This window comes from Providencia sp. wls1943 (genome assembly GCF_009706275.1).
Lineage (GTDB): Bacteria > Pseudomonadota > Gammaproteobacteria > Enterobacterales > Enterobacteriaceae > Providencia > Providencia zhijiangensis.
In genome coordinates this window covers 225,011-340,353 of record NZ_WLTU01000025.1, presented here as the reverse complement: position 1 = coordinate 340,353, position 115,343 = coordinate 225,011, and the positions used below count along the sequence as shown (strand labels likewise).

The following is a 115,343-nucleotide window of genomic DNA, read 5'->3' as shown; positions in this document are numbered from 1 at the left end:
TCAGCAAACACTGGAGAGGACGGTGATGCCGATGTGGGGCCATTCAATACGCATTGAACCCATTGTAACCACCGTACGCGGTATTGCGACACGCGCTCCGCTTGTGCCTTGGCTGTCAAGCGGGACGTTTGCTCATAAAGCTGTCGACACCGAGTTCGGTGGTTTGCTAACGCGCGGGGGGCAACCCCCGTTATTCCATTATGGGTAAGCCAAGCGCCCATCCAATCAAACCCTTTACTCACCCGACCGATAAACGTTTTGTCTGGGTGTTGACGAAAACCGTGTCAACGATCAACGAAAACTGCTCCACTTTTAACTCAAATTCGATCAATCAAAAGTGATCCACTGTTTCATTTAGGTATGGCACCTGAGCGTCGTTTATCTTTCAATCGATAGCTTTCACCACTCAATTGCAATACATGTGAATGGTGGAGTAAACGATCTAACATCGCTGCGGTTAATGTTGCATCATCTGCGAATGCGCTCGGCCATTGTCCAAACGATAAATTACTCGTGAGTATGACGCTACCATACTCATAACGCTTGGCAATAACATTGAAAAATAGATTGGCCTCTTCTCGTCCAAACGGCAGGTAACCTATCTCATCGATAATCAATAACTTCGGTGCCATCACTGAACGTGATAAATAGTGTTTCAGTTTGTTTTGGCGTTTTGCCGTTGAAAGCTGTAACATCAGGTCTGCCGCTGTCGTAAAACGTGTTTTTTTCTTGGCTTCAACGGCTTTCAACCCTAAACCGATCGCAAGATGTGTTTTACCCACTCCACTTGGCCCTAGCAACACAACATTTTCATTCCGTTCAATAAATGTCAGCGCACTTAATTCTTGTATTTGCTGTTTCGGAATACCCGTAGCAAATTTAAAATCAAATGCACTCAGCGCCTTATGGGCTGGAAATCCCGCCATCTGACTCAGCATACTGCGTGTACGTTCATCGCGGTGTTTTTGTTCATTGTTCAATAATGCGAGTAAAAATTCGCCGTAGCTTTTGTTCTGAGCAATAGACTGCTCAGCCAATGATGGCCAAAGCGTTGAAACTGCGCTCAGTTTTAATGAAGCGCACAGGTATTCAATTTGTTCATGCAGTAACATAATTTTCCTCTAACAGCGCATCATAGACTTTGATTGGGTGTTGTAAATTAACGGATCCATGTGGTGGAACGACGGGTATATTCAGGGAAGACCCTGTCGAGATGACATGCTCAACGACTGCCGGTAAAGGGTGAAGAAACTTGACTTCATCAACAAGTCTATCAGCCGGTTTCTCTTGCGTAGTGCCATGACGCCGTTGATGGGCAATGCGCTGTAGCCATGGGCCAATTTTTGCGTTCGCTATTTCAACATCCAACTCAAGGTTCTGAGCCCGAAGTTCCGCCTTAAGTGGCACGATAAAGCTATTTTTTAGGTAATGGTTAAAACGCTCGACTTTGCCTTTCGTTTTGGCCCGATAAGGCAGGCAAGCGGTCAACTTAAAGCCATAATCTTTTGACATCTGAAGCATTTCCACATGCAGTTTATGCTCACCTTCTGCATAGGCGTCTCGCTTGACAATCAGGGTTTTTGCGTTATCACAAAGAACTTGTTGAGGCGCGCCGCCAAAGTAATCGAACGCTTCTTTTAAACCCTGTTGCCAAGCGCTGGCTCGTTCATTATCAAAGAACTTAACGTAACAAGCGCGGGAATAGCTTAATGTCGCCACGAATGCTTTTAACGTCTGTTTACTTCGACGAATAGTGGTGAAATCAATCTGCATCTGCTGGCCGGGAGGCGTTTCAAACCGCACAATAGGTTCAGGCGCGATAATGGGTTTAAACTGGCAAACGAAACGACGCAATTGGGCAATCCCGCCTTGATAGCCTCTTTGACAGAGTTCATCAAACAAGATAGTTGCCGGGATCCAGTCGGGTTTAGCCAGTTGGATACGTTGGATTAAATATGGCTCAAATGGCGCTAATTTGGTCTGTTTGGGTGCACGTCGAGTATACGTTGGCATCTGTTGCTGCTGCAAATGGTGTTTAACAGTATTGCGAGAAATACCCAGTTCACGGGCAATTTTTCGGATGCTTTGACCTTGTATAAAGCGAACATGAATATCCACAAATATCTCCTTGGTAATCATAAATTCCCCGTACAAAAATGTACGGATAATACCAAGTGGCTCAGTTTTCTATGATCGTTAGTGGATCAGTTTTACATGATCAGTGACAACATTGACGGCGTGCTTGATGAGCATTCACCTGATATACGGCAGTGAGGCGTGATACCGTTGTATCTTCAAGCTCAAAGGATTGGTATTCACACGTGATATTCAGGTCACCGCAACCGGTAATGTGAATGAGTTGATGCTGTTCGTTGTAGTGGAAACGTTGCTCGTTACCCACATTATCAACGATATGGCTTAAGCGGCTATGGCCTTGGGCATCAAAAGGGGAGTAATGGTAACGTAGCTCTCCCGCATCCTGAAACGTCCAACTGTCATCATCATGGTGGATTATCCAACCTTGGGCAGCCTCACAAAAGCTACGGTGTCCGTGTGGAATGTCTGGAAATGGGAGGATATCCCCCGATAGATTTTGCCAAACAAAGCCGTCTTCGGTTTTAATCAATTGGGTTTCCCTAAAGAAACTCCAGCCACGACCCAGCACACCGTCATAACAATAACTGCTTAAATAATTGCGTTGCCAATAAAGCGGTAATTCAGATTCATAGGTAAAATCCAGCTCCTCTTCACCGTTTAATACTTTTTGCCCGCCTATCACTTCGACTGGGCGGGTTAAGATGCCAATGGCGGGAATAGCTATACTAAGCCCAGTAAAAATCTTGCCATAACGGCAGAAGAAGCGACCGATTTTGGCACTGCTCGGTAATTTCTCCCACAGCTTTGCCACTGCACCGGGGCCTTTTGCTGTCCCAGCACCAAAGCTTAAAAAGCCGGCGAATAACATCGTGAGGTCAGAGGAGGTGGTGAGCCAAGAGGGGATTTCTGGTTCAATATCTTCGGTTGCTTGTGTACCGCCACCAATTCTGACATCGGGGGAGCCTTCCATCACCGTCGCATCACAGGTGGTCTTATCACCGACCCGAGAAGCGGGAAACCCATTGATATACACCGAGCCAGAGCCTTCTGCCATTTGACGGAGGCTATTTTCTTTGTCACAGTTGACCTGACTCCGCGTGGAGATAGCAGCGGGTTTACCATTAATGCGAACATTGCGTGAGCCGGTTTTGATTTCCCCACTGGGACTTAACGATTTAGACCCCGTTTCAACGCACTTATCCCGCACCCATTCTGCCAGCAGCCCTGTACCATAGCCGACCGCCAGTGAAGCACCAATGGCAAGCACACCGACCCAAATACAGCTTGCAGCAATACCAACGCCCATTAAGACACCGGAAACAACGGCACCGCCAATGGCGATAGCGGCACCTAATACCGTTCCAACGAGCATGCCCCACATCGATTTGGAGTGACCGATGATATCCCCGACTCTGGCGGCTTCTGGCATGGCGATTACCCTCTTGGTTGAAAGCTAAGTAGGAGGGTGTTCATCCATGCCCATTGCTCATCATTAAAGGCGTTCGGCGATGACATTGTAAAAATCAGGGTTTGGGTATCACTGAAAGGGTAAACGGCCTGAATTTGATAGACTTGCTGCTTTTTGTTCGGGCGGTAGCGTGAACTAATAAGGTGGCCGTGAATACCATTCTCACCGAGCACCGAAGGCTTTTCTTCAAGGAGTTGCCAATCTTTCAAGGAACGTTGCAAAAGTTGCTTTTGGCGAGCAACATAGTCATCAAAGGTTTCATCAGCGGGTTTGTCATCCCGAGAAATGTTAACCGCATTGCCAGTGGGGGAAATCAAGATGTTGACAGTTTGTTCTTTGTAGCCCTCAGGCAGGCTGATGCTTCCTTCTGTGAATAAACAACGTTGCTTCATGTACGTAATCCTTTGTTTTTTTATATGGTTTGTTGAAGGGTAAATATTAATGTAATAGTGAAAATTATTAGATTAAAACGAAATTTATAGGCTACTATGTTACATAAATTAAATTATCAACATTATTGAATGGTTGTAAATATAAAATAGTTGTGAGGCTTTATGATTAAGAGCCTATCTCGATAGGTGATACAAACAGTATTTTAAGCAGCTGGTATTAACGTTTAAAGACGATAGATACTGCATCAGCAAACATCAGTTCTCTAAAGTTATTTATTTGTCAACTCCCTATTGAGATAGGTTCTAAATAAAGAAAATAGGATAATTAATGTTGATTATGCATGGAAATCAATGCTGGGACTTATCGAGGCCCAGCTCCAAGCTTTGGATATATTCCATTATTAAAGTATTCTGTTTGATTAAAGCAAAGCAGCTGGTGAAAATCACATACACACTGAAAGTGATCCAGTTTTTCATGTAGAAATTAGTCTTATACGCCAGTATTGCTCTGAGCATAAAGTCATGGATTTATCCTATTACACCCTGTATACCAGCTGTGAACCCTGATGTATGTATCCTGTTTAGTGATGGAATCAACTAGGTCGTATGGTTTATAGCCTTTCTCATAATAAGCTTGCTGAAATAGTAGGTTTTAACAGTATGTTAGGGAGTGATGAAATCTTTGCTAAAAGCCCCTTAGGCCCTAAAGTTGTCAAAGGGAGCTTAAAGGGGCAAGCTGTTTCAAAAGGCAGGTAGTGGGCGCTACCTGCCTAAGTCGCTTCTAGTACTGACTATAGCCTATCGTACGGTAATTCGAACTGTAGTGTTTAGAATATTCTTTAGCTAGGTAATTTAATCGTTCTATTACGGTATTATAGTCATCGCTAAAGGATAAGGCTTCTCGATTTAAACAGTACCGACAGTTCTCAGGGTAGTGAACTAATGGACCAGTATCAATAATAGGGTCTAATTCGAGCTGTAACGCACTGTACCACGCTGTAGTAATCATCGTCCGTAAACTAGGTATATTTAAGTCATAGTCTCCTAGATGATAGTAGGCGTCTTTATTGAAGATTAATGCACAGTGGTAGTGAGGGAGGTATCCATCTACGAGTTCTTTTACCCAGATGTAACGTAAACGGTTAGGGTAAACGCGTATCCCTTGACCTATTTTACGGTGTTGATCGTGTTTAAGCTTTGCATTTAAGGAGTTCATAAAACGGGTGATAGGAGAGCCTTCAGTGTTAGGAAAGCAGTTTGGCATATCCCCATATTCATCCATCATAGGGAAATGGAGATCTACTCGTATCACAGTAATACGAGGGTAGGCTTGTAAGGCACAATCTAAAGTTTCTGCAATCGCACCTTGGTAACCCGGGTTGTATTCTTTTTTAGACATAATGATCCCTTAGAGTCATTTGGAATGACTCTTTCGTATGAATGTTGGTAGTGATAAAGGACAGATAATGTGGTTATCTGATCCCTTATGGTTTATTGAGTATTGTGTTATTCCTGTTTAACAGGCATAGATTTATTAATCTATAGATTAATAATGATGTATTTATTTAGATATTGACCTCTGGCTAAGCTGATATTATTGATATTAGGTTACAGTCAGTATTGGATTATATTGATATCTACGGTGTAAGTTATATTAGTTAGTTATTCAGGTTGTGTTATTAGTAATATATATTACCTTTCCAACATCAATAATATCGATAATACCCCACCAATACTGAATTGGTTGATAAATAATCACTCTGTAGTTAGTGCTATTCGAATAGTCTTTTTTTCCAATATCGTTTCACGGTAGAAAGGCTAATATTAAAATGATTAGCGACTTCTCGTTGTTTATATCCTTTGCACCTCATTTCATAAATAGCTTGTTTATAAACACTTCCTTCGGGGCGTCCTAATATTTTTCCTTGTTGTAATGCAATCGCATGTCGTCTATCGAGTTTCATTTTTTCATAATTATCCTCAATGTTTTTTAATTGATTGAGTATTTCGGCTAAAGGGACATTTAGTGAAAATACATTTTGGCCTAAGTCGTTGAGGAAGAGTAATTTCATCCCCAGAGATTGGCAGCGTTGTATAACATAAGCGATTTGTTGTGTGTTATTCCCCAAATCATGGAGTGTTCTTGTAATTAAGGTATCATCAGGTGTAAATACCCTATCAATATAATACATCAATTGACTTGGTAGCTCATTGACATCCGTTATTGATTGATGTTCTAAAATAATATGTTCTCTTTTTATTGGATGGGTGCCAGCGATATCGTTTAGGCATTGCTCAATCTCTTGTAGACTAAAACTGCTATTTTGAACGATTCTAAAATATGCATAATGGCTCATTTTGTCACCTTAAGGGTCATAAAACGAATTAATGAACGGTTAGATTGGATTTATGATAATCGTATCTGGACTGCTCTCTATTTTTCTATTTACTTGCGTTTTATCTATCACACCAATTAAAACACACTGATTGTTTGAGTGATAAATAGGAATAAAAGCGACATAACTTTCTTTTAATATTATTTGGTTTTTTTTGAATGCTGCCTCTATCCCATGGAAAACAATATCCTTTATCGGGATGTTAATAATTGCGTTAAAATCGAATAGGTAATTTTTGTATTCAGTGTTTCTAATTAATATTGTATTTGAAAACCCACCTGCTTTATGTAATTTATAGTGAACATGCCTGTCTGTATAAATAAAAATGGCCTTTTTAATATATGGTGAATCTATATAGCTATTCAATGTTTCTTGAATGGTTTTCTTTTCCTTTAAACCTATTTTGGGGCTTTTATAAGCATGAGGGTAAGCATGTTTGTCAATAATGATCCCTTTTTCTATTACGTGGGTTTGCCAAATATCCAATAAGTATTCAGGTAGTGAAAATACGGGGGTGTCTCCCCATAATTTTTGTGAGTTTTTTTTAGGATTAAATAGCTGGTTTTCCAATTCATTAACTATCTGTGTATGTTGATTTATTTCATTCAACAGCGGGCAAGCACTCGCTAATATGTTCGCTATTACAGCGGAGCGTGTTAAATTATTTTTATGACAGTATTCATCAATAGCTTTTAGGCTTGATTCATTTTTTATGGTAATAGAAATCCGTTGGGACATGATAATTATCCTTTTCTCTGGGTTATATATATAAATGAAGACAGTCATGGTTGAATCATCAAAATTCAATAAATTAACTGTTTAGTTTTTTATTTTTTTGTGTAATCACAGAAAATAACATGAAGATTTTTAATCTATTCTCCTTATTTGCTATAGTGAATTAAATTAAACTGATTGTCTGTTAAGTAGCCAATCATTTATTTCTGATTCAACCCAGCCAACGGATTGGCGTCCCAAGCGCTTTTGCTTTGGAAAGGTTGGGTCATAGCGTGGCGATTTGGGATTCATCCAGTCGTACAATGTTGAACGTGCTATACCAATACGTTGTAGTACAGCGGGTAAACGCAATATTTTAATATGAGATGTATTCATTGTCGTTAAGTCTCTATAGGTGTGTATGGGATAAGAAATAGCATAATGAAATGTGCTGAGCATAAACATGTAAGGGCCAATCTTTTTTTTTTACAAGCCTACTTTTTGTGAGGGTATTTGGTTAAATGAATGAATTAAAAGATATTTATGATTTTTTGATTGATACGTATAATCAAAAAAGGAAAGATGCGCTGAAGGTTGCTATTGAATGTAAGTGGTTATCTTCATCAGTAAAAAAAGAAATTGCAGATATCCTTTCTGAGGATAGTGAAAAGGTTCAAAAATTTTTTAAGGATTATAAAGGGTATTTTTTTGGTACGGCAAAAGGCGTTGCTAAGGATGTGGTTGAGCTGATAAGACTGAAAGGAACCGTTATGCTGATTACGGCTGGTGGGGGGGGATTAAATGATTATGTTAAGACATTATTTTTATGGGCTGCGATTAATAAATCCTGGGCAGAATTTTGCTGGTCTTTTGATAAAAAGGTATCTGTTGAAGCTTTTTTGGTTTCGATTAGCTATTTAACTCAACTGTATTCAGTTGAACATTATCGAGAGCTTTTGAAGATAGAACGAGAATACCGTTTGAAGAGGATATCTTCATCAAAAAAAGGCGGTAATGTCGTTGCTGAATTAGCGGCGCTTTTTCGAAATGAAGCGATAAGGTTACTTCATCTCGCCAAATCAGATGGTAAGGAATGGAAAAGTAAGAAAAAAGCCGTGGAAGCAATAGAAAATGAGTTGTGGCAATTTATTGAGACTAAAAGAAAAGAAGGGCATAAAACGTTACTAAAACAAGAATCTTTGAATGATGCAGTTTTACGTTGGGCAACATGTCATGATGATCTTCGGTTTGCATTGGAAAATGTTGTAAAAAACAAAAAAACAAGGCGTGATTAGTATTTGATGAAAGAAAGCTAGCTAAATAGATTAGCTAGCTTTCTCGATTTATTTTGATGGCGGTAAAAGATAATCTGCCCAAGCTTGCATCATGGGTCTTCGTTGCTCTAATAAATCAGTGCGGTGGTACGCCGCTTCCACTTTATTTTTAACGGTATGTGCAAGTGCCCGTTCAGCTAAATCCCGCGAATAGCCATGTTCTGAACACCAATCTCGAAAGGTAGAACGAAAACCATGTGCTGTTGCAACGCGACCATTGGTGTCACTGGGGGCTTTGGTTCGCCTAAGAAATGAGGTGACAACCATATCGGAGAGCACAATTTGTTTTCTAGGTGATGGAAAAACTAGTGTGTCATGTACGCCTTTTAGATTGTTCAATAGCGCTAAAGTTTGCTCAGATAATGGCACTCGGTGTTGCAACCCTGATTTCATACGTTCTGCGGGTATTGTCCATACCGCTCGTTTAAAATCAATTTCCTGCCATTGCATCGCTCTAGCCTCGCCAGAACGACAGGCTGTTAACATGATAAATAGCAGTATTGCTCGGGTAACATTGTAACGTTCGGGTTGGTATATATGTGTGCGAATATATAAAGGTAGCATTTTCCAAGGCATCGCAGGTTGATGCTCGGTACGTACATGAGCGCTGATTTGTTGCGGTAATAAATGGTTAACGACATCAGTAGGGTTGGCTGCGCAATAGCCATGAGCCCATCCCCACTGCATAACTGCGTGGATACGTTGTTTTATGCGGGATGCTGTTTCTGAGCGAGTTAGCCAGATAGGGCGTAATGCATCTGCAATATTGGCTGGAGTTATGATATCCAACTTTAATAAACCTATGGTAGGAAATACATATTGTTCCAGTGTAGTGATCCATTGTTTACCGTGTTTTTTATTTTTCCAACCAGGTAGTAACTCTGCATGGAGTTTACGGGCAGCCACCTCAAAAGTAGGGATTGAAGGCTCATCGGAGATTGATTTTTTGAGCTCAAGAGGATCAATGCCTTTAATAATTTGTTCTCGCATTGTTGATGCGATATTTGTAACTTCGGAAATAGATATTTCGGGAAAACTACCTAATCCAGCATTTCTTCGTTTTTGTGTTACAGGACTCATATAACGAAGAACCCACTTACCTCTACCTTTTGTTGATGATGGATGAAGAGTAAGACCGGTAATACCACCATGAGACAATGGTTTATCCCCTGGTTGAATATGTTTTGCTTTAGAATGAGTTAGTACCGCCATGATGAATCGATCCTCAAAGTTGGGTATGCCATTTGGTATGCCATTTATGTTAAGTTTTGAATGGAGTTGATTATATGTGTTTGGAAGTGATGTTTGAATAAGTAATTGAAAATAAAGTATAATTTGGATTTATTTGTACTGGGTTGGAATTGTTTTAGGCAGACGTCCGTTCCGCCACTTATAGCAAGCCCCGTGATGAAAATCACGGGGTTTTTGTTTTTTTACGACAAAGTAATTTCGAACTCTATTTTCTCCCTATCGTTACCAAGTTCACTCTGCTATAGCGATCCTTCAAGATTTTTTGTTTATTATGCGCTAGCAAGTTCTATTTTAAGTTTTGATATAGAGTATAACCTGCCACTGCACCCGCTACATCATAAGCAAAATCATGCCAACTCCAGCCAGTACCTGCTGGTCGGCTATCATAAAGTTCTTTCGAAGCACCTAGCGAAATCGAAAATAACATACCGAATTGTGCTGCTTGCCGATGTTGCATGTTCTGTTTATCCGCATACGCATTACCAGCGGCAGCCATTGCAGCAGAAAAAGCAAAGTGCTGAGCCTTATCTTTTCCTTTCCAATTATCATTTGACCAATGGAAGCCTGAACAGCCTGTCATGACTATTAACGAGCAACTTAAAGCTAATGTTTTATAAGAGAAATTTGACATGTATCTTGAGCCTCTACAGCAACTGATAAGTTAGAGTTCGTTAGATAATAAAAAGCGCCACATGAGCGGCGCTTTAGAGAGTCAATAATTAAAGTATTCGACTAATGAGACGATCAACTCGGATACGTCGCAATCGACGGATCAGTTTTTTTACTTTAACAGGGTAGGTTTGAATGCTATCTAGCTCGCGATAGTGATGAACAACTTTGGTATGGACTCGAATACAATCGAGTTCATGTTGGCGTTGTTCTTGGAGTTGCTGTTTTGGATCGTGGATCAATACCGCATTTTCCAAGTCTAATCCCCAAGCTCGTGGATTCAGGTTATTACCTGTAATCAGCTGCCATTGATTATCAACCCACATTCCTTTCAGGTGATAAGTGTTGTCACCATCTTTCCATAAACGAACTGTCAGTTGTTCACTATCAATAAAGCGCTGCAAACGGCTAACAAACTTACGTAAGTTTATTTCATAGAGATAAGGTAAAGCGCCAATAATTTTAAAAGGTTCTTCAGGTGGAATATAGAAGTCGTTAGCAGTTTTATCACCAATAATGATTTCAACTTTTTTTCCATCACGCATTAACTTACTGATAATTCTCACCAAAACGGCAGGTAAATTAAAATACGGCGTACAGATAGTGAGCTTTTCAGCTGTTGAGCTCATCAAGTGGGTGATAGTACGATTTAATTCGTTCTTTTTACCTAGGCCAACAAATGGAGTAACGGCGAGCTCATCATTAGAAGCATTACCTGCAAATTGGTAATTAACGCCTCTTAATGACAAACGAAATTGTTTGATTAACCCTTTAAATTCCGCTGTTTTTGGCCTATCAGGCGTATTGAGTAGATGAATAGCATCCGATGATAAAAGAGAATCATCAATGAATTTTTTCATCGTCGCTGTGAGCTGACTATTTTTGATGAGATGATATCTATCATAGCGGTATTTTTCATGACGATGCAGATAGACATCATTGATGCTTGCTCCGCTATATAGAAGCGTTTCATCAAATAAGAAACCTTTTAAGTGCAGTACCCCTAAAGCTTCACGTGTGTTTACGGGGATCCCGAAAACAGGGATCTCAACATCAGGGTATTGCTGAGAAACTTCATAATACCAATCGGCATTCGTCAGATTAGCAGCTGCGCCAATTCGGCCGCGCTGAGCTCGGTGCCAATCAACTAGAATTTTAATATCTAGATTAGGATTTGCTTGTTTAGCGGCATACAGAGCATGAAGGATGTCTTTACCCGCATCATCTTTTTCTAAATACAGAGCCGTAATGTAGACTGTATTTTTAGCTTGCGAGATCTGTTCAAGCAGAGCACCACGAAAATCTTCTGTCTTATAGAGCGTTTTAACATCATCAACCGACTGAGACAATTTAGGCATGTTTGCCAAGTGTTGTTGATGTTTTGCTTGTTTTAATTTTGACAACATCACAGTGTGAATTTTCTCTTGTTAGTCTAATAGCAAATCGCTTTATACAAATATTTAAGCGAATGATCTGTCGATGATATCATATTTACACCATTCATTAGGAATAAATTGACCATTGGTTTATTTACTATACAGATTACGGTTTATTCCTAACGCTAATTATAGATGCAGGGTGAGATTTACGACACCATCCTCGAATTGAACATCAATTTGGAACCCTAATTTTTTTGCCAAGCTGATCATATTACGGTTTTCCGGCATGGTGATCGCTGTCAGTTTTTTAATGCCATGCGCACGGGTGTAGTTGAGTAGCTTTTGCATTAATTGATAACCGAGCGTCTGTCCTTTCATATCTGAGCGAACTAGAACGGCAAACTCAGCTTCCTGGTTATCAGGATCCGCCATTGCACGAGTTACACCAATAATTTCAGGTTGTGTATCACTATTTTTAATAGCGACAAACGCCATTTCTCGGTCGTAATCGATTTGCGTCATATTCGCGAGATCATCATGAGTGAATTCACTGATTTCACTGAAATAACGGTAATAAAGATCTTCTTTAGTGACTTGTTCAATAAAGGATTTTAAAAGTGGTTCATCTTCAGGAAGAATGGGCCTTAACAAGCAAGTTAGGTCATCTTTTAGGTTAATGGTCTCTTCGAGTTCATTAGGGTAAGGACGAATGGCAAGCCGAGTATTTGAATTGTCATTCGCTGGGTTCAATGTCATTGAAACATCAAGCAATGTAAATTCATCACCAGCGGCAAGTAGTGGATGTATATCTAATCGGCTGATGTTAGGACAATCAATGATTAAGTTAGAGACACGAACTAATAAGCTGGCTAGCCCTGGAATATCTAATGGTTCTAGAGCACTACGGGCTTTAATTTTATGTCCTTTGATTGCATTAATGACCAAATAACGTGCTAGCGCTAAATTTAGTGGGGGAAGGGCTACGGCTGCCTGGCTCTCTTGTTGCCACTCTACGCCCCCTTCGCCAAGCATGATCAATAAACCAAAAACAGGATCAAGCTCAACAGCAATTCGCAGCTCCTGAGCGCCAGCGCGATTCGCCATGCTTTGTACTAATAAGCCTTCAATCCGTGCTTGTGGGTAATTGGTCGAGACCCGCTCAATGATGGCATTGGCGGCTTCTGCAACTTCTTTGGCATTTCTTAAATAGAGCATAACGCCCTGAACTTCTGATTTATGCACAATATCAGGAGAACGTAATTTTAGTGCGACGGGATAGCCAATCTTTTCTGCAATTTCAACGGCCTGTTCGCTGGAATGAGCAATCCATGTTGGTAAACTGTTTAAGCCATAAGCTTTTAAGATTGGTTGAACTTCATGGGTATCTAGATGCAGCTTGTTATTTTCAATGGCTTGCATGATACAGGTATGCGCTTGTTGAGTATTTGCAGTTATTCCGACAGGAAGCGCAGGGGTTTCTTTTAATTGTTTTTGGTTACGGCGATATTCCACCATATGCATATAGGCGGTGATGGCACCTTCAGGTGTTCGGTAAGTTGGGATCCCAGCTTCGCTGAAGAGCCTTCTCGCTTCTTGAGATGAATATTCCCCGCACCAGTTTGTGAGGATGGTTAACCATTTACCTCGAGGATGCTGCTTAATGGTTTTGATCACTTTTTCTGCCATGGACTTACTCTGTGTTATGGCGCTTGGTGTGTGGATCAAAAGTAACGCATCATGATCGTGGCTATCGAGCATTTTGTTTAATACGTTGAGATATCTATCCACGGTAGCATCGTCGCCGAGGTCAATCGGGTTTTGGGTAGATAAATCTAATGGCAATAGGGAGCTCAGTTCGTTTTCAGTTTCTACACTGAGTTTTGCTAGCTTGCCATTACGTAGCAGTAACTCATCGAGCGCCATTGCGGCAGGTGCTGAGCCATTGCTCATAATCGATAAACGTTCACCTCGTAGCGGAGTCATATAACTTAGTGTCTCCACCGCAGAGAACATTTCGTGAGTATCTTGGACTCGAAGTAAACCTGCCCGTTGAATCGCTGCATCATAAGCGGCATCTAAACTCGGCTTTTCACCGAGAAGCTCTTGCGCTTTGCGTGTTCGTCCGCTCTTGATAACGAGGATCGGTTTGTTACGCGATGCACTACGGGAAGATGATAAAAAGCGTCTTGCATCACTAATATTTTCTAAATAAAGCAAGATGGCACTGGTTTTACTGTCTCGTGCAAGATAGTCCAGTAGGTCATCAATATCGATATCAATGCTATCGCCAAGGGCAATAAAATAGGAAAAGCCGATATCGCGATGGCGCGCCCAATCTAAGACTGTATTTGAGACTGCGGCAGATTGTGAAATAAATGCCAGTTTGCCTTTCAAAATGGGGATTGGGGAAAAGCTGGCATTTAGCCCTTGCCATGGTGCAAAGAAGCCTAAACTGTTCGGACCCAATAAACGAATTTGGTATTGTTGAGCCACCTTTTTCAGTTCATTAAATTGAATCGAAGGGGACGATAAGATAATGACGACATTACAGCCAGCCTCCCCAAGCTGCCGGAGACATTCAACATTACGAGAATAGTGAGTGCAGATCACTGCAAGATCAGGCTTGAGTGGGAGTTTATCAATAGAGGGATAAGCAAGGACGCCAAGAATGGAGCTCCTATTCGGGTTAACGGGCAGAATAGGGCCTTTGAAACCGCTGCTGAGTAAGTTTTTCATCATCACTGATCCTGCTCGGCTAGGATCTTCTGAAGCGCCCACAACAACGATAGATTTTGGTCTAAACAATGACTCTAGCTGACTCACTAACCCCATGGCGGTAAACCTTTTTGTGGTGAGCGAAAACCCGCTCAATTGATTTTGAGTTCGTAAGCAACGCTATACGATACAGCAATACTATGTCGTATATTGTGCCGTATATTGTGGGAAGCGCCAGTTTATCGAGGGAATTTTATTAAATATTACAAGCACCCTCACGTTTTGCTGTGAAGGTGATTTTCAAAATAGAAATTGCTGGAAAGCGAGGCATATAAATAACGTAAAAAATGCCTATAAGGAGTTATTCTTGCGGCTGAGACAAGAGCATTTGAGCGGTTGGATGATGCGGTTTTCCCTCTAAGTATTTACGGCGAAACAGATTGAAATGCGTAAATAATGCTTGGGATGCATCAATATCGCCAGCTTGCTCTAGCACAGTAGCTGCCACTTCAGCGGTACAATGCTGCTCTTCACGCGATGGGATACGCAGCAGGTAGTCGGTTCTCGCTTTCGTATTGATTGACAGCATTGGAATTTGATCCAAATAAGGGCTCTTGCGGAACATCTTACGAGCTTCTGGCCAAGTGCCATCTAACAAAATAAATAGTGCAGGTTTGTCTGAAAGCGTTGGAGCATTGACGACAACGCGACCCGTTTGCGCATAGCTTTCTGGGAAAATTAGATAAGGTTGTCTAGTCTTATCTTGCAGTGCAGCTAATAGCTGGTTGTCCGGATCTGTTCTTGACCACTGATATGCCTGAGTATCAGGAAGCACATCAGCAATCAGCTTTCCGGTATTGCTGGGCTTAAAAACTTCACCATCAAACATAATCAGACAAAATTGGCTTTTTGCTTTCGCTGAAACCGTTTCTTCACAGAGACACTGAGGTACGGGAAGCAGGCAATATTGACAGCGTTTTACCCGGCAACCTCTTGCTTTAAAAGGTTTTGTAGAAAGGGCTAAGCGTTGCTGACGCAGATGATAGACAGCGTTCTGACTCATGATTGATAGGGTACTTTTCGTTGTGACAAAAATAAGGGGCATATTGTACGCAAAACGATTTGTCTACGATAGAAGTATATTCAATAACTTTTCGGTGAGATAATAGCGCGGATCGGTAGCGTAGCTTTGCAACTTCATGTAATCTTCGCGCCATAGCTTAGTAGGGGATAGCGATGAACGACACGAATGATTTTAGCGGTAAAAACGGCAAAGTAAAAGTGATGTATGTCCGTAGTGAAGAGCAGGACAGCAATAAAGGTAATGATAAACGCCGTGGCAGTCGTGATGATAAGCGCGATGATAGACGCGGTGATAAACGTTCAGGTGGGCGTAACGACCGCAATGATCGCAACGACCGCTCTGGTCGCTCTGGTCGTCCAGAAGGCGGCCGCTCAGAACGACGTTCTGACAACGACAGACGTTCAAGTAATCGCGATAGCGCACCACGTGGTGAGCAATCACCATGGCGCACCGTTTCAAAACCGGGAAGTGATGAATTAGAAAACGATCATGGTGGTATCTCAGGAAAAAGCCAAATTGATCCTGAGCAACTGCGTAAACAACGCCAAGAAGAAACCCGTATTTACGGCGAAAATGCTTGCCAAGCGATGTTTAAAAACCGTCCAGATGGTATTGTCCGTGCGTGGTTCTTGCAGTCAGTCACTCCACGTTTTCGTGATGCATTAAAATGGATGGCGGCAAACCGTAAGGCGTACCATGTTGTTGATGAAGAAGAGTTAACAAAAGCGTCTGGTACTGAGCACCACGGCGGCGTGTGCTTTATCATCAAAAAACGCGGTGGTATGGCAGCAGAAACCTATTTAGAAAATGCGGTCGATACCGATTGTGTTTTAGCGTTAGAAGATGTTGGTAACCCGCATAACCTTGGTGGGATCATGCGTAGCTGCGCTCACTTTGGTGTGAAAGGTGTGATTTTACAAGATGCAGGAATGCTGGAGTCCGGTGCGGCAATTCGTACCGCTGAAGGTGGCGCTGAGCATATTAAAGCCATTGATGCAGATGGTTTCACGCCAACACTGAATAAATTCCGTGAAGCAGGCTATACCATCGTCACCACATCAAGCCATAAAGGTAGTCAGGACATTGCTAAGGTTCAATTACCGAAGAAAATGGTGCTGGTGTTAGGTCAAGAGAGTGATGGTTTAAGTGATAGCACATGGGATCAAGGCGATATGAGCCTGTACATTGGCGGAACAGGTAAAGTTGAAAGCCTGAACGTCTCTGTCGCAACAGGGATTATGCTTTCTCAGTGGTGGTCACAAAATAAAGCTAAGTAATGACTTACTGACTTGGCTAGCAAAAAAAACCATACGCAAAATTGTGTATGGTTTTTTTTCGTCTGAAGCATATGTCGGTTAGTGAGCCCCACCACCCTCTTTTGAACCGGCTCCGAATGGTGGTTTGGCAAACCAGACTATCACCATCAATAGAATAAACACACCTGCGGACATCCAGAAAATTTCATTAGCAGAAATAATTAACCCTTGCTCAGTAATTGAACGTGCAATATACGCGGCACTTTGCTGTTCATTCATGCCTATTTGCGCCAACTCACTGTACATATGTTGAGCATTTGGATTGTACGGGTTAACAAATTCTGTCAGATTTTCATGGTGCATGGCTTCACGCTGTGTCCACATGGTCGTGGTGATGGAGGTACCAATTGCGCCCGCTAAGGTTCGCGTAAAGTTAGATAAACTGGACGCTGATGCCATTCTTTCCGGTGGTAAACCAGACAATGTAATGGTGGTAAGTGGCATAAAGAAGCAGGCTATCGCTAAACCTTGAACGAACTGAGGCCACGCAGCGGCGGCAAATCCCATCCCAGGTTCAAAGGTGTAAGCTCGCCAGTAATAGCACACGGCGTACATAATAAAACTGAATGTCACTAAATAACGCATATCAATACGATTACCAAAGCGACCAATAATCGGCGTGATAAGCAGTGGTAAGAGACCGACGGGGGCAGAAGCTAGCCCTGCCCATGTTGCTGTGTAGCCGTATACTTCTTGCAGCAACTGAGGCAATAGAACAATCGTACCGAAATAGAGCATATACGCCAAACTGAGCGCCAAACAACCGATAGTAAAATTACGCTCTTTAAAGAGGGAAAGGTCGATGACAGGATGCTCATCAGTCAGTTCCCAAACAATTAAGAAGGCTATCGCGACAACGGCGACAACGGTGAGAACGATTATCTCAGTAGAGTTAAACCAATCGAGCTCTTTCCCTTGGTCGAGCATAATCTGTAATGCACCGATCCCAACAACCAGTAAGACAAGCCCCACGGTATCAATCGGCTTGATAGCGATTTGAGTTTCACGTCCTTTAAGCGTTCGCATAATGGCAAAAATAATGGCGATACTAAACGGAACGTTGATAAAGAAAATCCAGCCCCAGTGGTAGTTGTCACTAATATAGCCACCAAGAATAGGCCCACAAATCGGCGCAACCACAATGGTCATAGACCATAGTGCAAGTGCCATACTGCGTTTGGCTGGTGGATAGTTATTGAGTAATAGACTCTGAGATAACGGAATGAGTGGGCCAGCAACCAAACCTTGTAGAACGCGGAATAAAATCAGCATTTCTAAGCTGTTGGAGATCCCACATAGCCATGAGGTTAGGGCGAAAAGCCCAGTAGACCATAAAAAGAGGCGAACTTCACCAATACGACGCGCTAACCAGCCAGTGATCGGAATGGAGATAGCATTCGCTACCCCAAACGATGTGATCACCCATGTGCCTTGTGAGTTAGATGCACCCAAGTTACCCGCAATTGTGGGGATAGCGACGTTAGCAATGGTCGAATCCAAAACTTGCATGAAAGTCGCCAAAGATAACGCAATGGTCATCCAAGCCAGTTTTGAACCTGTTAACGGTGCATTTGTCACGTTAATGTCTCCGTTTACTTATTTGCCAGAGTTATTTTGAATAATCTCAGCAACAATTTTGTCAGCAGGAGACATATCAACCGCTAAAGCGGTTGTGTGATAAGCCGGCGTATCGCGCAGACCTTTGGATAATACTTTGCCATCTTTGTTGGCTGTATCCACTTCGACTTCCGTGGAAAGCCCGATGCGCAATGGATATTCATCCAACTGAGTTTCATCGAGAGCGATACGTACCGGAAGGCGTTGCACTACTTTGATCCAGTTACCGCTCGCATTTTGAGCTGGCAATAACGAGAATGCGCTCCCCGTCCCCATATCAAGGCCAATCACTGTGCCGTTGAATACCACATTCTTGCCGTAAAAATCGGTAGTTACTTTGGCAGGTTGACCAATACGCATACTGGCTAATTGTGTCTCTTTAAAGTTGGCATCAATCCACATTCCGCTGGATGGTACAATTGCCATTAATGGGGTATTTGGCGTGATTTGTGAACCGACTTGCACACTGCGGCGAGAAACATAACCATCTACTGGACTAACAATTTTAGTACGTTGAAGGGCAAGCCATGCATTTCTAACTTGCGTTGCAGCTTGTTCAACCAGTGGTTGTTTTTCTAAAGCCGTATTGAGCACGATAGCTTGATTGGCATTGTACTGTTCAATCGCCACATCAAGTGCACCTTTCGCACTGATGACCGCTTCTCTCGCGTGTTGGAGCTCTTCTTTACCGATTAAATTGCTGCTACCTAAGACTTCGCGGCGTTTTAAATCATTTTGTAAGCGGGATAGTTCAGAGCGTTTAACATCAATATTTGCTTGAAATTGGCGGCTATTGATAATGTGCTGTTGGGATTGTCGAACACTGTTAGCAAGTTCAGTTTTGGCTTTTTCTAGGGCGAGTTCGGCATCTCTGGGATCTAACTCCACCAGTACCGTTCCACTTTTCACAAAATCGGTATTATCGACATTGACTGTCATGACACTACCGGATATTTGCGCTTGGATTTGAACTTGATTTCCAGCAACGTAAGCGTTGTCTGTCGATTCGTAATGGCGTAAGACGAGATACCAGTATGCAGTCCAACCGATGCCAATCGCGATAAAAATAACGGTTAGGAACATTAGGGCATTTCTGCGCTGTCTTTTTTTGTTTAACGGTGGCGTTTGCGTTTCAGGCAGATCCTCGCGTGCGCTCATACTGGTGGTTCCCCATATTCAATGGATAAAAATAACGGCTGTTTCCAGCAGTTAGTGTTAACTACTGGAAACTAAGACGACAAATGATTTCGTTGCTCGATGGGATATCGCAATATATAACTGAAAGGATAATGAAATATATGTGAGTGAAAAGTTTTTTTTCAGTTTAAGCCACAGAATGCCTCAAAAACATTAACCATGCATTATATGTGGTCAATGTTATCAGTCTTTTATGCTATCGAGTTTTGCTAATAATTTGCGCATCAGCTTGTCGAGCAGCTGTTTTTCATCAATATCCAATGAAGACCAGATATCGATCAATGCTTTATGTTGTGGTGGTAATAGTCCACTGAGAAACTCAGAGCCTTTTTCAGTTAAGTGCAAATGTAAGCAACGACGGTCGTTATGGCTTTCTTTACGCTCAATCCAGCCATTTTTTTCTAATTCATCGGCAATACGTGTCGCGTTAGTCCGTGAAGAGCCTAATGCAGCACTGAGTTCAGATGGCTGAATGCTATGAGAATCTTTGGTATCAAGGATCATGAGCGCCATAAATAGCGTTTCATTGACGCCCTGAGCTCTTAGCATATTGTTACGTGATTCCAACAGTTTTCCATGAACGTGCATGCATAAGCGCGTCAATAAAATTTCTTGGTAAGGGATAGTATTTTCCAGTGAAGTTTGTTGCGCGACGCGAGCGTTAAGTAATTCTTCTGTCGGTGTAAATGAACTTTCCATTATTTGGATACCTTATTAGTTTCAGTTGGTAAGATTTCAACTGTAATCAACCATGTGAATGGTATATTAAAAGATAGAATTAGCAATTATACTTAATTAATTTCATCCATTTTATTTTGACAATGATACATCATTCATAAATTTTATGAATGTGTTTTAACGCATTTAGTATAGTTCAATTAACAATCACTGCTTTCTTACTATCATGTAGGTAAATAGATGAAAATATAATTGCGTTTTATACGACAAATAAAATCATATAAAACAATATATAATCACATCGCATTAACTCAATACCATTTTTTTTATTACTCAATAATTACAAGATAGAAGGATCTTTCTGTTTTTTGGTGTAAATACCCTAGAAAGACATCTAGGGTATTGAGTAATACCGAATTAATATTTTATGGGTAAGAAGTATACCATTTGATAAAGATATACTTTTTGCTTAACTGTGTCACTTATTAACTTTTTCTAGGTAAATTATACCTTGAACCAATTATTTATCATTGTTAGCTATTTAACATGATGATTATTATCACAGTGCCATAATAATAGGCTAAATAATGTGCGCATGAAGAATAAATGAAATATTAAATGAGTATAGAGTTCTATAGCAGCCAAATAGATGTCTGCTATAGATATAAATGAATGAAGTAATTACTGTTCAGAGGTAATTGTTGGATCGAATCGAGAGCCGATTGCCCAAATGATTAAACTGATGCCAGTGATAATAACACCTGAAATAGCGACGCCCATCCAGCCTGCATGTTCATAGGCATAACCTGAAAGTAATGAGCCAAGTGCTCCACCAATAAAATAACTGGTCATATAACCGGCAGTTAAGCGATTTCGTGCTTCAGGCATAATACGGTAAAGCGTGCTTTGGTTAGTCACATGAACGCCTTGAATGGCCAAATCAAGTACTAAGATACCGATAATAAAAGCGATGAGTGAATATTTTGCTAGGCCAATCGGGATCCACGATAGCAACAAGAGAATTAGCCCTAGGGTGGTAACTAATTTGCCTTTACCTTTATCCACTAGGCGTCCGGCTTGGGTTGCCATTAATGCGCCTGCAGCGCCAACCAGACCAAATAACCCGATAGTGCCCTCTGAATAATTAAAAGGTGGACTGGCTAATAAGAATGCCATCGCTGTCCATAGTAGTGCAAAGTTAGCGAAAGTGAGGGCACCAAGTAGTGCTCGAGTCGCTAAGACTGGTGTAGTAAAAAACAGGCGTCCGATAGAGCCAATAAGTTGAAAATAGTTAAGCTCCGTTTTTTGGTGATAGCGCGGTAATTTAAGTGCCAAAATTAGGATCAGAAGCATCATTAATCCAAAGGCAACCCAGTAAATTGCTCGCCAACCGCCTATCATTGCCACGCCACCAGAGATAGTTCGGGCAAGTAAGATACCAAGAAGTAATCCACTCATAATGGTGCCCACCGCTTTGCCCCGTTGGTGAGGCTTTGCAATAGAAGCTGCCATAGGAACAAGAACTTGGGCGACAACGGAGAATAGCCCTGTGAGGGCGGTACCGAGAAGAATTTGCCAAATATTGTTAGAAAGTGCGGTGATCAATAAGCCACTGGCTGATAATGTTGTCATCACAATGATCAATTTTTTGCGTTCAAAAAGATCACCAAGAGGAACAAGGAAGAGTAACCCAACGGCATAACCTAATTGGGCGGCGGTCACAATAAAGCCGGCCATGTTGGTTGTTAGGTTGAATTGGAGTGCGATAGTGTCTAACAGGGGCTGTGCGTAATAGTTACTGGCAACGACCAGTCCAGTGGCGATGGCCATTAAGAGCGTTAAGCCCGTAGTCAGTTCCGCTTGTGGTGTTTTCATGCTCATTATGCTTCGGATATGAATGTTATTTTATGATCTTGTGGGTAGGCAGTAAGCCTATCCCACTATGACCGTTTATAGTATTAATGATTTAAGTGATTTTATTATTTTTTTCAAAAGATTGATGCGAGATATTTTTGTTGATGTTATTCAAAAAAGCCAATCATCATCTTCAGTACTGACTGCTTTACCAATCACATAGGATGAACCTGAACCTGAGAAAAAGTCATGGTTTTCGTTGGCGTCAGGCGAAAGGGCCGACAAAATCTCTGGGCTAACTTGGGTTATTGAGTCAGGGAACAGCGCCTCATAGCCCAAATTCATCAAGGCTTTATTCGCATTATAGTGAAGGAAGCTTTTTACATCTTCACTCCAGCCAACGCCATCATACAGCTCTTGGGTGTATTTGATTTCATTTTCATATAAATCAAACAATAATGAAAAAGTAAAATCCTTAATTTCATTGCGTTCCTGTTCAGAATAATGGACAAGAGCTTTTTGAAATTTATAGCCAATATAGTAACCATGAATCGCTTCATCGCGGATGATTAGGCGGATTAAATCAGCGGTATTGGTGAGTTTTCCACGGCTTGACCAGTACATGGGTAAATAAAAGCCCGAGTAAAACAAAAAAGATTCTAAAAAGACGCTGGCGACTTTTTTCTTCAGTGGATGTTCATCGCAGTAGTAAGACAAAATAATTTTGGCTTTATTTTGCAATGCACTGTTTTCTTCACTCCAACGGTAAGCTTCATCAACATCGGCAGTGGAGCACAGCGTTGAAAAGATAGAGCTGTAGGAGCGTGCGTGGACAGCCTCCATAAAGCTGATATTAGAGAGAACGGCTTCTTCGTGGGGTGTTTGAGCATCTCCCATTAAACACGGTGCCCCAACGGTATTTTGGATGGTATCCAACAAGGTTAGCCCAGTAAAAACGCGTATGGTGAGCTTTTGCTCGGCAGGTGTCAGAGTGTTCCAAGAAACTGTGTCATTGGACAGTGGGATTTTTTCCGGTAGCCAAAAGTTGCTGGTTAGTCGATTCCAGACCTCGAGATCTTTATCATCTTGGATACGGTTCCAGTTGATCGCTTGAACAGGGCGATTGAGCGTGCTGGTGGTCATTATCTTTTTCCTTTTACAGTGAGCAGGAGACGCAGCCTTCGACTTCGGTGCCTTCAAGTGCAGTCTGACGTAATCGAATGTAATACAAGGTTTTGATCCCTTTTCGCCATGCGTATATTTGAGCTTTATTGATATCGCGGGTGGTGGCATTGCCATCAAAAAATAGGGTTAGTGATAAACCTTGATCGACGTGCTGAGTGGCCTCGGCATAGGTATCAATAATTTTCTCAGGACCTATTTGATAAGCATCTTGGTAGAATTCGAGATTCTCATTCGTCATAAAAGGAGCAGGATAATAGACACGACCAATTTTCCCTTCCTTGCGAATTTCAATAGGTGCTACTACGGGATGAATGCTGGAGGTAGCATTATTGATATAAGAGATAGATCCTGTTGGCGGAATGGCCTGCAAGTTTTGATTGTAAATTCCATAGGTCATCACGGACTGTTTTAATGTCTGCCAGTCCGCCTGTGTTGGTATTTCGATGCCCGAACGTCGGAATAATTCCTGCACGGTTTGGGTCTTTGGTGACCAGGTTTTGTTGATATATTTATCAAAATACTCGCCACTGGCGTAGGTGGACATTTCAAAACCATCAAAGGTTTGTTGACGTTCAATAGCCAATTGGTTAGAGGTTTTTAAGGCGTGGTATGCCACGGTGTAAAAGTAGATATTAGTAAAATCTAACCCTTCTTCAGAACCATAATGAATATGTTCACGGGCTAAGAAACCATGCAAATTCATTTGCCCTAAACCAATGGCGTGAGATTGTTGGTTGCCTTTGGCTATGGATGGAACAGAGCGAATATTGCTCATATCAGAAACGGCAGTGAGGGCGCGAACAGCCGTATCAATCGAGCGTGCAAAATCAGGGGAATCCATGGTTTTGGCGATGTTCATGGAGCCTAAATTACAACTAATATCTTTACCAATATGTTGGTAACTTAAATCCTCTTCATAAAGGCTAGGCTGGTTTACCTGTAAAATCTCAGAGCACAAGTTACTCATATTGATTCGACCTGCAATGGGATTGGCGCGGTTAGCCGTATCCTCAAACAAAATGTAGGGATAGCCAGATTCAAATTGAATTTCAGCGATAGTCTGGAAAAACTCTCGTGCATTAATTTTGAATTTCTTGATGGCTTTGTTATTTACCATTTCATGATATTTTTCTGTCACGCTGATTTCAGACATCGGTACCCCATAGACTTTTTGGATGTCATAGGGGGAAAACAGGTACATATCTTCATTATTTTTAGCGAGTTGGAAGGTGATGTCGGGGATCACGACGCCAAGCGAAAGCGTTTTAATACGAATTTTTTCATCCGCATTTTCCCGTTTGGTATCTAAAAATCGCAGGATATCGGGGTGGTGAGCATGAAGATAGACCGCACCAGCACCTTGTCTTGCTCCTAGCTGATTGGCATAGGAAAACGCATCTTCCAGCATTTTCATCACTGGAACCACGCCAGACGATTGGTTTTCTATCTGTTTAATTGGCGCGCCTTGTTCGCGCAAATTACTCATCAAGAAAGCGACTCCACCGCCGCGCTTAGAAAGCTGTAACGCTGAATTCACGGAGCGCCCGATAGATTCCATATTATCTTCTATGCGCAGTAAAAAGCAGGAAATAAGCTCACCTCGTTGCTTTTTGCCGCCATTAAGGAATGTGGGAGTGGCTGGTTGAAAACGTCCGCTAATGATTTCATCCACTAAGAGAGTCGCGAGGAATTTTGAGCCTTGGGCTAAAGCTAGGGCAACCATACAAACGCGGTCTTCATAACGTTCAAGATAGCGCTCGCCATCGAAGGTTTTTAGGGTGTAGCTGGTGTAATACTTAAAGGCACCCAAAAAGGTTTGGAAGCGAAATTTGTGGGCGTAGGCTTGTTTGAAAAGCTGTTTAATAAATGGGAAATCGTATTGTGCGAGCACCTCTTCTTCGTAGTAATTTTCGTTGACTAAGAAATCGAGTTTTTCTTTTAGGTCATGAAAAAAGACTGTGTTTTGATTTACATGCTGGCGGAAATAGAGATGCGCGGCTTGTTTGTCTTTATCCAGCTGTAATCGGCCTTCATTATCATAAAGGTTTAGCATCGCATTGAGCGCGTGATAGTCCGCATTGTTATTATGATTATTATTGTGCTGTGGGTTATCCATTGATCTGCTCCTTTGTGTGAGCCCAGAATGTTTTTAATCCTTGTTTTACAGATTGCACATCTCGCTCTGTGCCTAATAATTCAAATCGGTAGAGGAAGGGGATTGCGCATTTTTGAGCGACAATGTTGCCAGCAATGGCATAAGCCTCGCCAAAGTTGGTATTGCCCGCGGCGATGACTCCGCGAATTAACGCACGGTTTGCCTCGATATTGAGAAAGTGCACCACTTCTTTAGGCACGGCTCCATGAGCGGTTCCTCCGCCATAAGTCGGTAGCAACAGTACATAGGGCTGTGAGGCGAGAAGCGCATTTTCAGGTAGATGACCTATGGGAATGCGAGTGGCTGGCAATTGCAATTTTTCGACGAATCGATGGCAATTACCTGAGCGACTCGAGAAATAAATTAGCGGTTGAGTGGCCATTTCAACCTCACTTACTCAATCAATGAATTGATTTTATCGGGGCGGAAGCCAGACCAATGCTGCTCTCCTACAATGACGACAGGAAGCTGCTGATATCCTAGTTTTCTTATGAACTCAATGGCTTGGTTGTCTTCAGAAAGATCGATAATGGTGTACGATAATTGCTTGCGTTCAAACGCTTGGTAGGTGGCATTACATTGAACGCAGTTGGGCTTACTATAAATGGTAATCTCAGTCATTTTTTTCACCTTAACATTTTCAGAACGTGGTAGTTACGTAATGGTGGTTTGTTGAAGATGATTGAATCCTATATATGGATAAAAAATATTTCAACCATACAATATATAGTGATTTCTTTATTTGAATGATAATCATTCAAATTATTGTCTATGCTGTTATTAACATTGGAAATAAAAAAATTCAGGGGGAGATGATTCAGTTAGCTACACTGAGAAAAAATATCATTGCAAAGTAGAAATAATTTACCTTATAACTGTATATACAATCAGGTAAATGAATCCTTTTGAGGAGATGTTATGTACCATCAATATTTAGTAGCCCCAGAAAACTTTCCGAAACCGTGGATCCATATTACGGCTGATGATGAAGGTGTGACGAGTATCTATTTTGTTGATGAAAAAACGGAGAAGGAGTCGAAAAACGAATTCTCAAAGCAGTGTGCGAAAGAACTAAAAGAATATTTTAATCATAAGCGGAAAGTGTTTTCGGTTAAATTGAATCCACAAGGTACTGAATTTCAGAAAAAAGTCTGGAAGCATTTGTGCGAAATTCCTTATGGTGAGCGCTGGAGTTATAAAGATCTCGCCTTAAAACTGGGCTCGGTTAACTATTGTCGAGCAGTCGGTATGGCCAATTCTCGTAATCCTATATCTTTGATTGTGCCTTGCCATCGTGTTTTAGGACATGACGGAAAGCTGGTGGGTTACACGGGAGGATTGGATATTAAAGATTGGTTACTTATTCATGAGAAGTAAACGCTAAAAAATTAACCATGAGTAATACTTACCTTTGCATTAATTACTATTATTAAGAATTATCCCCGTTTTCTGGGCGAAAAAGGTGGATAAATAATATTTTTTTATCATTTAAATCAATTTTCGTGATCTAGGTTGTAGACAAGCCAGTTATATATTTGATGTACTGAGCTTGATACAGATGGTGTGTCTATTTTATTTTAAAGGTAATATTTGATGTCTAAAGTTAAAGGTAACGTTAAGTGGTTCAATGAGTCCAAAGGTTTTGGTTTTATCACTCCAGAAGATGGTAGCAAAGATGTTTTTGTTCACTTCTCTGCAATTTCTGGCGACGGTTTCAAAACCTTAGCAGAAGGCCAAAAAGTTGAATTTGAAATCACTGAAGGCGCGAAAGGTCCATCAGCTGCTAACGTTGTCTCTTTGTAATTAAATACTTAGAAACGAACAGCACTGAACTCGCACTAGCTTTGCTAGCGCGAGTTTTTTTATGGTTAAAATTGACCTAATGATATTTTTTATTGGTGATAAATTAGGTAACTAATAAAAAACCCCAATGTGTAGTTATTCACAATTGGGGTTTCTTTTAATCACTATTTTGACGAAAAGATTAATATTATTTAACTTCTTCGCCTTTTGCTTGTAGATCGGCATGATAGGAAGAGCGTACAAACGGACCACAGGCTGCGTGAGTGAAGCCCATATCCATCGCCGCCTCTTTCATTTCATCGAACTCAGCAGGGCTCACATAGCGTTTAACGGGTAAGTGGTGGCGGCTTGGCTGCAAGTATTGCCCTAAGGTTAACATGGTGACGCCATGGCGACGCAGATCACGCATCACTTCAATGATCTCTTCGTTGGTTTCCCCTAAGCCCACCATTAAGCCGGATTTTGTTGGAATGTCAGGGTGCGCTTCTTTGAATTTTTCCAATAATTTCAGTGACCATTCGTAGTTAGCACCCGGGCGAACTTGGCGGTAAATACGTGGTACGTTTTCAAGGTTATGGTTAAATACATCCGGTGGTGTCGCAGTGAGAATTTCTAATGCGCGATCCATACGCCCTCGGAAGTCAGGGACGAGGGTTTCAATTTTAATGGTCGGGCTTTTTTCTCGAATGGCACTGATACAGTCAGCGAAGTGCTGAGCACCACCATCACGTAAATCATCACGGTCAACGGAGGTAATAACCACATAACGCAGTGCCATATCTTTGATGGTTTGCGCTAATTTTATTGGTTCATTCGCATCAGGGGCATTTGGTCGACCATGGGCAACGTCACAGAATGGACAACGGCGAGTACAGATCGCACCTAAGATCATAAAGGTGGCGGTTCCGTGGTTAAAACATTCAGAGAGGTTAGGACAGGAAGCTTCTTCGCAGACTGAGTGCAGGCCATTTTTACGCATTGCGGCTTTAATGCCTTGAATTCGCGTAGAATCAGCTGGCAATCTGATTTTCATCCAGTCAGGTTTACGTAGAATTTCTTCACGTTCCGTCACCACGTTTTTAACAGGGATCAGTGCCATTTTATCGGCGTCACGGTATTTAATTCCACGCTCGATCTGAATTGGTTTACTCATAATGTGCCGGTTCCAGTTATCTGTTTGCCATTAAAATTTTTTTGAAAAATGTTAAAAAATTATAGCATTATTATTGAACAATATGAAATCCAAGTGTGTCACAGAACTGACTAATAAGCACTGGCTGAACATCGTTTAATGTAATGTTTGGCGACAGTGCTCTCACTTGTGTCATTTTCAATTCACTATAACCACAAGGGTTAATGCGATTAAAAGGCTCGAGATCCATATCCACATTCAGCGCCAATCCATGGAATGAACAGCCTTTTCGAATACGTAAGCCAAGGGAGCAAATTTTGTCTCCGTTGACATAAACGCCGGGTGCATCAGGGCGCGGATACGCACTAATATTAAAATGGGCGAGGGTATTGACCACGCAATTTTCTAGGGCGCTAACAAGCTCACGGACACCAATGTGGCTACGTTTTAGATCTATCATCACATACATGACTTGCTGACCGGGACCATGGTAAGTCACTTGTCCACCGCGATCGCTTTGGATAACAGGGATATTTCCTGGCGCGAGAAGGTGTTCGGCTTTGCCAGCTTGCCCTTGGGTAAATACAGAAGGGTGCTGAACCAGCCAAATTTCGTCGCAGGTATCAGGGGTGCGGGATTCAGTAAATTGGTGCATTGCCTCAGATGTGCTCTCGTAGGGAGCCAGACCTAAGTCGCGGATGATGATGCTATTCTTCGACAAAATTCGGTGTCCACAGGCTGTAAAGATGAATGGCAGTATAACGCTGTGAACGCGTTACCACCAGTTTGTCTTGTTATTAACTTGTTATTTTTTAGCTGATATTGCGGATAATAAAAAACCGAGCCGGAGGCTCGGACAGACCATTGACAAACCCATCAGGTTTGGAAATGGCTCTTTTGGGTTGTAAAACTAACAAGGAAAATCAATTTATTGATTTTCGCCTGATAACACAAAGAGGGAAAAACCACGCTTTTATCCCTCTTTGTCATCAACTTACCGAGCCGGAGGCTCGGTTTTTTTGTTGCTAATTACAGCACAACTTTCACTAACTCTAATGCGCCTAACTCAGTATAGAGCGTTTCAACTTGCTCAATATGAGTAGCGTTAATTGTAATAGATACAGAATGGTAGTTGCCTTTGCTGCTCGGTTTAACGTCTGGTGCATAATCACCTGGAGCATGGCGTTGAACCACTTCAATGACTTGGTCAACTAATTCTGGCTGCGCTAGGCCCATCACTTTGTAGGTCAATGGACATGGGAACTCAAGCAGTTCACCTAATTTCGTTTTCATGGGCACTCCTAAAATATTGATTAGCGCCTGCATAAAAATTGGCTGGAAGAAAATAGATTTCGCCAGCCAATTCATTCCCCATTAGGGTTTGTATTTCACTACAGGCTTTCAGATACAAACTATATGGGGTTAACTGATTTCAATTTCAAGTATTAACCAAACCAACGATGGAATAATAGTTTGATGTAGTCGATTAAACGGCTGAAGAAACCACCTTCTTCAACATCTTTTAATACCGCTAAAGGACGCTGTTCGATGGTTTTACCGTCTAATTGGAAGCTAATCGTTCCCACTTGCTGGCCTTTTTTCAGTGGCGCTTCGATTTCAGTGGTAGTTAATTCGTAGCTTGCTTTTAAGTCTTTTAAACGACCGCGAGGGATCGTGAGGTACAGGTCTTCAACCACACCTAGTTTAATTTCGCTGTCATCGCCAAACCAAACTGGGGCAGTGGCAAATTCGACGCCAGCTTGCAGTGGTTTCACTGTTTCATAGAAGCGGAAGCCGTAAGTCAGTAATTTTTTGCTTTCTGCATCACGACCTTTGCTGCTCTTTCCACCCATAACGACGGAAATAAGACGCATATCGCCATCTTTTGCGGAGGCAACTAAGTTATAACCTGCTGCATCAGTGTGACCCGTTTTGATCCCATCAACCGCAAGGCTCTTATCCCATAACAGACCATTACGGTTAGTTTGGCGGATATTGTTAAATGTGAATTCTTTTTCTTTATAAATTTCGTACTCTTCCGGCACATCACGGATCAGCGCTTGCCCAATCAACGCCATATCACGAGCAGAGCTGTATTGACCCTCTGCATCGAGACCATGAACGGTTTGGAAGTGCGTATTTTGCAGGCCCAGTTTATTCACGTAGGTGTTCATCAAGTTAACAAAGTTAGCTTGGTCCCCCGCGACATAGTCAGCCATAGCAACACAGGCATCATTACCGGATTGTAAGTTAATACCACGGGTTAGCTGAGAGACACTCACGCGATCCCCAGGCTTTAAGAACATTAATGAAGAGCCTTTGAAAATTGGGTTGCCTGTCGCCCATGCATCATCACCCACGGTGACCATGTCATTCGCGCCAATTTTACCTGATTTAATGGCTTGGCCGATGACATAGCTCGTCATCATTTTGGTCAAGCTAGCAGGGTCGCGGCGCTGATCTGCATTACTTTCGGCAAGCACTTTACCTGAATTGTAATCAATCAAGATATATGCTTCAGCATCGATAGCTGGAGCCGCAGGAACCGAAGTATTTGGAAACGCTTCGTTTGCATTTGCAAAAGTGACAGTAGAAACGATCAGTGCAGAAGCCAGCGCAGTCTGACGCACGATTTGTGGCAGAAAGACATTGCGTGATGAGGAGACATTTTTCATGGTTGTATCATTACATCCAACATTCGGTTAACACAAGAAAGCGCAGTTTAGCAAAAGTTCGAAGGCAGATAAAAGAAGCTCTTGCGCTGTGCAGATAAATTTACGTTAGTTTATACCCGTTGTACTTTAAGTTGCAGGGGGAGCTATCAATAATTTCCCCCAGCAACGTAAATTATTCGGTCATTGAGTGATTAAGGGGCAACAACCATGGATTGTTGATTGCGCTCAGACTGCAAACGAGATTGTATCTCTACGGCTTGTTGTCTCGTTGCAAAAGGCCCTAATTGAACACGGTAGATGCCATTGTAAGGCTGTAGACGACCCGGTACGTTAAACTGATTTTTTAAGTTATCCAACATACTCTGTGCATTGGCTTTGCTACTGATAGCACCAGCTTGAACTAAAAAACCACGTTCAGGAACGGATTCTGTTGCCGTTGTTTTCGGTGCAACTTGAGGTTCTGGTTGCTTGATGTTCATATCCGGCATCGTTGGTTGCATTGGCTCTGCGGGCTGTTTTACAGGTAAGGCATTACTTGGCGCTGGGGATTCTTGCATCACCGGTGTTCCTAATGGACCGGAGCCTAATTGTGGACGATCCGGCAGGGCATAACTTTGTTTAACAAAGTTTGAACCTACAGTTCCAGGTCCAGATAAGCTTCCATCTGGAGCAACTTGGATGGCATCAATTTTAATTTTTGTGGTCGTCATCAGATTTAAACGATCGGCGACTGCACGGGATACGGCAATACTTTTACCGGGAGTATAAGGACCACGATCATTAATGCGAACTACCATCATACGTCCGTTCATCATGTTGGTGATACGGGCATAACTAGGAATAGGTAGTGTAGGGTGAGCCGCGGTTAATTCTACTGGGTTAGCGCGTTCACCAATGGCAGTCAATTGGCCGGAAGCTTCTTGACCATAGATTGAAGCATAGCCCACTTGGGAAAATTGCGCGGGTTCACGGACAATTTGGTATTGCTTGCCATTACGCTGGTAATCATTATTTGCCGTTGGGTGATAAGGCTCATAATGTGGCTCAGCACCCAACACATCTTGTGTAGGGACATTGGTGGGGACTGTTGGCTGCTGCTTAACGTTTTCGTTAATACACCCACTGAGTAATGTGGTTGCCATGGCGAGCATAATCCATTGTAAACGCATACTAAGCCTCATTTTATAAACTCTTAGATAAAAATTTTCTGTGGGTATGGATAGACATGATAATACCGAATCCAGCCATTAAAACAATTAAGGCTGAGCCCCCATAACTCACTAAGGGGAGGGGAACTCCCACGACAGGTAGAATACCACTCACCATACCAATATTAACAAACACATACACAAATAGGATTAGGATTAATCCGCCGACCATGACTCGTCCGAAGGTGTTTTGCGCATTTGCTGCAATGTATAGCCCACGAATAATCAATAGGATATAAAGACCCAATAAGATCAAGACACCAATCAATCCAAGCTCTTCAGCTAATACAGCGAAAATAAAGTCGGTGTGACGTTCAGGTAAAAATTCTAGCTGAGACTGAGTACCTTCCAACCAGCCTTTACCCATTAAACCGCCAGAACCAATCGCAATTTTAGATTGGATGATGTGATAGCCTTTACCTAACGGGTCACTTTCTGGGTCAAGTAGCATCATGACTCGCGCTCTCTGATAGTCATGCATTAAGAAGAACCAGAGCATCGGAATAAAGGCGGCAACGGCGACGGCAGCAACGGCAATTAAACGCCAGCTCATTCCCGCTAAAAATAGGACAAATAGCCCTGATGCAGCAACAAGGATCGAGGTGCCCAAATCGGGTTGAGCCGCTACCAGTAATGTTGGGACAAAAATAAACACGAGAGCAATACAGGTATTTTTAAAGGATGGCGGGCATGAGTCGCGGTTCATAAAGCGAGCAACCATGAGCGGTACCGCGATTTTCGCAATCTCTGACGGTTGGAATCGTACAAAGCCCAAATCTAACCAGCGCTGAGCCCCTTTACTAATTTGCCCGAACACATCAACGAAGACTAATAGAATCACGCAGAAAATAAACAGGTGTGGCGCGAGGCTTTCATACATGCGAGGTGGAATTTGCGCCATCACGATCATCACGACAAAACCGGAAAAAATTTGTCCCAGTTTTCGTTCCATCATTTCAGGATCCAATCCGCTAGCACTCCACATAATGAAGGCGCTATAAGCGAGTAAGGCGATGATGATTAATAACATAGGCACATCAATGTGCAGACGTGTTGATAGTGATAATTTTCTCTTATCGTCAGTCATGATTAACGATCTTCCTCTGCACTGGCACCCGTACTTTCGACTTGGGTTTTGTTATCACCTAACAGGACATGGTCAAAGATTTGGCGAACAATATCACCAACTGCAGGGCCTGCTCCCCCGTTTTCTAAAATAATGGCAACGGAAATAGTGGGTTTATCATAAGGTGCATAAGCAATCATTAGTTTATGGTCACGCAAGTGCTCGGCTAATTTGCTGGCGTTATAGGTTTCATAACTAAATACCTGCGCCGTTCCTGATTTTGCAGCCACTTTATAAGGCGTCCCAACGAAACTACGCTTACCGGTACCATTTGGCGCATTGGCTACGCCGTACATACCCGTTTTGGCCAGTTCCCAATATCCAGAATGGATATCGCCAATTTGTCGAGTTTCTTTGTCTTCATAAGGCACCATGGCATCACCAAGTTTGGTTCCATACAGCAAATGAGGTGTTTTGACTTTTCCGTCATTAATCAACGTCATCAGTGCTTTAGACATTTGGATTGGTGTTGATGTCCAATAACCTTGACCAATCCCGACTGGGATGGTGTCCCCTTGGTACCATGGCTTTTTATAGCGTTTTTGTTTCCATTCACGGGTTGGCATGATCCCTTGACGCTCTTCGGAAAGGTCAATACCAGTATATTCCCCGTAACCAAATCGGGTCATCCATTCGGAAAGACGGTCAATCCCCATGTCATAAGCGACTTGGTAGAAGAAAGTATCCGCGGATTCAATGATGGATTTGACCACATTTAGCTTACCGTGCCCCCAGCGTTTCCAGTCACGATAGCGTTTCTCTGAGCCGGGGAGTTGCCACCAACCTGGATCGTAAATTGTGGTGTTTGGCGTAATCACTTTTTCGCTTAATGCCGCGACAGAGATAAAGGGTTTCACCGTCGATGCGGGTGGATATAAGCCCTGAGTCGCACGGTTGATCAACGGCCTGTTAGGGTTATTTAACAGGTCTTGGTAATCTTTGTTGGAAATTCCATTCACAAACAAGTTTGAATCGTAACTTGGTGTGGAAACCAACGCGAGGATCTCACCATTACGCGGGTCTGTGACGACGACCGCAGCACGGCTGGTGGTGAGGATTTTCTCAATATAAGTTTGTAATTCAAGGTCGATAGTTAAATAAATATCACGACCTGCTTGTGGCGGCTGCTCGTGTAATTGGCGGATCACTCGGCCACGGCTATTGACTTCAACTTCTTCGTAGCCCGTTTTACCATGCAAGACATCTTCGTAATAACGTTCAATACCTAATTTACCGATATCATGGCTGGCAGCGTAGTTGGGTAATAACCCTTCTTTATCAAGGCGTTCGACGTCTTTATCGTTAATTTTTGCGACATAGCCGATGACGTGGGTTAATGCGGAACCATATGGGTATGAGCGGCGCTGGTAACTTTTCACTTCTAAGCCGGGAAAGCGATACTGATTAACGGCAAAGCGGGCAACTTGAACTTCATTTAGCTGCGTTTTCAGCGCAATAGAGGTAAAGCGACGAGAGCGTTTACGCTCTTTTTCAAAGTTGGTGATATCTTCGTCAGTAAGGTCAACAACATCCCGTAGCTTGTCGAGTGTTTCCTGTAAGTCATCGACTTTTTCAGGAACAATTTCTAGCTGATAAAAGGTGCTATTGAGGGCTAATTGCGTGCCTTTTCGATCATAAATAATGCCGCGGCTAGGCGCAATCGGTACAAATTTAATGCGGTTATCATTTGAGCGTGTTTGGTAATCGTCATGACGAACGACTTGTAGATGATACAAATTGGTCACGAGGATTGAAGTAAGTATGACAATGACGCCGAAAGCAATTAATGCTCGGCGAATAAACAAAACTGATTCTGCGGTATGGTCGCGAAAAGGGGTGCGTTGTTGTTTCATCCCATTGCCATTGTGTACAAATTAATTCCTAACTATTCCCGATGATATGGGTGATTAGTCGTAATACTCCATGCCCGATAAAGACTTTCGGCAACAAGGACGCGAACTAGCGGATGGGGTAGTGTTAGTGGTGATAGCGACCAACTTTGTTCTGCGGCATCTTTACATGCCGGAGCAAGTCCTTCAGGCCCACCAATTAACAGACTGATATTACGACCATCTTGTTTCCACTTATCTAACTGTACGGCTAATTTGGGTGTATCCCAACGATCTCCTGGAATATCCAGTGTGACGATACGATTGCCTTTGCCGACAGCGGCAAGCATCAATTCACCTTCTTTTTCGAGAATGCGTTTGATGTCTGCATTTTTTCCACGTTTTCCTGCGGGGATTTCGGTTAATTCGAAAGGCATATCTTTGGGAAAACGGTGAAGGTAATCCATAAAGCCGGTCTGTACCCAGTCCGGCATTTTAGTTCCGACAGCGATGAGTTGTAATTTCAAACTCAGCTCCAGAGCTTTTCAAGTTCGTACATGCGGCGGCTTTCATCTTGCATGATATGGACGATGGCATCACCAAGGTCGACAACAATCCAGTCTGAAATGCCTTGGCCTTCAACACCGAGAGGCATTAAGCCATTTTTACGGCACGCATCAATTAGACGATCAGCCACAGACATCAGGTGACGAGTTGACGTCCCTGTGCAGATAATCATTTGGTCAGTAACACTTGATTTCCCATGGACATCGATCGAAATGATATCTTCAGCTTTCGCATCTTCAAGTTGATCGATAATAAATTTTTGGAGTTCAGTTCCTTGCAAAAGGTTCACCTTTCATTCAAATTGAGAGAATCTCTTGTTAAACACTATTCTTGTTAAAGACTATTCATCATTGTGCTTTCTAGGGGGATCCCCCTAGCAAAGTGCCGCCATTTTACCCCAGATTTTCACAAAAATCGGCTAAATTATTTTTTATTGGCGTAAGAGGGCAATTTATAGGGATATCTTATCCATTGGGCAAGACAATTATCGTAACTTTACAAATAAAATATCCCTATCTCTTGCGTATCAATATTCTAGAATAAGCGCTGAGTTGTGCAATTAATTAAATCGAAATTAAGTGAATAAAAGAGAATAAATTATTTGCTGACATTCCTATTTGGTTAATAGAAATAAAATTGCTTATTTTTGATACAAATGTTGCTGTTGAATATAGTGATAAACCACACGAGGCAGTAGATCCTCACAAGCCTGACCTTCGCTGAGTTGTTCACGTATTTCAGTTGCTGAAATATTAACCAGCGGTGTGTCACCAATAAAAATCGAACCACAGGGAGTTTGGCTCAATATTTGCGGGTCTTGTACTTGATGCTGTTGCAGCCACTGTTGCATGTCAGGATCGCTAAAATGTGTGGCGTAACCCGGTCTCGCGCAGACCAGCAGATGGCATTTATCCAATAGCTGAGTCCAGCCATGCCAGGTATTAATGGATAACAGGGAATCTTGACCAATAATGAACGCAAGAGGCTGTTTCTGACCAAGCTCTTGACGCAATTCACTGAGCGTTTCGATTGTAAAAGAGGGGGTGTTTCGCTGGAGTTCTCGCGTATCAACAGTAAACAGCGGGTTATTTTGAATGGCCAGTTTTACCATTTCTAATCGCTGGGTAGGGCTAGCTTCCGGTTGAGGTCGATGAGGTGGAACATGGTTCGGCAGCAAAATCACTTTTTGCAGTCCCACCTGATTAGCTAATGCTTCAACAGGGCGTAGATGCCCATAATGAATAGGGTCAAAAGTTCCCCCAAATAGCGCTTGTAGACCTTGTGGTTTAGCGTTCATCATTCATTACCATTTGATATCAGGTGACTTGTTTATCTGTGTTTTACTGAGCTACTGGCTATTATCGCGGCAAAATAAAATGTTCAGCATCGGTTTTACCGCATAACACCATGGAAAGAGATTGCAAATCCGGCCATGAAGAGTGAGAAAAATCCTGCTTAGTGTGAATTTCAGCTTGGGTGAGCAGCATTAACGCAGATTGTAATTGATGTAAGCTCAAACGTTGCAGTGCCTCGCCTAACAATCCTCGACGGTTTTGCCAAACTTTATGTTGGTCAAATAGCGTTTTTAATGAGGTGGTAGCGGATTGACGTTTTAACGTGATCAGCAACATTAATTCCCGTTGGATAGCTCGCAGTAAAATGACAGGTTCAACATCTTCTTGCTTGAGCTGTTCAAGGATATGCCATGAACGGCGCGGCTTACCCGCTAGGATCGCATCAACCCAATGGTAGGGCGTAAAGTGGGCGGAATCATTCACCGCACTTTCGACACGAGGGTAAGTGAGCTTTCCATCCGGATAGAGCAGGGAAAGTCTCTCCAGCGCTTGCGCTAATCCCAATAAATTACCTTCATAGCAATAGCAAAGTAATTGGTTTGCTTCAGTTTCTAATGAGAGCCGCATTTGGCTAGCACGTTTAGAGACCCACTGCGGCAAACGTTGGTATTCAGGGGTTAGGCAACTGACATAGATACCATCTTGGCTGATGGCTTTGAACCAAGCACTATTTTCTTGCGCTTTGGTGAGTTTATGTCCGCGTAGAACTAATAGCAGATCGGAATGAAGTAAACCTGCAAGCTGCGTTAGCTTGTCTGCCATCGCGGCATTCGGGCCATTTTCAGGCAAGAACAGGGTGAGCATTTGGCGACTGGCAAATAGACTCAGCGCTTGGCAGAGACTAAAAATTTCATCCCAATCCGTATTTTGCTCTAAAGCGAAAGTAAAATGCTCTTCAAAACCTTGCTGGCGTGCAACTTGGCGAATAGCATCTTGGCTTTCTTGAATAAGAAGGGGCTCGGAGCCCCAAATGAGATAGCGGCCTCTTAGAGACTCTTGTAACGAAGAGGCCAGCTGTTCAGGATAAATGCGTATCATTATTCGGCAACAGGTTTCTCAGCCGCTTGCGCTTTCGCTTTTTCTAACTCAGCACTGTGAACCAGAAGCAGTTTGCGCACGATGTTACGTGCTGCTTGTTGTTGCATCTCTTGCTTCACAATCTCGTTCTCAGCATCTTTTGCGAGCGCTTCTAACGGGTTATCAAAGAAAGTCCGCACAACTTTTGTTTCCAGCGGATAAATCGCGCCATCCGGCATTAATACTTGCGCCTTCATGACCAATGTCAGTTGTTTCTCCGCCGCTTTACCATCTTGATAAATCGAAACGGTATCGGTGCTTTCTGTTGAACCTATGATTTTCAAAATAGGCACATCAGCGCGACCAGAATCGAGCAGAGTCACGTTATTGAGTCGCAGCTGTTCCCTAACCACACGAGTTTGGTAACTGTACGGGTCGCCAGAACTTAACTGTAATGTTTTCAATTCTTCGGGAAGTTGCGTGGTTCCTTGAAGACGAAAACCGCAACCTGCGGTGACGAGCACCGACAGGCTGAGAAATAGAGTTATCAGATAGCGCACTTGGGCTCCTTATCAGCCAACAACTAAGTTCAGTAATTTACCAGGTACATAAATGACTTTACGGATGCTAACGCCTTCGAGGTATTTCGCGACGCTGCCTTCTTGTGATGCCATTTCCAGAACGAATTCTTGGTTAGCATCAGCAGGAACGGTAATACGACCGCGTACTTTGCCGTTAACTTGAACAACAACCAGTTTGGTATCGTCGATCATGGCTTGTTCATCAGCCACAGGCCAGCTTGCAAAATCGATATCGTCATTGTGACCTAATGCTTTCCACATTTCGAAACAGGCGTGTGGAATGATTGGCGACAACATCAGCGTGATAGCATCCAGAGATTCTTGAACTAAAGCGCGGTCTTGCTCAGTTTCTTGCGGAGCACGAACTAACTTGTTCATAAATTCCATGACCGCTGCGATAGCGGTGTTGAATGCGTAACGACGACCCACATCATCAGTCACTTTCGCGATGGTTTTATGTAAGTCGCGACGTAAATCTTTTTGTTCTGCGGTTAATGCGCTGATGTCTAATGGCTGAGTTGCACCTTTTTGTGCGTGTTCATGAACTAAACGCCATACACGACGAACGAAACGGTTAGCCCCTTCAACGCTAGACTCTTGCCACTCCAGAGTTAATTCTGGTGGCGCAGCGAACATCATGAACAGACGGACGGTATCAGCACCGTATTTTTCGACCATTAATTGCGGGTCGATACCGTTATTCTTAGATTTAGACATCTTGCTCATACCAGTATAAACCAGTTCATGGCCTTCGCTGTCTACTGCTTTAGTAATGCGGTTTTTGTCATCACGTTCAACAATGGCATCCGCAGGAGAAACCCATACACGATGGCCATCGCTACCGGTGTAGTAGAAGGCATCAGCCAGAACCATACCTTGGCACAGTAAACGTTTTGCTGGCTCATCAGAGTTCACCAGACCTGCATCACGCATTAATTTGTGGAAGAAGCGGAAATACATTAAGTGCATGATGGCGTGTTCAATTCCGCCGATGTATTGATCCACTGGCAGCCAGTAGTTTGCTGCTTCTGGGTTCAACATACCATCATCGTATTGTGGGCAAGTGTAACGTGCGTAGTACCAAGATGATTCCATAAAGGTATCGAACGTATCGGTTTCACGCAGCGCTGGTTGACCATTAATGGTGGTTTTTGCCCACTCAGGATCCGCTTTAATCGGGCTAGTGATGCCGTTCATGGTGACATCTTCCGGTAAAATAACCGGTAATTGGTCTTCAGGAACTGGAACTACGGTACCATCTTCTAAGGTTGCCATTGGAATTGGCGCGCCCCAGTAACGTTGACGGGAAACACCCCAGTCACGTAAGCGATAATTGACTTTGCGTTGACCCGCACCAAGCGAAACCAGTTTATCTGCGATCGCGTTGAAGCCCGCTTCGTTGCTTAAACCAGTAAACTCACCTGAGTTGATCAGGGCATTTTTCTCAGTCATCGCTTCTTGAGATAAGTCAGGCGTGTTGCCTTCAGCATCTGCAATTACTGCTTTGATTGGCAGATTGTATTTATGAGCAAATTCCCAGTCACGTTGGTCGTGAGCTGGAACGGCCATCACTGCGCCTGTGCCGTATTCCATCAGAACAAAGTTCGCGACCCAAATTGGTAATTTTTCTTGGGTTAATGGATGAACGACATACAGACCTGTTGCCAGACCTTTTTTCTCCATGGTTGCCATATCCGCTTCCGCAGTTTTTGTATTACGGCACTCATCGATAAAGTCGGCTAATTCGCTATTCGCTTTGGCAGCTTCTTGCGCTAATGGGTGACCTGCTGCAACCGCGACATAGGTTGCTCCCATAAAGGTATCTGGGCGGGTCGTGTAGACGGTTAATTTGTCTGCACGGTCGGCAACATCAAACGTGATTTCTACACCTTCTGAGCGACCAATCCAGTTGCGCTGCATGGTTTTAACTTGTTCTGGCCAATCTTCCAGTTTGTCCAAGTCATTGAGCAGCTCTTCAGCGTAGTCGGTGATTTTAATAAACCACTGAGGGATCTCTTTACGCTCAACTTGGCTATCGCAGCGCCAGCAGCAGCCGTCGATAACTTGTTCGTTTGCGAGAACGGTTAAATCGTGTGGACACCAGTTTACTGCGGAGGTTTTTTTGTAGACCAAGCCTTTTTCATACAGCTTAGTGAAGAACCACTGTTCCCAACGGTAATATTCTGGCGTACAGGTGGTCACTTCGCGGTTCCAATCGTAACCGAAGCCCAGCATTTTCAGCTGACCTTTCATGTAATCGATATTGGCGTAAGTCCATGGTGCAGGCGCAGTGTTATTTTTAACAGCAGCCCCTTCAGCTGGCAGACCAAACGCATCCCAACCAATTGGTTGCAGAACGTTTTTACCCAGCATACGCTGGTAGCGGGAGATCACGTCACCAATGGTGTAGTTACGAACGTGGCCCATGTGTAGTCGACCAGAAGGGTAAGGTAGCATGGACAGGCAGTAGTATTTCTCTTTGCTGTTGTCTTCTGTCACTTTGAACGTTTGGTGTTCATCCCAGTGACGCTGTACTTTAGGCTCTATATCTTCTGGACGATATTGTTCTTGCATGGCACCGATAATCCTATGGTGAATAATCGCTACAGTTTAGTCTGTAGCAGGTGAATGTCTTTTCTATAAAATGGATCCGCATAGCATAGCGGATCACACATGAAAACAACAATGCCGAAAGCCATTGTGTCTGTAAAAAACGATGAATCGTCGATTAGATGAATTTACAGGGACTTGGTCTTGCTGTTTCAGCTGTTTGTTATATTTTGTGCTACAAAGTGGTTGGCGATACGTTGATATTGCCATACGTTGATGAAACTAAGAGCGCGCACAAAATAATAAGCGTATCGCCTATCATAATTCAATTTACTATCTAAAACTTGAACTATTTCAGGGTGAATTTGCCTTGTTCAAGGTTTTGTTTGAACTTAGAACACGTTAGAGAATTTTTTAAGAGATTTCAAGCGCGGAAAAGTGCCAATTAAGAAAACGAGGTGAATTTTGTGTGGGTAAGAAAAGCTGAGAGAGAAGTTGCAAAAAGCCCTGTCGGACTTTCTGCAACCTAAAACGAGATTAATGTAAGATTTTTGCCAGAAAATCTTTCGCGCGGTCTGATTTCGGATTAGCGAAGAAATCCTCTTTTTTACTGTCTTCGATAATTTTCCCTTCATCCATAAAAATCACGCGGTTAGCCACTTTTTTCGCAAAGCCCATTTCGTGCGTTACCACCATCATGGTCATGCCTTCATTCGCTAACTCCACCATAACATCCAGCACTTCGTTGATCATTTCTGGATCGAGGGCAGAAGTTGGCTCATCAAACAGCATGGCAATCGGATCCATACACAGCGCGCGAGCGATGGCGACACGTTGCTGTTGACCACCAGAGAGCTGCGCAGGGAATTTATTGGCATGGCTCGCCAATCCCACACGCTCCAGTAATTTTAAGCCTTTAGCTTCAGCGGCTTTTTTGTCGCGATTTAACACTTTAACTTGCGCTAATGTTAGGTTCTCAATAATGGAAAGGTGAGGGAACAGTTCAAAGTGTTGGAACACCATGCCGACTTTTGAGCGCAGCTTCGCAAGGTCAGTTTTTTTGCTATTAACTTGGATATCGTTAACGAAAATTTCACCCTGTTGAATTGGCTCCAACCCATTTACTGTTTTTATTAATGTGGATTTACCAGAACCAGACGGCCCGCATACAACCACAACTTCGCCTTTTTTGACTTCAGTTGTGCAATCTGTGAGCACCTGAAATTGGCCATACCATTTCGATACATTTTTCAGGGTAATCATGAAATAGTCCTTTTCTTAAGATAATTCACCAGCATTGAAGCGCCGAAACTGAAAATAAAGTAGATGAGTCCCGCAAAGAGTATCATTTCGACTTGCGTACCGTCACGCTCACCAATATTGGTCGCGGTTCTGAAGAAGTCGGTTAGCCCAAGAACATACACTAAAGAGGTATCTTGGAATAATACAATACCTTGGGTCAGCAATAATGGCACCATCGCTCTGAACGCTTGCGGTAATACGACTAAACGCATGGTTTGCATTTGGGTCATACCTAAAGCGAGGGAGGCGCTTGCCTGACCTTTCGAGATACTTTGAATACCTGCACGGATAATTTCAGAGTAGTAAGCCGCTTCAAAAAGACAGAAGGCTACCACTGCGGATATTAAACGAATATCATTTTTTGGTGATAAGCCTAGAACATTTTGTAATATGTTAGGCACAACTAAATAGAACCAAAACAGTACCATAACTAATGGAACTGACCGGAAGGTGTTGACGTAAAAGGCCGCCAGCCAACGCAGTGGCTTAATGCTGGATAAACGCATAACGGCGAGTACGGTTCCCCATAAAATCCCAACCACAATGGCAGCTGCCGTAATTTTGGCTGTGATAATAAAGCCATCCACTAAGAATGGGATGCTTGGCTCAATGGAACTCCAATCAAATTGATAAGCCATCTTAGCGTCCTCCTAGTGTGCCGGGTAAGCGCACTTTGCGCTCAAGCAAGCTCATTAGCAGCATAATAATCAAGTTGATACCGACATATGCGAGCGTGATTGCTGTGAAAGATTCCCAAGCATGGGCGGAGTAATCGAGTAATTTTCCTGCTTGAGCCGCCATATCCACTAACCCGATAGTGGATGCGATAGCGGAGTTTTTCACCAAGTTCAGCATTTCCGAAGTCATCGGCGGTAAAATGACGCGATAAGCATTCGGGAGCAGCACATAACGATAGGTTTGTGGCAGAGTTAGCCCCATCGCAAGCGCGGCATTACGTTGCCCTCTTGGTAGAGATTGAATCGCAGCACGAACTTGCTCGGTCATTCGCGCAGCCGTAAACAAGCCAAGGCATAGCATGGAAGAGAGGAAAAACTGGTAGTTAGGATCTAACTCCATTTTAAACCAATCGCCGATGGATTGAGGTAGCAGTTCAGGGATCACTAAATACCAAGTGAAGAACTGAACAATCAGCGGAACGTTACGGAATAATTCAACGTAAGCACTCCCTAAAAAGGCTAAAAAGCGATTAGGTACTGTGCGTAAAATACCGAAGAATGAGCCAACTAGAAAGGCGATGATCCAAGCGCAGATGGATAGCGTGACAGTGACTTCTAAACCAGATATTAGCCACCCTAAATAGGTGGTATTCCCAAATGGGGCATTCTCAAGGAATATCCCCCAGTTCCAATTAATTGACATAATATGACTTCCTGTGGGCAATTTGATTGTCCCGAATACCGCAATAAGAGAAAGCAAGGCGGGAACGACCGCCTTGCGACTCCTACTTCAGTAACACCCTGTTTGTCTTTTTTATTAGTTTAATGCTTTATCGTTTGGTGATTTGAACAGCGCTTTCATTTCATCAGATAACGTAAACTTCAGATTCAGGTTCTTCGGTGGGATTGGTTGATTAAACCAGCGGTCGAATGATTTTTCCGCTGCGCCAGATTTTTGTGCAGTTGAGATAGTTTCATCAACTAATGCTTTGAATTGTGGGTCATCTTTACGCAGCATACAGCCGTAAGCTTCTTCAGTTTGCGGTTTTGCTACGATTTCCCAGATATCCGGTTGTTTCGCTTTTGCGCGCTCACCAGCTAATAGGGCATCATCCATCATAAAGGCAACCGCACGACCAGATTCTAAAGTACGGAATGAGTCACCGTGGTCTTTAGCACTGATAATGCGCATCTTCATGTTTTTCTGATCATTTAACTGATTCAGGATCACTTCTGACGTTGTACCTGAGGTTACAACCACGTTTTTGCCAGCCAAATCAGCAAAATCTTTGATACCGGAGTCTTTTTTCGCGAGCAGGCGAGTTCCGACCACGAAAATAGTATTAGAGAAGGCTGCTTGTTTTTGTCTCTCTAGGTTATTTGTTGTGGAGCCACATTCGAAATCAAATGTGCCGTTTTGCAGTAATGGAATACGGTTTTGCGAGGTGATAGGGATCAATTTCACCTGTAAATCAGGCATATTGAGTTTCTTTTTCACTGCATCAACAATGAGGTTGGAATAGTCTTGTGAGTAGCCAACAACTTTCTGATTATTATCATAGTAAGAAAATGGCACTGACGATTCGCGGTGACCCACGACAATCACACCGTTATCTTTGATTTTTTTCAGAGTACCGTTTAATTCTTCTGCTTGAACTGCGCAGGTTGCACCCAAAAGCATCATTGTTAAAACAAGCTTGCTAATACGCATAATTACAGCTCCTTTAGAACATCGGTGTCAATCCGCCATATTTCGAGGTGTGTGTTTTAACGATACATTACTCGATTTATTTTGGTTTTGTGGTGTTGTGTTTGCAGATGTTTCGTGAGGTTTTTATCATGACACGATCATCGGCTGTATGTTTTATTATTGTTAAAAAGTAATTAAAAAATATGAGTTTTGAAAACGAATTGTTTTAAATTCGGGAGCTGTCTCGCATATTATTTAGGCAGTTGTGAACTGCGACACCAATAAAGAGACAAACTGCCGAAACTCGACTATCGTGCACCGAAAGTGTGCAAAATAGTTTCGTTTTCTATTTATTAAGTAAGTAGCAAGTTCTGTGCCGCTTTTCAGATAAAATGCAAAAAATAGTGAATTTTATAGATGAGAACTGTTTGTAAAGTTAGATGATGGTGCTTGTGTTGCTTATTTGCCTGTGTAAGATGTAACCTGTTATTAACTTAATTAGCTAATTATTGTGAATTCAGGAAGATAATCTGAGACAGACATGACGAGGTCGATGAAGCTAGGTAAAGGATTAGTGCTGTTTGCCTGTCTGATGGTGTTGGTTTGTATGAATCAAAGAGCCGTCGGGGAGCGTCTATTCGCCTCAATGTTGACATCTACTTCGACACAGGCGTCTGCGGTAGCGAATCAAATCCAGCTCTCCTCAGAGCATTATCTTTCTGATATAAATGAACAAAATAGCAAGCCCGTTAAACTTTCAACGTGTGAATTAAGTTCCAAATCACTCCTTACTCTTGTTCCTGCTGTGATAGAGCCTCTCTTTTTTATATTTCTTTCTTTAGCGGCATTCGCTATCTTTTGCACTAGGCTATTTATATATAGAGCAAACCGTGAAGAGAGCCATTCCCCACCTGGCGTTCGGCGTCATCTACAATTCTGTAATCTTCGGGATTAGAAAGCCGCGGCTTATTGTTCGTCGCTGTTATTTATTCTGGAGGGATCATGCGTTTTTTTATTAATGCGTTAATTGTTTTATTCACTGTATTTTCTAGCAGCTTACAGGCTGCGGATACAGGCTGGTTGCAACCTGCAAACACGGGTTTTATGACCGCAAACACACCGAGCCATGTACAGGTTCGCTTGCTGAGCTCTGCACAAAAAGAGGGCAAGGTCGATATTTTACTGGATGTAAAACTCGATGATGGCTGGAAGACCTATTGGCGCTCACCGGGAGAAGGGGGCGTTGCACCGGAAATAAGCTGGTCTTCACCCGTCAAAACTGTGGAGTGGCTATGGCCAACGCCGGGGCGCTTTGATGTCGCGGGCGTGTCTACACAAGGTTATATGGGAGACGTGGTTTTCCCTATTACAGTCACCAGCAGTGAGCATCTTGATAAATTATCAGGCACACTGACATTATCTACGTGCAGCAATGTTTGTATTTTAACTGACTATCCATTTGAATTAGATCTCACTGAACCAGTTCCTGCGGATTTTAGCTGGGCATTTAATCAAGCAAAAGGCAGCGTGCCTGCGGCTAGTGGTCTTGTTGAACAGGCGCAATTTGGCTTTGCTGGCAATAAATTAACGGTAGAGTTACAAAAAGCCGCCGATAATACGTGGATTGACCCACATCTGTTTACCGATGTTGTGGATGGCGCGAGCCTTGGGGTTCCATCCCTAAAATATTCTGGCAACAAATTAACCGCCACCATTGATGTTAGCGATGACTGGGGCGGCGAAGCGCCTAATCTTGTTGGTAAAACGGTTTCATTTGTCGTAGCGGACGGTGATTTATCTCAGCAAATTCATGGCAATGTCGTGCCTTATACCGGTTCTGCATCTGGGGATGACAGTGGACACGCGCTGGGTTTATGGCAGATAGTTCTATTTGCGCTACTTGGCGGTCTGATCCTGAACTTAATGCCGTGTGTCTTGCCTGTACTGGCGATGAAACTCGGCTCTGTCTTATTGGTTCCTCAAGGTGAACAAAATACCATTCGTCGGCAATTCTTGCTCTCTTCATTGGGGATCTTGGTCTCATTCTGGTTATTAGCCTTGTTGATGACATTCTTGCGATGGGGTCAGCAGGTTGTTGGTTGGGGAATTCAGTTTCAAAGCCCGTGGTTTATCGGCTTTATGGTGCTGATTACGGCGCTGTTTACCGCGAATTTATTTGGGTTGTTTGAAATTAACCTAGGCAGCAAAGCGAATACGCGCTTAGCCACTGCTGGTGGACAGGGTAATAGTGGGCATTTCTGGCAAGGGGTCTTCGCGACACTCTTAGCAACACCTTGTTCTGCACCCTTTTTGGGCACGGCTGTCGCCTTCGCACTGGCGGCACCAATGTCAGAGTTGTGGCTGATTTTCACGGCATTAGGTATCGGAATGAGCCTTCCGTGGCTATTGATTGCAGCGTTCCCTGTCATTGCGAAAGCGTTGCCGAAGCCGGGAACGTGGATGCTGAAATTGCGCGCGGTACTGGGCTTAATGATGTTGATTTCCTGCTTATGGTTAATCAGCTTATTAATTCCCCATTTTGGTGCAATGACCGCCACCGTTATCGCCGTACTGTTTTTATTAATCTTAGTGTTATTTATTCTTAAGAACCGAGGCGTACGTGCGGCAATTTTCCCATTCCTATTATTCTCGGTATTGGGTGCTGGGTTTGCTTGGATGGCGATAGACCAACAACAAGGTCACCAAACGCTAGCTTCCGATAAGGTTCAATGGCAAACACTGTCTGAAGACGCAATCACACAAGCGCTGGCAGATAATAAACGTGTGTTTATTGATGTGACCGCAGACTGGTGTGTGACGTGTAAGGCGAATAAATATAACGTCCTACTTAATGATGAAATTCAGCACTTACTGAGTGAACCGGATGTCGTCGCGCTACGGGGGGATTGGACAAAACCGTCACCGGAAATCTCAGCATTTTTACAACGTCGAGGACAAGTAGCCGTGCCGTTTAACCAGATTTATGGCCCTAATCTGACAGAGGGGAAAATACTGTCAACAATACTTGATCGTGAAACTTTATTATCAATTATGACTGAGGCCAAAGGAGCCGAAAAATGAAAAAGACGATATTAGCTGTTTTATTTTCCTCACTAGTATTAGGGGCCACAGCACATGCAGCGCCACTGACTGCTGACCAAGAAGCACAAGTCCGTAAGTTGGTACGCGATACATTAGTTGAGAATCCAGAGATCCTTGAAGAAGCGATTGTGGCTTTACAAGCGAAGCAAGGCGAGAAACAGCAAGCGCAAATGAAACAGGTATTAAAAGATCAGCATGATGCCCTGTTTAATGACCCGACTAGCCCACGTATTGGTTCGAAAGACGCAAAATTAGTCTTAGTAAACTTTACTGACTTTAACTGCCCATACTGCAAACGTTTTGACCCACTGTTAGAAGATATTGTGAAGAAAAACCCGGATGTTGCAGTTGTCATCAAGTACCTGCCATTTAAAGGGGAAACCTCGCTGGAATCTTCGCAATTAGCGATGACTTTATGGCAAGAAAATCCAAAAGCGTTCTTAGCATTACACCAAAAACTGATGGCGAAACAGGGCATGCTGTCGGATTCGAATATCAAAGAAGCGCTACAGGCAACCGGTAATGGTAAGTTAAAAGCGAGTGATAAGAGCCGTGCGGCTATCCGTAAAAACCTTGAGCTAGCTAATATGCTGGGTGTGAACGGCACACCGGCAACGTTAGTGGGTGATGAAATGATCCCAGGCGCTGTAGATGCACAAGAATTTGAACGCATCGTGAAAGAACAGCTCAGCAAAGCGAAATAATGGCGTGATGGGGAGACTCAAAAAGTGGTCGAAAGAGCTTCTCGTATTAGCGGTGATTTTGGTGATCGCTTTTACGGTGATGGACTTTTGGCGTAAACCGCAAAGCCTTTCCCCCGTATTATTAGAACCACTCACCCTTGCAACGGGTGAGGTGGTTTCTATCGCTGAACTCAGCCAAAAACAGCCAGTTTTAGTCTATTTCTGGGCAACATGGTGCGGTGTTTGCCGCTTCACATCGCCAACCGTTTCTGATTTAGCGAAATCAGGAGTTCCGGTGGTGACGATAGCACTGCGTTCGGGGGAATCTTCTCGACTGTTAGCCGGAATGGAAAAAAAGGAATTAGATTTTCCTGTAGTGAATGATACCAATGGTCAGTTGGCTGCACAGGTTGGCGTGACAGCAACACCGACCTTTATGATTATCGATAAAGGTAAAATGGTGAGTTTTACTTCTGGCTGGACGAGTTATCTGGGGCTGAAAAGCCGTTTATGGCTCGCTTCGTTTTAATGAAATGCCCTTGGTATCAGCATCAAGGGCATGAGGTTGTTGACAAAGCAGGATAAAAGCGTCGTTTTTCCTGCTTTGTGTTATCAGGCGAAAATCAATGAATTGATTTTCCTAGTTATTTTCAAAACCTATTCAACCTGCCACCAAACCTAGCCGGTTTGTCAGCAGTCTGATGCCCTTGGTAGGATTATCAAGGGCATTTTTTTTGATTAAATTCTCTCATCAAAATTCGAGATTACGAATAAACCGATAGTCAGCTGATTGTGATTTTAAGCGATAAAGATTGGCTGGACGTCCGCGTTCTTGGCGTTTTTCCCCTGTATCAATCAGTAAATCAGCTTGCTCTAAACGGCGGCGGAAGGATTTATTCTGTATGGCTTTGCCGATTAAAACTTCATGAACATGTTGCAGCTCGGCTAAGGTGAATACTTCCGGTAGCGCAAATCCCGGCACAATGGAATAAAGGGATTTCTGGCGTAAACGTTCGCGGGCTTGTAAATAAAGCTGGTGGTGATCGAAAGCCAGTGTCATGCCTTCAATTTCTTCGATGGAGACCCATTTAACGGAATGAACACTTTCAATGTGCGCTTCGCAGGCTTGGTGAGCAATAAGTGCAGTATAGCAGACTGTTACGGACCAGCCGCGAGGATCTCGCTCTGAATTTCCTACAGTACATAACTGCTCGATATAAGGAGGAACAACCCCCGTTTTCTCTTTTAGTTTGCGATATACCGTATCGTCTAACGTGGTATCACAATTTTCATCAACAAACCCACCCGGTAACCCCCATTGGCCTTTTTGCGGGTAATTAGCGCGTTCCACAAGCAGCACTTTTAAGGTGTTTTCATGATAAGTGAATAATACGGTATCCACCGTGAGCAAAGGAGTTAAATAATCTTTCCGATCATAATTCGATAAAAACTCTTTTTCTGTCATGTGATTAAGATCCTTTCCCCTGTTTTTAGTCTTGCGTTAAATCATACGCGAAAATTTATTTAGTGTCATTAAGACATTTATGTGTTGACTTATTTATGTCTATAGGACAATAATTAATTAAGGTCATAAAGACACTAATTGATTTCACAAAGACACTAAGCGGGGTAGGACATGTTAAATTTTAAATACTTCAAATCAGATTCATCGACATTCATTATTCAATCCATCAATGGGGCAGTACGTAAGCAAGGTAAAGGATTAAGTTTTTGGTATAACGCAGATAAAACGTCCATTGCGGCATTACCTTTGAACGCCCAAGAAGCGCCATTTATTTTTAATCTACAGACGGCGGATTTCCAAAGCTTACGCATTCAAGGACAAATTTCATTTCAGGTGAAATACCCAGAAAAAACAGCGGATGTCTTGAATTTTAACCTTGCTCAAGATGGTAAATCTTATGCGTCAGAAGACCCTTTAAAGCTGAGTGATAGGGTGGTTCGTAGTGCGCAAACTGTCATCCAAGCAAAAACGCAAAGTACCGATTTGCGAGATGCATTACTCATGGGGCAACCATTGGTGATGTTGGTTTCTCAACAACTGTCTGAGCATCCTGCTCTTGAATCGTTAGGTATAGAAATTTTGGATGTGGCTATTTCAGCTATTACACCGTCTCCTGAAACGCTCAAAGCGCTGGAAGCTCAAGCTCGGGAATCGATTTTGAAAGAAGCTGATGATGCGATTTATGCGAGACGCAAATTCTCCGTTGAGCAGGAAAGAACCATTAAAGAGGCTGAATTAGAAACGGATTTATCAGTACAAGCTAAGCAGCAGCAAATTGAAGAAGCCCGATTGGATAATGAGCGCACATTGCTGCGTGAACGTGCTGAAATTGAACAAGAAGAGTTGATAGCTCAGGTTAACTTGGAAGCTAAACGTAACGAGCTGGTGGCGCTGAGTGTTGAAAACCAACGTACTCAATCAGAAGCGGATGCTTATGCCATTGAAGCCAAAATGAAAGCCTATAGTCAATTGCCGGTGGAGAATTTGAAGGCGATGGCATTGGCGAAAATGAATCCAGAGCAGTTGATGGCGATGGCGTTTGAATCCTTGGCTCAAAACGCAGGTAAAATTGGTGAAATTAACTTCTCGCCAGATTTATTTGGTCAATTGATGAAAAAAGGAGCCAAACAATGAGTCAGCATGATGATGTTCGTTTTGTGTTGGTGATGCGAAAAACCCGTATGCAGGAGTTAATTGAGCGTTTCAATACCTGGTCACAAGCAAAATTTTACCTTGAACATAATGATGTTGAAGTGAGTGATTACCTACTTGAACATGATGTGTATCAGCGGCAGTTAATCCAAGCCGAGTCGGTGCTAAAAGGGATAGGGCGCTTTCAATTACTGGAAAGAAAACTGTTACCTAGCTACCAGTTTTCAGCACGAGATATCGTGGTGGTTATAGGGCAAGATGGTTTAGTGGCAAATACCCTCAAATACCTTAATGGACAGCCGGTGATCGCCATAAACCCAGAACCGACACGCTGGGATGGTAAATTACTGCCCTTTGAAATTGGACAGTTATCCGAGGTGGTGACGCGTACACTAACTGGAAAAGTGAATCAAAAATCCGTTACTTTTGCGCAAGCTACAACCAACGATGGACAAACGCTATTAGCCGTTAACGACCTATTTATAGGCCCTAAAAGCCATACATCCGCACGCTATAGAGTGAAATGGCAAGGGCAGCAAGAATTTCAATCGTCATCAGGGATTATTGTCTCGACAGGACTGGGGTCAACGGGATGGTTTCAATCTATTATTGCAGGGGCTCAGGCGATAGCAGGGACTCACTCTCATCCGTTATCGCAGGGATTTGGTTGGGATGAAAAACGGTTACAGTTCAGCGTAAGGGAACCTTTTCGCAGCCGAACGACAGGAACAGAATTAGTGTTTGGTACCATTGAGCAAACCTCGCCATTACAATTAGAGTCTTTAATGCCTGAAAATGGCGTAATTTTTTCCGATGGTATTGAAGATGATTATTTGAATTTCAACGCAGGTTGTATTGCCTCAATTGGGATAGCAGAAACGCAGGGGTTATTAATTGGTTAGATTAAAAAAAATCCCCGAATCATCAATCGAGATGTCGGGGATTTTTAATCAGTTTAACGCGTTAATTAATGGCGTTTTTGACGACGATTAAGGGTAAATCCGACAATACCAAATATAGCGACCAGACCCCACATCGGCCAGTTACTCCAACGAGCATAAGGGGTTAATCCCGTTGTTGGTGTGACTTCTGCAGCCAGTACCGCATCTTGGAATTGTGGCAGGATACCTTGAATGGAACCATCCGCATTAATGACCGCCGTTACGCCATTGTTGGTGGCGCGTAATAGCGGGCGACCAAGCTCTAATGAGCGCATTCTTGCCATTTGGAAATGCTGCCAAGGGCCAATCGACTCACCAAACCAAGCATCATTTGAAATTGTCAGTAAGTAGTCACTGTCAGGTTTGAAGTTATCTCTAACTTGAGTACCCAGAATAATTTCATAGCAAATGGTTGCTGTTAGATGAATATTACCAATCGCTAATTGAGGCTGTTGATAGTCTCCACGGCTAAAGCCTGACATCGGTAAATTAAAGAATGGCGCAAGTGGACGCAATAAATCTTCCAATGGGACGAACTCACCGAATGGGACTAAGTGATGTTTGTTATAGCGATTTTTAGTTGGGTAAAGGTAAGGTTTTCTATCTCCCAGTACAATGATGGAGTTATAGAATACCGAATCGCCATTGACGGGTTTAGCATCGACAGTACCTGTAATTAACCGCGTCTTAGTTTCATTCAGTAATGTGTCCAGCGCTTTGAGCCACGGCTGATTTTCCAATTCCACCACGGGAATGGCTGATTCAGGCCAAATAATCATATCGGCTTTGCCAATATAAGGGCTAGAAAGCTTGATATAGCGATCTTTGGTTTGCTGCAAAAAGCCCGCTTCCCATTTCATCGATTGAGGGATATTTCCCTGTACCAATGCCACTTCCATGGTTTTATCATTCAGAGGTGTGAACCACTGGACGTTTTGAGCTAACAGTGGAACCAGCAACAGCGCAGCAGCGCAAGCCAGAGGGATAAAGCGGCGGCGAATGGCTGCCAGAACGAGTAAGCCACTGATACTAAATAGCAGCAGGGTTATCATCTCAACACCAAAAATTGGCGCTAATGATTTCATCGGCCCATCAATCTGGGTATAACCAAATTGCAGCCATGGGAAGCCAGTCAGTACCCAACCACGCAGAAACTCTGTTACTTGCCACAGTGCAGGCGCCATCAAGACTAAGCGCCAAACATTGGCGTTGGGGGTGAGTTTATTGAGCAGCAGACCAAATAGGCCGGGGTACAGCGACAGATAGGCAGCCAGTAAGATAACGATAAATACGTTAACCGCATCCGGCATCCCGCCAAAATCGGCGATACTGACATATACCCAGTTGACACCGCTGCCAAATAAGCCAAATCCCCACGCGAACGCGATAGCAAAAGCTTGCTTGGCGGTTCTGTGTAGGGTTAATAGCTGGAGAAAGAAAATAGAAAGGAGAGCGGCAGGCCAGAAGTCAAAAGGCGAAAAAGCCAGTGTACCACTGGCTCCGAATAGTAAAGCCAGCAGCAGGCGTAGCCACTGGCTTTGATAAATAGAGGATAAGTTCATTAACTCTGTTCTTCATCCAAAGTAGGCACTGGGGCATCGTCAGGAATTTTCACTTGAAGCAGTATAATTCGACGGCTATCCGCCATGGAAACTTTAAACTGGTAGTTATCGATGGTTATGGTTTCACCACGGGATGGTAAGTGACCAAAGGCTTGCATGACTAAGCCCCCAACGGTATCTACCTCATCATCACTAAAATTCGTGCCAAAGGCGTCATTAAAGTCTTCGATTTGAGTCAAGGCGCGAACAGAGTACGAATGACGGCTCAGCTGGCGGATATCCACATCATCTTGGTCGTCATACTCGTCTTCAATCTCACCGACGATCAGCTCTAAAATATCTTCAATAGTCACTAAACCAGAGACACCGCCGAACTCATCAATCACGATGGCCATGTGGTAACGCTGGGAACGGAATTCTTTGAGTAAGCGGTCTACTCGTTTACTTTCAGGAACAACAACGGCCTGACGTAACACTTTATCAATACTGAATGGTTCTGCATCGGTACGCATAAATGGCAGTAAATCTTTTGCCATTAATAGCCCTTCAATATGATCTTTATCTTCGCTGATAACAGGGAAGCGAGAGTGGGCAGAATCGATGATGACATCGAGGCACTCATCAAGGCTTTGGTTACGTTTTAAGGTAACAATTTGAGAGCGAGGGATCATGATGTCACGTACCCGTTGATCAGCAATATCCATGACGCCTTCCAGCATTTCACGGGTATCCGGGTCAATTAAATCGTTTTGTTCAGAATCACGAATTAATTCGACCAAATCATCACGGTTTTTAGGTTCACCATGGAAAAGTTGGTTTAGCAATGCAAAAAAACCTTTCTTAGGCCCAGGGTTGTCACTACTCGAAGAGTTATCGTCGCTCATGGCGTTTAATTTATTATTCCTCAGTTAATTAGAAAAATCGCTAACCCATAGAGTTAGGTATGAATTGTTTAGCTTAAAACATTTTGTTTAGCGAAACAATTTATGGGTTAGCGTTGAAGCATATTCTTTACGTTTACAGACATCGTTTTACGTCTAAAAATGCTTGTTAACGTTAAAAATTATAGAGAGCTCACTCTTTTTCCGCAAGATACGGATCGGCATAACCCATTTCTGCGAGGATCTCGGTTTCTAATCCTTCCATTTCTTCAGCTTCATCATCTTCAATATGATCATAACCGAGTAAATGCAGGCAACCGTGAATCACCATGTGCGCCCAATGTTCTTCTTCACTTTTTTGCTGCTCGGCGGCTTCTTGTTCCACAACTTGGCGGCAAATAATTAAATCTCCTAACAACGGGAGCTCCACTTCAGGTGGCGCTTCAAATGGGAATGACAGCACGTTAGTCGGTTTATCTTTTCCACGGTAAGTCAGATTTAATTCATGGCTTTCGGCTTCGTCAACAATACGGATAGTGACTTCACTTTCAGCTTGAAACTTGGGTAATACCGCATTGACCCAGCGCTGAAACATCGCTTCAGAGGGTAAGCCGTCGGTATTTTCGCTCGCTATTTGTAAATCGAGAATAACATCGCTCATTTAGTGATTTTCCTGCTTTTCAAGCTCACGTTGTTGCTCTTTTTCTTCTTTCAGTTGCTGGCGACGTTTGCTGTCTTGTTCTTCCCATGCTTCATAAGCCATGACAACTTTTGCCACGACAGGGTGACGCACCACGTCTTCGCTATGGAAGAAATTAAAGCTTAAATCATCCACGTTCGACAACACTTCGATGGCGTGTCTTAAACCGGATTTGCTGCCTCTTGGCAAGTCGACCTGAGTAATATCCCCAGTGACGACGGCTTTAGAGTTAAAACCAATACGGGTTAAAAACATTTTCATCTGTTCGATGGTGGTGTTTTGGCTCTCATCTAAAATGATAAACGCATCGTTCAGTGTACGACCGCGCATGTAAGCCAGTGGGGCCACTTCAATCACATTACGTTCAATCAGTTTTTCAACTTTTTCAAAACCGAGCATTTCAAACAGCGCGTCGTATAGCGGGCGTAAATAAGGATCCACTTTCTGGCTTAAATCACCCGGCAAGAAACCCAATTTTTCGCCAGCTTCAACCGCAGGGCGGGTGAGTAGAATTCGGCGCACTTCTTGGCGTTCTAATGCATCGACGGCTGCTGCAACAGCAAGGTAAGTTTTACCCGTTCCCGCAGGACCAATCCCAAATGTAATATCGTGATCTAAGATATTGGCAATGTACTGCGCTTGATTTGGGGTACGAGGTTTGATCACGCCGCGCTTGGTCTTGATATTCACGGCTTTACCATAGTCAGGTACGCTTTCTGCGGATTGCTCAAGCACTCGGCTATCGACAATGGCAAGGTGAATATTTTCAGGATCAATGTCAGGGATCACACCGCGGATTGGCGCGGTATCAACGTACAGCTGGCGTAAAATCTTACTGGCAGCTTGGATATTAAGCGCTTTACCCGAAAGCTTAAAACGGTTGTCTCGGCGATTGATTTCAATACCAAGACGACGCTCTAATTGCTTAATATTGTCGTCAAATGGCCCGCAGAGGCTCATTAAACGCTGATTATCTGCGGGCTCTAAGAAAATCTCTTGTGTTGCGACTTGCAAAGGTTTGTTATCGGTCACTGAGTATCCTATCTTTAGGGTTGGAAGTTACCAACGCCAAGTTCATCTTCTTTACGGGTACGTGCAATCACGGATTCTGGGGACTCATGAACACGCAGATCCATTTGATCTTCAGTACGAATCACTTTACCGCGTAAAGAGTTGGTATAAACATCGACGATTTCGACATCAACAAATTTACCGATCATGTCCGGAGTGCCTTCAAAGTTCACTACGCGGTTATTTTCGGTACGACCTGAAAGCTCCATCACATTTTTACGTGAAGTGCCTTCCACTAAAATACGTTGTACTGTTCCCAGCATGGCACGGCTGAAGCTCATTGCTTGCTGATTAATGCGCTGTTGCAGCAGATACAGACGCTGTTTTTTCTCGTCTTCGCTAACATCATCCGGTAAATCCGCCGCTGGCGTACCTGGACGTGCGGAGTAGACGAAGCTGTAGCTCATATCAAAATTCACGTCTGCAATCAGCTTCATGGTTTTTTCGAAATCATCGTTGGTTTCCCCTGGGAAGCCAACAATAAAGTCGGAGCTGATCAGAATACCTGGGCGCGCTTCACGTAATTTACGGATAATCGCCTTATATTCCAATGCAGTATGCGCACGTTTCATCATGGTGAGTACGCGGTCAGAGCCACTTTGGACTGGTAAGTGTAAGAAACTTACTAGCTCAGGGGTATCGCGATACACTTCGATGATGTCATCGGTAAATTCAATTGGGTGGCTAGTGGTGAAGCGTACGCGGTCAATACCATCGATAGAGGCCACTAAACGTAATAATTCGGCAAATGAGCAGATTTCACCGTCGAACGTCTCGCCACGGTAGGCGTTAACGTTTTGACCCAGTAAATTCACTTCACGTACGCCTTGCGCCGCTAACTGTGCAATTTCAAATAGGATGTCGTCACAAGGGCGGCTAACTTCTTCACCGCGTGTGTATGGCACAACGCAGAACGTACAGTATTTGTTGCAGCCTTCCATGATAGAAACGAACGCGGTTGGGCCTTCAGCGCGAGGTTCTGGCAGGCGGTCGAATTTTTCAATTTCAGGGAAGCTAATATCAATAATTGGGCTGCGGTTACCTTGAATTTGGTTAATCATTTCCGGCAAACGGTGCAGAGTTTGCGGGCCGAAAACGATATCAACGCAAGGTGCGCGCTGGCGAATAAAATCGCCTTCTTGGGATGCGACGCAGCCACCGACACCAATGATGATGTCAGGGTTTTTGTCTTTGAAGAATTTCCAACGACCAAGCTGGTGGAACACCTTTTCTTGGGCTTTTTCGCGGATCGAACAAGTGTTTAATAACAACAGATCTGCTTCTTCAGCAATTTCAGTCAGTTGATAGCCGTGGGTGCTTTCTAATAAAGAGACCATTTTAGATGAATCGTATTCGTTCATCTGGCAGCCCCAAGTTTTCATATATAACTTTTTATTTGTCGACATGTCGTGTATCCGGTGTTTTCGAGGTCTAAAATGGGGACTTCGAAACGCGTTGTAAATCCAAAGTCCTACCCTATGATGATGGGGAAATTCACCGCATTTTGATTAAGAACAGCGTTCTGTATTGGATTAAATGCAAAAATCACCCAGTAATAACATGCTAAAATAATATCATCACCAAATACTTAAGGGCAGGCTATTTGCCTATTGTTTTAAAGATTGACGAGTATTGTATTCATTTGAGGCATCAGTGACCAGAGCCCGAGCGTAGATATTGCCTGCGGGGGTAAGAATTTTTCGGTATACTAAATAAATCAAACAGTTAATAGTAGCTATCATGATGAATAAACTAACTGAATTTTATGATGTTGTTGTGGTTGGTGCGGGAATGACCGGTGCTGCAGCGGCATTAGGGTTCGCCCAAGAAGGGATGAAAGTGGCTTTACTTGAGAAAGCCCAGCCTACCGAATTTGATGGGAGCAGTACGCCAGATGTGCGTATCTCGGCCATCAGCAGTGCCTCTATTGAATTGCTAAAGCAATTAGGGGCATGGAAACATGTAGAAGCGATGCGCAGCACGCCTTATCGTGAATTAGAAACTTGGGAAGAGCCGGGCAGCAATGTGATTTTTGATGCCAAAAGTTTAGGCTTACCTGAGCTTGGCTTTATGGTGGAAAACCGCGTTTTACAGTTGGCATTGTGGCGAGAGTGCGAACAGTACAGCAACCTTGAGTTAGTCTGCCCTGCGACGTTGGTGAATTTACATCAACCTCATGGGCAAAAACACTGGATGGTTGACTTGGAAGATGGGCGCGTTCTGGAAACCAAACTGGTAGTTGGCGCGGATGGTGCTAATTCTCAAGTGCGTAAAATGGCGGGTATTGGAAGCCGAGGTTGGCAATATCGCCAATCTTGTATGCTGATCACTATCCAAACGGATACGCCGCAGCAAGACCGTACATGGCAACAGTTTTTCCCATCAGGCCCAAGGGCATTTTTACCGCTGTATGATAACTGGGCATCCCTTGTGTGGTATGACAGCCCTGCTAAGATTCGCCGTTTGCAAAGTCTATCTATGGAGCAACTTACTGGTGCTATCTCGGAAGCGTTCCCAGAGCGACTCGGTGCAGTAAAAGCCATCGCATCGGGCGCATTTCCTTTAACTCGCCACCATGCAAGCCGCTATGTGATGGATGGTTTGGTGCTGATTGGTGATGCGGCGCATACTATCAACCCGTTAGCAGGTCAGGGGGTAAACCTCGGTTATCGCGATGTGGATGTGTTATTGAAGGTCATTTACCAAGCGCGTGAGTGTGTTGAGGCATGGGAGTCTTTGGATGTGCTTAAGCGCTATCAGCGACGCCGTTTACCTGACAACCTAGTGATGCAGGCGGGAATGGATATTTTCTATATGGCGTTCAGCGAGAATTTACCGGGTTTGAAAATGCTGAGAAACTTTGGCTTGATGACCGCGCAGCGTGCAGGCGAGGCGAAGAAATTAGCCCTGAAATATGCGCTTGGGCTGTAGCCTAACCCGTTTATGGTATTAATTTCTGTATCATAATCCGTTACCCAGATGTTTTGTCTGGGTAACTTTCCCGTTATTCACTATCTTCTTCGGTATTTAAGCCTTGCTCTCTCTTATCCAATAGCGGGATCCCATATTTTTCTCCCCACTCTTGCAGTGCATTAATCACCGCACTTAAAGATTCACCCGCAGGGGTCATTGAGTACTCAACTTTAGGCGGTACTTCGGGATAGACATGACGAGTAATTAGCCCGTCACTTTCGAGTTCTCGTAATTGTTTGGTCAGCATGCGCGGTGTAATGAAAACTAATTTCCTTTTTATTTCATTAAATCGCAGCGTTTTTCCCTGTAAATGATACAGGATCACGCCTTTCCCTTTTCCTCCCATTAGCTCTAATGAGGCTTCTACAGGGCATCCATCGTAGGTGTAGTTTGTGTAGCGTCTTTTTTTGATAGTATCCATTTGTATAGTATATGCCATTAATGTGCGTACTTGTCTGTTTGTACTTTTAACATTAGGATGTTCAAAATTCAATACAGTTTATTTAACTTAGAGGATCCCATGAACTTAATTAATGTTTTAAATACCCGTTATGCAACGAAAAGCTTTGACCCGAATAAAACGATTTCTGATGAAACTCTGACTGAGATAAAAGCGTTGCTCCAATTAAGCCCTTCGAGTGTCAACGTGCAACCTTGGCATTTTTTGATGGTAAGTAGCCCTGAAGCAAAACAAAAAATCATCAATGCGACGGCTGGCGGGTACTCATTCAATGAGGAAAAAATTCGCAATGCATCTCATGTCATTGTGATGTGTGGAAAAACAGAGTTGCCTGAGGATTATTTACTGCATCTTTTAGATCTCGAAGATGAAGAAGGGCGATATCTGAAAAGCGAATTTAAAGAGCAGAATCATATGGCTCGTTCATTTTTTGTGAATTTACATAAGAATGAATTGAAGGATTTGCCGCATTGGATAGAAAAACAAGTCTATTTAAATATGGGGGCTTTATTATTGGGTGCCGCGGTATTGGGAGTTGATGCATTACCGATGGAAGGCATTGACTTCTCAATACTGAATGATGAGTTTGGTTTAGATGAGAAAGGACTGAATGCGGTGACGGTTGTAGCTCTTGGGTATAAAACAGATGACGATTTTAATTCGTTATTACCTAAGGCTAGGCTTCCATTGGATGAGATTGTGACTGAACTTTAATTCACGCCATAAAAAATAAGCCGCATTTGCGGCTTATTTTCGTAGGGTATAAGTAAATTATTTATTATTAGCAATATCAACAGAAGTTGTAGCTTGAGCCGCTTCATCTTCAGTGATCATTGAATCTAATGATTCGTTTTTGGTTGCGAATGCATGAGCCAGTTTTTCAGTGTCTAACTCTTTTTCCCAACGAGCAACCACGATACAGGCGCAAGCGTTACCGACTAAGTTGGTCAGTGCACGGCACTCAGACATAAAGCGGTCGATACCCAGAATCAGTGCCATACCTGCAACAGGAATGCTTGGCACCACCATCAGCGTTGCCGCTAAAGTAATGAAGCCTGCACCGGTTACACCTGCCGCACCTTTAGAGCTGATCATCGCAACTAACAGCAGGGAAATTTGCTCCCAAAGTGTTAATTCAATATTGGTCGCTTGAGCAATAAACAGTGCCGCCATCGTCATATAGATGTTGGTGCCGTCGAGGTTAAATGAATAACCGGTAGGGATCACTAATCCAACGACGGATTTTTCGCAACCAGCGTGCTCCATTTTTCTCATTAAGCTTGGTAATGCCGCTTCAGAGGAAGAGGTACCCAGCACTAACCATAATTCATCTTTGATGTATTTGATAAGCTCGATAATCGAGAAGCCGTTATATTTAGCCACTGCACCCAGTACGACTAGAACAAACAGCAGCGAGGTGATGTAGAACGTCATGATCAGCATCATTAAGTTGCCAATAGACGAAATACCGTATTTACCAATGGTAAATGCCATCGCACCAAATGCGCCGATAGGTGCCAGTTTCATCAACATAGCAACCATTTTGAATACTGGTTCAGAGAAGTTTTGCAGCAGTTTAACGATAGGCTCACCGTGTTTACCGGTTGCTGCCAATGCTAAACCAAAAATCACCGAAATAAATAGGACTTGCAGAATGTTTCCGTTCACCAATGGGCTAATCACGGTGTCAGGAATAATATTCATGAAGAAGCCAACGATGGAAGATTCGTGCGCTTTTTCGACATAACCAGCAACTTTCGCATTATCTAAGGTTGCAGGGTCGATATTCAGTCCAGAACCAGGCTGGATGATGTTGGCGACGATTAAACCAATAATCAGGGCGACGGTTGAGAACGTGATGAAGTACAGCATCGCTTTACCAGCAACACTACCGACGGCTTTCATGTTGGTCATGCCTGAAATACCAGTTACAACCGTTAAGAAAATGACGGGAGCAATAATCATTTTCACGATTTTAATAAACGCATCACCCAACGGTTTTAATGACTCTCCGATGTCTGGGAAAAAATGCCCAAGAGCAATACCGAGAGTGATGGCGACAATGACCTGCACATATAAAATTTTATATAGTGGTTGTTTTATTATGTTTCGCATAAGTTTTCTCTGTAAAAATATTGTGTTAGAGCAATTATAATTATTGGTTTTTTAGAACATTGTTTTTATAAACAACTAAGCAGAGATGGATTGGAAAGTTGGACTAATTATTTCAGACGAAAGGGGGCTTACGTATTACTAATCTAATCTAACTGCAATTCGCCGCAAGATTACCACTTTACTTGGTTACGTGAAAATGACTCATATCACACTTCCGATATAAAAGTTGCGTAAAGGTAAATGGGATGTATCAAATGTTTTTGAAAAAGTTAAAAGGAAATTTAAAGGCAAAAAGTAATTTTTAAAAGCATTAAATAAATACCTTAATAAATGTATTTACGTCATGTTTTAGATAGGGAATTGAGAAGAGAATGGCTGGGGTACCAGGATTCGAACCTGGGGATGCCAGGATCAAAACCTGGTGCCTTACCGCTTGGCGATACCCCAACAAAAAGAAATGGTAGCTACGACGGGATTCGAACCTGTGACCCCAACATTATGAGTGTTGTGCTCTAACCAACTGAGCTACATAGCCATTGTATTTTCTTTACTGTGTGATTGTACTGCTTGGGAGGATAATAGATGGCTGGGGTACCAGGATTCGAACCTGGGGATGCCAGGATCAAAACCTGGTGCCTTACCGCTTGGCGATACCCCATCCGAGAATATCTATTATTTATTTTCACTAAGAAAATTAATTGTCTTTAAGATGGCTGGGGTACCAGGATTCGAACCTGGGAATGCCAGGATCAAAACCTGGTGCCTTACCGCTTGGCGATACCCCAATCTTAAATTCAATTTTAACCGAGAAGGAAAATGGTGCGGGAGACAAGACTTGAACTTGCACACCTTGCGGCGCCAGAACCTAAATCTGGTGCGTCTACCAATTTCGCCACTCCCGCAAAGAAATGGTGGCTATGACGGGATTCGAACCTGTGACCCCAACATTATGAGTGTTGTGCTCTAACCAGCTGAGCTACATAGCCATCTTTTTTTGCTTAACCTTCATCGGCGTTGCGGGGCGCATTATGCTAATTACAGGCAAGACAGTCAACAGCTTTTTGCACTATTTTTTAGAAAATGCGTCTGTTTGTTTGATGAATAATCATTTTGTCGATAAAGACAGCAAAAAACAACCCCGAATTTGAAAAAATGTGATTTGTTATTATTAAGATGGTTAAAAATCACACTGGGATTTATTGCGCTATTTTGCTGTTTACCAATAAGAAAGAGCGCAAAGTTAACTTTCTAATAATCTTTGGAGCAATTCGCCGTTTAACATGGCGCGTTTTGTCAGTGCAAATGCACCAATTGCTGAATTATGAACCAGTTGCGAGGTGACAATCGGTAAGTTTTCACGGAAACCTTTTAAAGCTTGGGTATCAATGCAGCTTTGAATGGCAGGTAATAGAACCTGCTCAGCTTCAGTAATGTCTCCGGCGATCACCACTTTTTCAGGATTAAACAAGTTAATGGTGATGGCGATGGCTTTACCAATTTGGCGTCCGACGTGTTGGATAACCTCGGTTGCCAGTGGGTCGCCTTTGTTTGCTGCTTGGCAAATATGGGTAATTGAACTGGTTTCAGGGGTTAATTGGCTCGTATAGCCCTGCTCTAAACGCTGCTTCACGCGAGCTTCAATGGCTTGGTTGGAGGCGATGGTTTCTAAACAACCAAAATTACCGCAATGGCAAAGCTCACCTAGTGGGTCAACTTGGATATGCCCAATCTCCCCAAGATTACCTCGATGATTAAGAAGGATCTCTTTATTAACGACTAAACCCGCTCCAGCGCCTCTGTGGATGCGTACAAGAAGCGAGTCCTCACAATCTTGGGTGGCTCCGAAATAGCTCTCAGCGAGGGCGAGGCTGCGAATATCGTGCCCAACATAACAGGTGAGATTGAAATGCTGCTGTAGGTTATCAATCAACTGCCAATTATCCACTTTAATATGTGGCATATAGTGGACAATTCCAGAGTGCGGATTGACCAGCCCTGGCAATATCACCGAAATAGCAATCAATTCACGGATACGTCGCTGGTGCAGCGAGATAAAATCTTCAAGTGCTGCAATCAGTTTCTGTTCAACGATTTGCTGAGTAGGTTCTGTAATAGGGTAGTGCCCGTCTGCCAGCATTTTACCGCTAAGGTCATACAGGGCGATTGTGGCATCGTAACGCCCCAAGCGCACACCGATGGTATGGAAATGTTTGTATTCGGAGACGATGGATATAGCTCGACGGCCTCCGGTGGAGGCCTGCTGGTCTACTTCTTTAATTAAACCGCGTTCGAGTAACTGACGAGTGATTTTTGTGACACTCGCTGGCGCAAGTTGGCTCTGCTCCGCTATCTGAATTCTAGATATCGGTCCTTGTTGATCAATCAGGCTGTAAACGACAGCACTGTTGAGTTGTTTTACGAGATCAATATTACCAATTTGCTTTAGCGAGTGGCTTTGATTCATCAGCTAGTTACTCATTTTTATAGACTTCCTCTCCGTTTACATAAGTTGAAAGGACTTGGAAGTCTTGGTTAAAGGCAGTCAAGTTAGCCGTTTTGCCGGCTTCGATGGAACCTAATGTTGTCTCTACCCCAATGGCTCTTGCTGGGTAAAGGGTGGCCATTCTTAATGTTTCATCAAGAGGAATGCCAACATGTTCAACACTGTTTTTCACCGCATTAATCATGGTCAGGGAAGAGCCGCTCAGTGTGCCATTTTCATCGACACATAATCCATTTCGGTAGTATATGGTTTTACCTGCGAAGATAAAATGATCCATTTCACCTGTTTGGGGATCAATTCCCGCTGGTGCTGTCGCATCGGTGACTAAAACCAGTTTATCCCCTTTGAGTTGTTTACTATTGCGAATATTGGCCCATTGAACATGTAAACCATCCGCGATAATGCCAGCATAGACTTCAGGGGTATCGTAAATTGCACCAACCAGACCAGGACCGCGACCAGAAATATATGGCATTGCGTTGAATAGGTGGGTTGATGCGCGAATACCAGAGCGGAAGCCTTGACGCGCTTCTTCATAGGTTGCATTGGAGTGACCCGCTGAGACCACAATACCCGCTTCGGTTAACTGGTGGATAAAGCGTTGCTCAACAATTTCAGGTGCAAGCGTGATCATGCTAATCGCATCAGCATGTGCTGCTAAGTAATCCATCATCTCGACTGATGGCTTACGGATAAATTCTGGGTTATGAGTCCCTTTTTTAATCAAATTAATGTAAGGGCCTTCAATATGTAAACCAAGCGCTTGGTTTTTATTGCGTTTCAGATATTCAGTCATGACATCAACGCCATGCTTCATTAATTCATCTGAACAGGTAATAAGTGTTGGTAAAAAGCTAGTACACCCCGCACGCTCATTGGCTTTTTGCATGATTTCGAGGTTTTTCAATGTGACGTTTTCTTCGTTGTCATTGAATTGCACGCCGCCACAGCCATTCACTTGGAGATCAATAAAGCCAGCCGATAGAATGGCGCCTTTTAAATCTCTACGTTCGATATCGTGAGCGAGTTCGGATTCTGGGCACACCGCTTTGATGATTTCGCCATCAATAATGACTGCGTGGTTATCCAGTCTTTCGTGACCTGTAAAAATAATGCAATTAGTTAATGCGTACATAGCGTAAAACTCCTGACCGCGAGTAAAATGGGTCACCGACCCGCATCAGTATGGCGGGTCGGGTGTTCGATACTCTATCTATTTTAGGCTCTTTTAGAGACGCTCAAATAGGGTTGAGTATAAATTAATCAAACTGCTCGATATTCGAACATTCTAATTGTTTGAAATATTTGAGCGTTTTGACTTTCAATTCTAATGTTGCTGGCTCATCACAGACAATCAATGCTTTAGGATGTAGCTGCACACAGCTGATTGTCCATAAGTGGTTAACAGAACCTTCTACCGCAGCATGAACGGCATCAGCTTTGTTTGCACCCGTCGCTAATACCATCAGTTCTTTCGCATCTAATAAAGTAGCAACACCCACGGTTAATGCGTACTTAGGAACTTGATTAATATCGTTATCAAAGAAACGAGAGTTAGCTTGGCGAGTTTCTGGTGTCAGTGTTTTGATACGCGTTCTCGAACTTAAAGAAGAACCTGGCTCATTAAACGCGATATGACCATCATTACCTACACCACCCATAAACAGGTTGATTTGACCGTAGGATTTGATTTTGTCTTCATAGCGTTGACATTCAGCATCGACATCAGGGGCATTACCATTGAGTAAATTGATGTTTTCGGCTTGGATATCAATGTGATTGAAAAAGTTTTGGTGCATAAACGTGTGGTAACTTTGTGGATGATCTTTTGGAATACCAATGTATTCATCCATATTAAATGTCACGACATGCTTAAAGCTGACTTTACCTGCTTTATATAAGGCAATTAATTCTTTGTAGGTGGCAAGCGGTGTCCCGCCAGTCGGTAAGCCTAGAACGAAAGGGCGTTCAGCTGTCGGATTAAATGCGTTGATTTTATCAGCGATGTACTGTGCGGACCATACGCCAACATCATGAGCATTATTTAATGGGATAAGCCTCATGTACTTTTACCTCTAGTGTTTCTTTAAATTTATACTTGTAGGACCCCAAATCTCAATTGTGTTGATCATTTTCAACATTGTCTTATGACTGAGGTACTTGGAGTATATACAGCAAATCATATAAAAAACTTATTTTTAATCATAAAATAAGCTTTCAAGAATAGCTACTAATTTAGTCAATATTAGGTTTCTTTCGTTGACATTTATCACAGTTTCCAGCTATTTATTTTGTATCGCGAAAAAATTCATCTATTCTATGAATTGCTATAATTAAGCGACTTCGGATATATTTCCGATGCGTGAAAATAAGATCCTGAAATGGGACAAAAATAGAGCGATACAAAGGGGGAGTTTGTGAATATTCTTAGCTACTTACAGCGGATTGGTAGGGCGCTTATGGTGCCTGTCGCCGTATTACCAGCCGCCGCAATCCTAATGGGGATTGGTTATTGGATTGACCCAGATGGTTGGGGCGCCAATAGCGCAATCGCTGCGTTACTGATCAAATCCGGTGCTGCCATCATCGACAACATGTCCGTGTTGTTTGCGATTGGTGTTGCGTACGGAATGTCTAAAGATAAAGATGGTGCTGCTGCATTAACCGGTTTTGTCGGCTTCTTAGTGGTGACAACACTGTGCTCGCCTGCATCCTACTCAATGATTATGAGTGTACCAGTGGAATCCGTCCCGGCTGCATTCAATAAAATCAATAACCAGTTCGTGGGTATCCTTGTCGGGGTTCTTTCTGCTGAACTATACAACCGCTACAGTGGCGTTGAGCTGCCAAAAGCGTTGTCATTCTTCAGTGGTCGTCGCCTCGTTCCGATTTTAACCTCATTCCTGATGATCATTCTGGCATTCATTCTGATGTATGTTTGGCCAGTGGTGTATAACGGATTAGTGGCATTCGGTGAAAGCATCAAAGACTTAGGTTCTGTTGGCGCGGGTATCTACGCCTTCTTTAACCGTCTATTAATTCCTGTTGGGTTACACCACGCACTGAACTCCGTATTCTGGTTCGATGTGGCGGGAATCAACGATATTCCTAACTTCTTAGGTGGCGCGAAGTCCATCGAAGCAGGTCTGGCAACAGTTGGGATCACGGGTCGCTACCAAGCGGGCTTCTTCCCTATCATGATGTTCGGTCTGCCAGGTGCGGCTCTGGCTATCTATCACTGTGCACGTCCAGAAAATAAAGCCAAAGTGGCGGGTATCATGATTGCAGGTGCGTTTGCTGCATTCTTTACAGGTATCACTGAACCGCTTGAATTCTCATTTATGTTCGTTGCACCAGTACTGTATGTGATCCACGCATTATTGACCGGTATCTCTGTCTATATTGCGGCAACAATGGAATGGATTTCAGGCTTCGGCTTCAGTGCGGGACTGGTGGATATGTTCTTACAGACACGTAACCCACTCGCAACTCACTGGTACATGCTGATTGTTCAAGGCTTGGTCTTCTTCTGTATCTACTACGTGATTTTCCGATTCATGATCCGCAAATTCAACCTGTTAACTCCAGGCCGTGAAGTTAGCGCGGGTGATGAGACTGTTGATGGCTATGACGAAAACGTTAGCGATGCACACAGTGATGAAAGCGAAATTCAAAAAGAAGCTCGCCAGTATATTGCTGCGGTAGGTGGTAGCGACAACATCGTTAACATCGACGCTTGTATCACGCGTTTACGTTTAGGCGTAAAAGATTCAGCGGTAGTCAACGACCCACTTGCTAAACGTATTGGTGCATCTGGCGTGATCCGCCTGAACAAGCAAAACGTGCAAGTGATTGTAGGAACTCGCGCGGAATTAATCGCTAAAGCGATGACGGAAGTGATGGCAAAAGGCCCTATTGCGGCATCTGCGCCAGCGGCTGCTCCAGAAAAAAGCCAGAAAGCGGCAGCAGAAAAAGCAAAAGGTAACGCGGTTCTGTCGTTAATCGCACCTGTTAGTGGTGAAGTTTACTCATTGGATCAGGTTCCTGATGAAGCGTTCTCTAGCCGCATCGTTGGTGATGGTATTGCTATCAAACCAACCAGCAGTGAAGTGGTGGCGCCAGCTGCAGGGACAATTGTGAAAATTTTCCCAACTAACCATGCATTCTGCCTCGAAACCGCGAATGGCGTTGAACTGATTGTGCATATGGGGATTGATACCGTTGCATTAAATGGTGAAGGCTGTGAGCGTTTAGTTGAAGAGGGTGCGGAAGTTGAAGCGGGTACACCAATTCTGAAACTCGACCTGCCATTCCTTGAAGAGAATGCAAAATCAATGATTAGCCCTGTTATCATCAGTAATATCGATGACTTCGCTGGCGTTGAGATTTTAGCGAAAGGTCAGGTCACTGCCGGTGAAACCGTTATTTATCACGTATTAAAATAGTCTACGTATAGATAAAAAATACTGAGCAGTACCTAGGAAATGCCAGCTTAATTAGCTGGCATTTTTTTATCTAAATTATCCGTAGTTAATATCCAAAGCATTAATTCCCAAAGTATTAACTTCCAAGGCATTAATTCCTATATTAATCAATCATGTATTCGGTATAACCGAATTTAACTTTTTGGCACTTATTACTATTTTATTTCTCTTATGGCTTATTTTCTTTGAAGTAAATTTCCCTTGTTGGCGAGGCGAAAAATCATTCAAGGAAATCGGTTGGTTAAAGGAAGCTGTTTTTAAAGGAATAAATAAGATGATGTCAAAAATAACGCTCGTGAGTGAAGCTAGCGAATATGTGTTTCAAAAAATGAACCATTTTTTTCAATGTTCAGGGAATCCGATTCGCATTCGTAGAATGAACAAAGAAAATTTAAAATATTGCAATATCAGCTCGTTAGCAATGGAAGAGCCTTTAGATTGGCTTGAGTATCAAGAAATTGTTATGACCAAAGAGAGCTTTAGTTTCTGTTTTAAACTTATTAGCCGTAACCGAATTTTAGTCCGAATACCCGATAAAGCAGCGGGAGGTTGTGTCTGTAGCTATGACCCTCATTGCCGTCGAGCGACAATCGAAATACTGCAAAATTTTGAGAAAAACAATAAAGCATTAGATGGAAAAATGATGGTTTACTCATTGCTGAGTATTTTATTTTTTCTCATCAAAGTCGGGGGAGAGGGGGTCTATATTAACAGCCCAGCGAACGAAGATCTTCTTGATTATTATATCGATGAATTGGGTTTTCAGGATGTTTTTAAAGATGGCAGCCTACTGTATAGCACCAAGCAGCAACTGTTTAATCTCTTTGATGCGTTAAGGGGGCAGTGGAAGCCCAAAGCAGGTCGAAATATTACTGAAATACCTAATCAGAGTGAAGAGCGACTTGCTGATGAATTTATGGGTTTGATTATCAGTGTTGCTCAAGCTATTAAGCAGATGCCTAAGGCGCCGAAAGGGGAATCCGTTGGGAAATTTGCCGATGAGCTTGATGTATGGCGAAAAAGCTAATTGATTGAATTTGCTGATATTTGTAACTTAAAGGTTATATTTGTTAATGAATTTGGCGAAATCTCAAAGCGAGTTGTCAAATCTGCATAAGCACAGGGCGGTTCTCAAGGATAAGATAAAAACTCAACCATCTTTGAGGATTGTCCTGTGGATTTACTACTTTGTTTATTTGGTTTCATTTCGGGGATCACAACAGCGCTATTCGGTTTTGGGGGCGGCTTTATTACGGTACCCCTGTTATATGCTTTAATTACCCTTGTTTGGGGACCCCGCCATGATGCCAGCGACGTTGCGATGCAAATTGCCGTCGCCACGTCCACATTTGTGATGATTTTCTCATCAAGCTTATCGAGCCGAGCACACTACCTGAAAGGGAACTTCAACTGGCAAATTATCAAACCTTTTATGCTGCCTATTTCAATGGGCGGCATTTTAGGTGCACTCATCGCGCTATCGGTAGACAGTGAATGGATCCGCTGGATATTTATCGGTTATCTCATTATCACTATTCTCGATTGCTTTATTCGCCCTGGATTTATGCAAACCCAATCAGAAGGTAATACGTTAATAAGAGGCAAATGCATTGAGGACACGCTCATCGGTACAGTGATCGGTACCGTCGCGGCATTTTTAGGTGTGGGAGGCAGTGTGATGACCGTACCTTTGATGCGTCGCCGTGGCGCGAGTATGTTGCAAGCGGCGGCATTTGCTAACCCGCTGACGTTACCGATGGCAATCACTGGCTCCTTGATTTACTTCTATTTTGCTATGGAAAAGCACCTTGAATTAGGCTCTGGCTTCTTAGGGATGATTTATATTAAAGGCGCTTTAATTTTGATTGCTACCTCGTGGCTAGGTATTCGTTTTGCTTCGTTTTTGATGCCCTACTTGAGTGATAAACGCCATGCTCAAAGCTATCCCATTTTATTGATGGTCGTTCTTGGGGTCATGCTATTCGTATAAATAGCCTATTTTTTGATAAAAATCCCCCTTTGCCATTGCTTTTGCCGACTAACCTTAATCAAACGGTTGTTTCTGGACGTATTATGGTAGAATATATTCGGTTACTATACGAATTTAGCGCGCTTTTGGCACTGAGGAACGATGACAATGAATGAGGCAGATGCTCGCCCAACTAACTTTATCCGTCAGATCATAGATGAAGATCTGGCGACTGGGAAACACACATCAGTACATACCCGTTTTCCACCTGAACCGAATGGCTACTTACACATTGGCCATGCGAAATCAATTTGCTTGAACTTTGGTATCGCGAAGGATTATCAAGGCCAGTGTAACTTACGCTTTGATGATACTAACCCGGTCAAAGAAGATGTTGAGTATGTGAACTCCATTCAAAATGACGTCCAATGGTTAGGTTTCCAGTGGAGCGGCAACATTCGCTACTCATCGGATTATTTTGATATTTTATATCAATACGCGATTGAGCTTATCAAAAAAGGCCTTGCCTACGTTGATGAATTAAGTGCGGATGAAATTCGTGAATACCGTGGCACATTAAAAGAGCCGGGTAAAAACAGCCCTTACCGTGAACGCCTGATTGAAGACAACTTAGCGTTATTTGAGAAAATGCGTGAGGGTGGCTTCGAAGAAGGTAAAGCGTGTTTACGTGCAAAAATCGACATGGCATCACCATTTATGGTTATGCGCGATCCGGTTTTGTATCGAATTAAATTTGCAGAGCATCACCAATCTGGCAACAAGTGGTGCATCTATCCGATGTATGACTTCACCCACTGTATTTCTGATGCGCTGGAAGGTATTACACACTCGCTGTGTACATTAGAATTCCAAGACAACCGCCGTCTGTATGATTGGGTATTGGACAACATCACTATTGATTGTCATCCACGTCAGTACGAATTTTCTCGTCTGAATCTTGAATACACAGTGATGTCTAAGCGTAAGTTAAACCAACTTGTGACTGAAAAACACGTTGCTGGTTGGGATGATCCACGCATGCTGACAATTTCAGGTTTACGTCGCCGTGGTTACACAGCGGCTTCAATCCGTGAATTCTGTCGTCGCATCGGTGTTACAAAACAAGATAATAATGTTGAAATGGCTGCATTAGAATCTTGCATCCGTGATGACCTAAATGACTCAGCGCCACGCGCAATGGCAGTTATCGATCCAGTACGTTTAGTGATTGAAAACATGCCAGCAGGGGAAGAAATTCTGAAAGCGCCAAATCACCCGAACAACCCAGACATGGGAACGCGTGAAGTGCCATTTAGCAATGAGCTGTATATTGACCGTGCAGACTTCCGCGAAGAAGCTAACCGCCAATATAAGCGTTTGGTATTAGGTAAAGAAGTGCGTCTGCGTAATGCTTACATCATCAAAGCAGAGCGCGTAGAAAAAGATGCAGAAGGCAATATTACGACTATCTTCTGTACCTACGATGCAGGCACATTGAATAAAGACCCTGCTGACGGTCGTAAAGTTAAAGGCGTTATTCACTGGGTAAGCGCAGCACATGCATTGCCAGCGGAAATTCGTCTGTATGACCGCCTGTTTACTGTACCAAACCCAGCAGCTGAAGATGATTTCTTATCAGTGTTGAACCCAGAATCTCTGGTCATTCGCCAAGGTTTTGTTGAACCAAGCCTGCGTGATGCGCCAGCAGAAAAAGCGTACCAGTTTGAGCGTGAAGGTTACTTCTGTGCAGATAACAAGCTGAGCAGTGCGGATAAGCTGGTGTTTAACCGTACGGTTGGGTTGCGTGATACTTGGGCTAAGATTGAGTCTAACTAAATCCTCGTCATACTTCGCGCTGTAGCTGTGTTTGGCTGCATTCACTAACCCTAGGCACATACTTGTGTATGCTCCTAGGGATTAGCTCACTTGCCGCCTTGCTACAACGTGAATTATTTGAGGATTGTTGAGAACAGCCTAAGAAAAAACAGTTTATTAACCCCCAATAGTTGGATTGCCAATTACTGGGGGCTTTTTATATCAAAATACTGCTGTGGAGATTGCTGATCACTCACAGAAGATTCAGCGTTGTCTTGTGAAATCGTTCAATCCATAGACTAATGCTTCTACCCAAGCAGCATAATCATGACCACTTGACCATGAATGGAAGCTGGTTTTGTAGTTTTTATCTCGCAAAACATGTTCAAGTCCTTGGCTATTAAGCCAAATGCCGCCATCAGCACCTTGGTTTTCAAATAATCCTGCTTGTATCCAGAAACTGATCGGATAATGTGGCGATTGCTGATATTGACGAGTTAACCATCCTGGCTTTTCACCCTCAGGTGCCCACCAGTACGAGCCAGATAGGCTCAGCACATGGCTAAATTGGTTTGGATATCGCAATGCGACCCAGGACGATGCCAATCCTCCATAACTTGCGCCAGCCACAATCGTCTTTTCATTATTTATTTCAATACCATTTTTGCTCACCCAAGGTAGCAGTTCCAGTGCCATAAAATCAGCAAAAGCTTGATTTGGAGGGAGTTCCTTGGAACGACGTTTACTATCCAGACTATCTATAAAGACAATATTAATCGGGGGTAATTGATGATGAGCAATCAAACCATCAATTACATTGGCGGTGTGATATTTATCCTGCCAAATTTGGCCATCAAACAAAAATAATGTCCAACTAACCGGCGTTGTCGCTTTTGGGCGATAAAGAATGATTTCTCGACTATTTCCAAGGAATTCACTTTTTAGTGTATGTCGAGTCAAAGAGCCATGGCGTATAGGCTGTTTCATCGTATCGCGGGTAAAATACCGTGAGGGTTTTAAATCAAGTAAAGATGATGTGTTCCACTTATCATCATTTTCTATACTCATCGTCGTGGGATTTAAAGGGTCGGCTTGTGCACTGACCAAAATAGCACGGCGTTGTTCACGCGCATTGCCATCTATTTTAGGAACGTCAGGCGCCAATTGATATTGCATACGCGTATCTGCAGGGACCACGTAGCTGCGAAACCATACATCGGAGTCACCAAGTTTAAACATGGGATCATGATCACCTGCCGGAGACCCTAAAATAAACACATTACCGCGCGCTGCACGCCACAAAAAAGTGACTCGTTTATGGGATGTATCTACAGGTTCAACTAAAGGCGTACCGATGAGTTGTTGTTTTTCCCAAAATGCATCTGTTGTTCCTCCTGCTGCCAGCTCCTTTGCGAGTTGCTGTAAAGTAGGACTAACCGGGTCAAGTTTTCGCATGCGATTGAGTGGCTGAGTTTCTGTCATTTGCCAGTTAAACTGCCATTTACTACCGTTGTTTCCATATAATACTAATGATGAAACTTGCCCCGTTGGGGATGAAAAAAGTAGCGATTTTTCTCCATCAGGAGGTCCTGCTTCCAATAACGTGCGTAAATGATGGTTTTGCTGATCGAGCAATTGTGCCCCCGTTGCCCCCTTTAGTGTGGCAACGACATAGTTTTCATTAAGCTCTGGAAGCATAAAGCAAACCTTACCCTCTGAATCGAATACACCTTCCTGAACCCCTTGAAGAGGCAGTTCGTTGCAAGGCGCGGCTATTGCGGGTGCTGCACTCAAAGCGACCATGACGTAAAGCAAAACAGACTTCATGAGCCCTCACTTTCAAGTTAATCCTTATTATTAATGGGATAACAAAGGCTACATCTCAATTTGTCGTAGCCTTTGTTCTTACTCTTTGTTTTACCAAGCGTAATCAAACGTGACGGTACCAGTACGGCCTATGCCATAAAAGCAGGCATCACTCATACCACAGGATGAAACATAATGTTTATCCATTAAGTTATTCACGTTTAACTGTATCGTTGCGCCTTTCAAAGATGGTGAAATATTGGCGAGTTCATAACCCACCATCGCATCGTAAAGTGTTACCCCAGGTACAGAAAAGCTATTATCCGCTCCTGCTTTGCTGGACCCGATATAGCGCACTCCCGCTCCGGCTTTCAGTCCATTCAGCATCCCTGAGTTTTCTTCATATTGTCCCCAGACAGAGGCCATATTTTTAGGGATTCGAGGAAATTCTTTTCCTTTTTCAGCACTGTTTGACGTTTCAAGCACTTTGGTTTTGGTATATGAATATGCCCCTGTAACAGCAAATTTGTCGGTAAGCTTACTGTTTATCTGGGCTTCCACACCTTTACTTTCACCTTTGCCGATTAGCGTCATATAACCTAATTCAGAGTCGTATTTAGGAATGTTTTTTTGCTCAATATGATAGAGAGATAAGGTCGCTAGCGTTTTTTGGTCAGGGGTGAGGTACTTGATACCGATTTCCGTTTGTTTTGCTGTTTTAGGATCAAACGGTTTACTTTCTGGCTTTCTGTTGGTCGCAAGATTTGGCTCAAAAGAGGTGCTGTAGCTAATATAAGGGGAAATACCATTATCAAATGAGTATAACACCCCAACTAAGCCTGTTAGTTTGCCATCATTTTGTTGCGAGTTGTCACTGTTCGTTCTGTCTATCGTTTTTACTTCAATCCAGTCATATCGGGTACTAGCTAATAAGTTCCAGCTATTCCATTCGATTTGGTCTTGAATATAAATACCGATTTGATCGCTTTTTTGTAACTGGTCGGTGAATAGTGTCTGCTTGGATTCATCAATTTTCTGGTATTGGGGGTTACGCCAATCAATATCATAATTGCCGCTTCTGTCGCGCCAAAACTGTTTATCCTCTTTAGTCCATTTGTAATCGACGCCGACTAATAGTGTTTGATAAACCTCCCCATTATCAATGTCGAAATTTAAATGAGTATCAACACCAAATGTATTGAGTTTTGTTTTTTCGTGCTGAGCTATTCGTTTTAGTACATAAGGATAGTTTTTAGCTTCACTTGCTAGGGTGTTAAATACTAAATAATTATATTTTTCATCAATTTCTGCGTAGCGTGCCTTTTGTACCAATGAAATTTGATCACTAAAATTATGTTCAAATTCATATCCAATACTATGTTGTTTTTGTTTGGAAATATTATAGTCAGGATTGCTTATATTGAAGTCTTGTGGAATTTTTCCTTCTGGGGTTGATTCTAGAGTGCCAACTTTAGGAAGAAAATTTCGATAACCATTTTTCGGTGAGTTCTGTAGATAAGCCAAAAGAGTGAAAGTAGTGTCTTCATTTAGGAATGTTATTGCAGGTGCAATAGCATATTTTTCTTCCTCATAGTCTCGTACCTGAGTATCTTTCTTTTTTGCCAAGCCATTTAAACGGTAGAGGATATTTCCATCATCCGTTAGCTGGCCACCGAGATCAAAAAATCCTTCTGTTTTATTTCGATTACCGACTCGTAACTGAATTTTATTGATGCTCTGTGCGGTTGGTTTTTTACTTGTCATGGCAATAACCCCGCCAGGGCTTATTTGTCCATATTGCACAGATGCCGGTCCTTTAATCATCTCAATTCTGTCTAGAAACCAAGGCTCGGTTGTGCCCATTGACGAGGACGCATTTCCGCCAAAAGGAATGCCATCTAGAATTTTGTTCGCATAATCAAAACCACGACTAAATACCTCATCATTGCGATTCGAATCACCACGGTATTCTGTAACCACACCTGGTGTATACCTCAATGCATCCACAACGGTTTCTGCTGCTCTGTTTTCTATTTGGGTTTTGGTCACCACATTTACTGTCTGTGGTATTTTCGTTATCTCAGTCTCATTTTTTGTTGCAGAAGACGTCGTTGTTGCGGTGTATGAATCACTTGAGCTTGGTGTAGTGACAACCAGAACATCAGTTGCTGAAGCGAATGGCGAAACTATTAACAGTGATAGCGCTGATAGCTTATTTTTATTTAACATAGCAATACCTGTTCATCCCTATTTTCAACGTGAAATTTAAGACGGCGTGGAAACCTAGTCGTGCAAGTTTTCACACGATGGATATTTTTTGATTTGGTCAGGAAGGCATAAAAGTGAATTTTCCTTTTCCCGTTCATACTTACACCGATGCATTCTTCGACATCTCTGGTGTAAATATATCTGAATTAAATCAATGTACTCTTAATGTGAAAACGTAAAGTTTTTAGATGTAAAACATATAGATATGCAATCTTGTGCATTGGTGTTCTATTGTTTTCAAACTTTAGTTTCATATTCTATATGATAATAATAATCATTTAAATAATGGGTGATAATAATAATCATTAAGAATAACATATGATAATTAATCAGTTTTTTATGTTTTAGAACGTCAGCATTTCAACCAGATTGCTCTTTGCTCAATTAGGCAACTATCAGCGCATTTCATCAGTGCGTCTAATGCTTCGGTCTGCATAGGGTTATAAGATTCGGCTTGCGATTCTGATTGGCGGATATATTAGGTCAGGGAAATGGGGCTTCTCGATCGTGAAAAAGGTATTTTCATTATTCGAGGAATAAGGAGTGTAACGAAAAGAGCTCGACATAATGAAGTGCCCGCAAGCGATTGGGGCGCTTCATTAATCGGGAGGGGATAAAATGGGTTATTTGGCTTGTTTATCAACGTTATCTTTCAGCAAATCATGCAGATACTGATTGGCGCTGGTGACTTTACCTTGGGCATCAGTGACTTGATACTCTTCTCCGGTGATAGAGGATTTGGATGCCACATTGTCAATAAACTGCTCTGTTGTCTGTAAGCGCTTCTCGGTTTTACCCAGCTTTAAACGCAAATGGGATTCAGCTTCTGGTGCGGAATGACCGGAACCATTACGCGTGAACGTTAAATTCTGCTGTTTGCCCAATTCCGTTAACAACGCTTCAGTCCGCGTTTTCTCTTCTGGGCTTAGCGCAAGGGCTTTGGTGGTGACGAAAAGAGTTAAAAAAATCACTAAGATTGACGCAAAACGGCGAGAAGCTTGAGTCAGTAACGATTGCACAGGAAACGCTCCGATAAGTTAAGATTGGAGAGATTATAGGCAGCCGAGATGAATAAACTATCAGTAATAGTCTGAGAATCACACTTTAAGACAAACTTAGGTTTTAAGGCATAAATTAAGGCATAAAACGGTAGCCAATACCGGTTTCAGTTAAAAGATGTTTGGGGCGAGCAGGGGCATTTTCCAACTTCTGGCGTAAATGCCCCATATAAATGCGCAGATAATGATTATGTTCGACGTAACTTGGCCCCCAGACTTGCAGCAACAAATGGCGCTGAGTGAGCACTTTTCCGCTATTGGCGACAAGTTCGCTCAGTAACCGAAACTCAATGGGGGTGAGGTGCAGCTCTTCGCTGCCTTTAGTCACGATGCGGTTGATAAAATCCACGGTGACATCGCCAAATTGAAAAGTAGGGCTTTCTTGACCCGCTTTACCAAAGCGACGCAAAGCGACTCGGACACGGGCGAGTAATTCACTGATACCAAAAGGTTTCGTTAAATAATCATCGGCACCCGCATCAAGAGCGGCCACTTTTTGGGACTCTTCTTCACGAGCAGAAAGTACGATCAACGGAATACTGCTCCATTGGCGTAAATCACGGATCAAATCCAATCCATCACCATCGGGTAATCCAAGATCTAAAATCACCAAATCAGGCTGACGAGTACCCGCTTCTATGAGTCCTCGTTGGTAATTTTCAGCTTCAAAAATTTTCCAGCCTTCACCCTCCAGCGCTAATCGAACAAAGCGGCGGATCTCTTTTTCATCTTCAATGATCAGGATTTGATGGGAACTCACAGTCTGCTAAGTGCTCCTAAATTTCGTTTTCGCTTTCGTTTTCAATCTCGGGTAACGGCTTTAACGGCAAAACAAAATGGAAGCTGGCGCCACCTTTTTTATTATTTTCAGCCCAAATCTCCCCTTCGTGGAGATGGATAATAGCACGACAGATAGCTAAACCTAAGCCAACTCCCGGAATTGCCGATTCTTTTTGTGCGCGGGAAAATTTATCGAAAATGGTTTTTTCTTGCCCGTCGGGAATTGCATTGCTGGCATCCCACACTTCGATATGGACTTTTTGTGATTCGATAGACGCACGAATACCAATCGGGGTATCGCTATCACTGTATTTTATGGCATTTTCGAGCAAGTTAATGATGACGCGCTCAATCAAATTGCCGTCACAATACAAGAGTAAATCGGCTGGAATATCAATATCAAGTGGGTGACTATCTAAAGTGTAGTCCAAGATGCGAACTGCGCTGCTCGTAATTTCTTGCAGAGATTCCCATTCCAAATTTGGGTGGATCCCCCCAGATTGTAAGCGAGCCATATCCAATAAATTATTCACTAATCGCGAAGTGCTTAACACCTGTTGGCGCATCTGACTGACTTGTGCGGTGAGCGGTGAATTTTCGGCTGATAACTCCAAGATCAAAATTTCGCTTTGACCAAATAAAACAGTCAGTGGCGTTTTGAGATCATGGGATAGGGCTGCCAGCAGTGAATTTCGTAATTGCTCCCGTTCAACATCCAATTTGGCTCTTTCTGCTTGTTTGGTCAGTTGCAGGCGGGAAAGGCTACTGGCGATTAATCCGGTAAAGGTTTGCAACATACGCTGCTGTTCGGGGATCAATAATTGGCGAATATTACGCGGCTCAATGGCGAGCACAGCAAGGGTTTCATCTGCCGTTGTGATGGGCTGTAATTGGTATGGCACGCTGGGAAGTGTGTCCGTCCCTGCACCTGCAGGCTGGCGCTTATCGAAGCTCCATTTTGCGATAGCTTTGTCGATTTGCAACTGGCTATAACCTTCGCATTCTAATGGCGTCAGTTGGTTGTTTTCATCGGGGAGTAGCAAACAGGTTTTTGCCTGAAAGGCGTTGTTTAAAAAGTGGTAGCCAGTTTTACCGATATCTTCCGTGCTGAGGGCTTGACCTAGCTCTTTGGTCATTTCATATAAATGGCGTGTGCGTTGTTCTCGATAACGGGCAATTCTTGCCTGATAGCGCATCCCTGCGGTCAAGTTCCCGACAACCACCCCCACAATCAGCATTACGGTAAAAGTCACCAGATACTGCATATCCATGATAGCCAAAGAGAAATGAGGCTGAACAAAGAATAAGTCAAAACTAATCACGTTGACTAATGCGGCGAAAACGGAAGGGCGGCGACCGTAAAATAACGCGACTAATACCACACCCAATAAATAGAGGGTGACTAAGTTGGCTTTATCCAGCGCCAATAAGAAGGTTCGAGAAAATAGGGTGATAGCCGCACACATGGCGATCGCCATTAAATAGCCATTGACATCAGAGCGCCATTTTTCGGTAAACGGCTTTCTTTCAGGCTCTTTATCCCAATCGCTTTTTTCTTCAAGGGCGACAATGATCAAATCTAAATCAGGGCCGAGTTTACCGAGTCTATCCGCAAAACCTTGGCGTAAATTGAATTTATACCATTTGCGATGTTTGTCGCGTCGGCCGATCAAAATTTTACCGAGGTTATGCTCCCGTGCGTAACGCAAAATCGCTTTTTCTTCGTTGGGATCAGATAGTGTAGCTGTTTCGGCACCCAAGTCTTGTGCGAGCCGAAGTGCTTTTAAAATAGCGCGGCGCTGATTTTCAGGAAGTTGGTGTAAGGTTGGGGTTTCTACATACACCGCATGCCAAACACTGCCGAACTTAGCGGCAAGGCGAGCAGCAGCGCGAACCAGTTTTTCATTGCCTGTATTATGCCCGATGCATAAAAGTAATCCGTCGCGGGTATGCCAAACGGGGGCTTCGCCTTTACCATCACGAAACTCACGCATTTGGTCATCAACGCGATCAGCCGTGCGGCGTAGGGCTAATTCCCGTAAAGCAATTAAGTTTCCTTTACGGAAAAAATGCTCGATAGCACGTTCAGCCTGTCCCGGAATATAGACTTTGCCTTCTTTTAAACGTTGGCGCAGGTCATCTGGGGGTAAATCCACTAAAACCACTTCATTGGCGGCATCAAAAATATGGTCAGGCACCGTTTCGCGCACGCGGATACCGGTGATGCTGCCGACAATGTCATTTAAGCTTTCAATATGTTGAACGTTAACGGTGGTGAGAACGTCAATGCCCGCATCCAGTAATTCTTCGACATCTTGCCAGCGTTTAGGGTGGCGGCTGCCGTTTGGATTACTGAAGGCAAGTTCATCCATCAAGATAATGGCAGGATGCCTTGCCAATGCTGCATCAATATCGAAGGCGTGCAGGCGACGTCCTCGATGGCTGATTTTTAACGGAGGAAGTTGCGGGAGCCCATCCAGCAGCGCAGCGGTTTCTTCTCGTTCATGAGTTTCGACCACGCCAATCAGCACGTCTAACCCTTGTGCTCGAAGGCGTTGCGCTTCTTGCAACATGGCGTAAGTTTTCCCAACACCGGCGCAAGCACCGAAGAAAATCTTAAGCTTGCCACGTCCACTTTCGTTTGCCTTTACCAACAGGTCATCTGGGTTTGGGCGGATAGGCTCCTGATTATTCATAACTGACCTCAGTGATTTTGACTGTTAGCTTCCCGTTGATAGGTATCAAGGGCAAGGTTTAACTCTAATACGTTGACGACCGGCTCTCCTAAAAATCGAAACAGAGGAGATTGAGTATGGTCAGTGATAAGCGATTTTACCTTGTCTATCGATAACTGTCTGTTTTTGGCAATACGCGGCGCTTGATATAAAGCAGCGGCAACCGAAATATGTGGATCTAGCCCGCTGGAAGAGGCGGTCAGTAAATCCACAGGCAGAATATCACCACCATCGGGCTCATGCTGTTTTAATGCGACTGAGCGTTCAGTCAATTCCTTGGTTAACAGTGGGTTGCTGATGGCTAAGTTGCTGCCACCAGAGGCTAGTGCGTTATAAGGCATTTCAGCTGTCACAGACGGGCGACCGTAAAAATAATTGTCATTTTGATAAGACTGCCCAATCAGCGATGAACCGATAACGCGATTATCTTGCAAGATCAACGAGCCCATCGATTGGGTGGGGAAAATAACATTAGCAAGCCCAGTCACAAGCAGCGGATAAGCAATCCCCGTCACTAGCGTTAATAGAACTAAAATCATCAATGAAGAACGAAACATGCTCATAATAGGCTCCTTAAATACCAAACAAGCTGATGAACATATCGATAAGTTTGATCCCCACAAATGGGACAATCAAGCCACCTAACCCATACAGGCTCAAGTTACGCTGTAAAAGTGATTGAGAACTCATTGGGCGATAATTCACCCCTTTTAATGCCAGTGGAATTAAGAACACTATAATCAAGGCATTAAAAATAACCGCCGACAGTAATGCCGAAGCTGGTGAGTGTAAATGCATAATATTCAAGGCATTGAGTTGTGGCCATGTGACCGCAAAACAGGCTGGAATAATCGCGAAGTATTTGGCGATATCGTTGGCAATACTGAATGTGGTCAATGAACCGCGAGTCATCAGCATCTGTTTACCGATATGCACGACTTCAATCAGCTTGGTTGGGTTGGAATCTAAATCCACCATGTTACCGGCTTCTTTCGCCGCCTGCGTACCCGAGTTCATGGCAACCGCCACATCCGCTTGTGCTAATGCAGGGGCATCGTTGGTACCGTCTCCGGTCATGGCCACTAAGCGGCCTTCCGATTGATATTGTCGGATCAGCGCCAGTTTTGCTTCTGGGGTGGCTTCAGCGAGGAAATCATCCACGCCTGCTTCTGCGGCGATTGCTGCTGCGGTCAGGTGATTATCCCCCGTGATCATCACGGTTTTGATCCCCATCGTACGCATTTGTGCAAAACGCTCTTTCATGCCGCCTTTGACGATGTCTTTGAGCGCCACGACACCGAGCACCGTTTGGCTATCCACCACCACTAACGGTGTTCCCCCTGTTTGCGCCACTTGTTCAACAAGTTTGTCGGCTTCGACAGGAAATTTGCCGTGGTTAGCTTCAACATAACGGCGAATAGCGTCGGCAGAACCTTTACGGATCATGCGTTCGCCGACGTTGACACCGCTCATGCGCGTCATGGCAGAGAAGGGCACAAAGGTGGCGTTCATGGCGTGAATGTCGCGCTCGCGTAAATTGAACTTCTGTTTTGCGAGTACCACAATACTGCGCCCTTCAGGGGTTTCATCCGCTAAAGAGGAGAGTTGAGCCGCATCCGCCAGTTGCTGCTCGGTGATGCCATTCAACGGTAAAAACTCAGAGGCTTGGCGATTTCCAAGGGTGATGGTGCCCGTTTTGTCCAGTAACAGGACATCAACGTCTCCCGCTGCTTCCACGGCGCGCCCGCTGGTGGCAATCACGTTGGCACCCAGCATACGGCTCATTCCGGCAACCCCAATGGAAGATAGTAGCCCGCCAATGGTGGTTGGGATTAGACAGATAAGTAACGCAATCAACACAATGATAGAGACTGCACCACCTGCACCCGCGTATTCAGTAGCAAACAAGGTGAATGGATATAACGTTGCACAGACTAAAACAAAGATAATGGTCAGTGCGGTTAATAAGATAGTGAGCGCGATTTCATTGGGGGTTTTACGGCGTTGTGCGCCTTCCACCATGGAGATCATGCGGTCTAAGAATGTTTCGCCCGGGTTAACCGTACATTCGACGATCAGCCAGTCAGAGAGTACGCGAGTTCCCCCCGTGACCGATGAAAAGTCTCCACCGGATTCACGGATCACGGGTGCGGATTCACCGGTGATCGCACTTTCATCTACGGAGGCGCCACCTTCAATCACTTCACCATCACAAGGGATGGTTTCCCCTGCGCGGATCAGGACGATATCGCCTTTACGCAGTTGGTCTGAACTGACCATTTCTTGCGGTGCATCGAGAGAGGCAGTCGCCAGCTTGGTTGCTCGGCTTTGCTGTTTTACGCCTTTTAAACTCTGAGCTTGCGCTTTACTACGACCTTCCGCTAAAGCTTCTGCAAAGTTGGCAAATAGCACAGTGAACCATAGCCATAAAGTGACCATGCCACTAAACCAAGCGTTGCCTTCACTGTAGCCAGCGACCATCGCTATCCATAATAAAGTCGTAATAATACTGCCGATGTAAACCACGAACATAACTGGGTTACGCCATTGTGCTTGTGGTGTCAGTTTTTTAATGGCATCAATTGTCGATTGGCGAACCAGTTTGCTATCAAATAATTGTGTTTTTTGATTTTTCATTTTTTCACCCTCATTATGCCGCTAACCAAATTTGCAGATGTTCTGCGATTGGCCCTAACGCAAGCGCAGGGACAAAAGTCAGTGCACCAATGAGAAGAACAGTCATGATTAATAAACCGATAAACAGTGGACCGTGTGTCGGCAATGTTGCAAGGCTGGCGGCTTGTGGTTTTTTTACGGCCATAGAGCCTGCAATCGCTAATACTGGGAAAATCACACCGAAACGCCCAAGGAACATAGCTAATGCCAGCATCACGTTGTAATACGGCGTGTTCGCGCTTAATCCTGCAAAGGCGCTGCCGTTGTTATTAGCGGCGGATGAGAAGGCGTATAGCACTTCGCTAAATCCGTGAGCGCCCGGGTTAAGAATGCCGGCGCGTCCTGCTTCGGTCATCAGTGAAATCGTGGTGCCAAGTAGCACTAAAGTTGGCGTGACAAGGATGGCCAGTGCCACCATTTTCATTTCACGTACTTCGATTTTTTTACCGAGGTATTCAGGAGTACGACCAATCATCAATCCCGCTAAGAACACGGCAAGTAAAACAAACAGTAACATGCCGTATAAACCTGAACCGACGCCCCCAAAGACCACTTCACCAATTTGCATTAGCCACATAGGGACCATGCCACCTAATGCAGTGTAAGAATCGTGCATTGAGTTGACTGCACCACAAGATGCCGCGGTGGTGACAACGGCATATAGCGCAGATCCTAATGTACCAAAGCGGTTCTCTTTCCCTTCAAGGTTAGCGGTGCTGCTTGCGTGCAACTCGCCTAAGAATGGGTTGCCGACATATTCTTCATGGATCACAACGGCGGCGGCAATCACGAAAATAATCGCCATTGCCCAGAGCAGGGCGTGACCTTGTTTGTTATCACTGACGGTACGGCCAAATGCAAAGCAAAGTGCAGTTGGAATAAGGAAAATTGCCAACATTTGAACAAAGTTGCTTAGTGCCGTTGGGTTTTCAAATGGGTGAGATGAGTTAGCACCAAAGAATCCACCACCGTTAGTTCCCAATAATTTGATGGCTTCTTGGGACGCAACTGGTCCCATTGGTAACAGTTGTGGCGCACTATCAAGGTTGTTACTCAAAACATAAGGGGAGAAGTTTTGAATAACCCCTTGGCTGACAAAAAATAAAGCAAAAATAATGGATAATGGCAGCAGGAGATACAGCGTGATACGTGCTAAATCAACCCAAGCATTACCAATAGTTTTGCTGCCGTGGCGTGAGAATGCACGAATAAGTGCAAACACGACGGCGATCCCTGTGGCTGCTGAAAGGAAGTTTTGTACGGTTAACCCGACCATTTGGCTCAGGTAACTTAGGGTATTTTCCCCGCTATAAGATTGCCAGTTGGTATTGGCCACAAAACTAATGGCTGTGTTGAAAGCTAAGTCCCAGCTCATTCCCGGATAATGTTGGGGGTTGAGCGGTAATGAGCCTTGGCACATTAAAATAACGAATAGTAAGCCAAAACCCAGTAAGTTAAATAGCAAAATGGCGATGGCATATTGCCAGTAATTCATCTCAGGGAGATCGCGCCCCACTTGTTTGATTCCGCTTAATCGCCAGAATACCGATTCACTTTTGGCAATAGCACGCGGCATATCACCATCAATCAGATAAGCAATAAAGTTGCCGAGTGGTTTTGCTAACAGCATAAGAACCAGTAAAAAACTGGCGATCAATAAAAACGCATAGGTGGCCATATCAGAAATTCTCCGCGTTGAGCAGGGCATAAATCAGATAAACCAGCAGTACAACAACAAGAACTGCCCCAGAAATGGAAAGTAGTGACATTGTTATCTCCTTATTATTTCCATTGCGCTAGGTTAGGCATTTGCTTGTAAAGAAGCTGATAAAAAAACCAGATGGGGTGTAAAAATAGTATAAAAATGCCCAATTAAAATCGCTTCGTGATGATGAAGAAATTATCTAAGTATGGTTTGTTAATGAGATGTGATTTATTTGTTTGTTTTATACGGTATCTTGCTACATTTCGTAATAAAACAACGAAACTGAGTCAAAAAGTTAATTTATTTTATATTTAAGAGGTCAGATGAGTAGTTTAATTACACAAATTGCGTTATTATAGATTCCGTTAATGAAGATTAACCTTGGTGTTCGATTTTAGTGCCTCTTTGGTGATTTACGCTCAATGCGAATTGAGTTAAACGTGAATCAAGTGGAATAGAAGTAAAGAGCAAAACTGGAATCGGCAAAATTAAGTGGCTACTGAAGGAGGATATCGATGTCCACATATCAAGAATATTCCCGTAATCAGGTACTTTTACGCCGCACTGCTGCTGTAACAGCTGGCATTATTGCGTTTCCGGTTATGGTTTTTTACCCAAAAAGAGCAAGATTTTATAGCTACCTGCATAAAGTCTGGGCTAAAACGAGCGACAAGCCTGTGTGGTTGGCCAGCTCAGAAGTGACGATGGAAAGCCATCGTTAATCAGTGATTCAATTCACTAAAAAGATATCCCTGCAATAATTTAATTGTGGGGATTTTTTTATATAAAAATCATAATAATTAATTCCTATACTTCAATGTTATTTAAATTAAAGTCATGTTATTTAATTTGGAATTTAAATAAATTAACTTATTTGACACTGAGAAGTGAATCACGGTAATTATCTTTATCTCATTGCTAATATCCATTCCCAATAAAATTAGGTTTTATTTTATTAAAATTCAAAAGATATTTAATTATAAATAGCAAATGAGGAATATCATGATTCTATTTAAAAAATGTGTTGTCGCATTGTCAATTAATATCGCATTAATATCATCGGGATTGGCTTGTACCACTCTGCTTGCGGGGAGTGAAGCCACGAATGATGGCTCGTTAATTATCGCGAGAAGCGCTGATAGCAGCGCATTAAAAGCTCAGCATTTTGTCATTCATCCAGCAAAGAAAAATCAATCCGGAATATACAGTACAAAAGAACATAATGGTGCTAATAATTTTACCTACCCATTACCAAAAAATTCATTGCGATATACAACTGTGCCAAATTGGAAAACACAATTACATGGTGCGACTGGATTTAATGAATTAGGTGTCGGAGTCAGTGGTACTGAATCTATATTTGCATCTCCTAAAGCATTAGCGTTTGATCCCTATGTTGAAGAAACTGGAATTACCGAAGATGATATTCCAGATGTACTTCTTTCCCGCGCAAAAACAGCCCGTGAAGCGGTGGAGATTTTAGGTAATATTATTGAAACCCAAGGTGCTGGTGAAGGCTTTGGTGTTGCTGTTGTCGATAAAAATGAACTGTGGTATTTAGAAACGGGAACGGGTCATCAATGGATGGCTCAAAAAATTGCAAAAGATAAATACTTTGCAACGGGTAATCAGGGGCGTTTACAAGCGTTTGAGGTGAATAATCCCGATATGCTAGGTTCTAAAAACCTGGTTGAATTTGCAGTAGAAAAGGGTTTATACAACCCAGCTAAAGATGGCGCATTCAATTTTTCTAAAGCCTATACGCGTGATGATGAGCGAGACCGTGATTATAACGATCCGCGGGTTTGGATCATTCAGCAGCAGTTTAATCCGTCGTTAAAACAAGATATTGCAGATGGAAGAAATTTTGCACCATTCTTAACGCCAGAGAAAAAAATTTCTGTTGAAGAAGCGAAAGCCATGTTACGTAATCACTTTGAAGGCACGGAACATGACCCATATACCAATGGCTTAAACGGAAAAGAGCCATGGCGACCAATCAGCGTGTTTAGAACTTATGAAGCGCATGTGATGCAAGTACGCCCAGAGCTACCGCAAGAAATTGGTGAAGTGACATATGTTGGTCTAGGAATGGCGGACTTGACCGCGTTTGTTCCTTTCTACAGTGGGTTAGAAGCTTATCCAAAACATTATGGTATTGGGACAGACAAAGCAGACAGCGATTCTATTTATTGGAAATACCGTAAGTTACAAACATTAGTCATGACGGACTACCCTAAACTTGCACCTATTGTTAAAAAAGCCTATCAAGAGTGGGAAGCGAAAACGGCGTTAGAGCAAAAAGCCATGGAAGTGAATTACTTAAAAATGGCGAAAACCGATAAAGCCGCCGCCAATAAAATGCTTAACAAGTTTAATCTGGATGTGATGGCAAGTGCCGAGAAGCTCACTGAGGATTTAACTAACCAACTTTTCACTATTCGAACTGAAGACATTCAATCTGATATTTTCTTTGCGAATAAATCGAAGAAAGACTAATAATAGTCGCAATTTTGTAAACTCAAGAAGGCTCTCAGTGGGGGAGCCTTTTTGTTTAATTATCTCTCTTTCAAATTTGACTGAGTTCTTCGCTTGTGTGAGTTTGCCAATAAATACAGCAGAAAAAAATATCATTTACGTTTATGCTAATTGAATATAAATAAGTAGGAATTCAGTAGGTAAAGGATACGATTATGCATAATTTTAAGTTAGAAGAGCTGATTAACGACGAGCTGAAAGTCAGTGAAATCCAAGACTATGCTCCAAATGGATTACAAGTAGAGGGTCGCCCTCACGTTAAAAAAATTGTGACAGGCGTGACGGCTTGCCAAGCATTATTGGATGAAGCGGTCAGACTCAATGCCGATGCGGTGATTGTGCATCATGGCTACTTTTGGAAAAACGAACCAGCCATTATCAAAGGCATGAAAAGAAATCGCCTAAAAACATTGTTGGCGAATGACATTAACCTGTACGGTTATCACCTACCATTAGATGCTCACCCAGTATTAGGTAACAATGCACAACTGGCTCACATTATGGGTGTACAAGTCAATGGCAACATTGAGCCACTGATGCCATTTGGCTTTTTCGACCAACCCATTACTCCCGCGGAATTAACCGAGCGTTTAGAAAAACGCTTAGGGCGTAAAGTATTGCATTGTGGTGACAACGCCAAAGAAGAAATTCGTCAAATTGCATGGTGTACTGGCGGTGGCCAGGGCTTTATTATGCAAGCGGCAGAATTTGGTGTAGATGCGTTTGTGACAGGGGAAGTGTCAGAGCAAACCATTCATATCGCAAGAGAAATGGGGATCCACTTCTACAGTGCAGGGCACCACGCAACAGAGCGTTATGGGATTAAGGCGTTGACGGAGTGGTTGAATGATAATCATGAGGTGGATGCTACCTTCATCGATATCGATAACCCAGCCTAAATTTTCGTCATATTTCACGCTGTGGCTGTGTTGGTTTCACGCAGCCACTTGGGTCACATACTTGTGTATGCTCCCCAAGCTGTCTTTGTTCACCGCCTTGCCACAGCATGAACTATTTAGAAAATTATCGTGAAATCTTTAGAAAATGATTTCAAATATAGAGAATACCTCCTTGTATTTTCTATATGTTTGAAGATAAAAAACGAACTAAGTTCGGTATTTTAGTGCGGTAAGGAGCAGAATTAGGCTTGACGTGATGAGCACTAATCCTAGGTTTTGAACCTCGCCGGCGGCCATTAATCCGAGCGCTAATCCTAAATAGTAAAACAAACCTAAAATTGCGCCAGCGGTGCCTTTTCTGTCTTGATAATGATTCAGAGCATGCGCCAAAATATTCGGGATCGCGACCCCATAGCCCACCACAACGCCCATTATCGGCAACACAAATAATATATTACCTTGTAATAGATAAACTAAGCCGCCGCTGATTAAAGAAACGCCACTTGCCAGTTTGACGAGCTTTTCTGCTGACCATTTTTTCGCCAACAATACGTGATTAATCAGCGAACCGAGACCGACACCTAATGCTAATAAAATACCCGTCAGACCAAATTGTTGTTGGTTGAACGCTAATTGCTCAAAAATAAAGGGGCCAAGCTGGTAATAACTGAATAAATTAATGTTGAAAAATGCAATCAACATCACATTTTGGAGAATTCGTTTATCCCCTAACATGTGTAAAAACGTGGTTAAAAATGGGGTTTTGATCACGTTCTGTGGTTTGGTCTCAGGAAGCTTATAACATGACCATAACAAAAGTATGGCAGCTAACAACGCTAAACCCATAAAAACGGCTCGGTAACTACCTAGCCAAACTAAGCTGGCACCGAAAATCATCCCAAGTGCGGGGCTGATTGCTAAGGCGATGCCCATCACCGAGAAAACTTTGGCTAACGTATGACCTTGGAAACTGTCTCGCATCATGGTTTGTGTGCCAATAGAGCCAACTGCAGCACCAAACGCAGATAACATACGCAGTAGCAGTAACCCATAGAAATACGAGACAAAAAGCGCGCTTACAGAGGCAATACCATATAGAAATAGCCCCAGCAAAATAGTGGGACGACGACCGATGACATCGCACATTCTGCCCCAAAATACGACACCAAAAGCGAAAGCAAAGAAATAGAGCGAGAGCGTTTGAGAAGCTTGCTCGGCATTCACCTGAAATGCAGCCGCAATGTCCGTTAACGCTGGGCTATAAATGGTTTCGACAATTTGCGGAAACATCATTAGAGCGATCGCCAGTGATAAAGAAAGTACGCGTTCCATACTGATTTACCTATTTATTTTCAAAGTATGTGGAATGGCACAAAGTTTAGTGGCTTTTTGTTTGTCTTATTACAATAATAAAGACAATAAATATCAAAAAAGAGACATTTATGGCGTGGTTATTACAGACGGATGAGTTTCAAACTCACTGGTATGATGCCCCCGTATTGGGGATTGCAGCCCAAATGGGGCAACATGACTCAGGGGCGCATACCCATGAAATGGGGCAGTTGTTATTTACACAACAAGGATGCATTCGTATTAGTTTACAGAATGAAATTTCGTTACTACCACCGGGGAGAGTCGCGTGGATCCCGCCATTTACACAGCATCGAGCACAAATGCGTGCTTCGGTAGGGTATCGGTCTGTTTACCTAAGCCAAGAATATGCGCAGCAAATATCTGGCCAGGTGTCTATTTTAAGTATCTCTCCTTTGCTTCGAGAGTTGCTGGAACGCATCGCGGTGGCGCCTTTTGAGAGTGACTGGCGAGAAGGGCGACTAGCAAGGTTACTGCCTGTTTTTATTGATGAATTACAATGTGCAACCGCGGAGCCTACGCTACTTTCTTTACCTCAGGACCGGCGCTTTAAGTCCCTTGATCTAGAACGACTTCCTCCACCTTTGAACCAATTAGCTCAAACGGTTGGTGCCAGTGAGAAAACTATTACTCGAGTTTTTCTAAAAGAGACAGGAATGAGCTATCAAGCGTGGCGTCAACAATGGCGGTTTATCAAAGGGATAGAGCTATTAGCGCAGGAGAAAACTTACGGATTTATTACTCAAGAGTTAGGTTTAGCCAGTGACAGCGCATTTATTAGTTTTTTCCGCAAAATGAGCGGGATGACACCGCGAGAATACAGCGGTGAATCAAGACTAAAAAAATAGAATAAAAATAGAATGTTAGAAATTAAAAAGCCCCGAATCTTCGAGGCTTTAGTGATGAGTGAGTTAAATTATTTTTTGTCTAACTCAGAGCTGAATTCACGTCTGTCGTAGCCAGTGTACAGTTGGCGAGGACGTGCAATTTTCAGACCTTCATCGTGCATTTCGTTCCAATGTGCAATCCAACCAATGGTACGTGCAATCGCGAAGATAACCGTGAACATTGAAGATGGAATACCCATTGCTTTCAGGATGATACCTGAGTAGAAGTCAACGTTAGGGTACAGTTTCTTCTCAATGAAGTACGGGTCGTTCAGCGCGATGCGTTCTAATTCCATTGCCACTTCAAGCAGGCTGTCATTGAGACCTAGCTCGTTCAGGACTTCATGGCAAGTTTCACGCATAACGGTAGCGCGCGGGTCATGGTTTTTATAAACGCGGTGACCGAAGCCCATTAGGCGGAAAGAGTCGTTCTTATCTTTCGCACGTTCGATAAATGCTGGGATGTGCTCAACAGTTTGAATTTCTTCAAGCATACGTAAGCAGGCTTCGTTAGCACCACCATGAGCTGGCCCCCACAGAGATGCGATACCTGCTGCAATGCACGCAAATGGGTTAGCGCCGGAAGAACCTGCGGTACGGACTGTTGAGGTTGATGCGTTTTGTTCGTGGTCAGCGTGCAGGATCAAAATACGGTCCATTGCGCGCTCAAGTACTGGGTTAACCACATATTCTTCACATGGGGTCGAGAACATCATATGCAAGAAGTTACCCGCGTAAGATAAATTATTACGAGGATAAACAAAAGGTTGTCCGATAGAGTATTTGTAACACATCGCTGCAACGGTCGGCATTTTAGACAGCAGACGGTAAGCGGTGATTTCACGGTGGCGAGGGTTATTAACGTCTAATGCATCGTGGTAGAACGCCGCTAGAGCACCTGTTACCCCACACAGAACTGCCATTGGGTGAGAATCACGACGGAAACCATTAAGCATACGAGTGATTTGCTCATGGATCATGGTGTGGCGAGTCACCGTATTTTTAAATGTATTGTACTGTTCTTGGGTTGGTGCTTCGCCGTATAACAGGATATAACAGACTTCAAGGTATGAGGCTTGAGTGGCGAGTTGATCAATTGGGAAACCACGGTGGAGTAGAACGCCTTTATCACCATCGATATAGGTAATTTTTGACTCACAGGATGCGGTAGAAGTAAAACCGGGGTCGTATGTGAAGAACCCTTTAGAACCTAAAGCTCGTACATCGATAACATCTTGGCCAATGGTCGGGCTTAGGATGTCTAGTTCGAAATCACCTTTACTTTCAGTCATTATCTTAGCTTTGTTATCAGCCATTTACGGTCTCCTTAGCGCTTGATAATCCACACTCAACAACCCAGAACTCAGCGTTATACTGCGTCTTTGTGCATTGTTCTATCGGTGTGTTGAGAAAATCAGCGGGATATCACATAAAACCTTGAAATCCGGCAACCAATATCAATACCGATAACAATGTGGTTAGGTTGTTTGCGAGTGTATAGGGCGTTATGTTCTTTTTTTGTTGTTTTCTCTACAATATCATTATTTGTGGTAAGGGAAACAACTTTCATAACTTTTGTTTATACTTGCATACTCATTCACATTACTACACGACTTTGGGTCATCCGTAACGTATTCAGATAAATCTGTCAGGCATATATGTAAGATAAATGTTGAATCATTGTCAAATAAGATAAGCACATTTATATAAAATGTTTAAATCGTGATCCTTCTCACTGTTCGGGCTAAATGTCTCCAAACCTTTTGTGTGGGAATTGTAATAGCAATGTGAAGACTTTATACTGGCGCCAGGTCTCCGGATTACCCTGAGTAGGAGTTCCCAGCGTGATCAGTATGCAACTTTATTCAAACATGATGGATTAAAGTTTGTGTTAAGTTGCATTTTGTACCCCTGTCGCTGTCTGATTTCCACCCCAGGTCCGGAGGATGGAAAATAATAAAGAGCTGTGTGGGCAAAATTGTGAAAAAACAAAGACCTGTCAACCTTGATTTGCAGACGATTCACTTTCCGATTACTGCAATATCTTCGATCTTGCACCGTGTCTCTGGCGTCATTACTCTCATCGCAGTTGGTATTCTGCTTTGGTTGCTAGGGACTTCTCTCTCCTCTCCAGAAGGTTTTCAATACGCGTCTGAAATAATGACTGGCTTTTTTGCTAAGTTCATTCTTTGGGGGATCTTAACAGCGCTGGCTTACCACATTTGTGGTGGTATTCGTCATATGCTGATGGATTTCGGTTGTGTTGATGAAACCCTTGCTGCGGGCAACTCATCCGCAAAAATTACATTTGTAATTACTGTAATTCTGGCAATTCTGGCGGGGATCTTAGTATGGTAAGTAATGCATCAGCTTTAGGCCGTACTGGTATCCAGGACTGGCTGTTAATCCGTGGTTCGGCGATCGTTATCGTCCTCTACGTACTCTACATTGTTGGCTTCGTAGCGATTAATGATATTACCTATGAAGTATGGCGTGGTTTCTTTGCCTCCTCTGTGACCAAAGTATTCACTATCCTCACATTGTTCTCGATTCTTGTGCATGCCTGGATTGGTATGTGGCAAGTACTGACTGACTATGTTAAGCCACTGGCGATTCGTCTAGTGCTGCAACTGGCCATCGTGGTTGGTTTGCTGGCTTACTTAATTTACGGAACAATTGTTGTGTGGGGTGCATAAAATGAATCTGCCAATCAGAGAGTTTGACGCTATCGTTATCGGTGCGGGCGGTGCAGGTATGCGCGCAGCACTACAAATTTCTCAACAAGGCCTATCTTGTGCTTTGTTATCTAAAGTATTTCCAACTCGTTCTCATACTGTGTCAGCGCAAGGTGGTATCACTGTTGCACTCGGTAACACACACCCTGACAACTGGGAATGGCATATGTACGATACTGTTAAAGGTTCCGACTATATCGGTGACCAAGACGCTATCGAATACATGTGTAAAACAGGACCGGAAGCTATCCTTGAATTAGAACATATGGGATTGCCTTTCTCTCGTCTTGATGATGGCCGTATTTATCAACGTCCATTCGGTGGTCAGTCTAAGAATTTCGGTGGCGAGCAAGCGGCACGTACTGCTGCGGCAGCTGACCGTACTGGTCACGCACTGTTACATACTCTGTATCAGCAAAACTTAAAAAACCACACTACGATTTTTTCTGAATGGTATGCACTGGATTTAGTGAAAAACCAAGATGGCGATATCGTAGGTTGTACTGCAATCTGCATGGAAACGGGCGAGTTGGTTTACTTCAAAGCGAAAGCAACCATCTTAGCAACGGGCGGTGCAGGCCGTATTTACCAATCCACCACTAACGCACACATCAATACGGGTGACGGTGTTGGTATGGCTGTGCGTGCTGGTGTTCCATTACAAGATATGGAAATGTGGCAATTCCACCCAACGGGTATCGCTGGCGCAGGTGTTCTGGTCACAGAAGGTTGTCGTGGTGAAGGCGGTTACCTGCTGAATAAAGATGGTGAGCGCTTCATGGAGCGTTATGCACCAAACGCGAAAGACCTTGCAGGTCGCGACGTTGTTGCACGTTCAATCATGATTGAAATCCGTGAAGGCCGTGGTTGTGATGGCCCATGGGGTCCACACGCGAAACTGAAACTGGATCACTTAGGAAAAGACGTTCTGGAATCTCGCTTACCGGGTATCCTTGAATTATCTCGTACCTTTGCCCACGTTGACCCAGTTAAAGAACCAATTCCAGTTATCCCAACGTGTCACTATATGATGGGTGGTATTCCAACTAAAGTGACGGGTCAAGCGATTCGCTATAACGAAAAAGGCGAAGACGAAGTGATTCCGGGTCTGTTTGCTGTAGGTGAGATTGCTTGTGTATCTGTACATGGCGCTAACCGTTTAGGTGGTAACTCCCTGCTTGACCTCGTGGTATTTGGTCGTTCTGCTGGTTTACACTTGAATGAATCCATCATGGAACAAGGTCCAATGCGTGATGCATCTGAATCAGACATCGATGCAGCAATGGCTCGTTTCAATCGTTGGGAAAATGCGCGTACGGGTGAAGATCCAACTGATATCCGTAAAGCACTGCAATCTTGTATGCAGAACAACTTCTCCGTATTCCGTGAAGGGGATGCAATGGCGAAGGGCTTAGAAGAGCTGAAAGAAATCCGTGAACGTCTGAAAAATGCGCGTCTGGATGACACTTCAACTGAGTTCAATACCCAACGTATCGAATGTTTAGAGCTGGATAACCTGATGGAAACTGCTTATGCAACGGCACAAGCTGCAAACTTCCGTACAGAGAGCCGTGGTGCTCATAGCCGCTTTGACTTCCCAGATCGTGATGATGCAAATTGGTTATGTCACTCATTATATCTACCGCAATCTGAAACGATGACTCGTCGTGAAGTGAACATGCAACCTAAGTTGCGTGAAGCCTTCCCACCGAAGATTCGTACTTATTAATGCGTGGTGTTAATCCAGTTGCGGAGAAATAAACTATGAAACTAGAATTTTCGATTTATCGTTATAATCCTGATGTAGACAATGCGCCACGCATGCAAGATTACACCCTTGAAGTGAAAGAAGGGCGTGACATGATGCTGCTGGATGCGTTAATTCAGTTAAAAGAACAAGATCCGACACTCTCATTCCGTCGTTCTTGCCGTGAAGGTGTGTGTGGTTCTGATGGTCTGAACATGAACGGTAAAAACGGACTGGCTTGTATCACGCCATTGTCTGCTTTAACCCGTAGTGGTAAAAAAATTGTGATCCGTCCATTACCAGGTCTGCCAGTGATTCGTGACCTGATCATCGACATGACACAATTTTATACTCAATACGAAAAAATTCGTCCGTATCTTCTTAATGATAATAAGAATCCGCCGGCGCGTGAAAACTTACAGCTACCAGAACAACGTGAAAAACTTGATGGTCTTTACGAGTGTATTCTGTGTGCATGCTGTTCAACTTCATGCCCATCCTTCTGGTGGAATCCGGACAAATTTATCGGTCCAGCAGGTCTACTAGCTGCATATAGATTCTTAATTGATAGTCGCGATACTGAAACAGATTCACGATTAGATGATCTGAACGACGCTTTTAGTGTTTTCCGCTGTCATAGCATCATGAATTGTGTCAATGTATGCCCTAAAGGACTAAATCCAACGAAAGCTATCGGTCATATTAAGTCTATGTTATTGAAACATAGCGCCTAAATCGATACAGCCTGCGGCGCTTAGGTGCCGTAGGCTAAATTCAGATAGCACAAAATACGTACTTAAAGTAAAAAATAAGCGTAAAGTAAACACAAGTCTTAAATCGAATCACTGAAACGTAAAGTAAAAAGTCAAAAAGTGAAAGTAAAAAGCCAACTGCAAAACCAGATGAAGACACTTGCGAAAGCAAGGAACCTTTAAAAACCGTAGACAGTTTTTAAAGGTTCCTTAAAAGGGAAACCCTTAATTGATAAGAGGGACTCCCAAAGTGAGAACATGCAAAAAGCACGTCCAAGAGAACCTTTATCGAGGTCGCTTAAATGCGGCGATTAGTTAACCACGGCGAAAACTAAAGCTTATAAAGCTTAAGGGATCACAATGCAGAACGGCGTAATGAAGGACTGGCTGGATTCAAGCTTTCTGGCAGGCGCGAACCAGTCTTATATAGAACAGCTCTATGAAGATTATCTGACTGACCCTAATTCCGTAGATGTCGAATGGAGAGAAATCTTCCAGCAACTACCTGGAGCGGGTAATAGCGGTGAGCAATTACACTCGCAAGCACGAGAATACTTCCGTCGCTTAGCAAAAGATTCTACCCGTTACCACACCTCTGTTAGCGATCCAACGATCGACGCAAAACAAGTTAAAGTTTTGCAGCTTATCAATGCCTTCCGCTTCCGCGGACATCAAAATGCAAATCTCGACCCGTTAGGACTTTGGAAACGCGAAGCCGTTCCAGATCTGGACCCTACATTCCATAACCTAACCAAAGAAGATTTCGACGAAACTTTCAACGTGGGTTCATTTGCAATTGGCAAAGAAACCATGAAACTCAGCGAGCTATATGACCACCTGAAACGCATCTATTGCGGCTCCATTGGTGCGGAATATATGCACATTACTAACACAGAAGAAAAACGTTGGATTCAACAACGTTTAGAATCTGTGAATGTTGCGCAGCAATTTTCTAAAGAAGAAAAGCGTCGCTTCTTAGCTGAATTAACAGCAGCGGAAGGTCTTGAGCGTTACCTTGGTGCAAAGTTTCCAGGTGCAAAACGTTTCTCTTTAGAAGGTGGTGATGCACTGATCCCTATGCTGAAGGATCTTATCCATCATGCAGGCAAACAAGACACCCGTGAAGTGGTGCTTGGTATGGCGCACCGTGGCCGCCTAAACGTCCTGATCAACATTCTGGGTAAAAAACCGGCTGAATTATTTGATGAATTTGCTGGTAAGCATAAAGACCATTCAAGTGCTGGTGACGTTAAATATCACCAAGGTTTCTCTTCTGATTTCGAAACTGCGGGTTCCCGTGTTCACTTAGCACTGGCATTTAACCCATCACACTTAGAAATCGTAAGCCCTGTGGTTATCGGTTCTGTACGTGCTCGCCGTGACCGTCTGGACGAAGGTCGCAGCAACATGGTTCTGCCAATCACCATTCACGGTGACTCAGCGGTAACTGGCCAAGGTGTTGTACAAGAAACCCTGAACATGTCTCAGGCTCGTGGTTATGAAGTTGGCGGTACCATGCGTATCGTTATCAACAACCAAGTTGGTTTCACAACCTCAAACCCGAAAGACACGCGTTCAACAGAATACTGTACTGATATCGTGAAAATGGTGCAGGCACCTATTTTCCACGTTAATGCTGATGACCCTGAAGCGGTCGCATTTGTGACTCGCTTAGCCTTAGATTTCCGTAACACCTTTAAGCGCGATGTTATGATCGACTTAGTGTGTTACCGCCGTCATGGCCACAACGAAGCTGATGAGCCAAGTGCAACTCAGCCAATCATGTACCAAAAAATCAAACAGCATCCAACTCCACGTAAAATCTACGCAGACCGTTTAATCGAAGCTGGCGTGGTTTCTGCGAATGAAGTCACTGAAATGGTTAACTTGTATCGTGACGCGTTAGACCGTGGTGACTGTGTTGTTGAAGAATATCGTGAAATGGGTCTGCATTCTTACACATGGGAACCGTACTTAAACCATGAGTGGAATGAGCAATACAAATCTAATTACGATATTAAACGTTTAACTGAGTTAGCAACTAAGCTGAGCACGATCCCTGAAGGCATCGTTGCGCAATCTCGTGTTGAGAAAATTTATTCTGACCGCGCTGAAATGGCGAAAGGCGAAAAATTACTCGATTGGGGTGCCGCAGAAACTCTGGCTTACGGTACGTTAGTCGATGAAGGTATTCCAATCCGTTTATCTGGTGAAGATGCGGGTCGTGGCACGTTCTTCCACCGTCATGCAGTTGTTCACAACCAAACCAATGGTTCTGTGTACGTGCCTCTGCAAAATGTTCATAGTGGTCAAGGCGTATTCAACGTTTGGGATTCTGTTCTGACTGAAAACGCAGTATTGGCATTTGAGTATGGCTATGCAACAACTGAACCGCGCGCACTGACTATTTGGGAAGCTCAGTTCGGTGACTTTGCTAACTGTGCGCAAGTTGTTATCGACCAATTCATTAGCTCAGGTGAGCAAAAATGGGGTCGTATGTGTGGTCTGGTCATGTTACTGCCTCATGGTTATGAAGGTCAGGGCCCAGAGCACTCCTCTGCGCGTTTAGAGCGTTACCTGCAACTGTGTGCGGATCAAAACATGCAAGTGTGCGTGCCATCAACACCAGCTCAGGTTTACCACATGTTACGCCGTCAAGCACTGCGCGATATGCGTCGTCCTCTGATTGTTATGTCACCTAAGTCACTGTTACGTCATCCATTAGCAGTTTCTAGCATGGATGAGCTGGCGAATGGTTCATTCCAACCAGTTATCGGTGAAATTGACGAAATTAATCCGAAAGATGTGAAACGCGTCGTTATGTGTTCCGGTAAAGTTTATTACGATTTATTAGAACAACGTCGTAAGAAAGAACAAAAAGATGTGGCTATCGTACGTATTGAACAGTTGTATCCGTTCCCACGCGAAGATATCCAAAAAGTATTGGCTCAGTACGCTCATGTGAAAGATTTTGTTTGGTGCCAAGAAGAGCCACTGAACCAAGGTGCTTGGTATTGCAGCCAGCACAATTTCCATGAAGCTATCCCAGCAGGCGCAACTTTACGTTATGCGGGTCGAGCAGCTTCTTCTTCTCCAGCAGTTGGTTATACCTCCGTTCACCAGGAACAACAAGCAGCCCTGGTTAATGACGCTTTGAACATTGCATAATTAAAGGATAGAAAATGAGTAGCGTAGAAATTCTTGTTCCCGATCTTCCTGAATCCGTCGCTGATGCAGCGGTTGCCACATGGCATAAAAAACCAGGTGACAGTGTTCAGCGTGACGAAGTTCTGGTTGAGATCGAAACAGACAAAGTTGTTCTTGAAGTTCCTGCAAGTGAAGCAGGTGTTCTGGAAGCCATTATTGAAGAAGAAGGCGCAACTGTTTTATCTAAACAGTTACTAGGTCGCATTCGTTTAGGCGATAGCACAGGTATCCCTGCTGAAGTTAAAGAAGCAGCACCTGCACCAGCAGCACGCCAAACGGCGAGCTTAGAAGAAGAAAGCAACGATGCACTGAGCCCAGCGATTCGTCGTCTGGTCGCTGAGCACAACCTGAACCCTGCTGATATCAAAGGGACTGGTGTTGGTGGTCGTCTGACTCGTGAAGATGTTGAAAAACATTTAGCAGCTAAGCCTGCAGCGGCACCTGCGGCTCAAGCACCAGCAGCAGCTCAAGCCCCATTAGCTCACCGTAGTGAAAAACGTGTTCCGATGACTCGTCTGCGTAAACGTATTGCAGAACGTCTGTTGGAAGCGAAAAACAGCACGGCGATGTTAACAACTTTCAACGAAATCAACATGCAGCCTATCAAAGACCTGCGTGCACAGTACGGTGAAGCATTCGAAAAACGTCATGGTGTACGTTTAGGCTTTATGTCTTTCTACATTAAGGCGGCGGTTGAAGCACTGAAACGCTATCCAGAAGTGAACGCTTCTATCGATGGTTCTGACGTGGTTTACCATAACTATTTCGATATCAGTATTGCGGTATCAACACCGCGTGGCCTGGTAACACCAGTTCTGCGTGATGTGGATGCAATGAGCATGGCTGATATTGAGAAAAATATTAAAGAGCTGGCTGTCAAAGGTCGCGACGGTAAATTAACTGTTGAAGATTTAAGTGGCGGTAACTTCACTATCACTAACGGTGGTGTGTTCGGTTCTCTGATGTCTACTCCAATCATTAACCCACCACAAAGCGCAATCTTAGGCATGCATGCCATCAAAGACCGCCCAATGGCTGTTAATGGTAAGGTAGAAATTCTTCCAATGATGTATTTAGCACTGTCTTATGACCACCGTTTAATTGATGGTCGTGAATCAGTTGGCTTCTTAGTGGCTATCAAAGATATGTTGGAAGATCCAACTCGTTTACTGCTAGACGTATAGAAACATAACAGGGCAGGGGGACAACCTGTCCGGTCTGAGGTAACCGATGCAGCCAGTTCGCTGGCTGCTAAATCTGTAACAATTGCAAGGGGCGATAAACGCTCCTCCAGACTCAATTATGGATAGAACATCATGAATTTACACGAGTATCAGGCAAAACAGCTTTTTACACGCTATGGTTTACCAGCACCAACTGGTTATGCCTGTTCATCAGTAGAAGAAGCAGTAGCTGCGGCGAAAAAAATCGGTAATGGTCCATGGGTTATCAAATGCCAAGTTCACGCAGGTGGACGTGGTAAAGCTGGCGGCGTAAAAGTTACAAAAGATATCAATGACATCCGTGAATTTGCTGAGAAATGGTTAGGTAAGAATCTGGTTACTTACCAAACTGATGCAAATGGTCAGCCGGTTAACCAAATTTTGGTTGAAAGCGCGACTGACATCGCTAAAGAACTGTATTTAGGTGCAGTCGTTGACCGTGGTACACGTCGTGTTGTATTCATGGCTTCAACGGAAGGCGGCGTTGAAATTGAAAAAGTTGCTGAAGAAACACCAGATCTGATCCACAAAGCTGTTATCGATCCACTGACTGGCCCAATGCCATATCAAGGTCGTGAACTCGCATTCAAATTAGGCTTAACTGGCAAACAAGTTAGCCAATTCGCTAAAATCTTCATGGGCTTAGCGACCATGTTCTTAGAGCGCGATTTAGCGCTGATCGAAGTTAACCCATTGGTTATCAATACTGAAGGCGATTTAGTTTGCTTAGACGGTAAATTAGGCGTGGATAGCAACGCTCTGTATCGTCAAGCGGAAATGCGTGAAATGCACGATCCATCTCAAGAAGATGCGCGTGAAGCTCAAGCAGCTAAATGGGAACTTAACTACGTTGCTCTGGATGGTAACATCGGTTGTATGGTTAACGGTGCGGGCCTTGCAATGGGTACCATGGATATCGTTAAACTGCACGGCGGTGCGCCAGCTAACTTCCTTGACGTTGGTGGCGGTGCAACCAAAGAGCGCGTAACTGAAGCGTTTAAAATCATTCTTTCAGATAAGAGCGTTAAAGCTGTATTCGTAAACATTTTTGGTGGTATCGTTCGCTGTGACCTGATTGCAGACGGCATCATTGGTGCAGTAGAAGAAGTTGGCGTGAATGTACCAGTAGTTGTACGTTTAGAAGGTAACAATGCAGAGTTAGGTGCGAAAAAACTGGCAGACAGCGGCTTAAATATTATCGCTGCAAACAGCCTGACAGATGCAGCTAAGAAAGCAGTAGCAGCGGCGGAGGCTAAATAATGTCTATTTTAATCGATAAAAACACCAAAGTAATTTGCCAAGGATTCACTGGCGGTCAAGGTACTTTCCACTCCGAACAAGCTATTGCTTACGGTACAAAAATGGTTGGCGGTGTAACGCCAGGTAAAGGTGGTACAACTCACCTAGGTTTACCGGTATTTAACACTGTGCGTGAAGCAGTAGAAGCAACGGGTGCAACAGCATCTGTTATCTACGTGCCAGCACCATTTTGTAAGGATTCTATCCTTGAAGCGATTGATGCAGGTATCAAACTGATCATCACTATCACAGAAGGTATTCCAACACTGGATATGCTGACTGTTAAAGTGAAATTAGACGAAGCTGGCGTTCGTATGATTGGCCCTAACTGCCCAGGTGTTATCACTCCGGGCGAGTGCAAAATCGGTATCCAACCTGGCCACATTCATATGCCAGGTAAAGTTGGTATTGTTTCACGCTCAGGTACACTGACTTATGAAGCGGTAAAACAAACAACGGATGCAGGTTTAGGCCAATCTACTTGTGTTGGTATCGGTGGTGACCCAATTCCTGGTTCAAACTTTATCGATATCCTGAAATTATTCCAAGAAGACCCACAAACTGAAGCGATCGTGATGATCGGTGAAATCGGTGGTAACGCGGAAGAAGAAGCGGCTGCATACATCAAAGAACACGTTACTAAGCCTGTTGTTGGCTATATCGCGGGTGTGACTGCACCTAAAGGTAAGCGTATGGGACATGCTGGTGCAATTATCGCTGGTGGTAAAGGTACTGCCGACGAGAAATTTGCTGCTTTAGAAGCCGCTGGCGTGAAAACTGTACGTAGCTTGGCTGATATCGGCGATGCTGTGAAGTCTATGCTAAACAAATAAGCGCAATATGAGCTTATAGCTCGTATAACGTAAGAGACGAAGCCCGTGCTTTCTAGGAAGTACGGGTTTTTTTATGGCTAATGATTGTACTTATTTCATGTCATTCCTACTAAAAGCTTAAAAGGTAGGATTTTTAATGAGTAATACCAAAATAAATCAGCATAAATAGTAAGTTTTGAGTAAGTTTATTATTGAATATGAAATAGCACAAAATGAAAAAAGTCTAATTTGATATTAGATCAATTTTTTATTTTGAAATTATTTTGATTAACTGAATATAGAGCTTTTTCTACGATAATTATCTTTATTAATAAATAAAGTAATAATTTAGAAATGGGCTGCTATTATAAATAAACATTCTTTTTTAGATTGAAAAAAACAAAAGTTATCATTTTGTTTTAATCTTATTAAAAAAGTAAAAAAACCTATATCAATTAAAATAACAGATAGTTAACAACTGGCTAACTATTATTTGAATCGGGACGCAATCAATTAACAAGTGAGAAAAAATTGACGTAAATCAATTTATTACCACTAGCTTTATTTGCTCAAATTGCTTAAATTGGTGCTCGATCAAATACTCATTTTTCTATTAAAGGGTATAATTATTGATATAACTTCAGAATTCAAATCTGAATCACGTAAAAGAAGTTTATTGTATGTGAAGATAAGCGTACTATTATTATGGTAGGTTTTTTCTTTTACTTTTGTTAATTATTTGTTGTTTTGAGGCATTTTTTGCTGGTAGTTAAGAGGCTTTCCTGTTTAACACTGGAAGCTGGGTTGCCGCAAGTCGGTGTCTTCCTGCTAGGAGCAAGGAGTCAAGATGTTTGATATTGTCGAACTGTCACGATTACAGTTTGCCTTAACTGCGATGTATCACTTCCTGTTCGTTCCATTAACGCTCGGTATGGCGTTTTTGCTTGCGATTATGGAGACGGTATATGTGCTGTCTGGTAAACAAATTTATAAAGATATGACTAAGTTCTGGGGCAAGTTATTTGGTATTAACTTCGCTCTGGGTGTTGCGACTGGTCTGACTATGGAGTTCCAATTCGGGACTAACTGGTCATACTACGCCCACTATGTTGGAGATATCTTCGGTGCGCCTCTGGCAATCGAAGGTCTGATGGCATTCTTCTTAGAATCTACCTTTGTTGGTTTATTCTTCTTCGGTTGGGATCGTTTAAGCAAAACTCAGCACCTTGCGGTGACTTGGTTAGTGGCTTTAGGTTCTAACTTCTCTGCGCTGTGGATTCTGGTTGCGAACGGTTGGATGCAAAACCCTATCGCTGCAGACTTCAACTACGAAACAATGCGTATGGAAATGGTTAGCTTCTCTGAGCTAGTTCTGAACCCTGTTGCGCAAGTTAAATTCGTTCACACAGTTGCTGCTGGTTATTGTACTGGTGCCATGTTCATTCTGGGTATCAGCTCTTACTATATGCTTAAAGGTCGTGACTTGGCATTCGCTAAGCGCTCTTTTGCAATTGCTGCAAGCTTTGGTATGGCTGCCGTTCTTTCTGTTATCGTTCTTGGTGATGAATCAGGTTACGAAATGGGTGACGTGCAGAAAACGAAGCTGGCCGCTGTTGAAGCAGAGTGGGAAACCCATGCGCCTCCAGCTGCATTTAACCTAATCGCATTCCCAAGCAATGAGAAACAAGAGAATACATTCTCTATCTCAATTCCATGGGCGATGGGTATTATTGCAACGCGTTCTATCGACACGCCAGTATTAGGTCTGAAAGATCTGATGAAGCAACACGAAGTCCGTATCCGTAACGGTATGGTTTCTTATGGTCAATTACAACAGCTGTTAGCTGGTGATAAGAGCCCAGAGCTGCGTGCTGCGTTCGAAGCAAGTAAAAAAGACCTTGGCTATGGCCTTCTGTTAAAACAATACACACCAAACGTTGTTGATGCGACAGAAGAACAAATTCAGAAAGCGGTTAAAGACAGTATTCCTAATGTTGCACCACTGTTCTGGGCATTCCGTATCATGGTTGCAGTCGGCTTCGCGTTACTGTTAATCATCGGTTGGTCATTCCTGTCAGTTGTTCGTAACCGTATTGGTAAGAGCAAACTGCTGCTTCGTCTGGCTCTGTTTGGTATTCCATTACCATGGATTGCTATTGAATCAGGCTGGTTCGTGGCTGAGTATGGTCGTCAACCGTGGGCAATTGGTGAAGTGTTACCGGTTTCGGTCGCACACTCTAACTTAACCCCACAAGACCTGATCTTCTCTATGGCTCTGATCTGTGGTCTGTATACACTGTTCTTGATTGCCGAAATGTTCTTAATGTTCAAATTCGCTCGCAAAGGGCCTAGCAGCCTGAAAACCGGTCGTTACCATTTTGAACAGAAAAATAGTTCAGCACACGACGTTCAGTAAACAGGAGTCCACTTATGTTTGATTATGAAGTTCTTCGATTTGTGTGGTGGATCCTTATCGGCGTACTGCTGATTGGATTTGCCGTCACGGATGGCTTTGACATGGGCGTAGGCTTCTTATTACCTATCTTAGGTAAAACAGATACTGAACGCCGCGTTATGATTAACTCAGTAGCACCGCACTGGGATGGTAACCAAGTTTGGTTAATCACAGCGGGTGGTGCAATGTTCGCTGCATGGCCTCAGGTTTATGCTGCTTCATTCTCTGGCTTCTATGTCGCTATGATTTTGGTATTAGCTGCATTGTTCTTCCGTCCGGTTGGTTTCGACTACCGTTCTAAACTGGAGAACCCAAAATGGCGTAGCATGTGGGACTGGGGTCTGTTTATCGGTGGTTTCGTGCCTCCGTTAGTTATCGGTGTTGCGTTTGGTAACCTGTTACTGGGTGTTCCACTGCAAATCGATAACCAGCAGTATCTGACTTATACAGGTAACCTGTTTGGTCTGCTGAACCCATACGGTCTGTTAGCTGGTGTTGTCGGTTTAATGATGATTGTTACCCAAGGTGCAACTTATCTGCAAATGCGTACAACTGGCGAACTGCACTTACGTACCCGTAAAGCAACTTACATCTGTGCGTTTATCACTTTAGCTGCTTTTGCTGGTGCTGGCGTATGGTTAGTGATGGGTATCGATGGTTATGTTGTGACTTCAACGATTGATACATTAAGCCCGTCTAACCCACTGAACAAAACTGTAGAAGTTGTTTCTGGTGCATGGTTAACTAACTTTAATACGTATCCAATCCTGTGGGCTTTACCTGGCCTGGGTCTGGCATTACCACTGTTAACGATGATTGCAACTAAAGCAGATAAAAATGGTTGGGCGTTCCTGTTCTCATCATTGACTATCGCGTGCATTATCTTGACATGTGGTGTTGCAATGTTCCCATTCGTCATGCCTTCAAGCATCATGCCAAATGCAAGTTTGACCATGTGGGATGCGACATCTAGCCTGTTCACTCTGCAAGTTATGACTGTTGTTGCTATCATTTTTGTTCCAATCATCCTGTGCTACACCGCGTGGTGTTACTACAAAATGTTTGGTCGTTTGGACAAAAACTTCATCGAAAGCAACAAGCATTCACTGTATTAAGGAGCATAACATATGTGGTATTTCGCCTGGATCCTCGGCACTCTGTTAGCTTGTAGTTTTGCAGTGATTGCAGCATTAGCCCTTGAGCACTCTGAAAGTGCAAAAGAAGCTAAAACAGCTAAAGATGGTGAGTAAATAGTATGCTGATGGATAAATCCTATCAGCTATTAGGAAAGGGCCCGATAAGGGCCCTTATCCTTATATTAGCTTTAGTAACCGCTGGTGCAGTAATGTGGGATCCTTCCCTGTTTGCAGCCAATACCAGTGCATTTCCAATCTGGCAAGGTCTTCTCATGATATGGGCAACTTGCAGCGCCATCATTTTTGGAGTGGGTTTCCTACCTAACAAATTGACGTGGCGAGTGCTGTTCCATCCATTACCTGCCGCCATCATTCTTATCTGGGGACTTGTAAAAGTCTTTAGTTAATCTAAATTCAGATTGTGGGTCATGCGACCCGCAATTATTTTTGATATCTTTACCTGCAAAGTGATTCCAAAGCGGCACTGTCTTGCGTATAGTGACACCGTTAATTAATTTAACCTAAGACGGAGTGGTTTTTTATGTTATTTCGCTGGCCTGTTCGCGTGTATTATGAAGATACAGATGCGGGCGGAGTTGTATACCATGCTCGTTATCTGGCTTTTTTTGAGCGGGCAAGAACGGAAATGTTGCGGAATAAAGGTATTAACCAACAAAGTTTACTCGCTGAGAACCTTGGTTTTGTCGTTCGTAGTATGACAATTGATTTTATTAAGGGCGCTCGGTTAGATGACCTGCTGGAAGTGGAAACGGAAATTGTTGAAATTAAACGCGCTTCTTTACTCTTTCAGCAAAGGTTAGTTGATTTGCAAGGTAACTTGCTTTGTGGGGCAACAGCCCTAATTGCTTGTGTGGACACATCTAAAATGAAGCCGAAAGCGCTTCCTAAGTCTATTGTCGCGGAGTTTAAGCAGTGACTGACATGAATATCTTGGATTTATTCCTAAAAGCGAGCCTATTGGTTCAGCTGATTATGTTCGTTTTGATCGGTTTTTCTATTGCATCGTGGGCGATTATTATCCAGAGAACTAAAGTTTTAAATGCCGCCACGCGCGAAGCGGAAGCATTTGAAGATAAATTCTGGTCAGGTATTGAGCTGTCCCGCTTATATAAAGAAAGCCAAGCTCGCCGTGATGCATTAGGTGGTGCAGAGCAAATTTTTTACTCTGGCTTCAAAGAGTTTGTTCGCTTACATCAAGCTAATATTCATGCGCCAGATGCGGTAGTTACTGGTGCATCTCGTGCTATGCGTATTTCCATGAACCGTGAGTTGGAATCCGTTGAGTCGCATATCCCATTTTTAGGTACCGTAGGGTCAATTAGCCCTTATATCGGTCTGTTTGGTACCGTTTGGGGGATCATGCACGCATTTATCGCACTGGGTGCGGTAAAACAAGCAACATTGCAAATGGTTGCTCCGGGTATTGCGGAAGCTCTGATCGCAACAGCAATCGGTCTATTCGCTGCAATCCCAGCTGTTATGGCATACAACCGTTTAAACTTACGTGTGAATAAACTTGAGCAAAGCTACGATAACTTTATGGAAGAATTCCTCGCTATCTTGCATCGTCAAGCATTCTCGGCTGATAAGAAATAAGACGAGGGAGAAAAGCGAATGGCGCGCAATAGTAGACGCAGACGTGAGCTAAAATCCGAAATCAACATTGTTCCATTACTGGACGTATTGTTGGTGCTTTTGCTGATTTTCATGGCAACGGCACCCATTATTTCTCAGAGCGTGGAAGTTGACTTGCCGGATGCAACAGATACCCAAACCGTCTCATCCAGTGATAATCCCCCCGTTATTTTAGAAGTGGCGGGTGTTGATCAATATAATTTATTGGTCGATGGTGAGCGCATGGAATTACTGCCACCTGAACAAATTTCAGCGGTCGCAAAAGAGCAGTTAGAAAAAAATCCGAAAACGATTTTTCTAATTGGTGGTGCGAAAGAAGTTCCTTATGACGAAGTCATTAAGGCGCTGAATATGTTACACAGTGCTGGGATCAAATCTGTTGGTTTGATGACTCAACCTATTTAATTTGCTGACGCCACTTTGAGAGCGGCGCAGATATAATTGAAAAGAATCGATTCTTTTTTTGGAAACCAGAGTGGGAAAGACAAAAGAGAAACAGGATGACTTGAAGCGCTCATTAATGGTGTCAATTGGATTGCACATCTTACTGGTCGCTTTAATTGTTATAGGCTCTTTAGTGACTGTCGTCCAACTTGGCGGCGGTGGGGAAGAGGGGACTGTCATTGATGCAGTGATGGTCGACCCTGGTGCAGTTGTTGAGCAATATAATCAATCTCAACAGCAGCAAAAAAGCGCCCAACAAGCCGCTAAAGAGCGTAAAGAACAGCAACAAAAACAAGATGCTGAGCTAAGAGAAAAGCAAGAGCAGGAACAAAAACGTCTGCAAAAACTTGAAGAAGAACGGATTCAAACTCAGCGAGAAACGGAACAGCAGCAGAAACAAGCTGAAGAGCAGAAAAAACAAGCCTTAGACGCGGCTAAAAAAGCGAAGGAAGAGCAAAAAATAGCGGAAGAAGCCGCTGCTCAAGCCAAAGCTGAAAAAGAAAAACTCGTGAAAGAACAAGCGGCAGCGAAAGAAAAAGCTGACGCACAAGCTAAGAAAGAAGCTGAAGCTGCTAAGGCTAAGGCAGAAAAAGAAGCTAAAGAAAAAGCGGAAGCGGACGCTAAAGCTAAAGCAGACAAAGAAGCTAAAGCCAAAGCGGATGCTGATGCTAAAGCAAAAGCTGAAAAAGAAGCTAAAGCTAAGGCAGATAAAGAAGCTAAAGAAAAAGCGGACAAAGAAGCTAAAGCAAAAGCTGCGAAAGCCAAAGCTGAAGCTGCGAAAAGCGCATCATCGGTTGATGATTTGCTGGGTGATTTAACTGCATCAGGACCAAGCAAGCAAGGTGGACAAACGGCTGCGGGTAGCGGTGGTGGTAAAAAATCAGGCGCATCAAATGCTGATGTTGATAGCTATGCCGGTAAAATAAAGGCTGCAGTTCAAAGTAAATTCTATGATTCAGAAAGTTATCGTGGACGTACTTGTGAATTGCAATTGAAGTTAGCACCAGATGGATTATTGGTGAATATTTCACCGAAAAATAATCCAGCAAATGATCCTGCGTTATGTGAGGCGGCAATGAGAGCAGCAAAACTTGCGACTATGCCAAAACCACCTAGCAGAGAGGTCTATGATACGTTTAATAAATCGGGTAGCACATTGGTATTTAAGCCTTGATTTTCAATAAGTCAGAGCAGTCTGTATTGTAAATTTTGAGGCAATGTAATAAATAGTTTGTGTGCTATCTAGTTTTGTTAGTATACCTTTGTTAAAATTCAGCGAATTATTGCGGTGGTGAATATCGCAGTAAGGGAGATTAGGATGAAGCATGCGTTTAAAATAGTTCTCGGGTTCTTAATGCTATGGGCTACCGTTGCTCAGGCAGAGATCCGTATTGAGATTACTGAAGGTGTTAACTCAGCTCAGCCAATCGGCGTTGTCCCATTTAAATGGGCTGGCGCAGGTGCACCACCACAAGAAGTAGGCGGAATTGTTGGTGCTGATCTACGCAATAGCGGTAAATTTAACCCTATTGAACCAAGTCGCATGCCTCAGCAACCAGGCACGGCTTCAGAAGTGACGCCAGAGGCTTGGACTGCGTTAGGTATTAACGCGGTTGTTGTTGGTCAAGTTCAACCAGCAGCTGATGGTAGCTTTGTTGTTAGCTATCAGTTAGTGGATGTTGCCGCTAACCCTGGTGCAGTTTTAGCGCAAAACCAGTTTAAAGTGACCAAAGATTGGTTACGCTATGCAGCGCATACTGCAAGTGATGAAGTATTTGAGAAATTGACTGGTATCCGTGGTGCTTTCCGTACGCGTATTGCTTACGTGGTGAAGACCAACGGCGGTCAATATCCGTTTGAATTACGAGTTTCTGACTATGACGGTTTTAACCAATTTACGGTTCACCGTTCGCCAGAACCTTTAATGTCGCCAGCTTGGTCACCAGATGGCCAAAAGATTGCGTACGTAACGTTTGAAAGTGGTAGTTCTGCGCTAGTTATTCAGACTCTATCAAGTGGTGCTGTTCGTCAGGTCGCATCATTCCCACGTCATAATGGGGCACCTGCATTCTCGCCAGATGGGACTAAACTAGCTTTTGCTCTGTCTAAGACAGGCAGCCTGAATTTATATGTGATGGACTTAGGTAGTGGTCAAATTCGTCAAGTAACAGATGGTCGTAGTAACAATACTGAACCAAGCTGGATGCCGGATAGCCAAACTTTAGTTTATACCTCTGATCAGGCAGGACGTCCGCAGATTTATAAAATGAATATTAATGGTGGTAGTCCTGTGCGTGTTTCCTATGAAGGATCGCAAAATCAGGATGCTGATGTAAGCCCGGATGGAACTTTCTTAGTGATGGTCAGCTCCGGGGGCGGTCAGCAGCATATCGCCAAACAGGATCTGGCAACGGGTAACGTTGAATATTTAACGTCAACGTTTCTAGATGAAACGCCGAGTATCGCACCTAACGGCACTATGGTAATTTATAGCTCCTCTCAAGGCTTGGGGACTATATTGCAGCTAGTTTCGACCGACGGGCGTTTCAAAGCGCGTCTTCCGGCAACCGATGGACAGGTTAAATTCCCTGCCTGGTCGCCGTATCTGTGATGCATAATAATAATGTGTGGCAAAAATATTAAGGATCAAAACGATGCAACTGAATAAAGTGCTTAAAGGGCTGATGATCGCATTACCAATCATGGCAGTCGCAGCTTGTAGCTCTAACAAAAACAACGACCAAACTGGTGACGATTCTTCTATGAATCAAACTAACACTGGTCTGTCTGCGGAAGAGCTGGCACGTCAGCAAATGGAACAACTGCAACAGAACAACACTGTTTACTTTGGTTTCGATAAATACAACGTATCTCCAGAGTATGCTGAAATGTTAGATGCACACGCAGCATTCCTGCGTAGCAACCCATCTGTACGTGTTGTTGTTGAAGGCCATGCGGATGAGCGCGGTACTCCAGAATACAACATCGCACTGGGCGAGCGTCGTGCTAACGCAGTTAAAATGTATCTGCAAAGCAAAGGCGTTTCAGGTGACCAAGTTTCACTGGTTTCTTACGGTAAAGAAAAACCAGCTGTGTTAGGTCACACTGAAGCAGACTACGCGAAAAACCGTCGTGCAGTCATTGCATACTAATAGATAAGCGAAATTATCTATTATGAACAGTAACTTCAGACAATTACTAGTTGGTCTGTCGTTATTGGTTGGCGTAGCGGCCCCTTGGGCCGCTATTGCCCAAGCGCCAATCAACAATGTCGGATCGGGTTCTTCCGCAGACCGCCTCACTCAACTTGAGACAGCTGTTAGCTCTCAAGGTCAAATTATTTATCAAATCCAGCAGCAATTAGCCGATAATCAACGTGATATTGATATGTTACGTGGGCAGATTCAAGAAAGTGAATACAAATTGAATCAGGTTGTTGAGCGCCAAAAAGATTTGTACATGCAATTAGACAAAGCGAGTGGTGGTGACTCATCAAGCTCTTCAGATGCAACTGATACTAGTGCATCAAATGCGCAATCACCTTCTTCAGATACGCCAGCCGCAAGCTCCGGTGGTAATGAAAAAGATGATTACAACGCAGCCGTTAAACTGGCGATGGAAAGTAAGTCCAAAGCACAGATTGATGAAGCGATTGGTGCATTGCAAGGGTTTATCAAAGCATATCCAAAATCTGGGTATCAATCGAATGCCAACTATTGGCTAGGACAGTTAAACTACAACAAAGGTAGCAAGGATGACGCCGCATTCTACTTTGCGACTGTAGTTAAGCAGTATCCGAAGTCTCAAAAAAGCAGTGAAGCCTTATTTAAAGTGGGCTTGATCATGCAAGATAAGGGACAGAAAGATAAAGCGAAGGCTGTTTACCAGCAGGTATTACAACAATACCCAAATAGTTCTGGTGCAAAACTTGCAGAGAAGAAGCTCAGTACACTGTAATTGATAACCCCGAAGCGATGTAGCCGAATATTTCGGGGTTATCCGTATGTTTAATGTGCACTTAATCTTTTTTTTAAAAAAAACCATTGCACCCTCGTCAGAAATCAGTAATATAAGCCGCCGTTGATACGAGAAAGCGCGGGTTGATAAATCCGAGTCATATCAGCAAGAATCGATTAAACATTGATTCTAAAAACATTTAGATGGGTCATTAGCTCAGTTGGTAGAATCGTTAACTGTTAATAAGATGGTTGCGGGTTCAACCTGAAGGGTAAAGAACCAAGAAATGAAGTTTTAAGATGGGTCGTTAGCTCAGTTGGTAGAGCAGTTGACTTTTAATCAATTGGTCGCAGGTTCGAATCCTGCACGACCCACCATCTAAAAGCAGTAAACAATTCAAGCAGTTCAGATGGGTCGTTAGCTCAGTTGGTAGAGCAGTTGACTTTTAATCAATTGGTCGCAGGTTCGAATCCTGCACGACCCACCATCTAAAAGYAGTGAAAAACAATTYAAGMARTWCAGATGGGTCGTTAGCTCAGTTGGTAGAGCAGTTGACTTTTAATCAATTGGTCGCAGGTTCGAATCCTGCACGACCCACCATCTCAAGTAAATTCCCCAATGACAAACAACTCTGTCATTTGCATATTGTATGTTGAGTGCAGGTGAGAAGCTGCGTTCAGGTTCGAGCCGAGCGAAGCGAGACAGCGTTGCGCTTGTCGCAACGACCCGAAGGGCGAGGGTAAAGCCCGAGTAATCCTGCACGACCCACCATCTCAAGTAAAACTCCAGTGATTGAATCATACCTCGACAAGATGGTTGCAGGTTCGACACGAAGTGTCAGTTCGAAGAACTGAAATCCTGCACGACCCACCATCTCAAGTAAACTCCTCAATGACAAACAACTCTGTCATTTGCATATTGTACGTTGAGTTCAGGTGAGAAGCTGCGTTCAGGTTCGAGCCGAGCGAAGCGAGACAGCGTTACGCTTGTCGCAACGACCCGAAGGGCGAGGGTAAAGCCCGAGTAATCCTGCACGACCCACCATCTCAAAAAATTCCTTCAATAAAATCCCATTAGCATTCACTCTTAACTCCAACTATTCCTAATTTAGTCGAAGAACAATTTACGCTAATACCAACACTCAACTTTCATCCCAAAAAACCAGCATTCCCTCGCCAGCCTAATACCATTTATTCCAGATTTTCAGGAATTAACCCATTATCCTTTAAGATCCCGATAACGATTTCTTGCACCTTTAAACCCACCGCTCGGTTATCTTGATAACCAAACAGTTTAATGGCCTCAGTCATCGCTTCCATAAAATGACCCATCAAGCAATGTAGAGATAATGCAGCTTTTTGCGCAGTACCGCAGTCAAAAATCGTTTCAGTGGCTTGAATAACATGCTCTGGCATCCATTGTTGGTAATGTTTACCGTTATACCAAACATCGTGTTGTTTATTTCCATGAGCAACAGTTTGCTCAAGTAAGCTGAGAAAGAAACGTTTCATGTCAGTACTTCTTGACCAAGCGCTCCATAGCTCATTACGCGTTAATGCAATTGCCACTTGGTGAGCTTCAAACCAAAAATCCGTAACCAGCTCATTAAACTGATGATCACTCAACGGCGCGGGCTTTAATACACTAGGCTTAGGTGACGGTAATGCATCTGTGATCCCAGTTTTATCTAATAGCACCATAAAACCACGTGAGTAAGTACTATCTAACCCTTGTTGCTGCATTTTGAGTAATCGAGAAGGTTCTGCAAATGTAAAATCAACTTTGCGTCCTTCTTCATAAATCACTAAACAGGTGGGATTTTCTGGCTCATTTTCACCACCATTTTCTAAATGTAATGCGATTAATGGAGTGGCAATAAGGCTAACCCATTGCTTATCATTGAAAAGTGCAGTCACACCATGGCCAATGAGCTCAATATCAATGTCTGAATAGCCATCGATGTCTAATTCTCGTCCTCTAGAGCCCGTCAGTATGACGGCTTCAATTCTAGGTTCGAGTAATGAAATAGAAATTATTTTATTTAATAGCGTTGCAGGTGATTCCATAACTAACCTATTGGAGTTAACAGAAGCCGCTAAGATACCGACAAATGAGGAGAAAAGCGAAAAACAAATCGTGAAAAAGGGCGCTACGGTAAAATTATTCGCTCATAGGTGAAAAGGTTGGAGACATCTTAGCCAAATAAGCGTATCTTGTTTAGTATATAAAACAAAAATATGCGGAATTA

The 115,343-nt window shown here is 43.3% G+C and carries 101 protein-coding genes, 9 tRNA genes and 2 other RNA genes; 45 read left to right on the top strand and 67 right to left on the bottom strand.

Annotation, left to right across the window (positions count from 1 at the left end):
- The first annotated feature begins 22 nt into the window (after nucleotides 1-22).
- A complete protein-coding gene (locus GKR48_RS18240) occupies nucleotides 23-208 on the top strand; it encodes a hypothetical protein (protein WP_154628737.1) in 186 nt (61 codons plus the stop codon).
- 142 nt (nucleotides 209-350) lie between these two features.
- Here the strand turns inward: GKR48_RS18240 and istB are convergent, their stop codons facing one another.
- The 8 genes from istB to GKR48_RS15625 form a co-directional block, all read right to left on the bottom strand.
- Entirely contained in the window at nucleotides 351-1,115 is a 765-nt protein-coding gene (gene istB / locus GKR48_RS15665; RefSeq protein ID WP_024198699.1) for an IS21-like element helper ATPase IstB, read from the bottom strand.
- Nucleotides 1,099-2,139, bottom strand: coding sequence for an IS21 family transposase (istA, locus tag GKR48_RS15660; RefSeq protein WP_154628736.1), 1,041 nt, complete (start codon nucleotides 2,137-2,139; stop codon nucleotides 1,099-1,101). Before istA ends, istB begins: the two co-directional genes overlap by 17 nt.
- A gap of 79 nt (nucleotides 2,140-2,218) precedes the next feature.
- The gene (locus GKR48_RS15655; protein WP_230088695.1) at nucleotides 2,219-3,526 is read right to left on the bottom strand and encodes a PAAR domain-containing protein; all 1,308 of its coding nucleotides are present in this window, start codon (nucleotides 3,524-3,526) and stop codon (nucleotides 2,219-2,221) included.
- 5 nt (nucleotides 3,527-3,531) lie between these two features.
- The gene (locus tag GKR48_RS15650; protein ID WP_004927193.1) at nucleotides 3,532-3,957 is read right to left on the bottom strand and encodes a DcrB-related protein; all 426 of its coding nucleotides are present in this window, start codon (nucleotides 3,955-3,957) and stop codon (nucleotides 3,532-3,534) included.
- A 781-nt stretch (nucleotides 3,958-4,738) separates the two neighbouring features.
- Complete coding sequence (locus GKR48_RS15640) at nucleotides 4,739-5,356, bottom strand: inovirus Gp2 family protein (RefSeq protein WP_154628735.1); 618 nt, start codon at nucleotides 5,354-5,356, stop codon at nucleotides 4,739-4,741.
- A 373-nt stretch (nucleotides 5,357-5,729) separates the two neighbouring features.
- On the bottom strand, nucleotides 5,730-6,314 hold the full coding sequence (locus GKR48_RS15635) for a helix-turn-helix domain-containing protein (RefSeq protein WP_154628734.1): 585 nt from the start codon (nucleotides 6,312-6,314) through the stop codon (nucleotides 5,730-5,732).
- 39 nt (nucleotides 6,315-6,353) lie between these two features.
- Nucleotides 6,354-7,091 (bottom strand): hypothetical protein, encoded by a 738-nt coding sequence (locus GKR48_RS15630; protein WP_154628733.1) that lies wholly within the window; start codon nucleotides 7,089-7,091, stop codon nucleotides 6,354-6,356.
- Between the two features lie 165 nt (nucleotides 7,092-7,256).
- A complete protein-coding gene (locus GKR48_RS15625) occupies nucleotides 7,257-7,463 on the bottom strand; it encodes a helix-turn-helix transcriptional regulator (RefSeq protein WP_076914474.1) in 207 nt (68 codons plus the stop codon).
- Between the two features lie 125 nt (nucleotides 7,464-7,588).
- Between GKR48_RS15625 and GKR48_RS15620 the strand changes: the two genes are divergently transcribed.
- On the top strand, nucleotides 7,589-8,362 hold the full coding sequence (locus GKR48_RS15620) for a hypothetical protein (RefSeq protein WP_154628732.1): 774 nt from the start codon (nucleotides 7,589-7,591) through the stop codon (nucleotides 8,360-8,362).
- Nucleotides 8,363-8,410: 48 nt separating this feature from the next.
- Here GKR48_RS15620 and GKR48_RS15615 read toward each other — a convergent pair whose 3' ends face one another.
- The 5 genes from GKR48_RS15615 to GKR48_RS15595 all read right to left on the bottom strand — a co-directional run bounded on the left by GKR48_RS15615 (nucleotide 8,411) and on the right by GKR48_RS15595 (nucleotide 15,478).
- Nucleotides 8,411-9,613, bottom strand: coding sequence for a tyrosine-type recombinase/integrase (locus GKR48_RS15615; RefSeq protein ID WP_076914472.1), 1,203 nt, complete (start codon nucleotides 9,611-9,613; stop codon nucleotides 8,411-8,413).
- Nucleotides 9,614-9,938: 325 nt separating this feature from the next.
- Entirely contained in the window at nucleotides 9,939-10,283 is a 345-nt protein-coding gene (locus tag GKR48_RS15610; RefSeq protein ID WP_154628731.1) for a YfiM family lipoprotein, read from the bottom strand.
- Between the two features lie 88 nt (nucleotides 10,284-10,371).
- Entirely contained in the window at nucleotides 10,372-11,727 is a 1,356-nt protein-coding gene (gene pssA / locus GKR48_RS15605) for a CDP-diacylglycerol--serine O-phosphatidyltransferase (RefSeq protein ID WP_154628730.1), read from the bottom strand.
- Nucleotides 11,728-11,886: 159 nt separating this feature from the next.
- Nucleotides 11,887-14,532: a bifunctional acetate--CoA ligase family protein/GNAT family N-acetyltransferase gene (locus GKR48_RS15600; RefSeq protein ID WP_154628729.1), complete on the bottom strand. Its 2,646-nt coding sequence runs from the start codon at nucleotides 14,530-14,532 to the stop codon at nucleotides 11,887-11,889.
- A 244-nt stretch (nucleotides 14,533-14,776) separates the two neighbouring features.
- Nucleotides 14,777-15,478, bottom strand: a complete 702-nt coding sequence (locus tag GKR48_RS15595) for a tRNA-uridine aminocarboxypropyltransferase (protein WP_154628728.1) — start codon at nucleotides 15,476-15,478, stop codon at nucleotides 14,777-14,779.
- A gap of 173 nt (nucleotides 15,479-15,651) precedes the next feature.
- Here GKR48_RS15595 and GKR48_RS15590 point away from each other — a divergent pair, with 173 nt between their 5' ends.
- Nucleotides 15,652-16,776: a tRNA/rRNA methyltransferase gene (locus GKR48_RS15590; protein WP_154628727.1), complete on the top strand. Its 1,125-nt coding sequence runs from the start codon at nucleotides 15,652-15,654 to the stop codon at nucleotides 16,774-16,776.
- Between the two features lie 78 nt (nucleotides 16,777-16,854).
- Here GKR48_RS15590 and emrB read toward each other — a convergent pair whose 3' ends face one another.
- The 8 genes from emrB to nrdH form a co-directional block, all read right to left on the bottom strand.
- Nucleotides 16,855-18,393 carry a multidrug efflux MFS transporter permease subunit EmrB gene (gene emrB / locus GKR48_RS15585; protein ID WP_336431186.1) on the bottom strand — a complete coding sequence of 513 codons (1,539 nt, stop codon included), beginning with the start codon at nucleotides 18,391-18,393 and terminating at the stop codon, nucleotides 16,855-16,857.
- A gap of 18 nt (nucleotides 18,394-18,411) precedes the next feature.
- The gene (gene emrA, locus GKR48_RS15580; protein ID WP_154628726.1) at nucleotides 18,412-19,590 is read right to left on the bottom strand and encodes a multidrug efflux MFS transporter periplasmic adaptor subunit EmrA; all 1,179 of its coding nucleotides are present in this window, start codon (nucleotides 19,588-19,590) and stop codon (nucleotides 18,412-18,414) included.
- A gap of 222 nt (nucleotides 19,591-19,812) precedes the next feature.
- Entirely contained in the window at nucleotides 19,813-20,328 is a 516-nt protein-coding gene (gene mprA, locus GKR48_RS15575) for a transcriptional repressor MprA (RefSeq protein ID WP_154604602.1), read from the bottom strand.
- Between the two features lie 660 nt (nucleotides 20,329-20,988).
- Nucleotides 20,989-22,188 (bottom strand): MFS transporter, encoded by a 1,200-nt coding sequence (locus tag GKR48_RS15570; protein ID WP_154628725.1) that lies wholly within the window; start codon nucleotides 22,186-22,188, stop codon nucleotides 20,989-20,991.
- 144 nt (nucleotides 22,189-22,332) lie between these two features.
- Nucleotides 22,333-23,304: a class 1b ribonucleoside-diphosphate reductase subunit beta gene (nrdF, locus tag GKR48_RS15565; RefSeq protein WP_154628724.1), complete on the bottom strand. Its 972-nt coding sequence runs from the start codon at nucleotides 23,302-23,304 to the stop codon at nucleotides 22,333-22,335.
- A 13-nt stretch (nucleotides 23,305-23,317) separates the two neighbouring features.
- Nucleotides 23,318-25,462, bottom strand: a complete 2,145-nt coding sequence (gene nrdE / locus GKR48_RS15560) for a class 1b ribonucleoside-diphosphate reductase subunit alpha (RefSeq protein WP_154628723.1) — start codon at nucleotides 25,460-25,462, stop codon at nucleotides 23,318-23,320.
- Complete coding sequence (nrdI, locus tag GKR48_RS15555; protein ID WP_154628722.1) at nucleotides 25,455-25,883, bottom strand: class Ib ribonucleoside-diphosphate reductase assembly flavoprotein NrdI; 429 nt, start codon at nucleotides 25,881-25,883, stop codon at nucleotides 25,455-25,457. Before nrdI ends, nrdE begins: the two co-directional genes overlap by 8 nt.
- An 11-nt stretch (nucleotides 25,884-25,894) precedes the next feature.
- Entirely contained in the window at nucleotides 25,895-26,122 is a 228-nt protein-coding gene (gene nrdH / locus GKR48_RS15550; protein ID WP_154628721.1) for a glutaredoxin-like protein NrdH, read from the bottom strand.
- A 297-nt stretch (nucleotides 26,123-26,419) separates the two neighbouring features.
- Here nrdH and GKR48_RS15545 point away from each other — a divergent pair, with 297 nt between their 5' ends.
- Both GKR48_RS15545 and cspE read left to right on the top strand, forming a co-directional pair.
- Nucleotides 26,420-26,878 (top strand): methylated-DNA--[protein]-cysteine S-methyltransferase, encoded by a 459-nt coding sequence (locus GKR48_RS15545; protein ID WP_154604608.1) that lies wholly within the window; start codon nucleotides 26,420-26,422, stop codon nucleotides 26,876-26,878.
- Between the two features lie 216 nt (nucleotides 26,879-27,094).
- Complete coding sequence (gene cspE, locus GKR48_RS15540) at nucleotides 27,095-27,304, top strand: transcription antiterminator/RNA stability regulator CspE (RefSeq protein WP_006662336.1); 210 nt, start codon at nucleotides 27,095-27,097, stop codon at nucleotides 27,302-27,304.
- Nucleotides 27,305-27,491: 187 nt separating this feature from the next.
- On the opposite strand, the gene lipA is transcribed toward cspE, so the two are convergent.
- The 17 genes from lipA to GKR48_RS15455 form a co-directional block, all read right to left on the bottom strand.
- Nucleotides 27,492-28,457 (bottom strand): lipoyl synthase, encoded by a 966-nt coding sequence (lipA, locus tag GKR48_RS15535; RefSeq protein WP_154628720.1) that lies wholly within the window; start codon nucleotides 28,455-28,457, stop codon nucleotides 27,492-27,494.
- Between the two features lie 70 nt (nucleotides 28,458-28,527).
- A complete protein-coding gene (gene lipB / locus GKR48_RS15530) occupies nucleotides 28,528-29,091 on the bottom strand; it encodes a lipoyl(octanoyl) transferase LipB (protein WP_230086623.1) in 564 nt (187 codons plus the stop codon).
- Nucleotides 29,092-29,465: 374 nt separating this feature from the next.
- The gene (gene ybeD / locus GKR48_RS15525; RefSeq protein WP_006662335.1) at nucleotides 29,466-29,729 is read right to left on the bottom strand and encodes a DUF493 family protein YbeD; all 264 of its coding nucleotides are present in this window, start codon (nucleotides 29,727-29,729) and stop codon (nucleotides 29,466-29,468) included.
- A 152-nt stretch (nucleotides 29,730-29,881) separates the two neighbouring features.
- Nucleotides 29,882-31,111, bottom strand: a complete 1,230-nt coding sequence (gene dacA / locus GKR48_RS15520; RefSeq protein ID WP_154628718.1) for a D-alanyl-D-alanine carboxypeptidase DacA — start codon at nucleotides 31,109-31,111, stop codon at nucleotides 29,882-29,884.
- A 191-nt stretch (nucleotides 31,112-31,302) separates the two neighbouring features.
- Nucleotides 31,303-32,280 carry an endolytic peptidoglycan transglycosylase RlpA gene (rlpA, locus tag GKR48_RS15515; RefSeq protein WP_154628717.1) on the bottom strand — a complete coding sequence of 326 codons (978 nt, stop codon included), beginning with the start codon at nucleotides 32,278-32,280 and terminating at the stop codon, nucleotides 31,303-31,305.
- Between the two features lie 13 nt (nucleotides 32,281-32,293).
- A complete protein-coding gene (mrdB, locus tag GKR48_RS15510; protein ID WP_154628716.1) occupies nucleotides 32,294-33,406 on the bottom strand; it encodes a peptidoglycan glycosyltransferase MrdB in 1,113 nt (370 codons plus the stop codon).
- A 2-nt stretch (nucleotides 33,407-33,408) separates the two neighbouring features.
- Nucleotides 33,409-35,298: a peptidoglycan DD-transpeptidase MrdA gene (gene mrdA / locus GKR48_RS15505; RefSeq protein ID WP_154628715.1), complete on the bottom strand. Its 1,890-nt coding sequence runs from the start codon at nucleotides 35,296-35,298 to the stop codon at nucleotides 33,409-33,411.
- Nucleotides 35,299-35,330: 32 nt separating this feature from the next.
- Entirely contained in the window at nucleotides 35,331-35,801 is a 471-nt protein-coding gene (gene rlmH / locus GKR48_RS15500; protein WP_154628714.1) for a 23S rRNA (pseudouridine(1915)-N(3))-methyltransferase RlmH, read from the bottom strand.
- Nucleotides 35,802-35,803: 2 nt separating this feature from the next.
- The gene (gene rsfS, locus GKR48_RS15495) at nucleotides 35,804-36,130 is read right to left on the bottom strand and encodes a ribosome silencing factor (protein ID WP_336431185.1); all 327 of its coding nucleotides are present in this window, start codon (nucleotides 36,128-36,130) and stop codon (nucleotides 35,804-35,806) included.
- Between the two features lie 351 nt (nucleotides 36,131-36,481).
- Nucleotides 36,482-37,138 (bottom strand): nicotinate-nucleotide adenylyltransferase, encoded by a 657-nt coding sequence (nadD, locus tag GKR48_RS15490; protein ID WP_154628773.1) that lies wholly within the window; start codon nucleotides 37,136-37,138, stop codon nucleotides 36,482-36,484.
- 61 nt (nucleotides 37,139-37,199) lie between these two features.
- Complete coding sequence (gene holA / locus GKR48_RS15485) at nucleotides 37,200-38,234, bottom strand: DNA polymerase III subunit delta (protein ID WP_154628713.1); 1,035 nt, start codon at nucleotides 38,232-38,234, stop codon at nucleotides 37,200-37,202.
- Nucleotides 38,234-38,773 (bottom strand): LPS assembly lipoprotein LptE, encoded by a 540-nt coding sequence (lptE, locus tag GKR48_RS15480; RefSeq protein WP_336431184.1) that lies wholly within the window; start codon nucleotides 38,771-38,773, stop codon nucleotides 38,234-38,236. The genes holA and lptE overlap by 1 nt, the downstream gene beginning before the upstream one ends.
- 12 nt (nucleotides 38,774-38,785) lie before the next feature.
- On the bottom strand, nucleotides 38,786-41,368 hold the full coding sequence (gene leuS, locus GKR48_RS15475) for a leucine--tRNA ligase (protein WP_154604616.1): 2,583 nt from the start codon (nucleotides 41,366-41,368) through the stop codon (nucleotides 38,786-38,788).
- A 513-nt stretch (nucleotides 41,369-41,881) separates the two neighbouring features.
- A complete protein-coding gene (locus tag GKR48_RS15470) occupies nucleotides 41,882-42,607 on the bottom strand; it encodes an amino acid ABC transporter ATP-binding protein (RefSeq protein WP_036947670.1) in 726 nt (241 codons plus the stop codon).
- Complete coding sequence (gene gltK, locus GKR48_RS15465) at nucleotides 42,604-43,284, bottom strand: glutamate/aspartate ABC transporter permease GltK (protein WP_154628712.1); 681 nt, start codon at nucleotides 43,282-43,284, stop codon at nucleotides 42,604-42,606. Before gltK ends, GKR48_RS15470 begins: the two co-directional genes overlap by 4 nt.
- A gap of 1 nt (nucleotide 43,285) precedes the next feature.
- Entirely contained in the window at nucleotides 43,286-44,026 is a 741-nt protein-coding gene (locus tag GKR48_RS15460) for an amino acid ABC transporter permease (RefSeq protein ID WP_154628711.1), read from the bottom strand.
- A 114-nt stretch (nucleotides 44,027-44,140) separates the two neighbouring features.
- Nucleotides 44,141-45,034, bottom strand: coding sequence for an amino acid ABC transporter substrate-binding protein (locus GKR48_RS15455; protein WP_154628710.1), 894 nt, complete (start codon nucleotides 45,032-45,034; stop codon nucleotides 44,141-44,143).
- Nucleotides 45,035-45,554: 520 nt separating this feature from the next.
- Here GKR48_RS15455 and GKR48_RS18320 point away from each other — a divergent pair.
- Genes GKR48_RS18320 through GKR48_RS15440 form a run of 4 tightly spaced genes read left to right on the top strand, consistent with a single transcriptional unit; the run spans nucleotide 45,555 to nucleotide 49,327 of the window.
- Entirely contained in the window at nucleotides 45,555-45,968 is a 414-nt protein-coding gene (locus GKR48_RS18320) for a metal resistance protein (protein ID WP_442959387.1), read from the top strand.
- Nucleotides 45,969-46,015: 47 nt separating this feature from the next.
- Nucleotides 46,016-48,094, top strand: coding sequence for a protein-disulfide reductase DsbD family protein (locus GKR48_RS15450; RefSeq protein WP_154628709.1), 2,079 nt, complete (start codon nucleotides 46,016-46,018; stop codon nucleotides 48,092-48,094).
- Nucleotides 48,091-48,819 carry a DsbA family protein gene (locus tag GKR48_RS15445; protein ID WP_154604619.1) on the top strand — a complete coding sequence of 243 codons (729 nt, stop codon included), beginning with the start codon at nucleotides 48,091-48,093 and terminating at the stop codon, nucleotides 48,817-48,819. Before GKR48_RS15450 ends, GKR48_RS15445 begins: the two co-directional genes overlap by 4 nt.
- Before the next feature lie 7 nt (nucleotides 48,820-48,826).
- On the top strand, nucleotides 48,827-49,327 hold the full coding sequence (locus GKR48_RS15440; RefSeq protein ID WP_154628708.1) for a redoxin domain-containing protein: 501 nt from the start codon (nucleotides 48,827-48,829) through the stop codon (nucleotides 49,325-49,327).
- 222 nt (nucleotides 49,328-49,549) lie between these two features.
- Here the strand turns inward: GKR48_RS15440 and GKR48_RS15435 are convergent, their stop codons facing one another.
- On the bottom strand, nucleotides 49,550-50,263 hold the full coding sequence (locus GKR48_RS15435) for an NUDIX hydrolase (RefSeq protein WP_154628707.1): 714 nt from the start codon (nucleotides 50,261-50,263) through the stop codon (nucleotides 49,550-49,552).
- Nucleotides 50,264-50,434: 171 nt separating this feature from the next.
- On the opposite strand from GKR48_RS15435, the gene GKR48_RS15430 reads away from it, so the two are divergent.
- Both GKR48_RS15430 and GKR48_RS15425 read left to right on the top strand, forming a co-directional pair.
- Nucleotides 50,435-51,457 carry an SPFH domain-containing protein gene (locus tag GKR48_RS15430; protein WP_154604622.1) on the top strand — a complete coding sequence of 341 codons (1,023 nt, stop codon included), beginning with the start codon at nucleotides 50,435-50,437 and terminating at the stop codon, nucleotides 51,455-51,457.
- Nucleotides 51,454-52,377, top strand: coding sequence for a sugar kinase (locus GKR48_RS15425; protein WP_154628706.1), 924 nt, complete (start codon nucleotides 51,454-51,456; stop codon nucleotides 52,375-52,377). Before GKR48_RS15430 ends, GKR48_RS15425 begins: the two co-directional genes overlap by 4 nt.
- A 65-nt stretch (nucleotides 52,378-52,442) precedes the next feature.
- On the opposite strand, the gene lnt is transcribed toward GKR48_RS15425, so the two are convergent.
- The 5 genes from lnt to miaB all read right to left on the bottom strand — a co-directional run bounded on the left by lnt (nucleotide 52,443) and on the right by miaB (nucleotide 58,036).
- Complete coding sequence (gene lnt / locus GKR48_RS15420; RefSeq protein ID WP_154628705.1) at nucleotides 52,443-53,978, bottom strand: apolipoprotein N-acyltransferase; 1,536 nt, start codon at nucleotides 53,976-53,978, stop codon at nucleotides 52,443-52,445.
- Entirely contained in the window at nucleotides 53,978-54,862 is an 885-nt protein-coding gene (gene corC / locus GKR48_RS15415; protein WP_154628704.1) for a CNNM family magnesium/cobalt transport protein CorC, read from the bottom strand. The genes lnt and corC overlap by 1 nt, the downstream gene beginning before the upstream one ends.
- Nucleotides 54,863-55,052: 190 nt before the next feature.
- Complete coding sequence (gene ybeY, locus GKR48_RS15410; protein WP_154628703.1) at nucleotides 55,053-55,520, bottom strand: rRNA maturation RNase YbeY; 468 nt, start codon at nucleotides 55,518-55,520, stop codon at nucleotides 55,053-55,055.
- The gene (locus GKR48_RS15405; protein ID WP_225577265.1) at nucleotides 55,521-56,519 is read right to left on the bottom strand and encodes a PhoH family protein; all 999 of its coding nucleotides are present in this window, start codon (nucleotides 56,517-56,519) and stop codon (nucleotides 55,521-55,523) included.
- A gap of 86 nt (nucleotides 56,520-56,605) precedes the next feature.
- Nucleotides 56,606-58,036 carry a tRNA (N6-isopentenyl adenosine(37)-C2)-methylthiotransferase MiaB gene (miaB, locus tag GKR48_RS15400; protein ID WP_154628702.1) on the bottom strand — a complete coding sequence of 477 codons (1,431 nt, stop codon included), beginning with the start codon at nucleotides 58,034-58,036 and terminating at the stop codon, nucleotides 56,606-56,608.
- 337 nt (nucleotides 58,037-58,373) lie between these two features.
- Between miaB and ubiF the strand changes: the two genes are divergently transcribed.
- The gene (gene ubiF, locus GKR48_RS15395) at nucleotides 58,374-59,561 is read left to right on the top strand and encodes a 3-demethoxyubiquinol 3-hydroxylase (protein ID WP_154628770.1); all 1,188 of its coding nucleotides are present in this window, start codon (nucleotides 58,374-58,376) and stop codon (nucleotides 59,559-59,561) included.
- Nucleotides 59,562-59,634: 73 nt separating this feature from the next.
- Here the strand turns inward: ubiF and GKR48_RS15390 are convergent, their stop codons facing one another.
- A complete protein-coding gene (locus tag GKR48_RS15390; RefSeq protein WP_195848263.1) occupies nucleotides 59,635-60,024 on the bottom strand; it encodes a winged helix-turn-helix transcriptional regulator in 390 nt (129 codons plus the stop codon).
- Between the two features lie 99 nt (nucleotides 60,025-60,123).
- On the opposite strand from GKR48_RS15390, the gene nfsB reads away from it, so the two are divergent.
- Nucleotides 60,124-60,777 (top strand): oxygen-insensitive NAD(P)H nitroreductase, encoded by a 654-nt coding sequence (nfsB, locus tag GKR48_RS15385; protein WP_154628700.1) that lies wholly within the window; start codon nucleotides 60,124-60,126, stop codon nucleotides 60,775-60,777.
- A 57-nt stretch (nucleotides 60,778-60,834) separates the two neighbouring features.
- Here the strand turns inward: nfsB and GKR48_RS15380 are convergent, their stop codons facing one another.
- The 10 genes from GKR48_RS15380 to nagB form a co-directional block, all read right to left on the bottom strand.
- The gene (locus GKR48_RS15380; protein WP_154628699.1) at nucleotides 60,835-62,178 is read right to left on the bottom strand and encodes a dicarboxylate/amino acid:cation symporter; all 1,344 of its coding nucleotides are present in this window, start codon (nucleotides 62,176-62,178) and stop codon (nucleotides 60,835-60,837) included.
- Nucleotides 62,179-62,550: 372 nt separating this feature from the next.
- A tRNA-Gln gene (locus GKR48_RS15375) sits at nucleotides 62,551-62,625 on the bottom strand.
- A gap of 11 nt (nucleotides 62,626-62,636) precedes the next feature.
- A tRNA-Met gene (locus tag GKR48_RS15370) sits at nucleotides 62,637-62,713 on the bottom strand.
- A gap of 48 nt (nucleotides 62,714-62,761) precedes the next feature.
- Nucleotides 62,762-62,836 (bottom strand) — tRNA-Gln (locus tag GKR48_RS15365).
- Between the two features lie 52 nt (nucleotides 62,837-62,888).
- Nucleotides 62,889-62,963, bottom strand: a tRNA-Gln gene (locus tag GKR48_RS15360).
- A gap of 32 nt (nucleotides 62,964-62,995) precedes the next feature.
- Nucleotides 62,996-63,080 (bottom strand) — tRNA-Leu (locus tag GKR48_RS15355).
- Between the two features lie 7 nt (nucleotides 63,081-63,087).
- Nucleotides 63,088-63,164 (bottom strand) — tRNA-Met (locus GKR48_RS15350).
- Nucleotides 63,165-63,418: 254 nt separating this feature from the next.
- On the bottom strand, nucleotides 63,419-64,642 hold the full coding sequence (gene nagC / locus GKR48_RS15345) for a DNA-binding transcriptional regulator NagC (protein ID WP_154628697.1): 1,224 nt from the start codon (nucleotides 64,640-64,642) through the stop codon (nucleotides 63,419-63,421).
- A gap of 7 nt (nucleotides 64,643-64,649) precedes the next feature.
- A complete protein-coding gene (nagA, locus tag GKR48_RS15340) occupies nucleotides 64,650-65,816 on the bottom strand; it encodes an N-acetylglucosamine-6-phosphate deacetylase (protein ID WP_154628695.1) in 1,167 nt (388 codons plus the stop codon).
- 124 nt (nucleotides 65,817-65,940) lie between these two features.
- On the bottom strand, nucleotides 65,941-66,744 hold the full coding sequence (gene nagB / locus GKR48_RS15335) for a glucosamine-6-phosphate deaminase (RefSeq protein ID WP_108479370.1): 804 nt from the start codon (nucleotides 66,742-66,744) through the stop codon (nucleotides 65,941-65,943).
- A 354-nt stretch (nucleotides 66,745-67,098) separates the two neighbouring features.
- On the opposite strand from nagB, the gene nagE reads away from it, so the two are divergent.
- The 4 genes from nagE (at nucleotide 67,099) to glnS (ending at nucleotide 72,970) form a co-directional block, all read left to right on the top strand.
- A complete protein-coding gene (gene nagE, locus GKR48_RS15330) occupies nucleotides 67,099-69,126 on the top strand; it encodes an N-acetylglucosamine-specific PTS transporter subunit IIBC (RefSeq protein WP_336431183.1) in 2,028 nt (675 codons plus the stop codon).
- Between the two features lie 313 nt (nucleotides 69,127-69,439).
- A complete protein-coding gene (locus GKR48_RS15325; RefSeq protein WP_154628693.1) occupies nucleotides 69,440-70,192 on the top strand; it encodes a hypothetical protein in 753 nt (250 codons plus the stop codon).
- 147 nt (nucleotides 70,193-70,339) lie between these two features.
- Complete coding sequence (locus GKR48_RS15320) at nucleotides 70,340-71,155, top strand: sulfite exporter TauE/SafE family protein (protein ID WP_336431182.1); 816 nt, start codon at nucleotides 70,340-70,342, stop codon at nucleotides 71,153-71,155.
- Between the two features lie 147 nt (nucleotides 71,156-71,302).
- A complete protein-coding gene (gene glnS / locus GKR48_RS15315; protein ID WP_154628691.1) occupies nucleotides 71,303-72,970 on the top strand; it encodes a glutamine--tRNA ligase in 1,668 nt (555 codons plus the stop codon).
- A gap of 243 nt (nucleotides 72,971-73,213) precedes the next feature.
- On the opposite strand, the gene GKR48_RS15310 is transcribed toward glnS, so the two are convergent.
- From GKR48_RS15310 to kdpF, 9 genes are all read right to left on the bottom strand, one after another.
- Nucleotides 73,214-74,776: an esterase family protein gene (locus GKR48_RS15310; RefSeq protein WP_154628690.1), complete on the bottom strand. Its 1,563-nt coding sequence runs from the start codon at nucleotides 74,774-74,776 to the stop codon at nucleotides 73,214-73,216.
- A 90-nt stretch (nucleotides 74,777-74,866) separates the two neighbouring features.
- Complete coding sequence (locus tag GKR48_RS15305) at nucleotides 74,867-76,984, bottom strand: TonB-dependent siderophore receptor (protein WP_154628688.1); 2,118 nt, start codon at nucleotides 76,982-76,984, stop codon at nucleotides 74,867-74,869.
- A 662-nt stretch (nucleotides 76,985-77,646) separates the two neighbouring features.
- Nucleotides 77,647-78,042 (bottom strand): DUF5329 family protein, encoded by a 396-nt coding sequence (locus tag GKR48_RS15300; RefSeq protein WP_272521317.1) that lies wholly within the window; start codon nucleotides 78,040-78,042, stop codon nucleotides 77,647-77,649.
- A 115-nt stretch (nucleotides 78,043-78,157) separates the two neighbouring features.
- The gene (kdpE, locus tag GKR48_RS15295; RefSeq protein WP_336431181.1) at nucleotides 78,158-78,841 is read right to left on the bottom strand and encodes a two-component system response regulator KdpE; all 684 of its coding nucleotides are present in this window, start codon (nucleotides 78,839-78,841) and stop codon (nucleotides 78,158-78,160) included.
- A gap of 16 nt (nucleotides 78,842-78,857) precedes the next feature.
- The gene (gene kdpD, locus GKR48_RS15290) at nucleotides 78,858-81,557 is read right to left on the bottom strand and encodes a two-component system sensor histidine kinase KdpD (protein WP_154628686.1); all 2,700 of its coding nucleotides are present in this window, start codon (nucleotides 81,555-81,557) and stop codon (nucleotides 78,858-78,860) included.
- Between the two features lie 8 nt (nucleotides 81,558-81,565).
- Nucleotides 81,566-82,159, bottom strand: a complete 594-nt coding sequence (kdpC, locus tag GKR48_RS15285; protein WP_154628685.1) for a potassium-transporting ATPase subunit KdpC — start codon at nucleotides 82,157-82,159, stop codon at nucleotides 81,566-81,568.
- Between the two features lie 10 nt (nucleotides 82,160-82,169).
- The gene (gene kdpB / locus GKR48_RS15280; protein ID WP_154628684.1) at nucleotides 82,170-84,233 is read right to left on the bottom strand and encodes a potassium-transporting ATPase subunit KdpB; all 2,064 of its coding nucleotides are present in this window, start codon (nucleotides 84,231-84,233) and stop codon (nucleotides 82,170-82,172) included.
- Between the two features lie 13 nt (nucleotides 84,234-84,246).
- Nucleotides 84,247-85,950: a potassium-transporting ATPase subunit KdpA gene (gene kdpA / locus GKR48_RS15275; RefSeq protein WP_154628683.1), complete on the bottom strand. Its 1,704-nt coding sequence runs from the start codon at nucleotides 85,948-85,950 to the stop codon at nucleotides 84,247-84,249.
- 1 nt (nucleotide 85,951) lies between these two features.
- Nucleotides 85,952-86,041 (bottom strand): K(+)-transporting ATPase subunit F, encoded by a 90-nt coding sequence (gene kdpF / locus GKR48_RS18235; protein ID WP_071524944.1) that lies wholly within the window; start codon nucleotides 86,039-86,041, stop codon nucleotides 85,952-85,954.
- A gap of 451 nt (nucleotides 86,042-86,492) precedes the next feature.
- On the opposite strand from kdpF, the gene GKR48_RS15265 reads away from it, so the two are divergent.
- The 3 genes from GKR48_RS15265 (at nucleotide 86,493) to GKR48_RS15255 (ending at nucleotide 89,414) form a co-directional block, all read left to right on the top strand.
- Nucleotides 86,493-86,699: a YbfA family protein gene (locus GKR48_RS15265; RefSeq protein ID WP_006660462.1), complete on the top strand. Its 207-nt coding sequence runs from the start codon at nucleotides 86,493-86,495 to the stop codon at nucleotides 86,697-86,699.
- Nucleotides 86,700-86,979: 280 nt separating this feature from the next.
- Nucleotides 86,980-88,476, top strand: a complete 1,497-nt coding sequence (locus tag GKR48_RS15260; protein ID WP_154628681.1) for a C69 family dipeptidase — start codon at nucleotides 86,980-86,982, stop codon at nucleotides 88,474-88,476.
- A 194-nt stretch (nucleotides 88,477-88,670) separates the two neighbouring features.
- Nucleotides 88,671-89,414, top strand: a complete 744-nt coding sequence (locus GKR48_RS15255) for a type 2 GTP cyclohydrolase I (RefSeq protein WP_154628680.1) — start codon at nucleotides 88,671-88,673, stop codon at nucleotides 89,412-89,414.
- A gap of 207 nt (nucleotides 89,415-89,621) precedes the next feature.
- Here GKR48_RS15255 and GKR48_RS15250 read toward each other — a convergent pair whose 3' ends face one another.
- Nucleotides 89,622-90,746, bottom strand: a complete 1,125-nt coding sequence (locus GKR48_RS15250) for an MFS transporter (protein WP_154628679.1) — start codon at nucleotides 90,744-90,746, stop codon at nucleotides 89,622-89,624.
- A gap of 110 nt (nucleotides 90,747-90,856) precedes the next feature.
- Between GKR48_RS15250 and GKR48_RS15245 the strand changes: the two genes are divergently transcribed.
- Entirely contained in the window at nucleotides 90,857-91,633 is a 777-nt protein-coding gene (locus GKR48_RS15245) for an AraC family transcriptional regulator (RefSeq protein WP_154628678.1), read from the top strand.
- Between the two features lie 68 nt (nucleotides 91,634-91,701).
- Here the strand turns inward: GKR48_RS15245 and GKR48_RS15240 are convergent, their stop codons facing one another.
- Nucleotides 91,702-92,988 carry a citrate synthase gene (locus tag GKR48_RS15240; protein WP_154628677.1) on the bottom strand — a complete coding sequence of 429 codons (1,287 nt, stop codon included), beginning with the start codon at nucleotides 92,986-92,988 and terminating at the stop codon, nucleotides 91,702-91,704.
- Nucleotides 92,989-93,640: 652 nt separating this feature from the next.
- On the opposite strand from GKR48_RS15240, the gene sdhC reads away from it, so the two are divergent.
- The 24 genes from sdhC to GKR48_RS15120 all read left to right on the top strand — a co-directional run bounded on the left by sdhC (nucleotide 93,641) and on the right by GKR48_RS15120 (nucleotide 114,139).
- Complete coding sequence (gene sdhC / locus GKR48_RS15235; protein WP_004909059.1) at nucleotides 93,641-94,030, top strand: succinate dehydrogenase cytochrome b556 subunit; 390 nt, start codon at nucleotides 93,641-93,643, stop codon at nucleotides 94,028-94,030.
- Nucleotides 94,024-94,368 (top strand): succinate dehydrogenase membrane anchor subunit, encoded by a 345-nt coding sequence (gene sdhD / locus GKR48_RS15230; RefSeq protein ID WP_036947812.1) that lies wholly within the window; start codon nucleotides 94,024-94,026, stop codon nucleotides 94,366-94,368. The genes sdhC and sdhD overlap by 7 nt, the downstream gene beginning before the upstream one ends.
- A 1-nt stretch (nucleotide 94,369) precedes the next feature.
- A complete protein-coding gene (gene sdhA / locus GKR48_RS15225) occupies nucleotides 94,370-96,136 on the top strand; it encodes a succinate dehydrogenase flavoprotein subunit (RefSeq protein WP_108479381.1) in 1,767 nt (588 codons plus the stop codon).
- Nucleotides 96,137-96,171: 35 nt separating this feature from the next.
- A complete protein-coding gene (locus tag GKR48_RS15220) occupies nucleotides 96,172-96,888 on the top strand; it encodes a succinate dehydrogenase iron-sulfur subunit (RefSeq protein ID WP_036947808.1) in 717 nt (238 codons plus the stop codon).
- A 378-nt stretch (nucleotides 96,889-97,266) separates the two neighbouring features.
- Nucleotides 97,267-100,074 carry a 2-oxoglutarate dehydrogenase E1 component gene (sucA, locus tag GKR48_RS15215; protein ID WP_154628676.1) on the top strand — a complete coding sequence of 936 codons (2,808 nt, stop codon included), beginning with the start codon at nucleotides 97,267-97,269 and terminating at the stop codon, nucleotides 100,072-100,074.
- Nucleotides 100,075-100,088: 14 nt separating this feature from the next.
- The gene (odhB, locus tag GKR48_RS15210; protein WP_036947796.1) at nucleotides 100,089-101,297 is read left to right on the top strand and encodes a 2-oxoglutarate dehydrogenase complex dihydrolipoyllysine-residue succinyltransferase; all 1,209 of its coding nucleotides are present in this window, start codon (nucleotides 100,089-100,091) and stop codon (nucleotides 101,295-101,297) included.
- A gap of 132 nt (nucleotides 101,298-101,429) precedes the next feature.
- Nucleotides 101,430-102,596: an ADP-forming succinate--CoA ligase subunit beta gene (gene sucC / locus GKR48_RS15205; RefSeq protein ID WP_154604643.1), complete on the top strand. Its 1,167-nt coding sequence runs from the start codon at nucleotides 101,430-101,432 to the stop codon at nucleotides 102,594-102,596.
- Complete coding sequence (gene sucD / locus GKR48_RS15200; RefSeq protein ID WP_036947794.1) at nucleotides 102,596-103,468, top strand: succinate--CoA ligase subunit alpha; 873 nt, start codon at nucleotides 102,596-102,598, stop codon at nucleotides 103,466-103,468. Before sucC ends, sucD begins: the two co-directional genes overlap by 1 nt.
- An 826-nt stretch (nucleotides 103,469-104,294) precedes the next feature.
- Nucleotides 104,295-105,863: a cytochrome ubiquinol oxidase subunit I gene (cydA, locus tag GKR48_RS15195; RefSeq protein WP_154604644.1), complete on the top strand. Its 1,569-nt coding sequence runs from the start codon at nucleotides 104,295-104,297 to the stop codon at nucleotides 105,861-105,863.
- Between the two features lie 14 nt (nucleotides 105,864-105,877).
- Nucleotides 105,878-107,017, top strand: a complete 1,140-nt coding sequence (gene cydB, locus GKR48_RS15190; protein ID WP_154604645.1) for a cytochrome d ubiquinol oxidase subunit II — start codon at nucleotides 105,878-105,880, stop codon at nucleotides 107,015-107,017.
- Nucleotides 107,018-107,029: 12 nt separating this feature from the next.
- Entirely contained in the window at nucleotides 107,030-107,152 is a 123-nt protein-coding gene (cydX, locus tag GKR48_RS15185) for a cytochrome bd-I oxidase subunit CydX (protein ID WP_006660445.1), read from the top strand.
- Nucleotides 107,153-107,157: 5 nt separating this feature from the next.
- Complete coding sequence (gene ybgE, locus GKR48_RS15180; RefSeq protein WP_132494279.1) at nucleotides 107,158-107,445, top strand: cyd operon protein YbgE; 288 nt, start codon at nucleotides 107,158-107,160, stop codon at nucleotides 107,443-107,445.
- Nucleotides 107,446-107,579: 134 nt separating this feature from the next.
- On the top strand, nucleotides 107,580-107,975 hold the full coding sequence (gene ybgC, locus GKR48_RS15175; protein ID WP_154628675.1) for a tol-pal system-associated acyl-CoA thioesterase: 396 nt from the start codon (nucleotides 107,580-107,582) through the stop codon (nucleotides 107,973-107,975).
- Nucleotides 107,972-108,655, top strand: a complete 684-nt coding sequence (gene tolQ / locus GKR48_RS15170) for a Tol-Pal system protein TolQ (RefSeq protein WP_036947783.1) — start codon at nucleotides 107,972-107,974, stop codon at nucleotides 108,653-108,655. Before ybgC ends, tolQ begins: the two co-directional genes overlap by 4 nt.
- Nucleotides 108,656-108,673: 18 nt before the next feature.
- Nucleotides 108,674-109,099: a colicin uptake protein TolR gene (tolR, locus tag GKR48_RS15165; RefSeq protein ID WP_154628674.1), complete on the top strand. Its 426-nt coding sequence runs from the start codon at nucleotides 108,674-108,676 to the stop codon at nucleotides 109,097-109,099.
- A 70-nt stretch (nucleotides 109,100-109,169) separates the two neighbouring features.
- Nucleotides 109,170-110,312: a cell envelope integrity protein TolA gene (tolA, locus tag GKR48_RS15160; RefSeq protein ID WP_272521311.1), complete on the top strand. Its 1,143-nt coding sequence runs from the start codon at nucleotides 109,170-109,172 to the stop codon at nucleotides 110,310-110,312.
- A gap of 144 nt (nucleotides 110,313-110,456) precedes the next feature.
- Nucleotides 110,457-111,749: a Tol-Pal system beta propeller repeat protein TolB gene (tolB, locus tag GKR48_RS15155; protein ID WP_036947763.1), complete on the top strand. Its 1,293-nt coding sequence runs from the start codon at nucleotides 110,457-110,459 to the stop codon at nucleotides 111,747-111,749.
- Nucleotides 111,750-111,792: 43 nt separating this feature from the next.
- A complete protein-coding gene (gene pal, locus GKR48_RS15150; RefSeq protein WP_006660438.1) occupies nucleotides 111,793-112,290 on the top strand; it encodes a peptidoglycan-associated lipoprotein Pal in 498 nt (165 codons plus the stop codon).
- A 22-nt stretch (nucleotides 112,291-112,312) separates the two neighbouring features.
- The gene (gene cpoB / locus GKR48_RS15145; RefSeq protein WP_154628673.1) at nucleotides 112,313-113,095 is read left to right on the top strand and encodes a cell division protein CpoB; all 783 of its coding nucleotides are present in this window, start codon (nucleotides 112,313-112,315) and stop codon (nucleotides 113,093-113,095) included.
- Nucleotides 113,096-113,396: 301 nt separating this feature from the next.
- Nucleotides 113,397-113,472 (top strand) — tRNA-Lys (locus GKR48_RS15140).
- Between the two features lie 34 nt (nucleotides 113,473-113,506).
- Nucleotides 113,507-113,582: transfer RNA gene (locus GKR48_RS15135), tRNA-Lys, on the top strand.
- Nucleotides 113,583-113,619: 37 nt separating this feature from the next.
- Nucleotides 113,620-113,695 (top strand) — tRNA-Lys (locus tag GKR48_RS15130).
- 42 nt (nucleotides 113,696-113,737) lie between these two features.
- Nucleotides 113,738-113,866: non-coding RNA, RtT sRNA (locus GKR48_RS15125), on the top strand.
- Nucleotides 113,867-114,010: 144 nt separating this feature from the next.
- Nucleotides 114,011-114,139, top strand: a non-coding RNA gene (locus GKR48_RS15120) — RtT sRNA.
- Between the two features lie 146 nt (nucleotides 114,140-114,285).
- On the opposite strand, the gene GKR48_RS15115 is transcribed toward GKR48_RS15120, so the two are convergent.
- Nucleotides 114,286-115,161 (bottom strand): aminoglycoside 6-adenylyltransferase, encoded by an 876-nt coding sequence (locus GKR48_RS15115; RefSeq protein WP_154628672.1) that lies wholly within the window; start codon nucleotides 115,159-115,161, stop codon nucleotides 114,286-114,288.
- Nucleotides 115,162-115,343 lie beyond the last annotated feature (182 nt).

What these genes read in the sequence shown, in the direction of transcription:
- lnt (WP_154628705.1), bottom strand. Translation starts at nt 53,978, where the DNA reads ATGAACTTATCCTCTATTTATCAAAGCCAGTGGCTACGCCTGCTGCTG.
- pssA (WP_154628730.1), bottom strand. Translation starts at nt 11,727, where the DNA reads ATGTTGTCAAAATTAAAACAAGCAAAACATCAACAACACTTGGCAAAC.
- GKR48_RS15440 (WP_154628708.1), top strand. Translation starts at nt 48,827, where the DNA reads ATGGGGAGACTCAAAAAGTGGTCGAAAGAGCTTCTCGTATTAGCGGTG.
- nrdH (WP_154628721.1), bottom strand. Translation starts at nt 26,122, where the DNA reads ATGACTGAGATTACCATTTATAGTAAGCCCAACTGCGTTCAATGTAAT.
- GKR48_RS15220 (WP_036947808.1), top strand. Translation starts at nt 96,172, where the DNA reads ATGAAACTAGAATTTTCGATTTATCGTTATAATCCTGATGTAGACAAT.
- GKR48_RS15655 (WP_230088695.1), bottom strand. Translation starts at nt 3,526, where the DNA reads ATGCCAGAAGCCGCCAGAGTCGGGGATATCATCGGTCACTCCAAATCG.
- GKR48_RS15380 (WP_154628699.1), bottom strand. Translation starts at nt 62,178, where the DNA reads ATGCGAAACATAATAAAACAACCACTATATAAAATTTTATATGTGCAG.
- gltK (WP_154628712.1), bottom strand. Translation starts at nt 43,284, where the DNA reads ATGGCTTATCAATTTGATTGGAGTTCCATTGAGCCAAGCATCCCATTC.
- kdpB (WP_154628684.1), bottom strand. Translation starts at nt 84,233, where the DNA reads ATGAAAAATCAAAAAACACAATTATTTGATAGCAAACTGGTTCGCCAA.
- nrdE (WP_154628723.1), bottom strand. Translation starts at nt 25,462, where the DNA reads ATGGATAACCCACAGCACAATAATAATCATAATAACAATGCGGACTAT.
- GKR48_RS15615 (WP_076914472.1), bottom strand. Translation starts at nt 9,613, where the DNA reads ATGGCGGTACTAACTCATTCTAAAGCAAAACATATTCAACCAGGGGAT.
- GKR48_RS15595 (WP_154628728.1), bottom strand. Translation starts at nt 15,478, where the DNA reads ATGAGTCAGAACGCTGTCTATCATCTGCGTCAGCAACGCTTAGCCCTT.
- ybgE (WP_132494279.1), top strand. Translation starts at nt 107,158, where the DNA reads ATGCTGATGGATAAATCCTATCAGCTATTAGGAAAGGGCCCGATAAGG.
- sdhD (WP_036947812.1), top strand. Translation starts at nt 94,024, where the DNA reads ATGGTAAGTAATGCATCAGCTTTAGGCCGTACTGGTATCCAGGACTGG.
- nrdI (WP_154628722.1), bottom strand. Translation starts at nt 25,883, where the DNA reads ATGGCCACTCAACCGCTAATTTATTTCTCGAGTCGCTCAGGTAATTGC.
- ybgC (WP_154628675.1), top strand. Translation starts at nt 107,580, where the DNA reads ATGTTATTTCGCTGGCCTGTTCGCGTGTATTATGAAGATACAGATGCG.
- GKR48_RS15435 (WP_154628707.1), bottom strand. Translation starts at nt 50,263, where the DNA reads ATGACAGAAAAAGAGTTTTTATCGAATTATGATCGGAAAGATTATTTA.
- nadD (WP_154628773.1), bottom strand. Translation starts at nt 37,138, where the DNA reads ATGAACGCTAAACCACAAGGTCTACAAGCGCTATTTGGGGGAACTTTT.
- GKR48_RS15255 (WP_154628680.1), top strand. Translation starts at nt 88,671, where the DNA reads ATGCATAATTTTAAGTTAGAAGAGCTGATTAACGACGAGCTGAAAGTC.
- GKR48_RS15325 (WP_154628693.1), top strand. Translation starts at nt 69,440, where the DNA reads ATGATGTCAAAAATAACGCTCGTGAGTGAAGCTAGCGAATATGTGTTT.
- cpoB (WP_154628673.1), top strand. Translation starts at nt 112,313, where the DNA reads ATGAACAGTAACTTCAGACAATTACTAGTTGGTCTGTCGTTATTGGTT.
- tolR (WP_154628674.1), top strand. Translation starts at nt 108,674, where the DNA reads ATGGCGCGCAATAGTAGACGCAGACGTGAGCTAAAATCCGAAATCAAC.
- mrdA (WP_154628715.1), bottom strand. Translation starts at nt 35,298, where the DNA reads ATGAAACAACAACGCACCCCTTTTCGCGACCATACCGCAGAATCAGTT.
- lipA (WP_154628720.1), bottom strand. Translation starts at nt 28,457, where the DNA reads ATGAGTAAACCAATTCAGATCGAGCGTGGAATTAAATACCGTGACGCC.
- ybeY (WP_154628703.1), bottom strand. Translation starts at nt 55,520, where the DNA reads ATGAGCGATGTTATTCTCGATTTACAAATAGCGAGCGAAAATACCGAC.
- GKR48_RS15450 (WP_154628709.1), top strand. Translation starts at nt 46,016, where the DNA reads ATGCGTTTTTTTATTAATGCGTTAATTGTTTTATTCACTGTATTTTCT.
- nagC (WP_154628697.1), bottom strand. Translation starts at nt 64,642, where the DNA reads ATGAATCAAAGCCACTCGCTAAAGCAAATTGGTAATATTGATCTCGTA.
- nagB (WP_108479370.1), bottom strand. Translation starts at nt 66,744, where the DNA reads ATGAGGCTTATCCCATTAAATAATGCTCATGATGTTGGCGTATGGTCC.
- nfsB (WP_154628700.1), top strand. Translation starts at nt 60,124, where the DNA reads ATGAACTTAATTAATGTTTTAAATACCCGTTATGCAACGAAAAGCTTT.
- sucD (WP_036947794.1), top strand. Translation starts at nt 102,596, where the DNA reads ATGTCTATTTTAATCGATAAAAACACCAAAGTAATTTGCCAAGGATTC.
- nagA (WP_154628695.1), bottom strand. Translation starts at nt 65,816, where the DNA reads ATGTACGCATTAACTAATTGCATTATTTTTACAGGTCACGAAAGACTG.
- GKR48_RS18320 (WP_442959387.1), top strand. Translation starts at nt 45,555, where the DNA reads ATGACGAGGTCGATGAAGCTAGGTAAAGGATTAGTGCTGTTTGCCTGT.
- GKR48_RS15260 (WP_154628681.1), top strand. Translation starts at nt 86,980, where the DNA reads ATGATTCTATTTAAAAAATGTGTTGTCGCATTGTCAATTAATATCGCA.
- nrdF (WP_154628724.1), bottom strand. Translation starts at nt 23,304, where the DNA reads ATGACCACCAGCACGCTCAATCGCCCTGTTCAAGCGATCAACTGGAAC.
- sucC (WP_154604643.1), top strand. Translation starts at nt 101,430, where the DNA reads ATGAATTTACACGAGTATCAGGCAAAACAGCTTTTTACACGCTATGGT.
- GKR48_RS15425 (WP_154628706.1), top strand. Translation starts at nt 51,454, where the DNA reads ATGAGTCAGCATGATGATGTTCGTTTTGTGTTGGTGATGCGAAAAACC.
- ubiF (WP_154628770.1), top strand. Translation starts at nt 58,374, where the DNA reads ATGAATAAACTAACTGAATTTTATGATGTTGTTGTGGTTGGTGCGGGA.
- GKR48_RS15570 (WP_154628725.1), bottom strand. Translation starts at nt 22,188, where the DNA reads ATGAGCATGAAAACACCACAAGCGGAACTGACTACGGGCTTAACGCTC.
- GKR48_RS15630 (WP_154628733.1), bottom strand. Translation starts at nt 7,091, where the DNA reads ATGTCCCAACGGATTTCTATTACCATAAAAAATGAATCAAGCCTAAAA.
- GKR48_RS15610 (WP_154628731.1), bottom strand. Translation starts at nt 10,283, where the DNA reads ATGTCAAATTTCTCTTATAAAACATTAGCTTTAAGTTGCTCGTTAATA.
- holA (WP_154628713.1), bottom strand. Translation starts at nt 38,234, where the DNA reads ATGATACGCATTTATCCTGAACAGCTGGCCTCTTCGTTACAAGAGTCT.
- leuS (WP_154604616.1), bottom strand. Translation starts at nt 41,368, where the DNA reads ATGCAAGAACAATATCGTCCAGAAGATATAGAGCCTAAAGTACAGCGT.
- GKR48_RS15600 (WP_154628729.1), bottom strand. Translation starts at nt 14,532, where the DNA reads ATGGGGTTAGTGAGTCAGCTAGAGTCATTGTTTAGACCAAAATCTATC.
- GKR48_RS15590 (WP_154628727.1), top strand. Translation starts at nt 15,652, where the DNA reads ATGAACGACACGAATGATTTTAGCGGTAAAAACGGCAAAGTAAAAGTG.
- cydA (WP_154604644.1), top strand. Translation starts at nt 104,295, where the DNA reads ATGTTTGATATTGTCGAACTGTCACGATTACAGTTTGCCTTAACTGCG.
- ybeD (WP_006662335.1), bottom strand. Translation starts at nt 29,729, where the DNA reads ATGAAAACGAAATTAGGTGAACTGCTTGAGTTCCCATGTCCATTGACC.
- GKR48_RS15625 (WP_076914474.1), bottom strand. Translation starts at nt 7,463, where the DNA reads ATGAATACATCTCATATTAAAATATTGCGTTTACCCGCTGTACTACAA.
- GKR48_RS15240 (WP_154628677.1), bottom strand. Translation starts at nt 92,988, where the DNA reads ATGGCTGATAACAAAGCTAAGATAATGACTGAAAGTAAAGGTGATTTC.
- GKR48_RS15460 (WP_154628711.1), bottom strand. Translation starts at nt 44,026, where the DNA reads ATGTCAATTAATTGGAACTGGGGGATATTCCTTGAGAATGCCCCATTT.
- mrdB (WP_154628716.1), bottom strand. Translation starts at nt 33,406, where the DNA reads ATGACTGACGATAAGAGAAAATTATCACTATCAACACGTCTGCACATT.
- emrA (WP_154628726.1), bottom strand. Translation starts at nt 19,590, where the DNA reads ATGAGCGCACGCGAGGATCTGCCTGAAACGCAAACGCCACCGTTAAAC.
- GKR48_RS15455 (WP_154628710.1), bottom strand. Translation starts at nt 45,034, where the DNA reads ATGCGTATTAGCAAGCTTGTTTTAACAATGATGCTTTTGGGTGCAACC.
- kdpD (WP_154628686.1), bottom strand. Translation starts at nt 81,557, where the DNA reads ATGAATAATCAGGAGCCTATCCGCCCAAACCCAGATGACCTGTTGGTA.
- GKR48_RS15650 (WP_004927193.1), bottom strand. Translation starts at nt 3,957, where the DNA reads ATGAAGCAACGTTGTTTATTCACAGAAGGAAGCATCAGCCTGCCTGAG.
- miaB (WP_154628702.1), bottom strand. Translation starts at nt 58,036, where the DNA reads ATGTCGACAAATAAAAAGTTATATATGAAAACTTGGGGCTGCCAGATG.
- GKR48_RS15635 (WP_154628734.1), bottom strand. Translation starts at nt 6,314, where the DNA reads ATGAGCCATTATGCATATTTTAGAATCGTTCAAAATAGCAGTTTTAGT.
- kdpA (WP_154628683.1), bottom strand. Translation starts at nt 85,950, where the DNA reads ATGGCCACCTATGCGTTTTTATTGATCGCCAGTTTTTTACTGGTTCTT.
- GKR48_RS15445 (WP_154604619.1), top strand. Translation starts at nt 48,091, where the DNA reads ATGAAAAAGACGATATTAGCTGTTTTATTTTCCTCACTAGTATTAGGG.
- GKR48_RS15405 (WP_225577265.1), bottom strand. Translation starts at nt 56,519, where the DNA reads ATGAGCCTCTGCGGGCCATTTGACGACAATATTAAGCAATTAGAGCGT.
- lipB (WP_230086623.1), bottom strand. Translation starts at nt 29,091, where the DNA reads ATGCACCAATTTACTGAATCCCGCACCCCTGATACCTGCGACGAAATT.
- tolB (WP_036947763.1), top strand. Translation starts at nt 110,457, where the DNA reads ATGAAGCATGCGTTTAAAATAGTTCTCGGGTTCTTAATGCTATGGGCT.
- GKR48_RS15430 (WP_154604622.1), top strand. Translation starts at nt 50,435, where the DNA reads ATGTTAAATTTTAAATACTTCAAATCAGATTCATCGACATTCATTATT.
- dacA (WP_154628718.1), bottom strand. Translation starts at nt 31,111, where the DNA reads ATGAAAAATGTCTCCTCATCACGCAATGTCTTTCTGCCACAAATCGTG.
- cspE (WP_006662336.1), top strand. Translation starts at nt 27,095, where the DNA reads ATGTCTAAAGTTAAAGGTAACGTTAAGTGGTTCAATGAGTCCAAAGGT.
- GKR48_RS15250 (WP_154628679.1), bottom strand. Translation starts at nt 90,746, where the DNA reads ATGGAACGCGTACTTTCTTTATCACTGGCGATCGCTCTAATGATGTTT.
- GKR48_RS15390 (WP_195848263.1), bottom strand. Translation starts at nt 60,024, where the DNA reads ATGGATACTATCAAAAAAAGACGCTACACAAACTACACCTACGATGGA.
- mprA (WP_154604602.1), bottom strand. Translation starts at nt 20,328, where the DNA reads ATGGAAAGTTCATTTACACCGACAGAAGAATTACTTAACGCTCGCGTC.
- rlpA (WP_154628717.1), bottom strand. Translation starts at nt 32,280, where the DNA reads ATGCGTTTACAATGGATTATGCTCGCCATGGCAACCACATTACTCAGT.
- kdpC (WP_154628685.1), bottom strand. Translation starts at nt 82,159, where the DNA reads ATGAGCATGTTTCGTTCTTCATTGATGATTTTAGTTCTATTAACGCTA.
- sucA (WP_154628676.1), top strand. Translation starts at nt 97,267, where the DNA reads ATGCAGAACGGCGTAATGAAGGACTGGCTGGATTCAAGCTTTCTGGCA.
- GKR48_RS15115 (WP_154628672.1), bottom strand. Translation starts at nt 115,161, where the DNA reads ATGGAATCACCTGCAACGCTATTAAATAAAATAATTTCTATTTCATTA.
- GKR48_RS15310 (WP_154628690.1), bottom strand. Translation starts at nt 74,776, where the DNA reads ATGAAGTCTGTTTTGCTTTACGTCATGGTCGCTTTGAGTGCAGCACCC.
- sdhA (WP_108479381.1), top strand. Translation starts at nt 94,370, where the DNA reads ATGAATCTGCCAATCAGAGAGTTTGACGCTATCGTTATCGGTGCGGGC.
- odhB (WP_036947796.1), top strand. Translation starts at nt 100,089, where the DNA reads ATGAGTAGCGTAGAAATTCTTGTTCCCGATCTTCCTGAATCCGTCGCT.
- kdpF (WP_071524944.1), bottom strand. Translation starts at nt 86,041, where the DNA reads ATGTCACTACTTTCCATTTCTGGGGCAGTTCTTGTTGTTGTACTGCTG.
- GKR48_RS15305 (WP_154628688.1), bottom strand. Translation starts at nt 76,984, where the DNA reads ATGTTAAATAAAAATAAGCTATCAGCGCTATCACTGTTAATAGTTTCG.
- GKR48_RS15265 (WP_006660462.1), top strand. Translation starts at nt 86,493, where the DNA reads ATGTCCACATATCAAGAATATTCCCGTAATCAGGTACTTTTACGCCGC.
- GKR48_RS15245 (WP_154628678.1), top strand. Translation starts at nt 90,857, where the DNA reads ATGGCGTGGTTATTACAGACGGATGAGTTTCAAACTCACTGGTATGAT.
- GKR48_RS15620 (WP_154628732.1), top strand. Translation starts at nt 7,589, where the DNA reads ATGAATGAATTAAAAGATATTTATGATTTTTTGATTGATACGTATAAT.
- istA (WP_154628736.1), bottom strand. Translation starts at nt 2,139, where the DNA reads ATGATTACCAAGGAGATATTTGTGGATATTCATGTTCGCTTTATACAA.
- cydB (WP_154604645.1), top strand. Translation starts at nt 105,878, where the DNA reads ATGTTTGATTATGAAGTTCTTCGATTTGTGTGGTGGATCCTTATCGGC.
- GKR48_RS15640 (WP_154628735.1), bottom strand. Translation starts at nt 5,356, where the DNA reads ATGTCTAAAAAAGAATACAACCCGGGTTACCAAGGTGCGATTGCAGAA.
- GKR48_RS15470 (WP_036947670.1), bottom strand. Translation starts at nt 42,607, where the DNA reads ATGATTACCCTGAAAAATGTATCGAAATGGTATGGCCAATTTCAGGTG.
- GKR48_RS15545 (WP_154604608.1), top strand. Translation starts at nt 26,420, where the DNA reads ATGTACCATCAATATTTAGTAGCCCCAGAAAACTTTCCGAAACCGTGG.
- glnS (WP_154628691.1), top strand. Translation starts at nt 71,303, where the DNA reads ATGAATGAGGCAGATGCTCGCCCAACTAACTTTATCCGTCAGATCATA.
- pal (WP_006660438.1), top strand. Translation starts at nt 111,793, where the DNA reads ATGCAACTGAATAAAGTGCTTAAAGGGCTGATGATCGCATTACCAATC.
- cydX (WP_006660445.1), top strand. Translation starts at nt 107,030, where the DNA reads ATGTGGTATTTCGCCTGGATCCTCGGCACTCTGTTAGCTTGTAGTTTT.
- corC (WP_154628704.1), bottom strand. Translation starts at nt 54,862, where the DNA reads ATGAGCGACGATAACTCTTCGAGTAGTGACAACCCTGGGCCTAAGAAA.